This window comes from Pseudanabaena minima str. Chao 2107 (genome assembly GCF_051131155.1).
GTDB lineage: Bacteria > Cyanobacteriota > Cyanobacteriia > Pseudanabaenales > Pseudanabaenaceae > Pseudanabaena > Pseudanabaena minima.
The window spans coordinates 5,205,343-5,320,685 of sequence record NZ_CP159508.1; the positions used below are offsets into that span (position 1 = coordinate 5,205,343).

General features: G+C 41.9%; 111 protein-coding genes, 1 tRNA gene and 2 pseudogenes (2 of these 114 only partly in view). 63 read left to right on the forward strand and 51 right to left on the reverse strand.

Annotation, left to right across the window (positions count from 1 at the left end; all coding sequences use genetic code 11):
* Positions 1–484 carry the 5' portion of a tRNA (guanosine(37)-N1)-methyltransferase TrmD gene (gene trmD, locus ABM313_RS23390; protein WP_434685535.1) on the reverse strand. 185 nt of this gene lie to the left of the window's left edge, so the window shows 484 of its 669 coding nt (coding positions 1–484); its start codon is at positions 482–484; its stop codon lies off the left edge, out of view.
* Positions 485–747: 263 nt separating this feature from the next.
* Between trmD and ABM313_RS23395 the strand changes: the two genes are divergently transcribed.
* A complete protein-coding gene (locus ABM313_RS23395) occupies positions 748–2,001 on the forward strand; it encodes a molybdopterin molybdotransferase MoeA (RefSeq protein WP_434685536.1) in 1,254 nt (417 codons plus the stop codon).
* Positions 2,002–2,228: 227 nt separating this feature from the next.
* The gene (locus ABM313_RS23400; protein ID WP_434685537.1) at positions 2,229–3,503 is read left to right on the forward strand and encodes an RNA polymerase sigma factor SigF; all 1,275 of its coding nucleotides are present in this window, start codon (positions 2,229–2,231) and stop codon (positions 3,501–3,503) included.
* Between the two features lie 71 nt (positions 3,504–3,574).
* Here the strand turns inward: ABM313_RS23400 and atpC are convergent, their stop codons facing one another.
* Positions 3,575–3,979: an ATP synthase F1 subunit epsilon gene (gene atpC, locus ABM313_RS23405; protein WP_434685538.1), complete on the reverse strand. Its 405-nt coding sequence runs from the start codon at positions 3,977–3,979 to the stop codon at positions 3,575–3,577.
* A 188-nt stretch (positions 3,980–4,167) separates the two neighbouring features.
* Positions 4,168–5,601 (reverse strand): F0F1 ATP synthase subunit beta, encoded by a 1,434-nt coding sequence (atpD, locus tag ABM313_RS23410; protein ID WP_434685539.1) that lies wholly within the window; start codon positions 5,599–5,601, stop codon positions 4,168–4,170.
* A 219-nt stretch (positions 5,602–5,820) separates the two neighbouring features.
* On the opposite strand from atpD, the gene ABM313_RS23415 reads away from it, so the two are divergent.
* Both ABM313_RS23415 and ABM313_RS23420 read left to right on the forward strand, forming a co-directional pair.
* Positions 5,821–6,354: a dihydrofolate reductase family protein gene (locus tag ABM313_RS23415; protein WP_434685540.1), complete on the forward strand. Its 534-nt coding sequence runs from the start codon at positions 5,821–5,823 to the stop codon at positions 6,352–6,354.
* Between the two features lie 103 nt (positions 6,355–6,457).
* On the forward strand, positions 6,458–7,237 hold the full coding sequence (locus tag ABM313_RS23420) for a 3'-5' exonuclease (protein ID WP_434685541.1): 780 nt from the start codon (positions 6,458–6,460) through the stop codon (positions 7,235–7,237).
* 224 nt (positions 7,238–7,461) lie between these two features.
* Here ABM313_RS23420 and ABM313_RS23425 read toward each other — a convergent pair whose 3' ends face one another.
* Positions 7,462–8,172, reverse strand: coding sequence for a glutathione binding-like protein (locus ABM313_RS23425; protein ID WP_434685542.1), 711 nt, complete (start codon positions 8,170–8,172; stop codon positions 7,462–7,464).
* Positions 8,173–8,420: 248 nt separating this feature from the next.
* Positions 8,421–8,648 (reverse strand): hypothetical protein, encoded by a 228-nt coding sequence (locus ABM313_RS23430; RefSeq protein WP_434685543.1) that lies wholly within the window; start codon positions 8,646–8,648, stop codon positions 8,421–8,423.
* Between the two features lie 106 nt (positions 8,649–8,754).
* On the opposite strand from ABM313_RS23430, the gene ABM313_RS23435 reads away from it, so the two are divergent.
* Positions 8,755–9,156, forward strand: coding sequence for an aminotransferase class I/II-fold pyridoxal phosphate-dependent enzyme (locus ABM313_RS23435; RefSeq protein ID WP_434685544.1), 402 nt, complete (start codon positions 8,755–8,757; stop codon positions 9,154–9,156).
* Between the two features lie 190 nt (positions 9,157–9,346).
* Here ABM313_RS23435 and ABM313_RS23440 read toward each other — a convergent pair whose 3' ends face one another.
* Positions 9,347–10,360: a bifunctional riboflavin kinase/FAD synthetase gene (locus tag ABM313_RS23440; protein ID WP_434685545.1), complete on the reverse strand. Its 1,014-nt coding sequence runs from the start codon at positions 10,358–10,360 to the stop codon at positions 9,347–9,349.
* A 162-nt stretch (positions 10,361–10,522) separates the two neighbouring features.
* On the opposite strand from ABM313_RS23440, the gene pyk reads away from it, so the two are divergent.
* The 4 genes from pyk to ABM313_RS23460 all read left to right on the forward strand — a co-directional run bounded on the left by pyk (position 10,523) and on the right by ABM313_RS23460 (position 14,726).
* Positions 10,523–12,295, forward strand: a complete 1,773-nt coding sequence (gene pyk, locus ABM313_RS23445; RefSeq protein ID WP_434685546.1) for a pyruvate kinase — start codon at positions 10,523–10,525, stop codon at positions 12,293–12,295.
* Between the two features lie 50 nt (positions 12,296–12,345).
* The gene (locus ABM313_RS23450; RefSeq protein WP_434688583.1) at positions 12,346–13,500 is read left to right on the forward strand and encodes an iron-containing alcohol dehydrogenase; all 1,155 of its coding nucleotides are present in this window, start codon (positions 12,346–12,348) and stop codon (positions 13,498–13,500) included.
* Between the two features lie 111 nt (positions 13,501–13,611).
* Entirely contained in the window at positions 13,612–14,082 is a 471-nt protein-coding gene (locus ABM313_RS23455; RefSeq protein ID WP_434685547.1) for a low molecular weight protein-tyrosine-phosphatase, read from the forward strand.
* A 53-nt stretch (positions 14,083–14,135) separates the two neighbouring features.
* Entirely contained in the window at positions 14,136–14,726 is a 591-nt protein-coding gene (locus ABM313_RS23460; RefSeq protein WP_434685548.1) for a Uma2 family endonuclease, read from the forward strand.
* Between the two features lie 26 nt (positions 14,727–14,752).
* On the opposite strand, the gene ABM313_RS23465 is transcribed toward ABM313_RS23460, so the two are convergent.
* Both ABM313_RS23465 and rpmB read right to left on the reverse strand, forming a co-directional pair.
* Positions 14,753–15,634 carry a prephenate/arogenate dehydrogenase gene (locus ABM313_RS23465; RefSeq protein ID WP_434685549.1) on the reverse strand — a complete coding sequence of 294 codons (882 nt, stop codon included), beginning with the start codon at positions 15,632–15,634 and terminating at the stop codon, positions 14,753–14,755.
* Between the two features lie 49 nt (positions 15,635–15,683).
* Positions 15,684–15,920: a 50S ribosomal protein L28 gene (gene rpmB, locus ABM313_RS23470; RefSeq protein WP_094535250.1), complete on the reverse strand. Its 237-nt coding sequence runs from the start codon at positions 15,918–15,920 to the stop codon at positions 15,684–15,686.
* Between the two features lie 255 nt (positions 15,921–16,175).
* On the opposite strand from rpmB, the gene ABM313_RS23475 reads away from it, so the two are divergent.
* The 7 genes from ABM313_RS23475 (at position 16,176) to ABM313_RS23505 (ending at position 19,932) form a co-directional block, all read left to right on the forward strand.
* Positions 16,176–16,547, forward strand: coding sequence for a cupin domain-containing protein (locus ABM313_RS23475; RefSeq protein WP_434685551.1), 372 nt, complete (start codon positions 16,176–16,178; stop codon positions 16,545–16,547).
* 93 nt (positions 16,548–16,640) lie between these two features.
* Positions 16,641–17,027, forward strand: a complete 387-nt coding sequence (locus ABM313_RS23480) for a hypothetical protein (protein WP_434685552.1) — start codon at positions 16,641–16,643, stop codon at positions 17,025–17,027.
* 65 nt (positions 17,028–17,092) lie between these two features.
* Positions 17,093–17,509, forward strand: coding sequence for a XisH family protein (locus tag ABM313_RS23485; protein ID WP_190579723.1), 417 nt, complete (start codon positions 17,093–17,095; stop codon positions 17,507–17,509).
* On the forward strand, positions 17,497–17,832 hold the full coding sequence (locus ABM313_RS23490; protein ID WP_190579725.1) for a XisI protein: 336 nt from the start codon (positions 17,497–17,499) through the stop codon (positions 17,830–17,832). Before ABM313_RS23485 ends, ABM313_RS23490 begins: the two co-directional genes overlap by 13 nt.
* A gap of 136 nt (positions 17,833–17,968) precedes the next feature.
* On the forward strand, positions 17,969–18,787 hold the full coding sequence (gene dapB, locus ABM313_RS23495; protein ID WP_434685553.1) for a 4-hydroxy-tetrahydrodipicolinate reductase: 819 nt from the start codon (positions 17,969–17,971) through the stop codon (positions 18,785–18,787).
* A 72-nt stretch (positions 18,788–18,859) separates the two neighbouring features.
* Positions 18,860–19,360 carry a helix-turn-helix domain-containing protein gene (locus tag ABM313_RS23500; protein ID WP_434683803.1) on the forward strand — a complete coding sequence of 167 codons (501 nt, stop codon included), beginning with the start codon at positions 18,860–18,862 and terminating at the stop codon, positions 19,358–19,360.
* 2 nt (positions 19,361–19,362) lie between these two features.
* Positions 19,363–19,932: an IS630 family transposase gene (locus ABM313_RS23505; RefSeq protein WP_434683804.1), complete on the forward strand. Its 570-nt coding sequence runs from the start codon at positions 19,363–19,365 to the stop codon at positions 19,930–19,932.
* A 176-nt stretch (positions 19,933–20,108) separates the two neighbouring features.
* Here the strand turns inward: ABM313_RS23505 and ABM313_RS23510 are convergent.
* Positions 20,109–20,181 (reverse strand) — tRNA-Glu (locus ABM313_RS23510).
* A 199-nt stretch (positions 20,182–20,380) separates the two neighbouring features.
* Positions 20,381–20,809, reverse strand: coding sequence for an NUDIX domain-containing protein (locus ABM313_RS23515; protein ID WP_434685554.1), 429 nt, complete (start codon positions 20,807–20,809; stop codon positions 20,381–20,383).
* Positions 20,810–21,019: 210 nt separating this feature from the next.
* On the opposite strand from ABM313_RS23515, the gene ABM313_RS23520 reads away from it, so the two are divergent.
* Together ABM313_RS23520 and ABM313_RS23525 are read left to right on the forward strand one after the other, a co-directional pair.
* Positions 21,020–21,862: a response regulator transcription factor gene (locus tag ABM313_RS23520; protein WP_094535294.1), complete on the forward strand. Its 843-nt coding sequence runs from the start codon at positions 21,020–21,022 to the stop codon at positions 21,860–21,862.
* A 15-nt stretch (positions 21,863–21,877) separates the two neighbouring features.
* A complete protein-coding gene (locus tag ABM313_RS23525; RefSeq protein ID WP_434685555.1) occupies positions 21,878–22,144 on the forward strand; it encodes a hypothetical protein in 267 nt (88 codons plus the stop codon).
* Positions 22,145–22,402: 258 nt separating this feature from the next.
* On the opposite strand, the gene ABM313_RS23530 is transcribed toward ABM313_RS23525, so the two are convergent.
* The 6 genes from ABM313_RS23530 to ABM313_RS23555 all read right to left on the reverse strand — a co-directional run bounded on the left by ABM313_RS23530 (position 22,403) and on the right by ABM313_RS23555 (position 30,589).
* Positions 22,403–26,875 carry a CHAT domain-containing protein gene (locus ABM313_RS23530; RefSeq protein WP_434685556.1) on the reverse strand — a complete coding sequence of 1,491 codons (4,473 nt, stop codon included), beginning with the start codon at positions 26,873–26,875 and terminating at the stop codon, positions 22,403–22,405.
* A gap of 30 nt (positions 26,876–26,905) precedes the next feature.
* Positions 26,906–27,529, reverse strand: coding sequence for a type I restriction endonuclease (locus ABM313_RS23535; RefSeq protein WP_434685557.1), 624 nt, complete (start codon positions 27,527–27,529; stop codon positions 26,906–26,908).
* 12 nt (positions 27,530–27,541) lie between these two features.
* On the reverse strand, positions 27,542–27,877 hold the full coding sequence (locus ABM313_RS23540; protein WP_434685558.1) for a XisI protein: 336 nt from the start codon (positions 27,875–27,877) through the stop codon (positions 27,542–27,544).
* Complete coding sequence (locus ABM313_RS23545; protein WP_190351826.1) at positions 27,865–28,281, reverse strand: element excision factor XisH family protein; 417 nt, start codon at positions 28,279–28,281, stop codon at positions 27,865–27,867. The genes ABM313_RS23540 and ABM313_RS23545 overlap by 13 nt, the downstream gene beginning before the upstream one ends.
* Positions 28,282–28,287: 6 nt before the next feature.
* Entirely contained in the window at positions 28,288–30,189 is a 1,902-nt protein-coding gene (locus tag ABM313_RS23550) for an AAA-like domain-containing protein (RefSeq protein ID WP_434685559.1), read from the reverse strand.
* Between the two features lie 100 nt (positions 30,190–30,289).
* Positions 30,290–30,589 carry an HU family DNA-binding protein gene (locus ABM313_RS23555; protein WP_009629166.1) on the reverse strand — a complete coding sequence of 100 codons (300 nt, stop codon included), beginning with the start codon at positions 30,587–30,589 and terminating at the stop codon, positions 30,290–30,292.
* Positions 30,590–31,266: 677 nt separating this feature from the next.
* Here ABM313_RS23555 and ABM313_RS23560 point away from each other — a divergent pair.
* The 5 genes from ABM313_RS23560 to ABM313_RS23580 all read left to right on the forward strand — a co-directional run bounded on the left by ABM313_RS23560 (position 31,267) and on the right by ABM313_RS23580 (position 38,233).
* Positions 31,267–32,334 carry a DMT family transporter gene (locus ABM313_RS23560; RefSeq protein ID WP_434685560.1) on the forward strand — a complete coding sequence of 356 codons (1,068 nt, stop codon included), beginning with the start codon at positions 31,267–31,269 and terminating at the stop codon, positions 32,332–32,334.
* An 852-nt stretch (positions 32,335–33,186) separates the two neighbouring features.
* Entirely contained in the window at positions 33,187–33,996 is an 810-nt protein-coding gene (locus tag ABM313_RS23565; protein WP_434685561.1) for a GGDEF domain-containing protein, read from the forward strand.
* 30 nt (positions 33,997–34,026) lie between these two features.
* Positions 34,027–35,103 carry a glycosyl transferase gene (locus tag ABM313_RS23570; protein WP_434685562.1) on the forward strand — a complete coding sequence of 359 codons (1,077 nt, stop codon included), beginning with the start codon at positions 34,027–34,029 and terminating at the stop codon, positions 35,101–35,103.
* Positions 35,104–35,634: 531 nt separating this feature from the next.
* The gene (locus ABM313_RS23575; RefSeq protein ID WP_434685563.1) at positions 35,635–36,513 is read left to right on the forward strand and encodes a pentapeptide repeat-containing protein; all 879 of its coding nucleotides are present in this window, start codon (positions 35,635–35,637) and stop codon (positions 36,511–36,513) included.
* Positions 36,514–37,408: 895 nt separating this feature from the next.
* On the forward strand, positions 37,409–38,233 hold the full coding sequence (locus ABM313_RS23580) for a septal ring lytic transglycosylase RlpA family protein (RefSeq protein ID WP_434685564.1): 825 nt from the start codon (positions 37,409–37,411) through the stop codon (positions 38,231–38,233).
* A gap of 99 nt (positions 38,234–38,332) precedes the next feature.
* Here ABM313_RS23580 and ABM313_RS23585 read toward each other — a convergent pair whose 3' ends face one another.
* Positions 38,333–39,223, reverse strand: coding sequence for a vWA domain-containing protein (locus ABM313_RS23585; protein ID WP_434685566.1), 891 nt, complete (start codon positions 39,221–39,223; stop codon positions 38,333–38,335).
* 428 nt (positions 39,224–39,651) lie between these two features.
* Between ABM313_RS23585 and ABM313_RS23590 the strand changes: the two genes are divergently transcribed.
* From ABM313_RS23590 to ABM313_RS23605, 4 genes are all read left to right on the forward strand, one after another.
* Positions 39,652–41,139: an adenylate/guanylate cyclase domain-containing protein gene (locus ABM313_RS23590; protein ID WP_434685567.1), complete on the forward strand. Its 1,488-nt coding sequence runs from the start codon at positions 39,652–39,654 to the stop codon at positions 41,137–41,139.
* A gap of 195 nt (positions 41,140–41,334) precedes the next feature.
* The gene (locus ABM313_RS23595; protein ID WP_434685568.1) at positions 41,335–41,718 is read left to right on the forward strand and encodes a response regulator transcription factor; all 384 of its coding nucleotides are present in this window, start codon (positions 41,335–41,337) and stop codon (positions 41,716–41,718) included.
* Positions 41,719–42,993, forward strand: coding sequence for a vWA domain-containing protein (locus ABM313_RS23600; protein WP_434685569.1), 1,275 nt, complete (start codon positions 41,719–41,721; stop codon positions 42,991–42,993).
* Between the two features lie 83 nt (positions 42,994–43,076).
* Entirely contained in the window at positions 43,077–43,892 is an 816-nt protein-coding gene (locus tag ABM313_RS23605) for an FHA domain-containing protein (RefSeq protein WP_434685570.1), read from the forward strand.
* Between the two features lie 149 nt (positions 43,893–44,041).
* On the opposite strand, the gene ABM313_RS23610 is transcribed toward ABM313_RS23605, so the two are convergent.
* Positions 44,042–45,346, reverse strand: coding sequence for an after-VIT domain-containing protein (locus tag ABM313_RS23610; protein ID WP_434685571.1), 1,305 nt, complete (start codon positions 45,344–45,346; stop codon positions 44,042–44,044).
* Between the two features lie 411 nt (positions 45,347–45,757).
* Entirely contained in the window at positions 45,758–46,372 is a 615-nt protein-coding gene (locus tag ABM313_RS23615) for a DedA family protein (protein WP_434685572.1), read from the reverse strand.
* Positions 46,373–46,810: 438 nt separating this feature from the next.
* On the opposite strand from ABM313_RS23615, the gene ABM313_RS23620 reads away from it, so the two are divergent.
* From ABM313_RS23620 to ABM313_RS23680, 13 genes and pseudogenes are all read left to right on the forward strand, one after another.
* Positions 46,811–47,335 (forward strand): hypothetical protein, encoded by a 525-nt coding sequence (locus ABM313_RS23620; RefSeq protein WP_434685574.1) that lies wholly within the window; start codon positions 46,811–46,813, stop codon positions 47,333–47,335.
* Between the two features lie 98 nt (positions 47,336–47,433).
* Positions 47,434–49,338 (forward strand): aminopeptidase P family N-terminal domain-containing protein, encoded by a 1,905-nt coding sequence (locus tag ABM313_RS23625; RefSeq protein WP_434685575.1) that lies wholly within the window; start codon positions 47,434–47,436, stop codon positions 49,336–49,338.
* A 104-nt stretch (positions 49,339–49,442) separates the two neighbouring features.
* On the forward strand, positions 49,443–50,789 hold the full coding sequence (locus ABM313_RS23630; RefSeq protein ID WP_434685576.1) for an ATP-binding protein: 1,347 nt from the start codon (positions 49,443–49,445) through the stop codon (positions 50,787–50,789).
* A gap of 5 nt (positions 50,790–50,794) precedes the next feature.
* Positions 50,795–52,495 carry a tetratricopeptide repeat protein gene (locus tag ABM313_RS23635; RefSeq protein ID WP_434685577.1) on the forward strand — a complete coding sequence of 567 codons (1,701 nt, stop codon included), beginning with the start codon at positions 50,795–50,797 and terminating at the stop codon, positions 52,493–52,495.
* Positions 52,496–52,562: 67 nt separating this feature from the next.
* The gene (locus tag ABM313_RS23640; RefSeq protein WP_434685578.1) at positions 52,563–52,823 is read left to right on the forward strand and encodes a hypothetical protein; all 261 of its coding nucleotides are present in this window, start codon (positions 52,563–52,565) and stop codon (positions 52,821–52,823) included.
* Complete coding sequence (locus tag ABM313_RS23645; protein WP_434685579.1) at positions 52,810–53,220, forward strand: type II toxin-antitoxin system VapC family toxin; 411 nt, start codon at positions 52,810–52,812, stop codon at positions 53,218–53,220. Before ABM313_RS23640 ends, ABM313_RS23645 begins: the two co-directional genes overlap by 14 nt.
* Positions 53,221–53,266: 46 nt before the next feature.
* Positions 53,267–53,518, forward strand: coding sequence for a hypothetical protein (locus tag ABM313_RS23650; protein WP_434685580.1), 252 nt, complete (start codon positions 53,267–53,269; stop codon positions 53,516–53,518).
* Complete coding sequence (locus ABM313_RS23655) at positions 53,502–53,867, forward strand: type II toxin-antitoxin system PemK/MazF family toxin (RefSeq protein WP_434685581.1); 366 nt, start codon at positions 53,502–53,504, stop codon at positions 53,865–53,867. The genes ABM313_RS23650 and ABM313_RS23655 overlap by 17 nt, the downstream gene beginning before the upstream one ends.
* 7 nt (positions 53,868–53,874) lie before the next feature.
* Positions 53,875–53,940, forward strand: a pseudogene (locus tag ABM313_RS23660) (TPR end-of-group domain-containing protein); the annotation flags it as partial.
* Between the two features lie 37 nt (positions 53,941–53,977).
* Positions 53,978–54,214: a hypothetical protein gene (locus ABM313_RS23665; protein ID WP_434685582.1), complete on the forward strand. Its 237-nt coding sequence runs from the start codon at positions 53,978–53,980 to the stop codon at positions 54,212–54,214.
* Entirely contained in the window at positions 54,211–54,615 is a 405-nt protein-coding gene (locus ABM313_RS23670) for a putative toxin-antitoxin system toxin component, PIN family (protein WP_434685583.1), read from the forward strand. Before ABM313_RS23665 ends, ABM313_RS23670 begins: the two co-directional genes overlap by 4 nt.
* Before the next feature lie 21 nt (positions 54,616–54,636).
* Positions 54,637–54,705: a TPR end-of-group domain-containing protein gene (locus ABM313_RS23675; protein WP_434688585.1), complete on the forward strand. Its 69-nt coding sequence runs from the start codon at positions 54,637–54,639 to the stop codon at positions 54,703–54,705.
* Positions 54,706–54,837: 132 nt separating this feature from the next.
* A complete protein-coding gene (locus ABM313_RS23680) occupies positions 54,838–55,455 on the forward strand; it encodes a transposase (RefSeq protein ID WP_434688586.1) in 618 nt (205 codons plus the stop codon).
* A gap of 49 nt (positions 55,456–55,504) precedes the next feature.
* Here ABM313_RS23680 and ABM313_RS23685 read toward each other — a convergent pair whose 3' ends face one another.
* The 5 genes from ABM313_RS23685 to ABM313_RS23705 all read right to left on the reverse strand — a co-directional run bounded on the left by ABM313_RS23685 (position 55,505) and on the right by ABM313_RS23705 (position 62,255).
* Positions 55,505–56,209, reverse strand: coding sequence for a GDSL-type esterase/lipase family protein (locus ABM313_RS23685; RefSeq protein ID WP_434685584.1), 705 nt, complete (start codon positions 56,207–56,209; stop codon positions 55,505–55,507).
* Positions 56,210–56,633: 424 nt separating this feature from the next.
* The gene (locus tag ABM313_RS23690; protein WP_434685585.1) at positions 56,634–58,040 is read right to left on the reverse strand and encodes a tetratricopeptide repeat protein; all 1,407 of its coding nucleotides are present in this window, start codon (positions 58,038–58,040) and stop codon (positions 56,634–56,636) included.
* 35 nt (positions 58,041–58,075) lie between these two features.
* The gene (locus tag ABM313_RS23695) at positions 58,076–59,524 is read right to left on the reverse strand and encodes a protein kinase domain-containing protein (protein WP_434685586.1); all 1,449 of its coding nucleotides are present in this window, start codon (positions 59,522–59,524) and stop codon (positions 58,076–58,078) included.
* Positions 59,525–60,051: 527 nt separating this feature from the next.
* Complete coding sequence (locus ABM313_RS23700) at positions 60,052–61,563, reverse strand: ATP-binding protein (RefSeq protein ID WP_434685587.1); 1,512 nt, start codon at positions 61,561–61,563, stop codon at positions 60,052–60,054.
* 71 nt (positions 61,564–61,634) lie between these two features.
* Complete coding sequence (locus tag ABM313_RS23705) at positions 61,635–62,255, reverse strand: hypothetical protein (protein WP_434685588.1); 621 nt, start codon at positions 62,253–62,255, stop codon at positions 61,635–61,637.
* A 130-nt stretch (positions 62,256–62,385) separates the two neighbouring features.
* Between ABM313_RS23705 and ABM313_RS23710 the strand changes: the two genes are divergently transcribed.
* Entirely contained in the window at positions 62,386–63,357 is a 972-nt protein-coding gene (locus tag ABM313_RS23710) for a histone deacetylase family protein (RefSeq protein ID WP_434685589.1), read from the forward strand.
* Between the two features lie 181 nt (positions 63,358–63,538).
* Here the strand turns inward: ABM313_RS23710 and rpsR are convergent, their stop codons facing one another.
* Complete coding sequence (gene rpsR, locus ABM313_RS23715; protein ID WP_055074037.1) at positions 63,539–63,760, reverse strand: 30S ribosomal protein S18; 222 nt, start codon at positions 63,758–63,760, stop codon at positions 63,539–63,541.
* Between the two features lie 44 nt (positions 63,761–63,804).
* Positions 63,805–63,999 (reverse strand): 50S ribosomal protein L33, encoded by a 195-nt coding sequence (gene rpmG / locus ABM313_RS23720; RefSeq protein WP_009629301.1) that lies wholly within the window; start codon positions 63,997–63,999, stop codon positions 63,805–63,807.
* 449 nt (positions 64,000–64,448) lie between these two features.
* On the opposite strand from rpmG, the gene ABM313_RS23725 reads away from it, so the two are divergent.
* Positions 64,449–65,486: a Rieske 2Fe-2S domain-containing protein gene (locus ABM313_RS23725; protein WP_434685591.1), complete on the forward strand. Its 1,038-nt coding sequence runs from the start codon at positions 64,449–64,451 to the stop codon at positions 65,484–65,486.
* A gap of 87 nt (positions 65,487–65,573) precedes the next feature.
* On the opposite strand, the gene ABM313_RS23730 is transcribed toward ABM313_RS23725, so the two are convergent.
* The 10 genes from ABM313_RS23730 to nblS all read right to left on the reverse strand — a co-directional run bounded on the left by ABM313_RS23730 (position 65,574) and on the right by nblS (position 73,233).
* Positions 65,574–66,608 carry a DUF3326 domain-containing protein gene (locus tag ABM313_RS23730; RefSeq protein ID WP_434685593.1) on the reverse strand — a complete coding sequence of 345 codons (1,035 nt, stop codon included), beginning with the start codon at positions 66,606–66,608 and terminating at the stop codon, positions 65,574–65,576.
* Positions 66,609–66,613: 5 nt separating this feature from the next.
* A complete protein-coding gene (locus ABM313_RS23735; protein ID WP_434685594.1) occupies positions 66,614–66,868 on the reverse strand; it encodes a Txe/YoeB family addiction module toxin in 255 nt (84 codons plus the stop codon).
* Positions 66,865–67,116: a type II toxin-antitoxin system Phd/YefM family antitoxin gene (locus ABM313_RS23740; protein ID WP_142603209.1), complete on the reverse strand. Its 252-nt coding sequence runs from the start codon at positions 67,114–67,116 to the stop codon at positions 66,865–66,867. Before ABM313_RS23740 ends, ABM313_RS23735 begins: the two co-directional genes overlap by 4 nt.
* 43 nt (positions 67,117–67,159) lie before the next feature.
* Positions 67,160–67,924, reverse strand: coding sequence for an ABC transporter ATP-binding protein (locus tag ABM313_RS23745; protein WP_323262239.1), 765 nt, complete (start codon positions 67,922–67,924; stop codon positions 67,160–67,162).
* 72 nt (positions 67,925–67,996) lie between these two features.
* A complete protein-coding gene (locus ABM313_RS23750; RefSeq protein ID WP_190577984.1) occupies positions 67,997–68,257 on the reverse strand; it encodes a Txe/YoeB family addiction module toxin in 261 nt (86 codons plus the stop codon).
* Positions 68,254–68,508: a type II toxin-antitoxin system Phd/YefM family antitoxin gene (locus ABM313_RS23755; RefSeq protein ID WP_190577983.1), complete on the reverse strand. Its 255-nt coding sequence runs from the start codon at positions 68,506–68,508 to the stop codon at positions 68,254–68,256. Before ABM313_RS23755 ends, ABM313_RS23750 begins: the two co-directional genes overlap by 4 nt.
* A gap of 79 nt (positions 68,509–68,587) precedes the next feature.
* Positions 68,588–70,048, reverse strand: coding sequence for a type I restriction endonuclease (locus ABM313_RS23760; protein WP_323262241.1), 1,461 nt, complete (start codon positions 70,046–70,048; stop codon positions 68,588–68,590).
* Positions 70,049–70,200: 152 nt separating this feature from the next.
* The gene (locus ABM313_RS23765; RefSeq protein ID WP_434685595.1) at positions 70,201–70,455 is read right to left on the reverse strand and encodes a hypothetical protein; all 255 of its coding nucleotides are present in this window, start codon (positions 70,453–70,455) and stop codon (positions 70,201–70,203) included.
* Between the two features lie 143 nt (positions 70,456–70,598).
* A complete protein-coding gene (locus ABM313_RS23770) occupies positions 70,599–71,219 on the reverse strand; it encodes a Uma2 family endonuclease (RefSeq protein ID WP_434685596.1) in 621 nt (206 codons plus the stop codon).
* A gap of 37 nt (positions 71,220–71,256) precedes the next feature.
* Complete coding sequence (gene nblS, locus ABM313_RS23775) at positions 71,257–73,233, reverse strand: two-component system sensor histidine kinase NblS (RefSeq protein WP_434685597.1); 1,977 nt, start codon at positions 73,231–73,233, stop codon at positions 71,257–71,259.
* 70 nt (positions 73,234–73,303) lie between these two features.
* On the opposite strand from nblS, the gene ABM313_RS23780 reads away from it, so the two are divergent.
* Together ABM313_RS23780 and radC are read left to right on the forward strand one after the other, a co-directional pair.
* On the forward strand, positions 73,304–74,938 hold the full coding sequence (locus ABM313_RS23780) for a hypothetical protein (protein WP_434685598.1): 1,635 nt from the start codon (positions 73,304–73,306) through the stop codon (positions 74,936–74,938).
* A 427-nt stretch (positions 74,939–75,365) separates the two neighbouring features.
* The gene (gene radC, locus ABM313_RS23785) at positions 75,366–76,100 is read left to right on the forward strand and encodes a RadC family protein (RefSeq protein ID WP_434685599.1); all 735 of its coding nucleotides are present in this window, start codon (positions 75,366–75,368) and stop codon (positions 76,098–76,100) included.
* Positions 76,101–76,288: 188 nt separating this feature from the next.
* Here radC and ABM313_RS23790 read toward each other — a convergent pair whose 3' ends face one another.
* The 4 genes from ABM313_RS23790 to ABM313_RS23805 all read right to left on the reverse strand — a co-directional run bounded on the left by ABM313_RS23790 (position 76,289) and on the right by ABM313_RS23805 (position 81,578).
* Positions 76,289–76,750, reverse strand: coding sequence for a Spy/CpxP family protein refolding chaperone (locus ABM313_RS23790; protein ID WP_434685600.1), 462 nt, complete (start codon positions 76,748–76,750; stop codon positions 76,289–76,291).
* Positions 76,751–76,868: 118 nt separating this feature from the next.
* On the reverse strand, positions 76,869–77,297 hold the full coding sequence (locus tag ABM313_RS23795) for a DUF2203 domain-containing protein (protein ID WP_434685601.1): 429 nt from the start codon (positions 77,295–77,297) through the stop codon (positions 76,869–76,871).
* A gap of 344 nt (positions 77,298–77,641) precedes the next feature.
* A complete protein-coding gene (locus tag ABM313_RS23800) occupies positions 77,642–79,291 on the reverse strand; it encodes a protein kinase domain-containing protein (protein ID WP_434685602.1) in 1,650 nt (549 codons plus the stop codon).
* Positions 79,292–79,340: 49 nt separating this feature from the next.
* Entirely contained in the window at positions 79,341–81,578 is a 2,238-nt protein-coding gene (locus ABM313_RS23805; protein WP_434685603.1) for a GAF domain-containing protein, read from the reverse strand.
* A 349-nt stretch (positions 81,579–81,927) separates the two neighbouring features.
* Here ABM313_RS23805 and ABM313_RS23810 point away from each other — a divergent pair, with 349 nt between their 5' ends.
* Together ABM313_RS23810 and ABM313_RS23815 are read left to right on the forward strand one after the other, a co-directional pair.
* Positions 81,928–82,569, forward strand: a complete 642-nt coding sequence (locus ABM313_RS23810; RefSeq protein ID WP_434685604.1) for a hypothetical protein — start codon at positions 81,928–81,930, stop codon at positions 82,567–82,569.
* A gap of 83 nt (positions 82,570–82,652) precedes the next feature.
* On the forward strand, positions 82,653–83,231 hold the full coding sequence (locus ABM313_RS23815) for a Uma2 family endonuclease (protein ID WP_434685605.1): 579 nt from the start codon (positions 82,653–82,655) through the stop codon (positions 83,229–83,231).
* A gap of 27 nt (positions 83,232–83,258) precedes the next feature.
* Here ABM313_RS23815 and ABM313_RS23820 read toward each other — a convergent pair whose 3' ends face one another.
* From ABM313_RS23820 to ABM313_RS23850, 7 genes are all read right to left on the reverse strand, one after another.
* Positions 83,259–84,446 (reverse strand): LptF/LptG family permease, encoded by a 1,188-nt coding sequence (locus ABM313_RS23820; protein ID WP_190578797.1) that lies wholly within the window; start codon positions 84,444–84,446, stop codon positions 83,259–83,261.
* Positions 84,447–84,548: 102 nt separating this feature from the next.
* Positions 84,549–85,277, reverse strand: a complete 729-nt coding sequence (lptB, locus tag ABM313_RS23825) for an LPS export ABC transporter ATP-binding protein (protein ID WP_434685606.1) — start codon at positions 85,275–85,277, stop codon at positions 84,549–84,551.
* A gap of 93 nt (positions 85,278–85,370) precedes the next feature.
* Positions 85,371–85,982 (reverse strand): LptA/OstA family protein, encoded by a 612-nt coding sequence (locus ABM313_RS23830; RefSeq protein ID WP_434685607.1) that lies wholly within the window; start codon positions 85,980–85,982, stop codon positions 85,371–85,373.
* Positions 85,979–87,556 (reverse strand): bifunctional pantoate--beta-alanine ligase/(d)CMP kinase, encoded by a 1,578-nt coding sequence (locus ABM313_RS23835; protein WP_434685608.1) that lies wholly within the window; start codon positions 87,554–87,556, stop codon positions 85,979–85,981. Before ABM313_RS23835 ends, ABM313_RS23830 begins: the two co-directional genes overlap by 4 nt.
* A gap of 405 nt (positions 87,557–87,961) precedes the next feature.
* The gene (locus ABM313_RS23840) at positions 87,962–89,074 is read right to left on the reverse strand and encodes a septal ring lytic transglycosylase RlpA family protein (RefSeq protein ID WP_434685609.1); all 1,113 of its coding nucleotides are present in this window, start codon (positions 89,072–89,074) and stop codon (positions 87,962–87,964) included.
* Positions 89,075–89,849: 775 nt separating this feature from the next.
* Positions 89,850–90,671 (reverse strand): ATP-dependent sacrificial sulfur transferase LarE, encoded by an 822-nt coding sequence (gene larE / locus ABM313_RS23845; protein WP_434685610.1) that lies wholly within the window; start codon positions 90,669–90,671, stop codon positions 89,850–89,852.
* 134 nt (positions 90,672–90,805) lie between these two features.
* Positions 90,806–93,520 (reverse strand): valine--tRNA ligase, encoded by a 2,715-nt coding sequence (locus ABM313_RS23850; RefSeq protein ID WP_434685611.1) that lies wholly within the window; start codon positions 93,518–93,520, stop codon positions 90,806–90,808.
* A gap of 491 nt (positions 93,521–94,011) precedes the next feature.
* On the opposite strand from ABM313_RS23850, the gene ABM313_RS23855 reads away from it, so the two are divergent.
* Positions 94,012–94,464, forward strand: coding sequence for a DUF29 domain-containing protein (locus ABM313_RS23855; RefSeq protein ID WP_434685612.1), 453 nt, complete (start codon positions 94,012–94,014; stop codon positions 94,462–94,464).
* A 210-nt stretch (positions 94,465–94,674) separates the two neighbouring features.
* The gene (locus ABM313_RS23860) at positions 94,675–95,232 is read left to right on the forward strand and encodes a pentapeptide repeat-containing protein (RefSeq protein WP_434685613.1); all 558 of its coding nucleotides are present in this window, start codon (positions 94,675–94,677) and stop codon (positions 95,230–95,232) included.
* A gap of 34 nt (positions 95,233–95,266) precedes the next feature.
* Here ABM313_RS23860 and ABM313_RS23865 read toward each other — a convergent pair whose 3' ends face one another.
* Positions 95,267–95,836, reverse strand: a complete 570-nt coding sequence (locus tag ABM313_RS23865) for a hypothetical protein (RefSeq protein ID WP_434685614.1) — start codon at positions 95,834–95,836, stop codon at positions 95,267–95,269.
* A 139-nt stretch (positions 95,837–95,975) separates the two neighbouring features.
* Here ABM313_RS23865 and ABM313_RS23870 point away from each other — a divergent pair, with 139 nt between their 5' ends.
* From ABM313_RS23870 to ABM313_RS23895, 6 genes are all read left to right on the forward strand, one after another.
* The gene (locus ABM313_RS23870) at positions 95,976–96,215 is read left to right on the forward strand and encodes an antitoxin (RefSeq protein WP_434685615.1); all 240 of its coding nucleotides are present in this window, start codon (positions 95,976–95,978) and stop codon (positions 96,213–96,215) included.
* Between the two features lie 2 nt (positions 96,216–96,217).
* A complete protein-coding gene (locus ABM313_RS23875) occupies positions 96,218–96,622 on the forward strand; it encodes a type II toxin-antitoxin system VapC family toxin (RefSeq protein WP_434685616.1) in 405 nt (134 codons plus the stop codon).
* Between the two features lie 66 nt (positions 96,623–96,688).
* The gene (locus ABM313_RS23880) at positions 96,689–96,937 is read left to right on the forward strand and encodes a hypothetical protein (protein ID WP_434685617.1); all 249 of its coding nucleotides are present in this window, start codon (positions 96,689–96,691) and stop codon (positions 96,935–96,937) included.
* Positions 96,938–97,741: 804 nt separating this feature from the next.
* Entirely contained in the window at positions 97,742–98,188 is a 447-nt protein-coding gene (locus ABM313_RS23885) for a hypothetical protein (protein WP_434685618.1), read from the forward strand.
* 28 nt (positions 98,189–98,216) lie between these two features.
* Complete coding sequence (locus ABM313_RS23890) at positions 98,217–98,741, forward strand: hypothetical protein (protein WP_434685619.1); 525 nt, start codon at positions 98,217–98,219, stop codon at positions 98,739–98,741.
* A 91-nt stretch (positions 98,742–98,832) separates the two neighbouring features.
* Complete coding sequence (locus tag ABM313_RS23895; protein ID WP_434685620.1) at positions 98,833–99,966, forward strand: cob(I)yrinic acid a,c-diamide adenosyltransferase; 1,134 nt, start codon at positions 98,833–98,835, stop codon at positions 99,964–99,966.
* A gap of 44 nt (positions 99,967–100,010) precedes the next feature.
* Here ABM313_RS23895 and ABM313_RS23900 read toward each other — a convergent pair whose 3' ends face one another.
* Complete coding sequence (locus ABM313_RS23900) at positions 100,011–102,215, reverse strand: GumC family protein (protein WP_434685621.1); 2,205 nt, start codon at positions 102,213–102,215, stop codon at positions 100,011–100,013.
* Between the two features lie 301 nt (positions 102,216–102,516).
* On the opposite strand from ABM313_RS23900, the gene ABM313_RS23905 reads away from it, so the two are divergent.
* The 5 genes from ABM313_RS23905 (at position 102,517) to ABM313_RS23925 (ending at position 107,110) form a co-directional block, all read left to right on the forward strand.
* Positions 102,517–103,077, forward strand: coding sequence for a cofactor assembly of complex C subunit B (locus ABM313_RS23905; protein WP_434685622.1), 561 nt, complete (start codon positions 102,517–102,519; stop codon positions 103,075–103,077).
* A 123-nt stretch (positions 103,078–103,200) separates the two neighbouring features.
* Complete coding sequence (gene lysA, locus ABM313_RS23910) at positions 103,201–104,640, forward strand: diaminopimelate decarboxylase (RefSeq protein WP_434685623.1); 1,440 nt, start codon at positions 103,201–103,203, stop codon at positions 104,638–104,640.
* Between the two features lie 291 nt (positions 104,641–104,931).
* Positions 104,932–105,819 carry a diadenylate cyclase CdaA gene (cdaA, locus tag ABM313_RS23915; RefSeq protein WP_434685624.1) on the forward strand — a complete coding sequence of 296 codons (888 nt, stop codon included), beginning with the start codon at positions 104,932–104,934 and terminating at the stop codon, positions 105,817–105,819.
* The gene (gene uppS, locus ABM313_RS23920; protein ID WP_434685625.1) at positions 105,816–106,559 is read left to right on the forward strand and encodes a polyprenyl diphosphate synthase; all 744 of its coding nucleotides are present in this window, start codon (positions 105,816–105,818) and stop codon (positions 106,557–106,559) included. The genes cdaA and uppS overlap by 4 nt, the downstream gene beginning before the upstream one ends.
* 71 nt (positions 106,560–106,630) lie before the next feature.
* On the forward strand, positions 106,631–107,110 hold the full coding sequence (locus tag ABM313_RS23925; protein WP_434685626.1) for a DUF29 domain-containing protein: 480 nt from the start codon (positions 106,631–106,633) through the stop codon (positions 107,108–107,110).
* 98 nt (positions 107,111–107,208) lie between these two features.
* Here ABM313_RS23925 and ABM313_RS23930 read toward each other — a convergent pair whose 3' ends face one another.
* Entirely contained in the window at positions 107,209–108,930 is a 1,722-nt protein-coding gene (locus ABM313_RS23930) for a diflavin flavoprotein (RefSeq protein WP_434688588.1), read from the reverse strand.
* 291 nt (positions 108,931–109,221) lie between these two features.
* Between ABM313_RS23930 and ABM313_RS23935 the strand changes: the two genes are divergently transcribed.
* Positions 109,222–109,716, forward strand: coding sequence for a phosphoribosyltransferase (locus ABM313_RS23935; protein ID WP_434685627.1), 495 nt, complete (start codon positions 109,222–109,224; stop codon positions 109,714–109,716).
* Positions 109,717–109,834: 118 nt separating this feature from the next.
* Entirely contained in the window at positions 109,835–110,410 is a 576-nt protein-coding gene (locus ABM313_RS23940) for a TMEM175 family protein (RefSeq protein ID WP_434685628.1), read from the forward strand.
* A gap of 1 nt (position 110,411) precedes the next feature.
* Here ABM313_RS23940 and polA read toward each other — a convergent pair whose 3' ends face one another.
* On the reverse strand, positions 110,412–113,270 hold the full coding sequence (gene polA / locus ABM313_RS23945; protein ID WP_434685629.1) for a DNA polymerase I: 2,859 nt from the start codon (positions 113,268–113,270) through the stop codon (positions 110,412–110,414).
* 164 nt (positions 113,271–113,434) lie between these two features.
* Here polA and ABM313_RS23950 point away from each other — a divergent pair.
* Positions 113,435–114,564, forward strand: a pseudogene (locus ABM313_RS23950) (IS630 family transposase); the annotation flags it as partial.
* A 338-nt stretch (positions 114,565–114,902) separates the two neighbouring features.
* A protein-coding gene (locus ABM313_RS23955) for a fatty acid desaturase family protein (RefSeq protein WP_434685630.1) crosses the window boundary here: on the forward strand, positions 114,903–115,343 show its beginning. It continues 678 nt past the right edge of the window; only the first 441 of its 1,119 coding nucleotides appear in the window; the start codon lies at positions 114,903–114,905; the stop codon falls past the right edge of the window.

Below are 115,343 nucleotides of genomic sequence, written 5' to 3' on the forward strand. Positions count from 1 at the left end.
CTTCTTTCCCGACTGTCCCTGGACGCAACCGCACGACTCCATTAATTAATGCTAGTGCAGGAATCTCGCCACAGGTCAATACAAAATCTCCAAGGGAAACTTCGCGAGTTACGAGATGTTCACATACGCGCTCATCGACACCTTCATAACTTCCACAAATGAGAACTAGCTGGTCGTAATTAGCGAGTTCTTTAAACATCTCCTGCTTCATCGGTTCCCCCTGCGGAGTCATGTAAATGATTTCACGCTTAGGCAAAATTGGGAGTGATTCCACTGCCGCAAAAATGGGATCGGGCTTCATCAACATGCCCACGCCACCACCATAGGGTTCATCATCGACACGATGATGCTTATCAGTTGTGAAATCTCTAGGATTGGTGAGATGTACTTCCGCAATTTGATTCGCGATCGCCTTACCGAGCAAACTTGTCTGCAATGGCGAAGTGAAAAATTCAGGAAAGAGAGTAACAATATCTATACGCATAAATAAATTCTATATGCAGAGGGCAGCGCGTAGTGCTGCCATCGCCTTTATAGCTGTCGCTAGTCTTGCAACCCAAGAAGCGAGTGGCGGCACTTAGCGCCGCCACTCACTTCTTGGGGTTTGATTTGTGATCTATAAAATACCAATTACCGAAAGTGTCGTCACACTTTTGATAAGTCTTTTAGCAGTTGTAACCCAATTCCAGTAAAGGTTTTGAAAGCCAAAAATGGCTACGCCATTTTTGGCTTTGGTATAATTTAGCCATGCTGTCTGTCGCTGAAACCGAAAAAATAATTTTAGATTTAGTCCAACCTTTCGATCCTGAAGTCGATAGTGAAATTTTGCCGTTGTCGCAGGCGATCGATCGAATTCTTGCCGAAGACATTCACAGCACCATGGATTTTCCGCATTGGGACAACTCAGCTATGGATGGTTATGCATTGCGTTATGCAGACTTAGCAGATTTGCCTGAACTAAAACTCGCGATCACTTCTGATGAAATTCCCGCAGGGACAGCGATCGCTAAATCCTTAAGACAAGGTGAATGTATCCGCATATTTACGGGCGGGATGTTGCCCATTGGTGCAGATACGGTGATTATGCAGGAAGACACTGAACGCACTGATAATTTTTTGCAGCTTAAGGTCAAACCGTGCCAAGGCGAATATGTCCGCCGCAAGGGTGAATTTATTCAGGCTGGCAAAACTTTAGTCAAAGCAGGAACAAGACTAGGCGCAACAGAAATTGGCGCTTTAGCGTCCGCAAGATGCCAAACGGTCAAAGTTTACCGTCAACCGAAAATAGCAATAATTTCCACAGGCAACGAGCTGCTTAGCCTTAAAAGTTCTCAGCCGCTTCAGTTAGGACAGATAATTGATTCTAATCTCTATGCATTATCAGCATTAACTCATCAAGCAGGGGCGATCGCCATAAATTTTGAGGCTGTGCGAGATGATCCCTCTGAACTGCAAAAGGTCATTCAACAAGCGATCGCCTCAGCCGATATCGTTATCTCTACAGGTGGCGTTTCTGTAGGTGATTACGATTATGTTGATCAAATTCTAGAAAAAATGGGAGCTGATATTCATGTGCGCTCAGTGGCGATTAAACCGGGCAAACCTCTTACCGTCGCATCCATCTCTCCATCTCTTAATGTGAATAGAAGTGAGGGTAAAGTTCTCTATTTCGGAGTTCCCGGAAATCCTATGTCAGCAATGACGAGCTTTTGGCGATTTATTCGTGGTGCGATCGCTAAATTAAATGGAAGTAATCAAACTTACTGGTATCCACAATTTATCAAAGCTATCACAATGGAGGATTTACACTCACAAGGGAGGCGCGAAACCTATTTATGGGGAAATCTAACCTACCAAAAAGGAAAACCTATTTTTCAACCTGTGCAGAATTATAGTTCGGGAAATTTAATCAGTGCGATCGGCTCAAATGCCCTAGCGGTAATGCATATAAACCAAACCTATGTACCAGTGGGAGATGAAGCGGTCATTATGCTAGTCTAATCATAAATTTCTATCGTGGCACTAAATCATTGTTAACGGTATAATCTATTGACTATGAATAAAATGAAAGTTCTGTAATTGGCTTAGACGATGAAAGAATTTTACACAGACATAGATCCTATGATTCTCATCCAGTTTTAGTTAAGCCTTGAAAGGCTATGGGCAGCCTTAAGACAGCGTAACTAAAATCTATGTGCCATTGACAGCTATTGGTATCAAGCACATGTATGCAAAGTTCTCCTCTAATGTATTGGGCATATTTTCTGGCTGCTGGCATCATTGAGGATGTTCGTCTTATGCCATTGGATGAAAATAATTTAACTAATGAAAACGTAGCCACACTTTTAAGAGGGTATAGAGTTTCTCCCTCTGCTCCTTTGCAGCAGCAGCTGATTGAAATTCACATGGGATTAATTCGTGAAACGATCGCGGCTTTACCTATCTCATTAATTAACCAAAGAAATATTGGCGACCGTCGATCTAGCAATCGACCAAACATAACCGAGCGTCGAGTCTCAAATCTTCGGGTTGGGGAACGTAGATCAAGCGATCGCGAATTACTCGAAGTTGGTAAACAAGGATTAAAAAAAGCCCTACTCCAATTTAATCCTGAGACAAGTCCCAATTTTTCTGAATTTGCGCGATCTCATATTCACCAGCACCTAGAGAATTTTTTGCAAAGACAATATCTTGATAATCGTAATGAACCTCACGAAGCTGAAGAATCTGATCCGCAAACTACGATTACCCGCAAACAAGAAACTCTCGAAATTTTGCAAGCCTATCGTGCTAATCCCACCATCAAGCTACGTAATAAACTCGTAAATCTAAATATCGGCTTAGTGCGCCGTGAAGCCTATCACTGGAAAAATCAATGCCAAGAAAGTTTTGAAGACCTCATGCAAGTCGGCTCAATTGGTTTAATTAATGCGATCGAGAGATTTGATGTGAGCAAAGGTAATGCTTTTAGCTCCTTTGCCGTGCCGTATATCAAGGGTGAAATCCAGCACTATTTACGCGACAAAAGCCCAACGGTAAGAATGCCTCGCGCTTGGCTTACCACCTATAACCAAGGTTGTAAGATCATTCGTAATAGGCGGACTGAAACGGGGCGAGAACCCTCCAGTCAAGAGGTCGCAAATGAGCTAGGTATTACTGTTAGTGAATGGTATGACATTAAGCTTGCCTGTCAAAACCGATCGCCGATTAGTCTAGATACACCCATTGATCAAAGCGAAGATAACGCGACCTCGATCGGCGATCTGGTTACCGATCAGAAATACCAAAGTTTTCAGCTTGCCCAAGAAGACAATATTCGACTTCAGCAAGCTCTTGACCTCCTAGAAGATCGCACCCGTGAAGTGGTCGAGTTTGTATTTTTAAAGGAATTTACGCATCGTGAAGTAGCTGAAACGCTAGGTATCAGTGCTGTTACTGTTTCACGACAACTCAAAAAAGGCTTAATTGCCCTCAAAAAGATTTTGGCTACACCCATCGAATAATCAAAAAAGCGATCACCATAGGCGATCGCTTTTTTGATTCGATAAAGATTTTCGGTTGACGAAAATTTTGACTAGATAGGAGTAGTTGCTTGCAATCTAGCGCGAGCCATCCGCAAATTTTGCTCAGCTTGAATCTTGCCTTGCTTATCTTCAGCCTTAAGCCCAGCCAAAGCTTGCTCTGCATCTTCAAGTTTTTTGCGTGCTTCTTCGGCATTGATTGTGCTGCCTAATTCGCCGCTACGTACCAAGACGGTTACTTCGTTTTCTTCGACTTCAGCAAAACCACCTGTAAGAGCGATCGCCGCCCAAGCTTTATCCTTGCGAAAACGTAGCACGCCTGTTTCGAGAGCCGAAATTAGAGGGGCGTGATCGGTCAAAATACCCAATTGCCCTGTGGAACTAGGTAAAATCACTTCCTCTGCGACAGTATCCAGAATTGTTGTATCTGGGGAAATTACTTTTACAGTTAGGGTCATTTTTTAAAATATTAATTTGGTAATGGGGGATTGGTAATTGGTAATAGGGGATTGGCAATTGGTAATGGGGATTGGTGGTTACAAAATTATTAACTAGTCAATCTTTAGTTAACTTAATCAAAAAATTAATTTCCGATCACCAATCACCAATCACCGATTCCCAATTACCAATCACCAAATCACCTAAATTAATTACCAGCCTTGAGCTTTTCAGCCTTAGCGATCGCTTCTTCGATGTTACCAACGAGGTAGAAAGCTTGCTCAGGCAGATCATCGAGTTCACCCTTAAGGATGCGATCGAAACCATTGATGCTTTCTTCGAGGGTGACATACTTACCAGGAGATCCAGTAAATACTTCAGCAACGAAGAAGGGCTGAGACAAGAAGCGCTCAATCTTACGGGCGCGGGCTACAGCCAATTTGTCATCTTCAGAGAGTTCATCTAGACCCAAGATGGCGATGATATCTTGCAGTTCTTTGTAGCGCTGAAGAATTGCTTGTACGCCACGAGCTACACGGTAGTGTTCATCACTGACCACGCCTGGTTGCAGCATAGTCGAAGAAGAATCGAGGGGGTCAACCGCAGGATAAATACCCTTAGAAGCCAACCCACGAGACAACACGGTGGTTGCGTCTAAGTGAGCAAAGGTGGTTGCAGGTGCGGGGTCAGTCAAGTCGTCCGCAGGTACATATACCGCTTGTACTGAGGTGATTGAACCTTCAGTGGTGGAGGTGATACGCTCTTGCAAAGCACCCATATCGGTGGCGAGAGTTGGTTGATAACCTACAGCCGATGGCATCCGACCAAGTAGCGCCGATACTTCGGAACCAGCTTGAGTAAAGCGGAAAATATTGTCGATGAACAACAATACGTCTTGCTTGGACACATCACGGAAGTATTCCGCCATCGTCAAAGCAGTTAAGCCTACACGCATACGTGCTCCGGGTGGCTCGTTCATTTGACCATAAACGAGAGCGAGGTACTGAAGTACGCCCGATTCTTTCATTTCGTTGTAGAGGTCATTACCTTCGCGGGTACGTTCGCCTACACCACCAAACACCGACACACCAGAGTGCTTTTTCGCGATGTTGTTAATTAATTCTTGGATTAATACTGTTTTGCCTACACCAGCGCCACCAAATAGACCAATTTTGCCACCACGACGGTAGGGTGCAAGCAGGTCAATTACCTTAATACCTGTTTCAAAGGTGCTAGGTTTGGTTTCGAGAGAGGTAAATTCAGGGGATGGACGGTGAATTGGGAATTTTTCTTCGGTGGTAACAGGTCCTAGTTCATCAATAGGTTCACCTAATACGTTGAAGATACGACCAAGGGTGTTTGGACCAACAGGAACACTAATCGGTGCGCCTGTATCGGTTACATCCATACCTCTAACGATGCCGTCAGTGGTACTCATTGCAACTGCACGAACTTGGTTATCGCCTAGTAATTGTTGGACTTCGCAGGTGACATTAATGTCTTGTCCTGCGGAGTTTTTGCCAGTTACGACAACGGCGTTATAAATTTCGGGGATTTTGCCACTGGGGAATTCGGCATCGACCACAGGACCGATGATCTTGGTGATGCGCCCGACTGATACTTTCTCTGCGGTTGTTACCATGCTTGCTGTTTACTCCAGCCTCTTAACTCAGATTCTAAAAAATTTGCAATGAAATGACGTGCAAGAAGATATATGCAAGAAAATGCAACATATCAATAGGATCAAACTCTAAGAGTTTAACTTTTTTGCACTCACATATAAAGCTAACCGCTTCTCAAAATATCATTTAATGGGGATCGAAAGATCGCTGGTTTACCGAAAACGACTAGATTTTCTGCTATGGGGCAATTGATTTTGTATATTGCAACTAGTTTGGATGGCTATGTTGCGCGTAGTTCTGGAGCGGTGGACTGGCTGTTTACAGATCAGGATTATGGATATGAGGATTTTTATGAGACCTGCGATCGCCTGATCATGGGACGCAACACCTATGAGCAGATCCAATCTTGGGGTGACTATCCCTATCCTGAGAAGCAAGGTTTTGTATTTTCACGTACTGTTCAGCAAGGTCAGAATGAAAATGTGACTTTTGTTGCTGGCGATCTAACTAACTTTGTGAGAAAGCTGAAATCTCAAGATGGTAAACACATTTGGCTAGTTGGTGGTGCAGCGATCGCCAAAACCTGTTTAGAAAGTAATCTTGTTGATAAATTTATTTTGTCGATCCATCCCATAATTTTAGGCGAAGGCATTTCTTTGTTTATCCCACCTCTACCTACCTTAAATTTAAAGTTGGAAAACGCTCAAACCTTTGATACAGGGTTAGTGCAGCTTACTTACCAAGCTTTACATAGCTGTAGTCACTTGCATTAAGCGAGTGGCGGCGCTTCGCGCCGCCACTCGTCTTCTGGTTTTATGTCCTAGGCTAACGATAGTTTTAGGACTGACGTATTAGCCATTTAACTAATTAGAATCAATGAAAATTAATGCCAATCTTTCTACAGAATTGCTCACCTACTATCGCCAGATTAGTACAGAGGTGTTTACAGTAGTTGACTTAGAAACAACAGGCGGAAAAGGTGATCGCGATCGCATTATTGAAATTTCGGTGCTTCAAGCCACGCTCAAAGATGGAATTCAACAAATACTTACTGACCTAATTAATCCTCAAATCCCCATACCTGAACAAATTGTCCGATTTACAGGTATCTCACAGGACATGGTTACTGATGTTGATACCAGTGACCAGATTTTGCCAAAATATTTACCCATGCTGCAAACGGGGATTTTGACTGCACATAATATTGGGTTTGACTACTCTTTCCTCAAGGCTGAATATCAAAGACTTGGTATTGAATTTATTGCTCCTAAGCAACTTTGTACGGTCAAGCTATCAAGGTTGTTACTGCCACACTTACCATCGCGATCGCTGCCTAAGTTGGTCAAACACTACAACTTTGATGTCGGTAAGTCCCATCGAGCCGAATCCGATGCGATCGCCTGTTGGTTACTTTTAGAGAAGCTACTTAACCAACTACTCAGTGCCAAGGATGAGGAAATATTGAATCTATTTGGTCAGCAATGGCTCTCTGGAGAAGACATTGCCATAATTTTACAACTTCCTCTTAACCAAGTTGAAGGGTTTTTGACAGACTCCACAATCAAATCAAGGTTCTCAAATCGTAGACAAATCAATCTTTACCAACGTAGAGAAGTTGAAGAACTGGCTAAGACAATCCCTCCATTATCTACTTAGTAACTGATGTTACGTGGAAGGGTTTCCTGTAATAGTGGAAGATTGGGGCTTGCCCTGTGGCATAGCCCCCTACAAAAAATTTAAATTATTCAGGTAGGGGCAATCCCCCCGTGGTTGCCCTGCTGTGCCAGTAGTACGGAATTCCTGTCTGAGTTCCACGTAACATCAGTTAGTAACTAGATTTTAGAACTATAGATATGATGGAAAGTACGAAGTGCCACCCATCATATCCCAGATTTTAAATTTGCTGCGGTTTGACCGAAGAGAATTTTCTTACTTTCTTCTGTAATTGTTGGTTGACCAGCAAAGGGTTTTGCCTGCTCATAGGCACGAATCACGGCAGGACGCTCACGGATTCTTTCTAGCCATGCTTGCAGATTGGGAAAGTCTTCGATGTTTTGCTGTTGATGCTTGTATAGAAGTACCCAAGGATAGCAAGCCATATCGGCGATCGAGTACTCTCCAGCAATATATTTTCTCCCTTCTAGTTGATGATCTAGAACTCCATAAAGACGATTAGTCTCTTTGACATAGCGATCGATCGCATAGGCAATCTTTTCAGGTGCATATTGAGAGAAGTGATGATTTTGTCCCGCCATTGGACCTAAGCCACTCATTTGCCAGAATAACCATTCCATAACAACTGTGCGATCGCGTAAATTCGTTGGTAAAAACTTACTTGTTTTCTCAGCGAGATATTGCAAAATTGCTCCAGACTCAAATACAGATATGGCTGACCCAGCATCTACATCTAATGGATGGCGATCGATAATTGCAGGCATTCGATTGTTGGGCGCAATCTTGAGAAAGTCTGACTGAAACTGCTCACCGACGCGAATATCTATGGGATGAATTTCATACTCCATTTCTGCTTCTTCTAAAAAGATCGTAATCTTATGTCCATTGGGTGTCGGCCAGTAGTAGAGTTCAATCATAGATTTGGGGGCTTCGCTTGGTTAGTATCGCTATAGCCATTTCAGTTAAGACATAAAGCCCAAAAGGGAATTGCGGCACTCCGCGCCGCAATTCCCTTTTGGGCTTTGGGTTTGTCCTAACATAAATTGGCTAATGTTATTAAGATATCTTGCCTTTCATTGTAGCGTAATCGCTAAAACGTCCCCATTGTAGAAGTTTCTAGTTTGCAACAGAAAAAGGCGGCGCGAAGCGCCGCCTTTTTCTGTTGTTAGAAATAATAGTGACTTTCAATCCAGCTCATAACTTCTTCTTCTGAGCCTAAGTGAGCAGAATGACCAGTCTTAGGATCGTAAACACACCAGTAGGAATTTCCACGGCGATCTATTTTCTGCCAAACTTTAATTTCTTCATTGTGATCAAAAGTTGCTTGGACTAGATTGTGGAATGTTTTACTAATAACATCCAAGAAGTTAGGGGAAATAAAAGAGACTCGCATAATTTCGCCTGCAAGTAATTGCGAATATTTGATACTTACTATTTGTATCTGTTAATACAAACTTTAAGAAGGTACAAATTTATCTGTTTTAGCTAGTTTGGTAGAAATGAAACTTCTGCATGATTTGCATGTTTCTACAGTGACTCAAGCGATCACCAGTGAGTATATTGCCTCTGGACATTATCGCCGCCATCTCAATCATCTACGTTCCATCAATCATCAAAGGCATGATTTGATGCTGCAATCAATGGAGCAATATTTCCCCAGTTCGATCCGATGGACAGTTCCCAATGGAGGACTGTTTATCTGGGTGCAGCTACCAAACCATACACCGATGCAATCTGTTGGTCAGCAAGCAGCCGCACAAAAAATTTTAATCGGACGTGGTAAGCTCTTTTTCCCTGACGGGCAAGGCTATCCTGCCTTTCGACTCAACTTCTCACAGTCCTTAGAAAATATTGAACGTGGTGTTGCGATATTAGGAGATATTCTCAAACAAAACCTCTAGAGGGTTTGATACCAAACCACAAAATGGCTACGTCATTTTGTGGTTTTATAGCAATGTAAGAGATAGCTCGGACAAAAATCAAAACCCAAAAGAAGAGTGGCGGCGCTTCGCGCCGCCACTCTTCTTTTGGGTTTGTGTCCTAAGCAAAACTTACATTGCTATAAACCCTTTACTGGGTTTGGTTTTTAATTCACGAAAGTGTAGCCACACTTTCGTGAATTGGTATGACTAGTTTCTGTTGGGCTAGTACAAGATAGTTGTGTGCAGTCTGGCAATCAGTCTGAATTTGAGCTTTGAGGGCATCAAGGGAATCAAATTTCTTTTCAGGTCGAATAAATTTGATCAGGTTTACACTGAGATGCTGATCATAAAGATCGCCTTGCCAATTAAATAAATGCACTTCAACCGATCGCCGATCGCCATCTACAGTTGGTCGCAATCCGATGTTCATCACTCCTAATATTGGTGATTGTGTGTTTGCATCAGGATGATTGAGCGTTGCTTGGACTGCGTATACCCCATCACGCGGCAAACACTTTTGTGTTGGCAGTTCTAAGTTTGCCGTAGGGAATCCGATCGTCCTTCCTAATTGCTTGCCTTGTACGACTCTGCCAACAAGGTTATAAGGACGACCAAGCAGTGAATTCGCTAAATCAATTTCGCCTTGGGCTAAGGCTGTGCGAATGTTCGAGCTACTGATTCGCACGGGAGGCTGATCTGTATCGCCAAAACTCATCGTTTGTTCTGGAATAACCGTAAGGCGATCGCCCCAAATATTTTGGAGATCGGTGACATCACCTTGGCGCTTACTCCCAAAGTGAAAATCAAAGCCGACACTGATTAACTCGACTTGGAGGGAGTCAATTAAAATTTGCTGGATAAATTCGGCGGCGGTTAGTTTGGCAAGATCAGCATTGAAAGGCAGCAAAACTAACTGCTCAACACCAAGGGATTTGAACAAGGCTACTTTTTCATCAAAAGGTGCAAGTAGCGATCGCTGTTTTTGACTAAAAAATTCTTGGGGATGTGGCGAAAAAGAAACGACGGTACTAGTTAAATTCGGGTAGCGATCGCGCAAAGATGTCGGCAAAATAGGCGCAATCACATGCCGATGTCCCACATGTACGCCATCAAAGTTACCGAGGGCGATCGCAGTGGGACGAGAAATTTGGGTTGGGTCAAAAATTACTCTCACGCTTAACATTTTGACATAATAGAAACCAAAAAATAGGAGACGTGCTTAGCACGTCTCCTATTTTTTGGTAATGGGTACAGTTATTTCACTCATGTCCCAGAGAGTGACACAACCATGCAGAATTGTCATGAGATTCTGGTATGTTTGAGGTTCGCCGTTAGCTGACAATCCATGACCGTTAGAGAAACTTTTCGTCGCACAAAAATTGTTGCTACTATTGGACCCGCGACCAGTAGCCCCGATATGATTCGCCAGCTTATTGAAGCAGGCGCAAGTACTTTTCGCCTCAACTTTTCCCACGGGACTCATGCTGACCACCATCGCAGCATCTGTAATATTCGCCAAGTGTCCAGTGAACTCAATCAACCTGTGGGTATTTTACAAGACTTGCAAGGTCCTAAAATTCGCCTTGGGGTATTTAAAGAAGGTCCAATTACCTTAAATAAAGGTGATAAGTTCACGCTTACTAGCCGCCAAGTTGACGGCAACTCGGAAATTAGTTGCATTACCTATGACACCCTTGCGGAAGAAGTGCCAATCGGCGCAGTAATCATGCTAGATGACGGCAAAGTGGAAATGGTCGTCGAAGCTGTGAATGTGGAATTAGGTGATCTTTATTGCCGCGTGGTCATTGGTGGCACGCTTTCTAATAATAAAGGGGTAAATTTTCCCAACGTTCACTTATCTGTCAGTGCGATGACCGATAAAGATCGCGAAGATTTACGTTTTGGTTTGGCTGAAGGTGTGGATTGGGTCGCACTCAGCTTTGTCTGTACTCCTGAAGATGTACTGGAAGTTAAAGACCTAATTGCTGCTTCAGGTCGTAAAGCTAGCGTTGTTGCCAAAATCGAGAAGCATGAAGCGATCGCAAATATGGAAGCGATTCTCTCGGTTTGCGATGGCGTAATGGTAGCGCGTGGTGATTTGGGCGTAGAAATTCCTGCGGAAGATGTACCGATCGCCCAAAAACAATTAATTAAAACCGCCAATCGCCTTGGTATTCCCGTAATTACGGCAACGCAAATGCTCGATAGCATGGTCAGTAATCCGCGTGCAACCCGTGCGGAAATTTCTGACGTAGCCAACGCAATCATCGATGGCACGGATGCGGTGATGCTCTCTAACGAAACTGCGGTGGGTAAATATCCGATCTTGGCTGTGGAAACGATGGCAAGAATCACGGTTCGCATCGAAAGAGAACAGGATCTAAAAATGCAGCCCCTTGAAAGCATGGGACGCGCTGTGCCTAATGCTATCAGCCAAGCTGTAGGTAGAATTGCGATTCAACTAAATGCGGCGGCGATCGTTACCCTCACCAAAACAGGATCGACAGCCCGCAATGTCAGTAAATTCCGTCCTCCGATTCCGATTTTGGCAGTTACGCCCAATGTCCAAGTAGCAAGACGCTTACAAATGGTCTGGGGTGTACAGCCGATGGTCTTAATCTCCTTGCCATCAGCCAGACAAAACTTTGAAGCGGCTCTTAATCTTGCCCAAGAGATGAAATTGCTCTCTGCTGGCGACTTAGTGGTTATGTCCGCAGGTACTCTGCAAGATGTAGCAGGTTCTACCGATTTGATCAAAGTCGAATTTGTGTCGTCAGTAGTTGGTAAAGGTTTAAGCATTGGCTCTGGCATAGTTCACGGTCGGGCTAGAGTTGCATTCCATCATCTGGATGTGCGTGACTTTAATGAAGGCGAAATCCTTGTGATTGATCGCACCGATGCTGACTATATCGAAGTAATTCGCAAAGCCTCGGCAGTAATTACTGAAGAATCAAGCCTTGACTCCCATGCCGTGGTGATCGGTCGCAGATTGGGTGTACCAGTTTTGATTGGAGTCCCAAATGCTACAGGCTTCATTCGTGACGGTGAACCGCTTAGCGTTAACTTTAGTAAAGGCATGATCTACTCTGGCTCGCGATCGGACGATCTAGCGTTTTAGCTATATTAAAGTTGATGCAAAGCATCAACTTTAATGTTTTTGAGTTAGTCATGGAAAATTTTGCTTTTTACAATCCAGTCAAGATTTTATTTGGCAGAGGTCAAATTGCGAATATTGGTGCAGAAATCCCCTCTGATGCAAAAATCCTCATCACCTATGGTGGTGGTAGCATCAAAAGCAATGGAGTTTATGAGCAGGTAAAAGCAGCCCTAGCAGATCGTAACTTTCTGGAATTTGGTGGGATTGAGCCTAATCCACATCTAGAAACCCTGCTCAAAGCGGTGGAATTGATTCGTACCGAAGGGATTGATTTCTTACTGGCTGTAGGCGGCGGCTCCGTCGTGGATGGTACAAAGTTTATTGCAGCAGCAGTTCCCTTTGAAGGCGATCCTTGGGATATTTGTGCCAAACAAGCACCCATCAAAGCAGCAATTCCCTTTGGGGCTGTGCTGACCTTGCCTGCCACAGGTTCTGAGATGAATACTGCTTCTGTTGTAACTAAGTGGGAAACTCAAGAGAAACTCTTCTTTGCTAGCCCATTGGTATTCCCAAAATTCTCAGTGCTAGATCCTGAAACGACTTACTCTTTGCCTATTCGTCAGGTCAGTAATGGAATTGTTGATGCCTATGTTCATGTAATGGAACAGTATTTGACATATCCTGCCAATGCACCATTACAGGATCGAATGGCGGAGTCTATCCTCAAAACCTTGATTGAAGAAGGTCCCAAGGTCTTGGCGGATCTCCATAATTACGAAGCACGAGCAAATGTGATGTGGTGTGCGACGATGGCGCTAAATGGACTGATCGGTGTGGGTGTGCCTCAAGACTGGGCAACACATATGATCGGACATGAGCTAACAGCTCTACATGGCATCGATCATGCTCAGACCTTGGCGATTGTGCTGCCGAATATGCTGACAATTAGACGCGATCGCAAGCGGCAAAAGCTCTTGCAATATGCCGATCGCGTTTGGGGTCTGGTCGATGGTAAAGAAGATTTACGTATTGATCAGGCGATCTCCAAAACTCGCGAATTTTTTGAATCTGTCGGTGTTCCTACCCATCTCTCAGACTATGGTGTAGGACTAGATGTGATTCCCAAAATCATTGATCGCTTTGAGAAACGTGGTTTTGTCGCCTTGGGCGAAAATCAAGATGTCACGCCTAAAGTTGTCGAGAAAATTTTAGTGCTTTGTGCTTAACTTCTTTCTATAAAGGTGTTGCTTTGCAGCATCTTTAGAAATCTGAAATGCATTTATGTGTGGGGCGGCTTTGCTGCCCCACACATAAATGCAGAGTTATGGAATATAAATATGACTAAAAAACTTCTATTTGTTTGTCTCGGAAATATTTGCCGATCGCCTGCGGCGGAAAATATTATGAATCATCTGATTGAGCAGGAAGGACTAAGCGATCGCTTCATCTGTGATTCGGCAGGAACAGGGGGGTGGCATGTGGGCGCACCACCTGATCGCCGTATGCGTGCCGCAGCCAAAGAACGTGGTTTAAACTTTGTTGGTTCAGCTAGGCAGTTTGAGGCGATTGATCTACGCGAATTTGATTTGATTCTAGCGATGGATAAAGACAACTATCGCAATATTCTCGCACTCGATCCGCAGCGAAAATTTACTGATAAAGTAAAAATGATGTGCGACTACTGTGAAACTCACACGGATAAAGAAGTTCCCGATCCTTACTATGGCGGTGCAGATGGATTTAATTATGTGATCGATCTCTTATTTGATGCCTGTGGTGGTCTACTTAAATCTTTAAAAAGTCATTAAGCTCTTGCAATGCTCTACTAACCCAAAATCAACAATGAAAAGGAGCAAAATATATGCCTACTTCAGTTACAGAGGCAGCAAGCACATCAAACAAAAAAGTTTGGACAGATGCGGCTTTTATGTCTCTTCCAGATGATGCATGTCATTATGAAATTGTGGACGGAGAGCTAGTTGTAATGGGTAATTCAGGAGCATTGCATGGATATATTTCCATTGTCTTGAGTTCGGCTTTGTTTGCGGTTGTCTCCTCTCAAAAGCTAGGAGTACTATTTGATTCGAGTACTGCTTTTAAAATGAAAAATGGCAATAAACGCTCTCCCGATATTTCTTTCTTTGCCAAAGAGCGCTTGCAAGGAATTTCAGAACTTCCTACTAGCTTTTTAGAAGGTGCACCAGATTTGGCGATCGAAATCCTATCCCCTGGTAATACGGTGGAAGAAATTAACACCAAAATCTTAGAATATTTTGAGAATGGAACTCGGTTAGTTTGGGTTGTCAATCCGATCCAACATTACGCTCTAGTCTACCGTTCCGCCCAAGAACCCGATCGCCTTCTGAAAAGAGTCGATTTTCTAGATGGTGAGGATGTTATTAATGGGTTTACTTTTCCTGTGGCGGATCTATTTCAAAGCTTGTCCTTTTAGCGAAAATCCTACAACAATAGATATATTCAGTCTATATAAAATGGGCGATCGCGTTGAGTGTTTGCCAAAAAAGCTTCTAGTTCTTCCCATTGTTTGTTCTCAATTAAACCAATCACTGCTTGCAAAGATTGCTGATAGGTATGGAGCGATCGCAACACTGCTGATTGATTGTATTCTGCCATTAGTCGCCCTAGTTCAGGATTGCCGCCACCAACGCGACTAGTATCACGAAATCCAGAACTTGCTAGGTTTTGCGCTAATTTTAAAACGCGATCATCGCCTTCTTGCTGACAGGATGCAATTAAACTTGCGCTAATCATTACAGGTGCATGGCTAATCATTGCCACAGCGCGATCATGTTCTTCAGGACTACATTCATGGATATTCATGCCTACTGCTTGCCAGAGCGATCGCACTTTTGCCACTGCTTCTTGATCATTGCTAGGCGTAACCACACAGGGACGATTTTGAAATAGATTACGTTCGGCGGCTGAGATACCTTGAAAGGCAGTGCCAGCCATCGGATGACTACCGACAAATTGCTGTCCAAATTGCTGACAGATTTTTGATGCAGGTTCAACGATCGCCGCTTTGACCGAGCCAACATCTGTAAAGATCACATTAGCGGGCAACTTTGGGGCAATTAATGCAATTGTGGACAGGATCGAGGCGATCGGTGTGCAGATGACGACGATATCTGTTTGAGCAAGAATGCGATCAGGAATATTTTCAATATCAATATCAGCAATATTTACGGCAGCGATCGCTTTTGCTTGTTTGCAGGTTTCAGGGTTGCGGCTAAGACCCCATACATAATTTTGAGCTTGGTTATGATCTTGTGTTGAGGCGAGCAGATCTAAACCTAGCGAACCACCGATTAGTCCTAATCCAACGATACCAATGTTCATAAAATATATTTAGGGTAGCAAGTGCTTCGCACTTGCTACCCTATTTGAGTTAGAACTTGCGGAGGTCAATACCTGCTTCCTTAGCAAATGCTGATAATCCTTTCTTTTGCAAAGTCTTAATGGCTTTGGTGGAAATTTGTAATTTTACAAAACGCTTTCCTTCTTCCCACCAAATTCTTTTGTCTTGTAAGTTTACGTGTTGTAAGTGCTTATGACGCTTGTGTGAGAAAGAAATCGATACGGCATTATTGGCTTTTTTGCCTGTTAGTTGGCATACGCGACTCATAGTACTAGTCTCCTATTTTTTCAGTCCAGCTAACCATAGTACAACCTCAAAGCGTCCTTCGGCAATTAAGAAAAATATTTTTCAGTGTTCAAAGCCCAAAAGGTAGACAGGGCAGAGCGCTACATTCCTTTTGGGCTTTTACCTATAACTCAGATTTTGTCAGGTATTTGGTTAGACAAACTTCTAAGATATTGAGTAAGACAATCTAAAGTGGCGAAGTCGGTAAATTACAGCCATGCTTAGGGTGTAGCAAAAATGAGTAATAGCAGAATTTTTAATAGTGCTAAGTTCTTTCTAGCAACAGACGGAGAGCCTATTCGCTCAGTCGTTACTGAATCACCAGATACCGTTGTCGTAGCTTGGTATATTAAGCCAAATCAGGAAATTGCGCCCCATATTCATCCTCACGGGCAAGACACTTGGACTATTTTGCAAGGTAAAGGCAAATATTATTTAGATCAACAAGGTACAACCAAAGCGATCGCCGCAGGAGATATTGTTATCGCACCGACTGGTTGTGTTCATGGCGTATTTAACGATGGCGATGAGCCACTAGTTTTTATTTCAACCGTTTCACCAGCTACCGCAGGATATCAACCTGTATTTATCGGGGCATCGGTTTCCTAAAAATCAAAGAGGCAGATTTGCTTGCGAAGCAAGCAAATCTGTCTCTTTGGTTTTTATTGTAATTTTAGGGGTATAAAAATAATGAAACGGTTAATGAAATATTTTCAAGAGATCAAACTTAATAAATTGATTTTATGGTGCTATTTAATTTGGTATTTAGTTGTCATCATTTTTTATTTTGACCCTACACTTAAAATATGGAGCAATGCCATAGGAATCAGTGTAGTAATTGGCACTGCACTAGTGTTAAGCGTTTCTGCTAGCGATAGCAAAGTGGATTATTGGCAAACATTTCGATTGTATTTAATGCCATTCTGTGTGTCTAGCTTTTCATCATTGATTAAAGATCAAGGATTTATTGTAATTATTTTCCCTAAGCCACAGGAAACAATATTAGCGATCTTAAGCTGCGGTATTTTCTTGTCGATTATTGGAGTGATTAAATTCGCACATAGAGCGATTAGCCCAAAAAACAGCTAACTTGTAAGCTAAGCTCGTAAATGTAATACAACACTTGCGATACTTCCCAGCTTCTTGAGGTAAAAATGCCTGCAAAAGATATGTTTCATGACAGCGCTAAAGCAGCTTTGCTCAAGGATGGTTGGACAATTACCCATGATCCACTAAGTTTACGCATGGGGAAAAAGGATTTTTTCGTGGATTTAGGCGCTGAGAAACTTTTGGCAGCGGAAAAGGATAATCAGAAAATTGCAGTAGAGATCAAAAGCTTTGTTAGCCAATCTGAAATCCGAGATTTAGAAAATGCTTTAGGTCAGTATGTTTTGTACCACAACATTCTTAGCGTGCTTGAACCCGATCGCATTTTATATTTAGCTGTACGTGAGTCAGTTTTTGTTGATTTGTTTGAGGAGACGATTGGTAAGCTTTTGTTAGATAGACAAGTTCTGAAATTGTTAACGTTTGATCCAGAAATGGAGGTATTAAAACGATGGATAAATTAGCAAGTTATCGACAAATTATCCGTACTGTCTTACTACCCTACACACAAATTACCTATGCCAATGTACCTGTAAGAAACATTGCAGTTTTTGATGATGAGCATGGACAATACCTGATCATGTCTGATGGCTGGGATGGCGTAAGACATTTACATGGTTGCTTAATTCATATTGAAATTATTGGTAATCGTCTTTGGGTACAGCGTGATGGCACTGAGGACGGTATAACTGACGAACTAGTTGCCGCAGGCATACCCAAGCAAGATATCGTATTAGGCTTCCAAGAGCCAGCAGTACGCAAATATACGGGCTATGGTGTGGCTTAGGCAAAAGAAGTAAATAGTGAAGTATAGAGTTGTTTCCCTGCCTTCGGCGGGGAAACAACTCTATACTTCGCCTGCTTGAAAAGCGCTATATTTAGCCAAAGTAGACCTGCAAAATAATCCCGCAAAAATATACTTTATGACCAATGCACAAATCCCTGTTGTTGTCTCTGGGGCGACAGGCAAAATGGGGCGCGAAATTATCAAAGCGATCGCCCAAGCGCCAGATATGTATCTTGTAGGTGCGATCGGTCGCAAACACATCGGCGAAGATATCGGTGAAGTGGTTGGTATTGGTGAATTAGAGATACCTGTGACTGATAATCTCGAAGTCGTGCTTGCCCAAGCCTCTCAAGAGTCGCAATTACCAGTAATGGTTGATGTCACGCATCCCAGCATTATTTATGACAATATTCGCTCAGCGATCGCCTATGGTGTGCGTCCTGTAGTCGGCACAACGGGCTTAAGCGAACAACAAATTGCCGATCTCGCCATTTTCGCGGACAAGGCAAGTACAGGCTGTATCATTGCCCCAAACTTTTCTGTCGGGGTGATTTTGATGCAACAGGCGGCGATTGCTGCTGCTAAATATTTCCAGCATGTGGAAATTATCGAACTGCACCACAATCAAAAAGCCGATGCGCCTAGTGGCACTGCAATTAAAACCGCCCAAATGCTCTCAGAACTGGGGCAATCCTTCAATCCTGCCCTTGTCGATGAAAAAGAACATCTCACAGGTGCAAGGGGCGCGACTTACGGCGAGAACATTCGCATTCATAGTGTTCGTGTACCAGGGCTAGTGGCGCGTCAAGAAGTGATTTTTGGAGCGATGGGTGAAACTCTCAAAATTGAGCATAATGCTAGCGATCGCACCTGTTACATGGCAGGTGTGTTGCTTTGTGTCCGCAAAGTCCTTGCGCTCAAGTCCCTTATTTACGGGTTAGAAAAATTACTATAGCTATAGTCATACCAAAACACAAAGAAGAGGCAACAGATGATATAAGAGAAAAAGGAGAAAGAGGATAACAAAATGGCAGGGGTATATAGATTAGAAATAAGTGAAAGCGAAGAAGAGCTAAAAGAGATGCTAGGGCGGCAGAAAACAGGCTCAGATAAAGAACGAGTGCAAGTATTGTACTTACTGAAAAGCAAGCAAGCTGGCACAGTGCAAGCCGCCGCTCAACTAATCGGGAGAAACCGTAGCACAGTGCAAGAGTGGATCAGAGGATATCGAGAGGGAGGAATAGCAGGAATACTAAGCCATAAACCAAGAGTAGGCAGAATACCCAAAATCCCAGATTGGGCGCAAAAAGCACTGGACAAACAACTGCAACAGGAAAAAGGATTTAATAGCTACGGAGAGATACGACAATGGCTACAGGAAAAACTAGGAATCGAAAGTACCTATAAAAATGTGCATGACTTGGTGCATTACCGAATGAAGGCAAAACCAAAGGTAGCCCGTCCCTATAGCGCCAGTCAAAACCAAGGGCAACGCGAGGAATATAAAAAAAACTCTCGGATAACCTAGCCATGGTGGCATGGTATGCCGTGACCGTGTTGGGATTAACGGGAAAAGTCCGATTCTTTTGTCAAGACGAAACAAGGATTGGTTTGAAAACCATCAGTGGTCGTAAAATAACGGCTCGTGGGGTCAAACCCAAGGCAAAAGTCCAGTGGCAGTTTCAGGCTACATGGTTATACGGCATCGTCGAACCTGCGACGGGAGAAAGCTTTTTCTATGAATTTAGTCATCTCAACACTGACTGTTTTCAAATATTTCTAGACCTTGTATCAGAGAAATTTGCAGACAGCATAATTATCTTGCAAGTTGATCAGGCTGGTTGTCATCGGGCTAAGCGTTTACGATTACCTCACAATATCATTTTGATATTTCAGCCTGCTCATTCTCCAGAATTAAACCCAATTGAGCGGGTTTGGCTACATTTGAAGCAAGGGTTGAGATTTTCTTTACCCAAAAATATGGATGAGTTGCGGCTTTTGGTCAAGAATCGTCTCTCCGAAATGACTAAATCTGTAATTGCTTCTCTTGTCGGTAGAGATTCCATACTGGATGCTCTATCTGTTGCCTCTCTTTTGTGATTTGGTATCACCTGTATCTGGACAAATCAAAAACCAAATAGTGTGAGGCGGCGCGAAGCGCCGCCTCACACTATTTGGTCAAGCATGGCGACAGCTATATAAAGTTCCACTACGTCTCGAGCAATTGAACAATAAAAAAGCACTTGCATTGCAAGTGCTTTTTTATTGTTCAAGAATACCCCCAGGGGAATTCGAATCCCCGTCGCATCCGTGAAAGGGATGTGTCCTAGGCCTCTAGACGATGGGGGCGTGTTCTTGACCTTTATTAAGATACATACATGACTGAATCTTTGTCAACACTTAAAGCAAACTTTTTTGTATATAGCTGTCGCCAAGTGTATGAGAACATAAAAACCAAGAAGAGAATAGCGGCGCTTAGCGCCGCCATTCTCTTCTTGGGTATCGACGGTAGCCATATAACAAAAATCCACAAAGTGCTGGATTTTTGCTATATTTTGGGGCGAATACCATAGTTGCGATAGCGCCAATAATCTTGCAGGATTTGAGCATGGTCGAAACATAACTGGCTAGGTATTTCCCAAGCTGTAAAGCAACCAACAGACTTAGCATCATCATCAGCCTTTGGTTCACCCACTGCTTCAGCCATGTACACAGCGCTAATCGTATGTAGACGCTCATCTCGACTAGGATCTGAATAAAGCCCTAGCAAGTCGATTAACTCCACCTGTAGCCCTGTTTCTTCTTGAGCCTCTCGCCTCGCGGCATCTTCGAGACGTTCGCCATAATCGACAAATCCACCCACGATCGCCCAGCCGTGAGGTGGATTTAGCCGCTCAATCAGGACAATTGGTTGGTGGGGGCGATCGCGCAGGGCAATGATGATATCAACCGTGGGAACAGGATTTCGATAGGTCACAGGATTAGTAATGTTGTTGTAAGTAATGAAAATCCCGATTATTGATGATGTAGCTTAGCCGCACCATCAATAATCAGTTCCCTATTTTACGGCGAAGCCTTAATGAATCAGCAAGCTCAACATTATTGTGAACTATAAGGTTTCTGACAGCGCTTTTCGCCATCTAGAGGGTAATTACAGCTACAAAAAACAGCTTGACACTGAGTTATGATGCAATTTCATAATCCGAGAGCTATAGGCATTACTCGGCAGGAGAGTATTTCTTTGATCCCAATCAGCATAGAAATTGTAGAAGGTAATCCGAATCTTGCCTCTCTCTTGGGCTGGCATTTGCAGCAGATTGGCTATTCGGTATTTCAGGCGGTCAGTTGTCAGCAAGCAAAGCTGGTATTTCAAAAACAGCAGCCGAGCTTGGTTATCTTAAGTACCGATCTGCCTGATGGGGATGGTATTGAGTTATGTCGTTGGCTCCATAAGCAAAGAAGTTCATTAATATTTGTGATTTCATCGCGCACCAATGAATCTGACATTGTGGAAGGTTTAAAGGCGGGTGCGGATGACTATTTGACTAAGCCTTTTGGGATGCAAGAATTTTTGGCAAGGGTGGAGGCTTTGACCCGCAGATTACGCACATCTGCGCCCCCTGCTTGTTTGGACTATGGTGTTCTGAAGATCGATCTAGTGCAACGCCAAGTGCGTTTAAAGGGAAATGCGATCGATTTAACGCCTCAAGAATTTAGTTTGCTATACGTTCTCGCGCAATCTGAGGGCTTAGCTCTCAGTCGTGCGGAGCTTTTGCAGCGTGCTTGGCCAGATGAGATTAATAATCCGCGTACTGTGGACACTCATGTTTTATCGTTACGCAAAAAACTTGAGGTTGATCCACAGCAGCCCAATTTAATCCAAACAGTACGCAATATTGGCTATCGCTTTAATCCTGAAGCGTTAATGCGATCGCCTTTACGCCCTAATTCTCAAAATTTAAATAACTCAAATAGCGATCGCCCTCCACAGTTTACGGCTCCACCCAGTCGTTCATTTGCTAAATATTAGGGTTATAAAGATTCGTTGGCGATCGCTAAAACTATCTTTGTTCAGCATAGTCGAGGCGTTGCTGGATGCAGTTATCAATTTCTTGTTTGTGATCCCAGTAGTAAGCGATCGCAATCATTCCATTTGATTACGTTAGTTTATCTAGTCTGTGAATCCAACTTATCTAGTAGTTTTAAACCTTTTTCTGGGTTCCCTTTAGCTGCTAACAGCTTAAATCTGGTATGGGTATCAAAGGCGGCGATGTCGATTTTGTTGCGAAGTTCTTCGACCCAGCGATCATAAGCGATCATAATGGTTAAGTTTCGCCAGAAGTTTGCAAGGTTTCGGCAATTACTTCAGTAGCATTTGTATAGAGTCCTGTGGCAAGTTGGGTTTAATGAATTGATCTTGTTCGGGTTGGAGGGTGATAGGCATAGGTTTAGTTGGTGTGATGGTTGTATCAATTATATCTGACGAAAAAAACGACGAATATTGTCTTTGTTTTACCTTTTTACTTTTTCCTTGGAGGGATACCACACATTTATCTGGTGCTATCAATCGTTATAACCCGTTACCAATAATTACAAAGGAAGACCAGTAGTTAGGATGACTAAATTCTTTACTGTTAATCATACTTAGCTGAGCTTTTCTAAGAGCCAATGATATGCTCACATTTCCCTTCTGTAAATTATCATAAAACAGTTGCATTAATAATTGTGTACCATCATCTGATACGCTCCAAAGAGCTGAGATAGAAGCTTTTGCGCCCTCTCGCAGGACTTGATAGCCAAAGCCTAGAATCTCTGTGCCATTTCCTATAATTGCTCCAGATCCAGTTTTATCAGCACTTAAAACGACCAGATCGACATCTTTAAAATTTAGGCGACGGAGATCGGATAGCAATAATTTGTCTCCATTACCAAACAAGATAAAAGAATTAGAAGGGTTGCCGCTATTAAATTCGGCATGAGTAGCCAGATGGAGAATATTGTACTTCGATAACTTTGTCTCGAATGCGCTGAGGCTAAAGTTGTTTTCGGCTAGGATGGTAGAATTTGGAAACAGTTTTGAGATTTGAGATACTTCGATAAGAGTAGAAGGCAAAGAAAGAAAGCCAAAGCGTTTTTCACCTTTGTTTCCACCAAAAGCCCCTGCCAGAATACGAATTGTTTTTTGTAGGATTTTATTTGAATCAAAGAGATTATACGCAATTAGATTGTTGACACTATACTTCTCAACTAGCCATTGTTTATCATCATAAAGAGCAGCAAGAGGAACATAGCGCAAGATGCCATCGGGTGCGTAGAGAATTGTAGTGGCTTGGGCTTGGGTGAGTTCGGCTTCGATGGGTTTAATTAGCAATTTGTATAGTTGTGCAGCAGGTTCTTTGACATCTTCAGAGGCTGAATCAAGGAGTCCATATCTGAAATCAATCACTAGAGTGTCTAGTTCTTTTTTCGAGATTTTGACGGTGCGGCTGATGGGGATGGTGTTGGGTGTAAAGAGAATGATTTCAAGGCGATCACCAAACACCAAAGGATAAACTAAAGCTGTTCCTTGAGGAATTTGTTGGAGATAATCTGGAACTTTGTTGATTTCTGATTTGGAAATTAACTGGATCTGACTAGCAAGTTGAAGATCTAGTTCTGCACTCTTTTCTAAATTGGTGATAGCTAGCATCTGATTGCTAATAGCTTTCTCTGGCTCTAAAATACTTGCTCCCTGAACACTCCTATTAAAGCCTTTCGTATCTTTAATATAATCTTCGAGTTCTTGGACTTTCAGGAGATCAATGAGTTGTAGCGATTCTATTATTCTGCCTTGTTGTAGTAAGAGATCGGCTAGGCGACGATAATCAGCAGATATAGTGTTTAAGTACGACTGTCGATCTTCCTTGCTGAGTTTAAGTATGTCTTTACGAATACCTTCGAGGGTGTTGATAGATTGTTTATAATAAACAATGGCAAGGTTAGATTGGTTTTGTGTTGCTAGCATATTGCCAATATTTTTAAGAGTGTTTCCCTCACCCGCTCTGTCTCTAATTTCCCTTGCAATGGCTAGATGTTGTTGTAGAAACTCAATAGCTTTGTCATAGTTGCCTAGAGCAATGTAAGCAGCACCCAAATTTCCCAATGCCCTTCCTTCACCCTGTCTGTCTCTAATTTCCCTTGCTATTGTTAAGCGTTGTAACTGAAACTCAATAGCTTTATCATATTTGCCTAGAGCATTGTAAGCAAGACCTAAATTCCCCAGTGCTGCTCCTTCACCCTGTCTGTCTCTAATTTCTCTTGCAATTACTAATTGTTGTAGTTGAAACTCAATGGCTTTGTCATAGTTGCTTAGAGCGATGAAAGTAGTACCCAAATTTCCCAATGCTCTTCCTTCACCCTGTCTGTCTCTAATTTCTCTTGCAATTACTAATTGTTGTAGTTGAAACTCCCTAGCTTTGTCATAGTTGCCTAGAGCATTGTAAACAAGACCTAAATTCCCCAGTGCTGCTCCTTCACCCTGCCTGTCTCCAATTTGCTTTGCGATCGCTAATTGTTGCTGTAGGTAATCAATGGATTTGGCATACTGAGAAAGGTTACCGTAAGCAACGCCTAGATTACCCAATATATAAAATTCTCCCTGTCTATCTTTGATTTCTCGTGAAACTATTAACGCATCTAGATAAAACTCTACAGCCTTATCATATTGCCCTAAACTGGAGGAGACTAATCCTAGGTTATTAAGGCTTTGAAATTCTACTTTACGATCTCTATTCTGACGACTTATAACTAGCAATTTTTGAAAAGCCTCTTTAGCTTGAGGTAATTTACCTTGTTGGTAGAAAGCAATTGCATCTCGAGAAAGAGTATTGTTACTTGATAGATCTTGAGAAATGCCGAAGGGTTGAGAAGAAACTACAATTTCAGCATTGCTTTTACCTATTGTTACTATAGACTCAACCTTTCTAAAGATTTCTCCTATCTTCGGATTCTTATCATCATTGACTATTGCTGCTAACTCGCTTAATAATGGTCTCAACTTACTTTCAACTTGTTCTAGTTCCTTTCTAGCATTGCTTTGATCTAGATTTGCTTTTATAGCTTCATTTCGCGCAGATTCTGCTATTTTAATTGCCTCTTCAGCTTGTCTAACTGATTTGTCTAAGTTATCTTTAGTTACTATTAAATCTAGATTTGCCTCTTGAAACTTTTGTTCCGACGATTCTCTTGCAGACTCTGCTAGCTGCTGCGCCTTTTTGGCTTCATCCGCTTGTTGTTCTGCTTGTTGTTTATTTTGATTTGCTTTTTTAGAACTCTTATCTGCCTCCGTAATTTGCTGAGTCAAAAAGTTTTTTTCTGATTGCAATCGACTCTTTTGCTGTTCTAGATCGTTTTTCCCCTCCTTAATCTTATCTATTTGTGTTTTAGCGCTCACTAAATCTTGGTTTGCCTGACCAGCCAAAATTGCAGCAATAGAAGATCCCAGTATTGACAGACTGAGTATAATTGCCCCGAAAAGAATTCTCTTGTTAGCTCTTTTTTGAGCTTGAGATAAAATTTCATTCGCCTCATTTAACTTCTTATTTGTCTCCTCAGCCGCCTCTCGTGTCAGCCTTTCCGACTCCAAAGACAACGCGATCGCCTGTTTCTCCACCTCACGACTATCGCGCAAAAACTGATCATCCTCATCACTCAACCGTTTCCCCTTAGCCCAAGCCTCCGCATCCTCCAAAGCCTGCCCCCGCAACAAAAAAGACTCCTTCTGCTCATCACTCTCCTGCCATGCCTGAAAAGCCGAACCATAAAAACTTGGACGCAGATCCCCCAACGCTCGACTTACCCAAGCCTGATTAAACACCGCCCCATAAATCTGATTGTAAACAATCAACCGCCCCTCTCTCTTCACCACCAACCCCGTTAACCGCAACTGCATCTGGTCATAACTCTCATCGGCGACGATTCCCGAAGAGATCCCCCCTACCCCCCTTGCAAAGGGGGGCTTTTCTGATTCTCCCCCTTCTAAAGGAATCTCTAACAGGATTTCTTCTCCCCCCTTTCCCAAGGGGGGCTGGGGGGGATCTCCATCCAAAACCTGCTGATACAAACCCAAAAGCCGCCCCCTTCCCCTCTCATCACTCTGCAAAATCCTATCTCTAATTGTCTTCAAATGTGCAGGAATATCCTGTGCTTCCCAATTCTCAATTACCTTCTCATGCGCGATCGCACTAACAAACTCATCAGGCGAAATCTGCCCTGCATCAGACTCAGCCGCGATTAAAGTCAAAAGCTTTTGGGTCAAAAAAGGCTGTCCACCCGTCCAACTTAAGATCGCCGCTAACACTGCTTGTGGATCGCTGACGCGATCGCCTAAACCTCGCGCCAAAGGTTCCGCCTCTTGCAGTGTAAACCCATTCATCTCCACCGCATGACCAATATTAAACGCCGAACTTCCCTTACCACGAATCAAATCCGCAGGTGTGGCTACTCCCAAAAAAGCAAAGGTCAATCGCTGATATTCAGGCTTCTCGGCGCGACGTTCATACAAGGAGCGAATCAGAATAAAGAAGCCATCAGTATCAAATTTGAGGCTGAGCAGATTATCAACTTCTTCAATGAAAATTGCAATTTTGTTGGGGATATTGGGCAATAGAACCTGCTCAATGAAATAGTCAAAACGTTCCACTACCGAAATTGATTGAGCATCCAGTTCCTTCCACCATTTCGGAAAGTCGATCGCTTGTTCTAAATGCAAATCGCCAATCAAGCGCTTAATCGTCCCCGCATACCATTGATCCTCGCGCAAAGTCGTCCCCCTTGTCTGGGGATCGATCACTGCACAGACAAAGCTTTCCTGTTGCAACCTTTGCATTGTCCGCACCCGCAAACTCGACTTGCCCATCTGTCGCGAGTTGAACACAAAGCAATATTCGCTATTTTTGAGGCGTTCTAATAATTCGTGATCGCATTGCCGCTCCACATAGGCAGTATTCTCAAGCGCTAAACTACCGCCAACTTGATATTGAAAATTGCTAGATGTTGTAGACATAGAGCCAGAGAATAAAGAAAGTTAATATTGCTATGGTTTCGCTAGTTGAGAGAGATGTTGCAAAATACTGACAACTGTATACAAATCATTACCTCTCTTAATCGAAAATAAATCTGACTCCGCATATTTCAAATTATCCTGTTGCTGAAGTTTGAGAAAAATAAATTCGCTACCATTAGTCACTAATCCAAAGACAGGACGTTCTGGATGGGGATTGGCAATCATGTAAGTCAGTGCTTGCGGAATGCCCACTTCTACGGAATAAGCAGCCCGCTTTGCTTCGATCACCACTACCCAAAATGGTGGTTTAAATACCAAAACATCAATGCGACCTTGAATTACGATCGCCTCTTCCTGTGAAAGAATCGATATCGATTGTTCCGCTTTTAGGTAAAAAGGAGAACGATAGAAGCCAGCTAACTTTAGAATTGGCGATAGTATCACCATTTTAACGATTGGTTCTAAGAGAGAGTGCTTAGACAAATGTAAATAATCTGTCTTGACATCATCTAAAATTAGCTGCTCACTTTCCTTGATATGGGGTAAATTATCGCGCCATTCCCAAAAAAAATCGTTATCAAAACTTTTCTCTAGCCGAAACAACTCCTCTAGTTTGGCTAAATCAATTTCCATTTCTTGCAATGTCTTAGACATATCATTAACCTCCTAGGCAGTGGCATAGCCAGTATAAGGACGCACATCCACAGGATGAAAAGCTAAAACAATATCATGGCGAGGGATTCCTGCGGTGACAAGTTCAGAGGTAACACCATCTTCTGTTTCATCTCGTTGTACCCACACTTTACCGTTAATAATATCAACATGAATAAGCGCACCATGTACGCGGGTTTTGCGATCCCAGCCAAGGGTTATTAACAAGTAGCTATCATGGATCTCATCAAAAATTGGTTTACAAATTAATTCTCCGTGGGAATAGGGAATTTCTGTATATGTTAGTAAAACCGATTGAATAATTGAGCGATATTTAGTTAGTTTTTCCATAATGAAATTACCTCTTGTTCAGCATCGAATACGATCAGTTTCAGATTTTCATCTTCAATTAAAATTTGCCCGATTGGTTCTTCAAAAAATGAAGTATAAACCACATCGCGAATGGCTAAATAGAGAAGATAATCGGGATAAGTACGGCGCAAAACCGAACGATAGATGGCAAACTGTCCAATCGCATCGCGGAAAGCTTGCATTTCTGATTCACCAGTAAAACTTTTGACCTCTACAGCGATTTTCTGCTCTGATCGCTCTGCAATAATTAGCTTTTTTGCTCCTAAATCAACATACATATCCTTACGCCCCCATCGCAAGTGCAAAGGATCGTGGGTAATCGTCCAACCATCTTTGATTAAGGCTTGTTTAGCGGCGTTGTGAAATAGGTCAAGTGCTGGCATTTGTTTTTAATTACCTCCTAAGCGATCGCGAAAATATAGCTTATATAGCAAACAGCGCGGCACAACACTATTATCGATCCTTGAAACTAAACCCTGACTGTCTAGCTTAAAGCTAATCTCCGATCGCAACCGTACAGGTGTATCGGCAACTACGACCTTTTGCATGGCCTCCCCAAGTTCAGGATAGTCCTCAAGGGTTTTGAGATGTCCCATCAAGTAACTGCTGTAAATTCCTGCTTCCGTTGGTGCAGTTCGCAAAAAGTCCTCTAGGGTAATGTCTCGCGAAGCAATCCGATAGAGCGCCGATCTCACTAGATAGGGATGACCACCGATCAAATCCATAAATTGCGAAAGTTCAGCATCAGTCCAAACCAATCGATGTCGCGTCAGTAGTTCCCGCACTTGCTCCGTCGTAAATTCGCGTAGTTCCACAGGAAAGCCCACATTAAAGGGTGATTGATTAATATCTTTTTGGGCGTAGGGTTCTTGGGAATGGACAATGATCAAGCGCAACTTGCCCCACATTGGATGACTGCGCGATCGCTCGTACCAGCCACGCAACAAACCGCAAAAATCCGTCTCGATTTCGGGATAGTTAAACACACGATCAAAATTATCAATGGCGATCGCCAGTGGCTTCTCGTTACCTTCTAATAAATATTTCTCGAAATAGTCCGTACAGTTATCATTTGCGCCAAAAATATCATCCCAATATTCCTCAGTCTTGACCCGCACGCCCAAGCCCCTACCAACAGAAGCACAAAACCATTGCATGAATTTTTCTGGATCGGCAAAGATTTTTTGATTGGTTTGTTCTAGATTTAAGACCACTGTGCGATAGCCTAAACTCTCAGCATGATTAACAACCCTTGCCATCAGTGAAGACTTGCCCATGCGATGTGGTGATTTAATCCTTAATAACGATCCCGCTTTTTTGATTTCTTCATAACAGCGTGACTCATAGCCCGATGCAATATAAAAGTGTGAATTAATCGCAACCTGACCTTCCGTAGATTCCAAGGTGATCGCTGCATTTTGGGGATCTGGTGAATTTTGCTTGATGGTGATAATTGTGGTGGAGTCATCGAGAATGTCGTGCAAGGCTACTAGCATCTCGTTCGCACTGGCATAGCGATCGCGAAAGTTTAGCCTTATCGCCTTATCTAAAAACGCCACAAAAGACGGACTAAAATTGCCTGCATAGCGCTGCCATGATAGTTCACCAGTTTGAGGATCGGTATCGAGTTCTGAACTAATTTTCCCTGTTAACAAAAAAATTGCTGTTAAGCCCAAACTATATAGATCACTAGCAAAACCAACTCGCCCGATCGCCTGTTCCGATGGCATAAAGGTGGGCGTACCAATCACCACGGAGCAAGTGACATCGCCTTGAGCAGTCATCGCCGTTGCCAATGTTGCTTTAACTGCCCCAAAATCAATGAGTACAGGCTGGCGATCGCTAGATCTTAAAATAATATTTTCAGGCTTAATATCCCGATGAATAATGCCGCGATCGTGAATATTTTCTAGGGTCGGCAATAGATCGAGTAGAAGTTTTTTGACTTGAGATTCCGCCAAACATCCTTCATTACGAACCAGATCGTTTAGATCTTTGCCATCAATCCATTCCTGAACTAGGTAGAATTCGTCATTTTCACAAAACGAAGCGTAAAGCTCTGGCACAAGGCAATTATCTTTGCCTAAAGCTTCTAATGTTGCGGCTTCTCGCTGAAAGCGATCGCGCACAATTTGATAAATATCAGGATTATCAGCGATCGCCTTGAGTTGCTTGATCACACAAATCCGTTGCGATGGCATCTGTGTATCTTCCGCCAAAAAAGTTTGACCAAATCCACCTGAGCCAAGCACTCGGAGAACTTTATACCGATTGGACAGGATGGTAGTCATTTTTTAGAAAACTCTAAACTTTCATCTAGTTTTAAGTCTATTTGAGTACTTGTCAACAAAAAAGAGGAAGCGCTCAGCGCTTCCTCTTTTGAGATCAGAATTAGTCAGAAGGAGGGCTGACTTGTTCTTTGAAGGACTTACCAGCAGAGAAGGCTGGAACCTTAGTGGCAGGTATTTCCATCTTTTCGCCAGTTTTAGGGTTACGACCTTCACGGGCTTTGCGATCGCGAGCTTCAAAGGAGCCAAATCCAACCAAAGTTACTTTGTCTCCGCCAGCTACAGTATCGATGATTACTTCAAGCGTTGCAGAAAGAACTTCGTCAGCAGTTTTTTTGTTGACTGATAAGCCCTTTTCGGCAGCTTTTTTAGCAATAGCATCAACTAGTTCACCTTTGTTCATAGGTTTCCCCTTAATATATAGATGATTTGTGAGTATGAGTTTAATGTCAAAGAAATATTTGTGCGATCGCTTTTTGTGAAAGCCGCACTGACTATGACTTCTGTTTGATCATTCTAATAGCAACTTGCCACTTGTGTATATACACAACGGTTAATTTATAGGGATTTGAGCAGTTTTTTTTAAATACTTATTGCCACAATTCTTTATTAAATTGCTGAAATGCTTACTCCGTAGTGGTTTCAGGTTTTTGTTTTCAGCTCAAATGATTGTAACGCATACAGGGCAAGCACTTCACAAAAGTTCAAGTTTTTCCAATAAATCACTGTTTTTTAGCGACATGCCCCACTAACCTCCCAATAGATGAAGGTGGCACTTTGCGCCGCCTTCATCTATTGGGGAGCTATATTTACTTAAATCAAAATCCCAGAAGTGGGTGGCGGCGCTTTGCGCCGCCACCCACTTCTGGTTATACATTCCTTTGGATGGATTCTTATGCGCTTTGTTGGCAATGATTCAAAATTCTGGTTTTTGATCGAGATAATATTGTTAATACTTCTTAATCCAAACCCAAAAAGCGTGAGGTGGCGCTTCGCACTGCCTCACGCTTTTTAAGACTGGCAACAGCTATGAGCCTGTTCACAATCAAACTTCGCAATTCCTAATTCAACTCCGAAAATATGCAGTCATCAACACCAGTCAATATCTCTGGGCTAACTCGTCAGTCACCTCTAATAATTGCGCCATTTTTTCTGTGGGGTACAGCAATGGTCGTGATGAAAGCATTGCTGCCCCAGACCAGCCCTATGTTTATGGCAGCAGTGCGCTTGATTCCCGCAGGTTTATTGTTAATTGTCGGTGCTGCTTATTTTGGGAGACAGCAGCCTAAGGGTTGGCAGGCTTGGTTGTGGATTAGTTTGTTTGCGTTGGTTGATGGCACGATGTTTCAAGGCTTTTTGGCACAAGGTTTAGTGCGGACTAATGCGGGGCTAGGATCGTTACTAATTGATTCTCAACCTCTTGCAGTGGCGGTGATGGCTGCGGTTTTATACAAAGAGAGAATTGGTCTGGGAGCAACGCTTGGGCTATTTGTCGGCATCCTCGGAATTGGACTAATTGGGTTGCCATCGGAATTGATGACAGCTTTGCTCGCAGGGGACTTTACAACGGTTTTAGAAGCGGGAGTATTTACTCTGGGTGAATGGTTTATGTTGGGTGCATCGTTGTCAATGGCGATCGGTACGATTTTGATTCGTCCTGTGGTGCGTCATGCTGATCCCGTGATGGCGACGGGGTGGCACATGATTATTGGTGGGTTGCCTTTATTACTGATTTCCAATCAGTTCGAGCAGAATCAATGGCAAGACTTAAGCGCTTGGGGTTGGCTGGGGATGGCATATATGGCGATTATGGGCAGTGCGATCGCCTATGGATTATTTTTCTTTTTTGCTTCTTCAGGTAGTTTGACTACTTTGAGTGCTTTGACCTTTTCGACTCCAGTATTTGCGCTCATGTTTAGTAGTCTCTTTTTAGGTGAAAATCTAACCTTCGCGCAATGGATAGGTGTAATTTTGACGCTGAGCAGCATTTATCTTGTTAGTATGCGTGGCTCTGGACAAGATATGGGAGATGAAAATCAGTTCGTTGAAGAAATTTCTGAAACTAAAATTTTGCCAGAATCCGATCAAGTTCTTGTTAGCTCGTCTTTGCCAGTATTGAAGAGTCCTAGCAAAGATTCTTTAATGTAGCAATATAAGTTTTACCTAGGAAGGAAGGCAATAATAAATGAAGGCGGCGCTTTGTGCTGCCTTCATTTATTATTGCTATAGCAATCCTAAATGGTTTGTGGAAGGACACCCCTTCGGGGTGTCCTTCCACAAACAAAAAAAATCCACAAATGATGTAGGACTGCTATATAAGCGACTAAATTATAACTTTTAGTTTTTGAACTATAGTTGTCGCCAGTCTTGTTAGGACACAAATCCAGAAGGCGAGTTGCGGCGCGAAGCGCCGCAACTCGCCTTCTGGGTTTTGATTAGTCCTAGTACAAATGACGACAGCTATAGCTATCCCAATTCACGAAAGTGTAGCAACACTTTTGTCAATTAAAAATAAAAACTATTAAGGGATTTCAAAACACAAAATAGCATAGCCATTTTGTGTTTTGAAATCACCATGTTTTTGTTAAAAGTTTAAAAGTAAAATGTTTTTAATAAGGATTATTTTTAGAACTAATTTCAAGCCAAATATTTTGATATATCCGAGAATTTTAAACAGTTGCTAAGACTGATGTTTTTTATTTTGCTATGAATCAAATTAACTTAAAATCTCTGCAATCTTTTTATGATCTAAAGTCACGTTTACTAAAGGTGTTTTTAACCTTTGCGGTTTTAGTGATCATAGGAATTTGGAGTCTAGAAGGGGCAAAGTCCCATATAAACCCCATAGACACAATAGCTTATCCACTTATGATCTCTATTTTTAGTATTAGTACAATTGTATTGTACTTGTACTCGAAAAGCCTAAAATATATTGAAAATATTACCTTTTATACTTTTGCTATTTATTGCTTTGCTAATTTCCAAGCAATGATTTTGGGAATGCCTTCTTTTATCATTGATCTTTATAGCGTTAGTACCTTCGTACAATGGCTGCCGATGATATATGTATCTGCATTTATTATGCTAGAAACTCGTAATGCAATCATTGCTTCAGTATTGTTTTATTTGTCTTTGGTATGCTCAACTATTTTGTATGAGATGTTGCAATATGTCCCTGATTCTGTATTAAACAAGCTATATCCAGCTATAAAGAATGTATGTTTTACTCAACCGATTTATATTTTAATGGTTTCAGGAATTGCGGCTCTAAAAGAGCAGATTATTGAAGTAAATACTGAAGCTAAAGATATGACTATTGCTGCAACTACTGACTATCTCACGGGTATTAGTAACCGACGCTTTGCTTCTCAATCTCTTGATAACTTTCTAAATTTAGCCAAAATAGATAATTCACATCTAACGATATTTGTTGTAGATATTGATTATTTTAAGAAAATCAATGATTCCTATGGACATGATATTGGCGATCGCGTACTGGTGAATATCGCCAATTTTTTGCGTCATAATCTTCGTGATTCTGACTTATTAGGAAGGTGGGGCGGTGAAGAATTTATCGTGATTTTACAGAAAACTGATTTGCAGACAGCTTGTAATCTAGCTGAGCGTTTATACAAGCAAAATTCTCAATTGATCCATGAACAAGTAGGACAAGTGACGTTTAGTATTGGTATTGCTACTTCAAAAGCCGATGATACGACTGATTCTTTATTTAAACGTGCGGATGCAGCGCTTTATAAAGCCAAACAAACTGGTCGCAATCACTTCGAGGTTGACGAGCAATTGGAATAGCAAAAATAATAAATAACCTTTAGTAAACCCATGCCCACTTTATATACTGCAATTACCAATCACGGTTTCGGTCATGCGACGCGCACAGCAGCAGTTCTTGCGGAACTGCAACAGCGATCTCCTGATATCAAGCTAATTATTGCGACTACGGCTCCGCGTTGGTTATTGGAGGAATATATCGAAGGCGATTTTATTTATCATCCGCGTGTGTTTGATGTAGGTGTAATCCAGATCGATAGCTTGCAGGTTGATCGTGAGGCTACATTGAATGTGTGGCAGCAGATTTACAACAAGCAAGCAGATTTAATTGAAGCTGAAGTCAAGTTTTTACAAGAAAATCAAGTTGATTTGATCTTGGGTGACATTCCGCCGATGGTGGCGGAGATTGCGAAAGCGGCGAAAATTCCTTGCTGGATGGCTGGAAATTTTGGTTGGGATTTTATTTATCGCGATTGGGGTGGCAAATTTATCGAACTTGCCGATCGCTTATCAGAAACCTATAGCCATTGCGATCGCCTATTTCGGCTACCTTTTGCAGAATCGATGGGAGGCTTTTCTAACATAGAAGATGTGGGACTAACTGGCGCGAAACCTAGGCATTCGGCGGAATATTTACGGGAAAAGTTCAATTTAGATAGCGATCGCCCCACAGCATTACTTACTTTTGGTGGACTTAACTTACAGTCTATTCCCTACCAAAATCTGGAAAAATTTCCTGATTGGCAATTTGTTACCTTTGATCGCGATGCTCCAGATTTACCAAATCTGACTAAAGCTAATGGCGATCGCCTCCGACCTGTGGATCTGATGGTGGTATGCGATCGCATCGTCACCAAACCAGGTTATGGCACATTAGCCGAAGCTCTGCGAGTTGGCATTCCTGTTATTTGTCTGACTCGTGAAGGCTTTTTAGAAGCGGAAACCCTTATCGCTGGGGTGAAAAACTATGCCAAACACTTAATTATTTCACCCCAAGAGTTTTATGAAAGTGATTGGTCATTTCTAAACATTGAATTTCAAGCTCCAGACTTAGCCAATCAGTTAGATATGCATGGTGAAGCAACGATTAATCAAGCAATTTGCGATTACTTAGGAGTACTCCAATAGTTGTTGAGGGTCAGCTAAGCTGACCCTCAACAGCTTGAATTCAAAGCTCAACTAAGGGGGGGTTATAGCTATTGTCAAGTGTAAAACCCAAGAATTGAGTGGCGCGGAGCGCCTTCACTCAATTCTTGGGTTTTAATTTGTCCTAAGACAACGTGAGTTCGATATATCCATTTGCGGCGGGCTTCGCCCGCCGCAAATGGATATATCGAACTCACGTTAAATGAATCTTAAAAAATTAATTAAATTTACGTGGTGGGTTTTGACTTGGTTGTTTTGATACACTGGGGATCGATTGGCAGCATAAACTAAGGCAACTAATACAAAAGCTAAAAATGACAATGCCATTTTTAGCTTTTAATATCCTTAATGAGTTTGGTTTTTAATTCACGAAAGTGTTGACACCTTTTCGTGAATTGGTCTAAGAATTTCTCTGGCTGTAGCATCGACAAATGTCAACAGCCTATCCTAATTCTATTGGTATTAAGATTTGAGAGTAGCTAATCAGTATAGTGATAGTAACCTTGCGGAGGCATGATGGAAATCTACCAATGCTACAAACTTCTCGGCTTGACATCTAATGCGACTTTAGATGATGTCAATAAAGCTTATAAAGCTCTAGCTTTGCAATGGCATCCCGATCGCATTCCTAGAGAGAATGTACAACAACAGCTACATGCCCAAGAAAAACTGAAAGAGATTAACCACGCAAGGGATAGCTTACGCAAAGCGGTTGAGCAGAAAGCCACCACCTCACAAGCTAAATATTCTCAAAAGACTTCCTATCAAGCTTCAAGCCAAACGCGGCAATATTACCAACATCAAACCAGATATCAAAGTAAGTACCAAAGCACACATCAAAGCACATCTCAAGCTCAACAACAAACATCAGAACGCTCTTCAGAACGTTATTCTTCTTATCAATCTCAGGCTTATCAATCCTATCAATCTACCCAAACACATCAGCAGTCCAATAAACAAAACCATCATCCCTCCGAGCCATACGGTTCATCGCAACAATCTACTCAATCATCGTCAAAGCAGCAAAAGCCAGATCTAACTGGCGCGGATCTTAGAGGTGCAAATCTTCGTGAGAAGTATCTTGAGGGGCGAAATCTTAGCTATGCCAATTTGAGTAATGCAGACTTGAGCGACGCTTTCTTGCATCGTGTTAATTTTCAAGGAGCTAACCTACAGGGAGCGAATTTATTTCGAGCCAATCTATTTCAAGCCAATTTACAAAACGCAGATTTACGCGGGGCTAATTTAATTGGTGCAGATTTAAGTGGCTCAGACTTGCGCGGGGCAGATTTAAGCGGTGCAAAAGTTGGCTTTGGAGAAAAGCTAATGGTCAAACTCACAAATGTCAATTTTACAGGCGCAACCATGCCCAACGGCTCTGTATATTCTTAATCTGTAAAACAAAGCAAATTTTGTGGCACAGCAAAGCTGTGCCACAAAATTTGCTTTGTTAGTTCGATAAGTGCTTATGCAAAATAAATTACCAAAACCTGTGAAGTTGCGCCCCGAAGGGGCGCAACTTCACAGGTTTTAGTTTGTAATTAATTATGCCTAGCTACTTATAGCCATTTGCGGCATGCAAAGCACGCCGCAAATGGCTATATCGAACTCACGTTGTTTTATGGCGTAAAAAATAAAAATAGCGGGCATTGCCAAGTTTTAGTTAGCAATCCACGCTATAGAGGAATTATCCGAGACATTTCAATACACTAGCGATAAAAAAATCAGCAAACATCAGCAAAATTGCTTGACTTGAGATTTATAGCCTAGAAGGCTTTATCACAAATTCAATGAAGTAATTATTATGTTGTCAAACTTCACCGAATTAAATACAAACATTGCCAAGGAATACGCAATCAAATAAGAACCCAATTTTTTGGATCACGGCGCAACGCTTAAAAAAAATTGATAAATTGATGAACTCTAGATTTCTCAGAATTTTAGAGTTCTCGTAAGTCGCGATCACAGATCTTAACAATAATGGGGTAGATATCGCATAGAGAGCGATAGACAGCAAAGTTTTAACTGAATTTTTCTGTCAAATTGGAGCCTAATGATTTTATCTCTTTCGTAAGGATGATTTATGATCCCTGCTAATATCGTAGTTTAAAAAACGGCTGATATCTTTAATTAATTTCAAATCTTATATATTTAAATCTCTTAAATTTTAACTTTATTTATTTTAATGATTAACTTATTGTTTTATCCCTGCTAACCAAACACATTTTACAACCCTTATTTTTAACCACTTCCTAAAAACATCTTTGTTGCTTAACCCTTAAAACATATGTCAATATCATCTGCTCTTTGGGCGATTCCCTTGGTTTCGCTTATTTCTGGTGCGTCTTCGCCAACAATTGTAAATGAAAACTATAACCAATCAACTAGTTCCAACTATCTGATAAATTTTCAAGACAAGCCTTTTGTTAGCAATAATTTATTAGTAGCTATTCAACCAAAATATGTGATCGAATTTCGGTCAAAGCCTGCCAATGAATGGATGATCACGGTAAATAATCAGCCAGTATTTTGGGTCAAAGATTTACCTAATGCTGTGATAGCGGCGGCTCAACTTGCGATTACGATGAATGCACCAGACTTTGATCCCCATCATTTAGAGCCACTGGTCACAAATGATGAATATATTGGTAAATACAAAAATGCAATCTTATTTAAAATCCCCAAATCAGAGGTTGTTAACCCTTCGCTACAATTGACTCAATGGATTAATAACTTACGGGTTAGTGCAGGTGCAGAACCGTTAACTTTAGTAGAAGCCCAGAAGCAAATGTATCAGCTAGCTACTACTGGTGAGCAAATTAATGGCATTGCGTCTTGGTATGGACCTTACTTTCAAGGTCGGCAGACCGCTTCTGGTGAACAGTTTGAGCAGCAAGATTTTACAGCCGCGCACCCTAGTTTGCCCTTTGACACATATCTCAAAGTTACTAATCAGCAAAATGGTAAGTCCGTAGTGGTAAGAATCAATGATCGTGGTCCCTACGTAGGCGATCGCAATCTTGATTTGTCCCATGCCGCCGCGATCGCCCTTAATAGCGATGAAGTTGGTATTGTCCCAATCACTGCCACCATACTAGTAGCCAACAATTAATCAAACTACAGAGCTTTGCGCTAAATTAAAACCCAAAAGGATTTTTGAAAGCGGCGCTTCGCGCCGCTTTCAAAAATCCTTTTGGGTTTGGTTTTTAATTCAGCGTAGGTTTTCGGTACGTGTACCAATATCCAGAAACTGAATTAGCTTTACTGGATCGGCATTAAACATAAAAGCTCTAGCGTCAGGTGCAACTTTGTAGCCTTCCTTTTCCGCAGCTTTTTGAGCTGCGTAGGGCAGGGGGCTAGATAGCTCAAACATTAAGCGAGCATAAGGATCACTTAATACTTCGGCTGTATTGGGGAAAGACACAGGCTGCGTATATTCTGCGGAAAGATGAATGTTATAAAGCAGAACTGAACCGTCAGAAGTACTCAGTTTTTTGAGATTAAGCGCTTCTTCTGTAGGATCGCCATCGGTGGACTCTCCATCGGTAATATTAATAATCGTGGGTGGATAGCTATTGGGATGTTTTTCAATCCATTCCTCTAACAAAATTCGCGCCAGTGCAAACACGCTACACATGGCTGTCCCACCACTAGCAATCGGCTTAAACCAAATGGGAAAGTCATTGTAAACTTCAACTAACCCACCCATACCATCAGGTAGTTTTTGGGCGCGTTTTTCCAATTCAGTGGGATTTTCATAAATCTTGCCGATTGGCGCGATCACTTTCTCACCAGCAAGCCCATTTAATGCTGATGCCACTTCGCTGTTATAACCAATCACACCAACGTCAAAATAATCATAAATCTCGTTGCCCTTGACGCATCGTTGTCCGAGCGAATCCAGCAAACGATTTACTGCATCCGCCACAGCTTGGGCTTTCTGGATTGATTCATTAGTTTTGTGTAAACTTTCATTGGCTCCTTTAGCCGTCCCTCTACTAGCACTATCGTTAGAAAATGCATCCGCCATCGATCCAGATTGATCGATGAGGAAAAGAAAACAACTAGGTTGACGACGACTTATTTCTGCTGAGTAAGGCATATTAAACTTACCCGATTCCTTATTTAGTTATGTCTCAAGAATTACAGCAATTAGCTCTCAGATGAACCATAAGAAATTTTTTGAAAGTGTTGCTTCGCAACACTTTCAAAAAATTTCTTGGTTTGGGTTTGAACGATATGTGCTGTGAGTTCAGTCTAGCAAAGGTAAGCTCAATAAAAAACTTCCCGATAGAAATTCAGCTATTTAACTTAATCGATCGGGCTAACTGCGGCGCTGGAAACGCCAAAACTCGTTATTTTGTAAGTGAGCCTATGGTAGATTTCAAAATAACAAGTTTGATAATGAGAATTGCTGTTACTCAGCATTATGGCGTTTGATTCTACTCTATTAGTCGTTATGATATTTAGAATGGGCGGTGCATTGCACCGCCCATTCTAAATATCACTATCTATGTAGCCCTTAAATCTATGCAATCTATTAGTCTCAAAAAGATATTGCTCAAGAGAGAAATATTATCCTTGCTGAAAGGATTAGTTACGAAACTAACAGATCCTATTGTAATTCAAGATCAAGGTGGTCAAGTCTTGGTTGCAGATTTAGGCGTGGATATGGATAAGGCAGATATTATTAGTACAAGTAGTTCAGACAGCATTAAAGATCCACTTGTAAATGCAGACTTACAAAAGATCCCTGTAGTACTCAGTAATGAAATATTAGGATGGGTAGTAGGGAAGGAACAAGTTGAGCAAGTTGCTAATTTTTTGAATTATTTAGCTAAGCGTGAATTTGAACAGAAAATGCTGGCGGCTGATGCTTTGGATAAATACCGAGAGATTAACCTTCTCTATACGATCGCTAGCAAAATGTCGAACTGTTTAGATGTGAAGGAGATTGGCACGCTTGTAATCGAAGAAGCTAGTCGGTTAATCACATGTACTAGCGCATCAGTAATGCTCCATAATCATCAAACTAATTCCCTAGAAGTTGTATCGGCTAAAGGTACAGCCGAACATATTAGTAGTTTAAATGTTCCTGCTAATGTGGGAATTGCAGGTTATGTATTCACGACAGGGAAATCTGAGCTAGTTAATGATGCGATGCGAGATCCACGATATATTGTCAATGAGAATGAATGCTATGCGATTATTTGTGCGCCGATTCTTACTAAAGATAGAACGATAGGTGTAGTTAATATTAGTAACTCTGAACCTATAAGCTATACATCTCAAGACCTTAAGCTATTTACAGCAATTGTCACCCAAGCTTCTGGAGCTATTGAAAATGCAATTCTCCATGAGAGTAAATTGCGAGAACAGAGAATCAAAAGTAATTTAGAGAGATATCTATCACCTCAAGTAGCTGAGGCGGTTATCAATGAGAAAGAGGAGGTGTCATTAACTACGAGTAAACGTAAAATAGCTATGTTATTTTCCGACATTCGCAATTTTACGACTAAGTGTGAAGAACTAGAACCTGAGCAACTTGTGTCTTATCTAAATGAATATTTTACACAGATGGTCGATGTGGTTTTTAATCATCAGGGAACTGTCAATAAGTTTGTGGGTGATATGATTGTGGCGATGTTTGGCGCACCTTCATCGATCGCCGATCGCGAATATTGGGCGATCGCTGCCGCCATCAACATGCAAAAGCGCATCAAAAACTTGCCGATTGATTGGATTCGTAAGAACTTTATTACAGGGATTGGGATTAGTTCTGGAGAAGTGATCGTGGGAAATATTGGTTCGCCACAGCATATGGACTACACAGCGATCGGTGATGAGATGAATATTGCTTCGCGGTTACAGGGGCTGGCAAAGGGGGGACAGATTTTGGTGACGCGCAGTGTCTATGAAGCAACCCAAGCAAATTTTGAGTTTAGAGAGTTTGGAACTTTGCCTGTAAAGGGAAAAAAGAATCTTGTGGAAATTTTCGAGGTGATTTACGAAGACTAAAAAAAGCCGAATATAAACCCAAAAGAGAATGGCGGCGCGAAGCGCCGCCATTCTCTTTTGGGTTTATATTACTGTAAAAGTAAAGTACTAAAATATTGAAAAAGTGGCGCAATGCGTCGCTTTCCTAGATTATTTTTGAACTCAAAGCGCTGTAAGTGATACATTAGTCATGAGATACATCGTAAAGGCTTAAAGATGAGCAAAAAGCTATTAATTGTTGACGATGAGCCGCATATCCGTTTGCTTTTAGAGCAGACCTTAGAAGAGCTAGAAGATCAGGGCGTAGAACTATTAATTGCAACTAATGGTTTAGAAGCACTGGAGACGATTCAGAGGGAAAAGCCAAACTTAGTATTCTTAGACGTAATGATGCCAAAAATGAATGGCTACGATGTCTGTCAAAAGGTCAAGGGCGAACTAGGACTAAGTGATGTCTATATCATCATGCTGACCGCTAAGGGGCAAGAATTTGACCGCAGTCGAGGCAAAGATGTTGGGGCAGATATTTATATGACGAAGCCCTTTGACCCTGATGAAATCTTAGAAAAATCTTGTGAAATTCTAGGAATAGAAACTTAAATGAGCGTAAATTTGACCTGTAAGTTAAGTGATCGCGTTCTTGATAGTAGTCAAGGTAGTAGTCAACGTCAGTTAGCGATCGCAGTTTCTGCTGGCGCTGCTGTCGATGGCAATAATGCACCGCTTAACTTGTGCCTTGTCTTAGATCACAGTGGCTCAATGGGAGGACAACCCCTTGACACGGTCAAACGTGCTGCTCGCGATCTCGTAGATCGCATGTATCCGCAAGATCGGATTAGTGTAATTGGTTTTGATCACAAAGCTCATGTGGTAGTCGAAAATCAACCCGTTGATCGTATTGAATCCATCAAAGCCAAGATTCAATCACTCAAAGCATCAGGTGGCACTTGTATCGACGATGGTATCAAGCTGGGCTTGCAGGAAACGAGTAAGGGCAAAGATGGCACTGTTAGCCAAATCTTTGTGCTGACAGATGGTGAAAATGAGCATGGTGATAATGAGCGTTGTTTCCAATTTTCGCGCTTAGCTACGGAATACAACATGACCTTGCATAGCCTCGGTTTTGGTGATAGCTGGAATCAGGATGTACTGGAACGGATTGCCGATGCTGGTGGTGGTGCGATGGCATATATCCCATCGCCTGCTGCGGCTGGGGAAGAGTTTCAGAAATTATTAAAACGTGTTCAAGCAATCGGGCTAACTAATGCTCATTTGATTTTGCAGCTTTCGCCTCATGCCAGACTGGCGGAATTAAAGCCGATCGCTCAAGTTGCCCCTGACACAATCGAATTAGCCTATCAAACCGAGGGAGATGCGATTATTGTCAGACTTGGTGATCTGATGACAGATGTGGAACGAGTAGTGCTATTTAATCTCTATATCAGTCCAACTAGTTATACTGCCGAATACCCCGATCGCTCAGAAATTCCCATTTTGACAGCTCAAGTCCGTTACGACATTCCCTCGCAAGCACAAATTAATGCGCTGTCATCACCTGTAGCGATCGCCGCAACTTTAGTCCAAGACTATACGCCACAGGTCGATCCGCAGGTACAAAACCATCTGTTAGCTTTAGCAAAATATCGTCAAACTCAACTTGCCGAACAAAAATTGCAACAGGGCGATCGCGCAGGGGCGGCGACAATGTTACAATCTGCTGCTAAAACCGCTTTGCAAATGGGCGATCACAATGCTTCGACAATCTTGCAAAACAACGCAACTCGTTTGCAAACAGGCACGGCTCTGAGCGAATCTGACCGCAAAAAAACACGTATCGCTTCCAAAACTGTACTGCAACCGCCTCCCAATTCTTAAACTTCAGATAGGTAAGTGTCACCCAACACTGTTGATCGCGAAGTTCATCGTGAATATATAAACCGTCCATCTAAGTTGCCCTTATGATTATTTGTCCTAGTTGCGCTCATGCCAACCCTGACGGAGCTGTAAACTGCGAAGCCTGTTTTACACCGTTACCGATTGTCAAAAATATTCAATGCCCTAGTTGCGGAGCATCTGTGTTGTCAGATGCTAAATTTTGTGGACATTGTGGGTTTAATCTAAGTGGGGCAACTGCTGTTAATGCGCTCCCAGATATTCATACTGAAAATGCGATCGCACCACCCGTCCCATCGACTGAAGTTTTCCCTGTAATACCTATTTCTAGCGCCATGTCAAATTCTTTACCTGATGCGACGACCGAAGGTGATTCTGCCACAAACTCTTTCGGTGAGGTTCCAACTCTTCCCAAATTTACTGATATCGAAAATTTGCTTGCAGCAGAGGAGCAGAATCTACCAGTTACGGCTCCTGTGAATGAACCGATTAGTGCTTCTGCAAGTGCGCCCATAAGTTCACCCATAAGTGTCAAGACCCAATTACAGCAATTTGCTGCATCTTTGCTGCATGTGCAAACTAATCTCACTATTGAAATTCCTGCCCATTTACCAGTTGTACATATTGGCAAGCCTAATACGGTAATTCCTCCTGATATTGATGTCTCAGGTTTCCCAGATTCAGATATTGTTTCGCGCATCCATGCGGATATTCGGGCTGAGGGCGGTTCTTTCTATTTTGAGGATACGGGTAGCTCTAACGGCACTTATATCAATAATTTGCCTTTACCTGCGGGCAATCGTCATAAGCTGAGGGCTGGCGATCGCATTTCTCTAGGTAAAGGGGATAAAGTTAGCTTTGTATTTCAACTTAACCCGTAATACCAATTCACGAAAGTGTTGCCACACTTTCGTGAATTGAAAACTAAACCCAGCAAGGGTTTTAAAAACACAAAATGGTGTAGCCATTTTGTGTTTTGGTGTAACTTAATTGTTAACTCCATAAAAAAGGGACGTAAAGCGTCCCTTTTTTATGGAGTTAACTGCAATACCATCCGCATCTTGCCTTTGATCGGATTAGGCGATCGCCATTCTAAAATGAGCTTTTCTAACTCAGCGATCGCTTTGGGAGCTTTTAAGGCTGAATCTTTGTTATCGGTTGCTATGTTAATAACGCGATCATTAACAATCTCTAGATCAAAGACAATCGTTCCCATCACGGATATGTTAATTTGCTGAGCTTGGATGTAACGGACTAAAGATGCAGTTAAATCACTGGGTAATTCTGATTGAATCTGCAAAACTTTGATACTACTTGTTGCGCTATTGTTGTTATTAATTACATTGGAATTTTCTAAGGGAATAGACAACTTGGTAGATGGCTCTGAAGGAGATGGAGCTGGAACTGCTTCTCCTGTCACCGTAGTGGTGGTGGATAAATTATCTTTTGGCTCTAAACGTCTTGGTTGAGTTGCTGGTATGGCTGGCTTTGCAGTAGTAACAGCAGGAAGGTTACCCATCGCACTCTGGCGATTATTACTCGAATTGTCAATACTAGACTCAGGGATGATCGCAACTTTTTCAGGCTTTTCGAGATTGTTGTAATTGCGATCAATATTGGGTGGGGATGAAGAAGGGCTAGCAGAATCCGCATTATTAGGTCTTGCTGCTGAAACAGATAGATTCGGTTTGGAATTGATGGGGGTTACTGATTTTGGTGCAGAATCAACCTTTGCACGACTTGTCTCTTGATCTTTAGAAACAGCGGCAGGAGGTGCGTATGGAATTGTAGATGCTTTCTCAGGATCAGAAGCAGCAGGAGTAGAGGCAATTTGATAGCTGGGTTGTTCGCCAAAGGGTGATGAAATGAGACGGATTGTGCCAATACTAACCCCAACGATCGCGATCGCCCCAGCAACAATTTTGAGCCAGTTAGGATGGAGACGACGAACTTCTAGTACTAAGTTGGGCAAAATCACAAACTCATTGCTGCACTGCTCTAGACTTTCGTACAGATCAAATAGTTGTAAGGTCGATAGTTGTAACTTTGGCAGTTTGGGAACAGCAATCGCATGATCGAGAGTTTCAAAATCATCTTGAGCTAACCAGTGATCGCAATAAGCGGTCACAACTTCGATCAAATTGGTGATTTGCTGCTGGTTGCCTTTAATAACTTTTTTGCTATGTGCTAATTGCAGACGAAAATGCAAATTTTGGGCAACGATTTGAGATTGCCAATCTGATAGAGGCGATCGCTCTGTCCATACCTCCAGTAAACAGGTGGGCAATTCGTAGCGGCGGCTCAGAGTATTTGATTCCGAATGGGAGTAACTCATGGGGCTTGTAGCGGTTAGTTTGGCTCTTGCCTTGACTTTAGGAAATGCGCTCAGGTTTAGAGCATTTCCTAAAACCTGCTATAGCTACTTTGATTATATAGGCGATCGCAGTTGCTTGACAGTACTTTGCGCTCACAAAAACCGAAAGAGTAATGGCGGCGCGAAGCGCCGCCATTACTCTTTCGGTTTTTGCATTGCTGACTGATGTTACGTGGATGGAATTCCTACAATCATCTAAATCTAGGGCTGGCACGGAGGCACAGCCCCTACAAAATCTAAATAATTAGGGTAGGGGCAATCCCCCTGTGGTTGCCCTATCAGGCTAGCAGCAAGAGATTCATCATCTGATTTCCACGTAACATCAGTTACTAAAACTGCGATAAACTGACGGGACGAGCTTTGCGCGTGTTTTTATTTGCGCGATCGCTGCCAGAGACGATAGCCAATAAAGGAGGCGATCGCCAACAAAACACCAAAAACTACGACTTTGGTAATGACATCAATGTAATCTTCGACTAACTTGTAATTTTTACCTAGGAAATAACCTGCATAGGTTAGCAAAGTCACCCAGCCAATTGTCCCGATTGTGGAATAGAGGAAAAAAGGAACCACAGGCATTTTGCTAATACCTGCGGGGATAGAAATCAATGTGCGAATACCAGGAACTAGACGACCGAATAAAACTGCCTTTGTCCCATGCTTTTGAAACCAATTCGCTGATTTTTCAATATCTTCTCCAGAAATACCGATCCATTTACCATATCGACCTGCCAACAATTGCAAGCGCTGTTGCCCTAATATTAGCCCCGCATAGTACCAAGGGATCGCTCCCAAAATTGTCCCAATGACTCCTGCGGCGATCGCAGGAATGACCTGAATTTGGGTATTGGGAAAAGTTGCGGTATAGCCTGCTAAGGGCATAATCAACTCTGAAGGAATCGGGGGAAACAGATTTTCTAAAAACATTAGTAAGCCAATCCCCAGATAGCCTAGGGAATTCATCGTATTAGTAATCCATTCCTGCATTGTATTTGCCAATTTTAAAGTTGCTTATGGTTCTACGATTTAATCATGAACCCATTTTTTTTGGTGCAGTTTTGCCAAGCCGCAAAAAATGGGGCTATATTTTACTGCGCGTTTTTTATTTCCCAATTAGACTTTTAAAGCTATCCCAAGCTCAAAAAACAAGAGAAAGTTGCGCCGAAACTCGCTCTTGGTTTTTACCCAATAGTTATGAGGCAGCGCTTCGTACTATTGGGGTTGTAAAGAATGGCGATTGCTACATGTACTGACTTGACTAGCTCCAGCATTTAAAATCGTAGCGAAAATAGCGATCAAGATCATCAATAAACGTTATGTTAGTAACATATGTCGCTAATTGTATTTGTAAGCGTATCTGTTAGACATACATGATTACGATGCAATTACGTGAAATTTATTTAAGGTAATTGTGGCTAGTAGTCCATGAAAAAGTCTGTTGTTTATCGCACTTTGCAAGTCGCTTCGGCAGCCGCAGTCTTATCGATGCTCTCAATATGGTCATCGACAAAACATGTGGATGTTGTTTCTAACCTTCTAGCGGAGATGGGTTCTTTGCTGGTGATTCTGGCGATCGCTGTGGCTCTCCCCTACTTTTGTTTCAAAGTTTTGGGTAAGCTCTATACCCCACCAAAATCCCGAACCACTGATCAATCTTCGGCATCTGCTACTTCACCACTCAATCAAGATGAATTTAATGAAATTATTGAAGAAGCTGAAGTCATGCAGTATCGAGGAAATCGCTATAAACCAGAAGAATTACAGAGCAACAGTGACCAAACAAATATTAGTCAATCTCAGCCTGTCATCAAATATCGAGGCGTAAGTATTGGGAATAGTGCCGATAGTTCTTCCCAAGATTTACCAGATTCCTTCCCAGCATCTAGAGACTCCCAAAAGTCAGCCAAGCCTAAGGAGAGAATCAAATATCGTGGTTCGTATGTGGATTAGTAATAAAGGCGGCGCTAAGCGCCGCCTTTACTTTTTGGCTATAGGTTAAAATTTTTACAGACCAAATTTTTCTTCATAACAGCAACAAACATAATTTCATGGTTTTATTGCAGACTTTGCCCACAGAATCATCTAATCCATCCCTTGACTTAAACGGAACTGCTCAGAAATTCGCAGCACTGCGATCGCAACTTGCTAAACATAAACTAGATGCTTATTTTGTCCCTTCTGCCGATGAGCATCTTAATGAGTACTTGCCTGAAGCCAAGCAACGCCGTCAATGGATTAGTGGATTTACTGGCTCCGCAGGTGATTTTTTAATTAGCACTGACAAAGCATGGGTATTTGTGGATTCGCGCTATTACGAGCAAGCGGATATGCAAGTGGATGCAAATCTGCAAAAAGTCTGCAAAGTTGGATTAGAAGATCATCAAACTGTGGAAGAAGTTCTCGAAGAACTTGGGCAAAAAGCCTCAGCACAGCTACAAACCTTACGATTAGGTATCGATCCCTTCACGATCACTGTCGCTCAATATCGGCGCTTTTATGCACAATTAAGCGCTAGTGGCGTAGAGATTATCCCTGTACTTGAGAACCTCGTCGATGCCGTGCGATCGCAAAGTCCTTGGTCTGAGATCGAACCTACACCACCCTTTGGCGATCAACCTGTAATTTCTCTCCCTGAATCGATTACTGGTGAGAGTGTAGCCAAGAAATTAGAGCGTGTTCGTGAAGCGATGGGCAAAAAGAAAGCTGCGATTTTGCCTGTGACTAAGCTTGATCAGATTGCATGGCTCTATAATTTGCGCGGTCGGGATGTGGAGTGCAATCCCGTCTTCATCAGCTATGCGATCGTCACGAAAACTGAGGCATATCTCTTCACCAATACATCACGCATTGATGAAGCTGTGCGCCAAGCTCTGGCTGGACAAGTACAAATACTTGAGTATGAGCAGTATATTCCCACCTTGCGATCGCTAGTGATTGAGCATAAAAATGTGCTAGTGGCGATCGCTCAAATTACCTATGGGACTTATCTACAACTCAAGGATGCCAAAGCGAAAACCATTGATGCCGAACATCCCGTCGAGACTTTCAAGGCGCACAAAAATGCTGTAGAGATCGCCCAAATGCAGCAAGCCAATCTCAAAGCTAGCCTAGCCAAGACGCTCACTCTCAAATGGATAGAAGAGCAGATTGATGCTGGCAATAGCATCAGTGAACGCGATGTTGCCAATAAAATCGAAGGTTTATATAAGCAACAAGAGGGCTTCTACGATCTCAGTTTCCCGACGATCGCAGGTGCTGGCGCGAATGGCTCAATTGTCCATTACAGCAATCCTAATCCTGCTTGCAAGTTGCTCAATGGCGAATTACTACTGTTAGATTCTGGTTCGCAGTTTTATGGTGGTACTACCGATGATACGCGATCAATTAGCATTGGTACGCCGACAGAAGAACAACGCGATCGCTATACTGAGGTTCTCAAATCCCATATCAATTGTGCGATGCAGAAATTCCCTAAAGGCACAACTGGCAGCCAAATTGATGGGATTGCGCGGTCTTCAATGTGGCAAAGTGGGCTAGATTTTGGGCATGGCACTGGGCATGGTGTGGGCGTATTTCTCAATGTCCATGAAGGACCCAATGGCATCAGCAAGCGTGTCAATCAATCTCTCGATCTTGGCACGATCAACAGCATCGAACCAGGGTATTACAAACCAAAATGGGGTGGTATTCGCTTGGAGAATCTCTATTTTGTGAAAGAAGTTAAAAAACAGGAGTCAGAGAGTTCTCAAGAGGCAGATCCCAATGCAATACCTTGGTACGAGTTTGAATCTTTGACCTATATTCCCTTTGACAAGAAGTTAATCGATCGCCACAAGCTCAATCCTCAACAAGTCGCATGGCTGGAAAGTTACTATGCTGCTGTGGTAGAGAAGTTATCACCGATGCTTTCTGATGCAGAAACAGTATGGCTAAAGCAAGCTTGTAGCTTTTGATAAACAGCAAAAAGAGCGCAAAGCGCTCTTTTTGCTGTTATGGATTGTGTTTGTGAGTCGTTTATAATGCGATCAATACCTAAATTTATCTAGCAATCTAACCTATGTCTGAAGATCTGCTTACCGAAATTAGCAATGCTTTTGAACCCTTTGATCCACCGCCGCAGGGTGCTTATGTCGATTGTGGGACTGTGCGAGGTGATTGGAGTATCTTGACCGAATTAGGCAGAAAGATTGTTCGCAGTAAAACTACAACCTGTCAGCTTTATACTGGACATACTGGAGCGGGAAAATCTACAGAGCTTTTGCGGCTTGAGAAACATCTAACCGAACAGAAATATTTTGTGGTCAATTTTGGGGCTGATGACGAAGATATTGATATTGCAGATACAGAATATGCCGACATTTTGATGGCTTGCACGAAGCATCTGGTTAAGAAGGTTAAGTTTGAAGATCCGAATCCGTTAAAGGGTATTTCAAATTGGTTAAAGGCAAGAGCAGAAAGTTTATCAGATCTGCTATTAACTGAATTGAGCTTTGATGGATTGACTTTAGAGCAACAGGTTTCGCAAATCACTAAAATTACGGCGACGATTAAGGCTCAACCTGATAACCGTAAAAAAATTCGAGATAAAATCAACGCTAATGCTCCATCGTTATTGCAAGTCTTGAATGATTTTATTGATGCTGGCAAAAAATCTTTAGTCAAACAGGGTTATAAAGATTTGGTGTTGATCGTGGATAACCTCGATCGCATTATCGAGAGCCAAAAATCAGCAAATGAACTGAGCAATTACGATGAGATTTTTATTAAGCGTCACGATCAGATGCGGGGTTTACATTGCCATGTGATATACACTGTCCCGATCTCAATGGTTTATTCAGAACGCTGCACACAGTTACAAAACAATTTCAATGAGACTGATGTGTTGCCAATGATTATGCTTCAGAATGAAAAGGGTGAGAAAAGTGAAGAAGGGCTTAATAAGTTTCGGGAAATCATTGCTAAACGGATTGCGCCCATTACAATTAATGGTCAGGATATCGGCTTAAATTTGTCAAAGGCAGTGGAAACACAAGTTTTTGAATCGCAGGAAGTGCTTGAACGTTTGTGTTTGATGAGTGGTGGACATATTCGGCTATTTATCAAGATGATTCAAAAAGCTTTGGATCATACTGATGATCTACCAATTTCTAGAAAAGCGGTAAACCGAGCGATCGAGGATGCGAAGGAAGATTATCTCTATGCGATTTTCGATCATCAATGGAAGCTTTTAAGTGAGGTTAATGCAACTAATCAGATTCCTAATGCTGAAAATGACAAGGAATATCCGCGTTTGTTAGAAAACCGTTGTGTGTTGGAATATCGATATCGCGATCAAGATGACAAGCTCAAGCGTTGGTATGCTGTGCATCCACTGGTTAAGGAACTTGATAAATTTAGGGGCTAAAGTTTATGTCAGGTGTAGTCCAACGAGTTGATGAAAGTGTTGAAAATACTCCTGAAGATGAGTACAAATCACTGTTGCGCTCTTTGCATCGTCGTAAGGGTTTTGGGTTAGTCTTTGTGCGATGTTCTCCTGTAGGTGGTTTGGAACTGATCCAGAAAGTACAGGATGATTTGCCTCAAAAACAAGTTGGAGTTTTAGCACTAGATCAGCCAATTGATAATTTAATTGATCGAGTAAAGGATTTTCCAAATCAAGCACAACTAAATATTTTATTTATCGTTGGATTAGAAAAGTCTCTCGTTGATTACATTAAAACTGGCTATGGTGGAGAGGGAGATTATTACAATCTCGATACGATTCCGCCAATTCTCAGCCATCTCAACTGGCAACGCGAAAACTTTAGAGATCGTTTCCGTCATCTCTGTTTTATCTTCCTATTACCCAAATTTGCAGTCAAATACATCATCCGCCGCGCCCCAGATTTCTATGATTGGGCATCTGGCAAGATTGATTTTCCCTCAAGTCAAGAGTCAGTTAAACAAGAATTACAGCGCATTCTTTTAGACGGAGATTATCAAAAATATTTAGAATGGACACCACAGCAACGCAAAGAACGCATTCTTGAAATTAACGAATTACTTTTAGAGCCAAATCAAGGTCAAAATCAACAAGTGTTGCTCCTAAATGAACAAGGCAATATTTTTGTCTCAAACAACCAATATGAAGAAGCGATCTCCTGCTATAACAAAGTTTTAGAAATTAAACCTGAACAACATACTGTATGGTTTATTAAAGGTGTTTTGCTAAAAATGTTAGGGAGAAATGAAGAATCAATCACATCCTATGACAAAGCCCTGAAAATTAAACCCGACTTCCCCGAAGCATGGAATAATCGGGGTGTCGCACTATTTGATTTGGGTAGATATGAAGAAGCAATTATCTCCTATGAAAAGGCTCTACAATTTAATCCTGAAGACGAAATTACATGGAACAATCGAGGTGCTGTGCTATTTGATTTAGGTAGGTACGAAGAAGCGATTACCTCTCTTGATAAGTCTCTGACTATAAATCCTGATGACCAAATTATATGGAATAAACGAGGTGTTGCTTTATCTAATTTAAGCAGAAACGAAGAAGCAATCTATTCTTTTGATAAAGCTATTTCCATAAATCCTGACTTCGATATGGCATGGCACAATCGAGGTATCACCTTGGGTAATTTAGGAAGAGATGAGGATTCTATCGTCTCCTATGATAAAACTCTCCTCCTCAATTCTGATTTACATACAGCATGGTTAAATAGAGGCAATGCTTTATACAGATTGGGAAGAAACGAAGAAGCTATCTTTTCATATAACAAGGCTTTGCAAATTGTCAAATTACAGAAAGATAAGATTGAAGAGATTGTAATTCTTAACAATATATCTAACATCTATTTTAAAACAGGACGTATTAAAGAGATGTTTTCAACAGGACAAAGAATGATAGAAGTCATGCAAAGTATGAACTTCTCATCAATCCTAGAAATCTCTATATATCCAAAATGGATGAAAAAACTAGTCAAATTCGGGAAAAGTGGCAGATTCCAAGCGATATCTGTACTTATTATGGCGATTATCTTCACGCCTATATGGTTGTTCCTGTACATCATATCTTTTTTCATATTTAGATTCCTCAAGCAAATTTTTCCGAGAAGAATAACTTAATAGAGATTTTGAAAACATCAGCCACGATCCACGCTTTCAAGCCTTGATACAATAGGAGAAAACCACCATGACTACCCTACTCGAACAAGCCTTTACCGCCGCTACTCAACTTCCCCAAGAGAGACAAGATGAACTAGCGCAACTAATCCTGCAAGAAATTTACCGACCACAGCATCAACAAGTCAATAAAGCACCCACACAAAAAAGTCCCCTCCAAATATTTACAGAACTCGGCTTAGTTGGATGTTTTGAAGGAGAACCCGATCTCTCAGCTAACTACAAATCCGTAGTCAAATCTTACATTCTTAAAAAACATGATCATAGTTGATACAGGAGCCTTTGTTGCGCTTTTCAATCGCCGCGATTCTGCCCATTTAGCAGCTCAAAGAGCCTTTGAAACAATCCAAGAACCAATGATTACGACATTTCCTGTCATTACCGAAACTTGTTACTTCCTAGCGGCAACAGTCAGCCACACCGCCCAATCCAACTTCCTTAAAAGCTTTGTCTTAGGAGCCTTTCAAATATTCGACCTCGAACCAACACACATTGATCGCATGATCGTTCTCATGGAAAAATACGCAGATCTCCCAATGGATATGGCAGATGCCTCCTTAGTCGTTTTAGCAGAGCAGTTAAACAGTGGACGCATATTGACCATTGATCGCCGCGATTTCAATGTCTATCGCTGGAATAATAAACCATTTGAGAACCTTTTGATTTAGCAATTCTTTCCACTTTTAAGCCTTGATACAATAAGAGAAAAACACCATGACTACTCTACTCGAACAAGCCTTTACCGCCGCTTCAGCACTACCACAGACAGAACAAGAAGAAATCGCCCATGATATTTTCCGAAGACTGGAAGCCAGAAAAACTTCCCGCCGATCCTTACTAAAAATGCCTTTAGAACAACGCCGCCAAATCCTCGCTCAGCAAGCTGATCAAATGGTAGAGCATTATCAACAAAATCCAGAGTGGAAAGAAATAGGAGTAGGAGATATCCTTGAGTACCACAATTAAACCAAATAGAGGTGAAATCTGGCTGGTCAACCTTGAACCAACCGTCGGTGCAGAAATTCGCAAAACCAGACCAGTAGTTGTGATTAGCTCAGATGCGATTGGTAAATTACCAATAAAACTGATTGCTCCCATTACTGACTGGAAACCATATTTCGAGGAAAATATCTGGCATATCAAGATTGAGCCAGATAGCATTAATGGATTAAGTAAGGTCTCAGCAATTGATACACTTCAACTAAGAGGTCTAGATACTACAAGGTTTGTACGACAGCTAGGGAGGATCTCTGAGGAGATAATGATGGAAATTACGATCGCGATCGCCCTAGTAATCGAATACACGCCAGAGTAACAAGCAAGCAAAGACCGACTCAGATTTTGACAACATCCGTCACGATTCACGCTTTCAAGCCTTGATACAATAAGATCAGCAAACGCATTCATTTAACTCAGTCAGAAACAATGGAAACCTACAAGACCTATATCACCATAGAAAATCCAGATCGAGTTGTCCTCTCAAACTTACCATTTCAAGTAGGACAGCGCGTAGAAATTATCGTCTTACCCGAATATGACCGAGTTGCAATTAGCCAAAAGCTCAAAGCTTTATTTAAAAAGACTCAAGCCCTACCCGAAATCAGCACAATTACAGACGCAGATATCGAATCAGAAATTAATGCATATAGAAATGGACAATGAAAGTAGTTATTGACACGAATATCTTAGTATCTGCGGCAATTCGTGATGGCATACCTGAGATAGTCATTCAATTTATAGTCGATCGCCCTGAATTTGAATGGATCGTATCTCAAGAAATCATGACTGAATACATAGAAGTTTTACAACGGCGAAAACTTAAGTTAATCGAAGAAGTTCAGCAAGAATGGATTGATTTACTCCAAACCGTTACAAGGCTAATTGAAGTCAATATCGAAGTTGACTTTTCTAGAGATCGCAAAGATGCCAAATTTCTCGCTTGTGCGATCGCTGCCAATGTAGATTTTTTGATAACAGGCGATCAGGACTTCGAGGATGTTCAAATGTTAGAAAATACAACCATTTTATCTGTCAGAGATTTCAAAAAATTATTTTGTGATTAACAATCAAGCGATCGACATGGCATAGCAAAGACCGATTCAGATTTTGACAACATCCGCCACGATCCACGCTTTCAAGCCTTGATACAATAGCGGGTGTTATAGGTTATGTAGGGGTGGGTTTAGGTGACAATTCTGTTCTATCAGCAAAATCTATCTACAAAACCCGCCCCTACGCAATCTCAATTTCTACAAAAACTGCCCCTACACAATCTCAATAATGCCATGAAATACGATCGCGAAAAACACCATCGTCGCTCTATTCGGCTCAAAGGATACGACTACAAATCTGTAGGCAGTTATTTCATCACCATTTGCACCTTCCAACGAGAATGCCTATTTGGAACAATTAGCGATGGAGAAATGCAGCTAAATCAATATGGAAAAATCGTGCATTCTCATTGGCAAAACCTACCTAAATACCATCCCAGATTAGAGTTAGATGAATTTGTCATAATGCCCAACCACATCCACGGCATTCTATCTTTGATAGATAACAATGATATTTCTCGCGATCACAGCAATTCTGTAGGGGCGGGTTTAGCAGATAATCTTGTCCTTGAGAACCAGAATTCATTTCCAAAACCCGCCCCTACAAAGAATTTTCCAACAGAGAAGAGCAATCAGGGACTCTCAGAAATTATTCGAGGATTTAAAACATTCTCTGCTCGTCGCGTTAACCAAATCCGTCATACATTAGGAATTCCCGTATGGCAGCGCAATTATTACGACCATATCATTCGTGATGAAACATCATTACAAAAGATTCGCCAGTATATCCAGACGAACCCAAATTTATGGCAAGTTGACCAACTACATCCCAATAATCCCTCTAAGTGGTAACTATTGGCAATACAAAGAAAACGACTTGTTAAGCAGCCTTATTATAGACTCATAATATGGATACAAGTTGTTCCAATTGAATTTGTGATTGCCAGTGAAGAATATCTTGAAAGAGCGCACTATAACCATCAGTATTTGGATGCAAACCATCCTCGCATAAACGCTCATTAACCCAATCTTGTCCACGCTCTTGCCAAAGATCGAATACATCTAAATAGGGAATATCTCGCACTTGACAAGCTGATTTTGTGACTTCTTTGTAGCGAAACTGATCCTCATGATTGAAATGCATACAGCCTAAAAAAGGCATTTTCGACTCATCGACAGGAACCATCCCCACAAACATCACTGGGCAGAGGCTCTGGGCTTTGTCTAGTAAATTGGCAATCTCTAAGGTAAAGCGATCGCTATCCGTCATATTTCTGCCCAAGCGCTTGCCTACTCGTGGAGAATCATTTACCCCTACAGATAGAATCATCAAATCAGGGTATTTATTCCGAAGTTCTCCCCGCAGTAAAAATTCTTGCTCTAAGCGCTGATTGACCTGTGCTGTCGTATCGCCCCTTACTCCTAGGTTATAGAGAACATGACTAGATTCTGTAGCCATCCATTGCCGCCGTAGTTGCTCGACCCAACCGCCATTAACAGGATCACCGTAACCATAGATCAAACTATCCCCAAATGCTGTGACCTTTAAGGGTTGATGGTAATGAGAAAAGAGGTTAGGTGTTCTCAGAAGGTTTAAGGTTGTCATTAGGCAATGGGTTTTGGCTTAATGTTGGATTAGTGTCTTTACAAATCTACATCTAGATTAGCGTAACTAAGTACTTTTACTTAATAATTCTTAGGACTTATTGAGTAAACCAAGAACTCAAGTGTAGGCTGCTGCATAAGTCCTATCAATGTAAGTTTTGCTTAAACAAATAAATAAAGGAGGTGCTTTGCGCCTCCTTTATTTACTGATGTTACGTGCAAGGAATTCCTGTTATAGCAAAGGTCTAGGGCTGGCACGGGGGGCACAATCCCTACAGTAACCTCTAAATTTTCAGGTAGGGGCAATGCCCCCGTGCTTGCCCTGCTTCGCTAGCAGCAAGAGGTCTACCATCTAAGTTCCACGTAACATCAGTTATTTACTATGAATTGTGGCGATCACTTTACCTCAACTCAACAAATGCAGCCTAATTGCGTTTTACATTACATTGCGATCGTGTTTCAGGGCGATCGCAAACGATGATTTTTTTAATTAACTTACGTAGTTCCAACGCTTCTTGATATTCAGGTTGTTCTTGTAGTACTTTCTCAACGGCAGAGAGAGATTCACTATAACGCTTAGCACGGTATAGGGTTGCGGCTAAAGCATATTGAGTATCAATTTTGGCAATGCCACCCCATAATATATTGGCTTTTAGAGAACGGGAATAGGCACTAATAGCTTCCGCATCTTTATTTTGATTGTAGAAAATCACGCCGCGATTGTGCCAGACTTCTGAGAATCCCCCCGACAAATCGATCGCCTTCTGATACGCTTGTAGAGCTTCTTCACTACGGTTTACTTTCTTCAGCACATTACCTTTTTTATACCAAGAGGTATAGTCATCAGGTTCAATGGCAATTACCTGATCATAGGCTAATATTGCCTCTGGATAACGCCCCAAAGCTGTGAGTGCATCGGCTTTTCCATACCAAGCGTTAGTATATTTTGGGTTCTGAGCGATCAAGTTCTCAAAAGCGATTAACGCTTTTTGGTTTTCACTTCGCTCAAGCAGTCTAATGCCGTCAATGAAAGCCTCATATAAATTTTCACTGTCATTGTCGTCAAAGAACCTGATCTGAGGATTTTCTCGGCGAATTTTTTGACCACGTTCAAAAGATTGAATCGTATCTTTATAACTACCTAGTCTTGACTTGGCATCAGCTTCACCATAGTAAATTACATAATCTTGAAGACTAATTAGGTCTTTCGATGTGATGTAAGGAGTATTAGGCGAGAGTAAAATAGCGCGACGGTAGGCAGCGCGTGCTTCCTCATAGCGTTCTAATCGGAACAATGCTAGTCCTTTAAAAAACCAGACAAAGCTAAAGCTAGGTTTGATTTTTATGGATTGATCCAAAGAAGCGAGAGCCTCTTCATAGCGCTTGAGATCAACTAATGCTGTACCGCGATTAAACCACCATAGATAGTAGTCTTCTGCTTGTACTCGTGGCTCGACGCGATCAACAAAAACTGCTCCTGGACTAATTTGTAATGCTCTGTCGTAGGAAGCGATCGCTTGATCGTATTTTTTGAGTCCAGCCAATGCCAACCCATTATTGTTCCATAGTTCTGGATCTTTGAGTCCGCGTTCATCTTGTAATGCAATTTCAAAACAATTGAGAGCTTCTTGAAAGCGGTTTTGCTTCAGAAAAATATTGCCAAGTAGTTTGTAATTGCCAGGATGATTTGGTGTTGAGCCAATATCACAAGCTGGCTTTTGACTTTGACTATAAGCAGATTGATTGGTGAATACCCAGAAAAAATCTATTGTAAAACCTGATAAAATCAAACAATAAGTGAATAAACGAAGCAATAAAGAATGAGAAGTCATAATTTTCGATAGGAAGGCTGAGTGTCGTAGAGATTTTATCTAGCAACGCGCGGTGCTGGTGGTAATGGTGAAGCTGCGCTTTCTGTAGGAGGGGTATTTGTTTCTGGGGGAAGGCTATATGTTTCTGAGGCAGAGGGATATGTTTCTGTAGGAGGATTATTATATGTTTCTGGTGTTGGACTACGTGGAGGATCTACATTGGGTGGAGGCACTGTAACAGTCTGAGGTGATGGTGCAACAGGATTGGCTAGCTTTTGCTTCGCTTCTTCCATGATTCCCTTGCCCCGTGACTGCCAATAGGGACTCAGGGAAATTCCTTTGACAGTATCGATCACGGTTTTCCATTTTATATCTTTCGTTGATTTATTTCCCTTTAGGTTTAGGTCGTTATTTTTCTTAAGATCTTGCTCCCATTGAGCTAAGAGTTGATCAGCCTTCGCTCTCATCCGACTATCTGGTGGTATGGACTGTAAAATTATCTTTGATTCGATCAAATCACCTCTAGTTTCATATTTGTTTTTGGCTAACGTGATTAATTTATTTATGTCCTCATCAGACTTTCTCTCTTCATCAACACGGGCGATCGCTTGATCCATTGATTGATTTACAGAACTGGTAAATTCTATATTTCTACTGCCATTATTCGCGGCTCTGGACTGCATATAAAAATAGGCTCCGACTGCACCACTAACCGTAACTCCCCCGCCTAAAAGCATAGTAAGTAAGACTCTGGTTATGTCTTTGATATTTGATTTAGTTTGATTTTTATTAGTAACCTTTGCTTTTCTGTAAATTTGAGAATTTGGGAAATTTATCTTAATTTTTTTGGTTTTATGGCTGTTTTTTATTCCTGAGTTTGATGATTCTAGAGAATTTGATTCTGTAGCTAAAGGAGTTTGTATTGAGGAAGAGTTTGATGACAAATTCGTAGGGAGAGGAGATGGTAATAAGAGAGTTCCACGATGATCAGCCAGAGAGGTAATTGTAGATTCAGAAGGGTTAATAATTGGTTGTAGAGATTGCAGCATTTGTCCTGCGTTATTGTAACGAAAGGCAGGTTCAGCCGAGAGAGCCGTCTTGAGAATTTGCATAAACTGTTCGCTGACCGAGCAAAGTTCTTGCCAATTCCATGTATTGCTTGATGTTCTTAGTGCTTCAGGAGGAAAGCCTGTGAGCAACACGATAATTACTACCCCGATCGCATAAATATCGGCTGTGGGGGTTGCTTGTTGCGTTTGCAAAACTTCTGGTGCTAGATAAGCTTGAGAATTTGTCCCTTTGGCATCTAGCAAAATAATCTGCATACGGTCGTAATCGTAGGCAATCGTGTCTAGAGAGATTGATCCATGTGCTTGCTTGCGATCGTGCAATGTGATGAGGTGAGGAAGTATTTGCCGCAAGATATCTTGTGCTTCCGCTTCAGAAAGTCCATGCCCAGATACAGGGGCAAGTAATGTGCGATAAGTTGAATATTGCGTTTGCATAACTTCATCAACTCCAATATTTAGACCTGTTGGGATATAAGCTCAAAAAGTCTTGAAATCTTCTTGCTATACATGTTTCAGAAGTTTTGTGTCAAAAAAACATTAAAATGTAGTCTAGGCAAGCTTTTTAGCAATTTCGCCCATTATATCGCAACGAGTCTAGTAATCATGTATAGCTGTCGTCAAATGTCAGCCTAACAGTGATTGGTTGGCGTTGCAAAGCATAGCTAATCAATCATTTTTGGGATTGCAAAAAATTGGTAACCTAAAATATGGATGGTTGTAATTTTGAGATTTACAACGCTTTGCGTTCAACACCAAACCAAAAAAGCTTTTGAAAGTTGCAAAGCAGCGCTTTCAAAGACTTCCTTGTGATTTGTTTAGCCGAAAATTGCTGTGATTTAGAGCTATTTGCGATCGCCTTGTAGCAATGTGAGATTTAATTACTGATTAATTTCTAAATAAGACCAAAATAAAAATTGCGACTCCATCTTAACAAAAGAAAACAAACAATGACATTAGCAGAATCACTGAGAAAGTTTAACCTTAATCACAAAATAGAAAGTTGCACCTTGAGTAACTAGCTCGGACTGCCATTTTGATGGCGGCTTACCACCAACTTTTCCAAAACTTTCAACCCAGATTGTTCCTCCCATTAGCTCAGCTAACCGCTTACTAATCGCTAACCCCAGACCAGTACCGCCATATTTACGACTAATCGAATTATCGGCCTGCATAAAAGCTTGAAATAAATTGGTAATGCGATCGCCTGTAATGCCAATTCCTGTATCCGTCACTGCAACTTGAAGCTCATATTGATCTTTTTGATCTTCTGCAAATAAGTGATGACCACTAACTACAACTGACACAGTACCTTGGGGGGTAAATTTAATCGCATTCCCAATAATATTGATAAGAATCTGACGGAGACGAGTGATATCACCAATAACATTTGAAGGGACATCGGGATGAATCTTATATTGCAAACTAATCCCCTTATCTCTAGCCTGACCATTTAATAAATGACAAGCTGATTGAAATACATCTGCTAAGGCGTATTCTCTCTGCTCTATTTTCAACATGCCCGACTCAATTTTAGAGAAATCAAGAATATCGTTGATAATCGTTAAAAGAACATCACCACTTTCTATAATCGTCTGCACAAAGTCCTGTTGGTCTTCTGTGAGTTCAGTCGTTGAGAGTAACTGCGCCATCACCAACACTCCATTCATCGGTGTGCGGATTTCATGACTCATATTGGCAAGAAAATCACTCTTAGCCTTAGTGGCGGCTTCGGCGGCTTCCTTTGCCTGTGCTAGGGCAATTTCTGAGAGTTTACGCTCCGTGATATTCCGTGATATTTGAATAACCGTATCTTCAGATAAAGGAGAAATATTGGAAGCAAACCATACCTCTTTACCATCAATCTCTAGCTTGTAATCACAACCAATAACTTGTTTAGTGAGTAATGCCTTTTGAATAGTTTGTAAAATAATATTTGCGGCTTCTTCTGGTAGTTCCTCATGGATCGGCTTGCTGAGAACTTCTTCACGAGTCCCTTTTAAGTTCACATTTTGGGTTTTCGCTATTTTGAGACAACGTCCTTCGCGATTGCGAACTAGCACCACATCAGTCATCGCGCCAAGGAGGATACTCTGCTCGATATATGCAGCTTTGAGTTGAGCTTGACTATCTCTCAAGTCAAGTTCAACTTGTTGATGTTTGCTAGTCTCTTTATTACTAGGAGTATTTTGTAAAGAATCTTTATTAGTTCCAGATAAACCTAAATGCGATTGGTTAATCCATCGCAGCATCAAGGCTCCTAGCGCTATTGCTCCAATTAGGGGTAACCCAAACAGCAGAGTTATTGAATTAGGCGTAAATAGAATCTCTGGTATTGCTTCACTGAAATGATAAGTTAAGTAATTAATAGCTGTCCATGTGACGAAAAGCTGCAATACACAAGGTATTAGCAACAGCCAATAGATGGATATGTTGCGTTTTGGGAAAGAAGATTTACGAAAGCCGTGAGAAGACATTTAGATTTGTGCTAGGGGTTTCCCTTGCCTTTTATTATGGCAGGGCATTGCATTTTTATCAAAACAGGGGATTAGGCTGGACGTACAAACCATAAACTGCGTTTGCCGTCATGGGAAATACAATCTAGGATTAAGTCTTTGACCCTAATCGGTAAGCGTCCACTCCTACGAGATCGCCTTAAACTACTGGGAGAACATTCCAAAATCTTGGCAATCTCTGTAGTTGTCCAGAGTCTAGTAAACAAGTCATCGGGAAAAGCAGACATACTTTCTGCTAGTTCTTTCCAAGCCTGAACATAAATTTCTGTTGCATCAGTATGCTGGATTATGGTTTCGTTGTCATTGCTATTGTCTATCTCTACTAGAGCTGGCGGTCTTGGATCTAATTCGCCAAAAATGTCAGTGTCAATATAAACTTGAACATTAAAGATGTCATCCCAACTTTTGAGAAAATCTTCCTCATTTTCTACTGCTAAATCATTTTCAGTACTTGCTAGAGAATGCTCTTTTAAAAATGGTTGTTCACTACCTCTTTTGACTGTAGCGATCAAATTTTCTAGGGAAGCGATTATATGCTTTTGGTTATGGTTTTTATAGAGATTGATTATCTCTTGGATCGACAGGGCAAGCTCTTTTGGTACGGCTAGCATCTCTACGTCTGGTTGCTGTGTTGGCTGTAAGGGATCGACCACAGGAAAGACCCAACTAAAATTGTTGTGGAACTATAAAAGATTTCAAACAAATCCACGATTTTAAAAGTATAACGCTAGTCTCTATGGAGACAACAACTATTCACTGATTTGTCGATCAGCAAAAGCACGTATGTTTGCAAATCCCCCTCTAATTTCACAAAAAAATACTAATAAATTCCCGATAATTTATTCTGAGAGTTTTCTAAATCATGACACTGGTATTTATCATCCTGAAAAAGCGGGTAGGCTTACAGCCATAGTTGAGGCTCTTAAAAATTCAGCGATCGCCTCGCAATTGGTTTGGCGAGAACCGACTTCGATTAACTCACGATATAAGTCAGGAATGGACATCCTCCAAGAAGTTAGTCGCTTTCATACATCAGAATATATCAATGCTTTGCAGCAACTTACCGATCACGGTGGCGGCTATATCGATGGGGACACGATCGCCTCACCCCAGACCTATGAAGTAGCGCTATTAGCGGTTAGTGCATGGCTAGATGGTGTTGATCTAGTCCTTGAGTCTGGTCGTCCCGCCTTTGTCCTAGCCCGTCCCCCCGGACATCACGCCCGCGCTCAGTCAGGAATGGGTTTTTGCATTTTTGGTAATGCGGCGATCGCAGCGATGTCAGCTTGCGATCGCTTAAATCTAGATCGCGTCGCCATCCTCGATTGGGATGTACATCATGGCAATGGCACACAGGAAGCAGTCTGGGATCGTCCTGATATTGCCTATGTGTCCACCCATCAAGCGCCGTTTTATCCAATGACAGGTCGCAAGGATGAGACAGGCGCTCACGGCAATATTTTGAATATTCCCATGCGATCTGGTTCGGCAATGCCTGAATATTTACCTGTGTTCGAGCATCAGATTATGCCATTCCTACGCAACTTTAACCCTGATCTACTAATTATCAGTGCAGGTTTTGATGCTAATGCTGATGATCCTTTGGCAAGTATTTTGCTCAAGCCAGAGGATTTTGGAGTTTTTACTAAGCTCTGTTTAGAGATTACTCCCAAAATTTTATTTGGTTTAGAAGGTGGCTATGACTTTAATAGCCTATCGCGATCGGTTATTAGTGTCATCGAGCAGTGTCTCTAGCAAGTGGTGGTGCTTCGCGCCGCCACTTGTTCCTTGGGAATAGCGTTGCGGCGCTTCGCGCCGCAACGCTAATTTTTGGGTTGGACGGGAGTAGCTACAAAAAAGGTAGTGGCAATTCATGAATTGCCACTACCTTTTTTTGTAGACGTAAATATAGAAGACGCTTTGTGTCTTGAAATTTTTAGCCTTCTTTGTTGATGAAGGGCAACAAAGCAACTACACGAGCTTGCTTAATCGCGGTGGTCAATGCACGTTGCTGCTTTGCAGTTAAACCTGTAATACGACGAGGCAAAATCTTGCCGCGTTCGGTGATGTACTTACGCAGTAATTCGACATCTTTATAGTCGATTTTGGCAGCAGGCGCGATCGGAGAGAGGCGCTTACGATAAAAAGAGGAGTTCATTGCCATGATTGGGATTACGCGGTTTTGGTGATTAGATTAATGGACTATTTGATTTCTTTGTGAACGGTATGAGAGTTGCAATGAGGGCAGAACTTTTTGAGTTCTAATCTTGCAGTGGTATTACGACGATTTTTCATAGTCGTATAACGAGAGACACCAGGCGATCGCTTATTGGCATTGGTGCGACATTCGGTGCACTCTAGCGTAATAACGAGACGGACACCTTTGTTTTTAGCCATTTTTTTAGTTGTGAGATTACTTAAAAGTGCGATCTACAAGTATTACACAGAATCACCCCACTTCTACGCCCACTAGAAAATTATTATCAAAAACTTGGGCGATCGCAATAACTAATACCAAATCACAAAATGGCTACGCCATTTTGTGATTTTAAAACCCTTACTGGATTTAGTTTTTAATTCCCAAAAGTGTAGCCACACTTTTGGGAATTGGTATAACGTCAGTTTGGCTTAAGCTGGCAAATTTTAAAAACCAAAAGTAAAAGGCTTGCTAAGCAAGCCTTTTACTTTTGGTTTTTGAGAGAGGCTTTGCGTAGCAAAGCCTCTCTCAAAAACTGTTTTAAATTATCCCGAACTCGCGTTAACTAGATTCGTGCAAAGTTATACAGAATAAAACTTTGGTGCGTTGTAACGTCAATTTTATAGAATTAGACACAAGAGTGATATTTATGGTAGCAACCAAAGAAGTATCTTTGCCACGCAATTGTACGTTCAGCCCAACTGATTGGCAAGCGCTTGCGCCCTTCTGGTATCCTGTTGCATTCTCCCATGAAATCACAGCCGAAAAGCCCTATGGCACGCATCTCTTAGATGAGAGATTGGTGATTTACCGAGTTTCCGATGGTTCGATTATCGTTGCTAAAGATCTATGCTTGCATCGTGGTGCGCCGTTAAGTTTGGGTTGGATTGAAAACGATCGCCTCGTTTGCCCTTACCACGGAGTGCAATACGACTGCGATGCTAAATGTGTCTTTATTCCTGCTCAGCCCGATGCCACAATTCCATTAAGACTTAGGCTCAAGACTTATCCAGTGATGGAACGCTATGGGTTAGTTTGGACAAGATTGATTGACAATGGTGAAGTGCCATTTCCTGAATTAGCTGAATGGGAAGATCCAGATTACATTCAGGTATTGCCCAATTCTGTGGATTTGGATGCAGCCGCAGGGAGACAGGTGGAAGGATTCTTAGATGTCAGTCACTTTGCTTTTATCCATGCTAAGTCTTTTGGAGAAAAGGATAATCCTGAAGTACCAGACTATACCATCGAGCAAACAGACTCTGGATTCAAAGCCGACTATATCAGTACTGTTAGCAACTATGCTCATGGCATGAAGCATTTAGCTCCACCTGATTTTTTGTGGCGCAGACTATTTGAGTTGTTTGTTCCATTTACCGCCAAGTTAACCGTTTTCTTTCCCCATGGCAAACTGCACGTTCTCAATGCAGCCTCGCCAATTTCAGCACGGAAAACGCGATTGTTCGTACCAATTTGTCGCAACTTTGATAAAGATGCACCTCTACAGGACACGCTTGATTTTAATGATCAGGTGTTCTATGAGGACAAAGCGATCGTTGAGGAGCAATGGCCAGAGGATTTGCCTATTTGCCTTGCTGATGAGGTACATATTGCAGGCGATAAAAGCTCGATCACTTTCCGTAAAAAGCTAGCCGCGATCGGCTTAGGTAAATCTTTCACTTCGTAGTTAAAGAAATAGCGGTGCTTTGCGCCACTATTTCTTTAATTGAAACCCATAAGGTTGCGCCCCTTCGGAGCGCAACCTTATGGGTTTCTAATTCCGTAAGCTGCGAGGATTAATTCCTGCTTTCATTGCGGTTAAAACCCCGATCGCTTCCCAATAATTTTCAACTACAACACCTTTTAATCCCAACATCTCAGGAGTAACATTTAGTCCTGTTTGATTTTCCTTCACAAAAATAGTTTGCACATGGGGTAATGGATTTAGTGCTAGTAATCCTGCACCACCGCAAGCACTGTAGGGAGTAACGATCGCATCAATCCGATCAGCCGTAATATCATCAGCATTAAATAAATTAGGCGATGTCATAATCCTTGGCGCACGACTTAGCCCGACTAGCACACAGGGTAAAAAGGTATAGCCCAACTCCTCGGCGGCAGCGCGAGGCGACACACTTGGATCGAGGGGCAAAGGTTGTAAAGCTGGTGCATGGGCGCAGGGTATGGCAAACTCCCTCACGATCGCATGGCTAATTACGGCTTCGGCTCCTGCGAGAGCATCAACACCTTTACCTTGGCGATAGTTTTGTAAGGCTTCGCTATCAGGATCGTCGGGAAATCTAGCGACAACGGCGATCGCTTCTACTTGAGAAACTTTAATTAACTTCTCGGCGGCTCTCAGTAAACTATCGAGATTGGCGATCGTTCCCCATGTCGCACCCGAATCTCCTGATCGCAGTTCCACACCCAGATCGTGATCGGTAACTAGTACATCAGTAATATTTAAACCTAATGTTGCCTGTGCTGCTGATATTGCTTGACGATGACGCAATTCTAAATCTGATTCCATACCGCGATCGAGGATTACGCCAATACGATTAGCTCTTACAGGACGTAATCCCCAGTCTCCCTTTGCCATGCGATCAATCGCATAGCCTTCGGTGTATAAAACATTGGGCATCGACCAATATAAACTCGCGCCGTTTAAGACATTGGGATGCGTAATTAAGTTGTCAGCAACTGATGCGATCGCTCTCGCCACTGGCAAGGCATCCCCCGCATAACCGCCAATAGAGGCATTAATGCCAGTAGGTACTAGTAGTAAGACATTAAAAGATTGTAGCTGCATGAAATTCAGTAATGATAACGAAGTTGAGCAACTAGCAAAGAATCAGTTTCTGCTTTGTAAATAATGCGATGCTCGTCAGTAATACGTCTTGACCAATATCCCGAAAAGCCATGTTTTAAGGCTTCAGGCTTGCCAATGCCTTCGTAGGGAGTTCGTTGAATTTCTTTGATTAACGTATTAATGCGTTTGAGGATTTTGGGATCGGTACGTTGCCAGTAAAGATAGTCTTCCCATGCATCGTCAGAAAAAATTATCGTCATTCGACAAGTTCTCTCTGCTTGCCCTTGCCAGATTCTAGATCGGCGATCGCCCTAATTAACCTCTGAGCATTCTTTGGGCTACGCAACAAATAGGCTGTTTCTGCAAGAGCTTCGTAGTCCTCAAGTGACATAATCACTACTGAATTTTGATTTTGACGGGTCACAATTACAGGATCGTGATCATCACAAACCTTCTCTAAGGTTTTCGCAAGATTATTGCGGACATAGGTATAAGTAACTGCATTCATAACTAGTCACCTAGTGATTATATGTACAGTACATTGTACATATCTATGAGCCTAAATATGCCTCTAAGACTTTAGGATCGCTTTGAATTTCTGCGGGTGAGCCATCAGCGAGGTTGTGACCTTCGGCTAAAACCCAGACGCGATCGCATAGGGACATAATCACATCCATATTGTGTTCGATAATCAAAAAGCTCAAGCCTTCTTGATTTAACTTGTGGATCAGGCTACAAATTTCTTCAATCAAAGCAGGATTTACTCCCGCCGCAGGTTCATCAAGCAGAATCAATTTAGGATCGGTCATTAAGGCGCGGGCAATTTCTAATAATTTGCGCTGACCACCTGACAGGCAACCTGCATAATCATCCGCCATCCTGATTAAGCCGACTGATTCAAGAATATGTCTCGCTTTCTCGCGATTTTCCCGTTCTTGCACTGCAATTTTTTGACCCTGAAACCAAGTATTCCAAAACTTTTCGCCCACTTGATTCTGTGCGGCTAGCAACATATTTTCTAGCACTGATAATCGCGACAGGACTCGAGGCACTTGAAAGGTGCGAATCATGCCGAGTTTGGAGATCGCATGGGGTGGTTTGCCTTGAATTGGCATTCCGTCAAATTGCACTGTGCCGCGATCGGGCTTCAGAAAGTTTGATAGCAATCCAAAAAATGTGGTTTTTCCTGCCCCATTGGGACCAATTAATCCTGTGATGCTTCCTGCTGGTACTTCAATGCGGGCATTGCTTACGGCATGAATACCGCCAAAGGATTTTGAGATGTTTTCAGCTTTAAGTATTGGGGCGATCGACATAGATTTCGATAGTTAGCAGTTGACAATAATCTGATGAGTTGAGTCGTTAATAAACGATACCCCCGAAAAGGTCTAGTCTTTGTAATGAAATCGACAACCCACAATAACTATACTGTCCTCTGATACTTCATAAACCAGTCGATGTTCGGTGTTAATACGTCTCGACCAATAGCCTGAGAGGTTAGCTTTTAATGGTTCTGGCTTACCAATCCCTTCAAGGGGAGTCCGCAAAATTTCTTTAATTAGAGTGTTGATTCTTTTTAAGAGTTTTTTATCAGTTTCCTGAAACCATAAATAATCGTCCCAAGCTTCTTCTGTAAATGTGAGCTTCATTCTTCAATTAACTCTCTCTCAGTGACTTTTCCTGCTTTTGCTGATTGAATTGAGCCGAGAAGACGTTTTGCATTAACAGGATTTGATAATAAATACAATGTTTCTTGCCATGATGAAAATTCGTCTAGCGAAATTAAAATAGCTTTGTTGCCTTTGTCATTACAAATAATTGTTGGTTGCACATTATCAATCACGCGATCGATCAAGCCATCTAAATCATGGCTTGCTTGCTGAGTAGTCATTGCGTCCATTTTTCCCTCCTATATATACTTGCTGATTAGTTAGACAATAGCGAGTAAATTTTGCGATCTTAGGTTCAAAATATAATTTTTACTTAGGTAATAGACCAAAAGCTTCTTTGATATTTTTAGAATATTTAAAAATATCGTCAATACTTGAAATTTCCTTTCTAGAAGCTTGATGAGGATAAAAGCTAATATACTTTTTCTGATTATTCAACCACAGTCTACATATACATTTTGTCGTTTTCTTATCAAAAAGTATATTGAAATAATTAACTGTGTCTGTATAACTAATCTTGCTAAGATCAGCAACTTCACTCAAAATCGACTTAACAATATAAAATGCTTCAAGTTCTTCTTGAGTGGTTTCGATTTCGCTACTTTTGGACTCAACAGGATCAGATTCAAAGTTACTATTTTCAGGAGGATTAACAAAATTAGAGGGATTGCTATCCTCAATTACTGATTGAAACTTATCCTTGACCCATTCATTCAAAAACTGATTGAGGGAACGTTTTACAATATCAGAAAACTTGTTTACTACAGCCTGAGTCTTAACTCCATCATACAAAGGTTCTGGGGTTCCATAGCCTAGAAAGAATTTTATAAATTCTGGCGAAGGCTCAGCAAACTGTTCTGCGATGATCTTTTTAATCTCATTAGTGTATTTTAAATCACTAGCATTATCTTTCAAGTCATTAGGTTGAAAAATAGACTTAGAAAACTTTCGTAGTTCGGCAATATCCCCTTCCTGATGCTCTAACATATTGAACTCAAAAAACGGCTTTGAGTCCATAATGTTGACTTTTTCGATATCAGTGAAGAATTTATAAATAACTCCGTTAGTTAGTAATCCAAATCTGGCATGAGTTGCATTGAAATATAAAAACAACTGAGCAATATTGTGAGGTTTGTTTAGATTTTCCCCAATAGATTTACATTCGATAAGTATTATTGGCTTTTCATCACGCAAAATTGCGTAGTCAACTTTTTGCCCCTTAACATCAGGAGCATCTGCTCCAAATTCAGGATAAACTTCCATCGGATCAGAAGTGTCATACCCAAGTGTTTGTATTAAAGGGACGATCAAAGCGCTTTTAGTTGCTTGTTCATTATTTTTAAGCATCTCCGAATCTTTGAGCCTTATAACTTTCTCGCTCACAGTTCTAATTTGCTCAAAAAACTCTAAAGGCACTTTACCCGAATAAGAACTTGCAGGAGCAGGAGGTTTAGATTCAGGTTCTTGTTTAGGATTATCTATTTGTAAAGACATATTCCATGCCGCAGCTTGAGTATTTAACTTTCTGCCATAGATAGCAAATTTATTGAGCAGACTCAGATTTAATTTACTGATCTCCTGTTGCACAATAGGGAAAAAAGCTTTTTGTTCTGGAGCTTCTGCTGCTTCCAGAAGAATAGGATAAACGTCTCCCTTGGGATTCATTAATTTTATAGTTACGCCTTTAGGTTGTAACACGCGATTCAGATTGCTATATACCAGCTTTAATTCATTTTGGATAGCGCTATCTGGCGGAGTTGCTTGAGACATGACAATTTAGCTAGAAATTTTAACTTATAGACAATTCTAGCGCTTAATATCACACTATATAATCCCAAAAAATCCCATTTTTTCTCGTTAGTTTGGTTAATGTGTCTTTTAGCGAGTATTTATTGACATGGGATAATCCCCTACTCAACTTTTTACTGTGGCTTCTTTGTCCGAGGTTTCTTTGTAGAGATTTTTTGTAATTTTTGGATTTGTTTTAGGGTTAGCCCAGTTAACTGAGCCACTAAATCTGGAGACATATTAGAACGCAACATATTGAGCGCAATTTGGTTAGTCGCTTCAACCTTGCCCTTAGCTAACCCCTCAGCTTTGCCTTTAGCTAAACCTTGAGCTTCTCCTTTAGCTAAACCTTCGCGCAAAATTTCTTGATAAACTACTGACTCTTCCATGATCTCACTCCTGAGTAACCTTTGAATTACTTCATGATCTAATGCTAACCCAGAGATAATTGCTGTGGCAGCAGCGACATTACAAGACCGTCATCGCCAGAACAGGAGCATCGCAATTTTTATAAACGAACAATATGTCTACCCTACAATTGAGAGCTATCAAGAAAATCAACATTTTCGTAGAGGGCAGATAAGGGGAATTGGAGATCGATGCTAGTTATCTGAATAAGAGGATCATCTTTCTCAAAAGTTGTCTGCTCGATCGCTATAGACTGATATTCCCAAGCACGATCACTATGTCTTTGATAAACTTCGATACTAGGACGCTCTGAGTCGATCAGGATATAGGCTTGTAGCGTATCGATCGTCATATAACTTTGCTGCTTAATACCGCGATCGCGTGCTTCGGTGGTAGGAGACAAAACTTCCGCAATCAGCACAGGATATTGCAAAAAATCACGGGAGAAGCGATCTCGATCGTCACAGGAAACGACCACATCAGGATAATAATATTTCCGAGATCTAACAAGAACTTTAGCATCGCTGATCGAGATCTTGCATCCTTTTCCACGCAAATGAGCAAGCAGCAATGCTCCTAAATTAAGAGGAATTTGGCTATGAGGGATTGTGCCGCCTGTCATCGCAATGATTTTCCCGTTTTCATATTCATATTTTTCTTCTTGCTGACTTTCCCAAGCAAGATACTCGTCGGCAGACATGATGATTTGATGATCTTCTTGAATTAACTGTGGTTGAGCAATCATCAACTTAATCTCCTAAAACAACATTTAGTCACTATTCCTAAACCGTCATCGCCTGAACAGGAGCAGTGATCGCGCCAGCTACTGGTAACTCACAACGATCTTGATACACGCTTAAGTCAAACCAGAAAGTCGTACCCACACCAACCTCACTCTTGATATGAATCGTACTGTGATGTTTTTCGATAATGTTGCGGACAATCGATAAACCTAAGCCAGTACCTTCGAGAGTATGTACCTTATCCTCGACGCGATAAAAACGATCAAACACGCGATCGCAATCTTCTGCAGGAATACCATGTCCTGTATCCTCCACCTCGACACGTATGTAATTAACGGTGCGATGGGGCTGAGTTGTGGTTTGATCTTGCCAAGGATAAATCCGAATCGTGACTTTGCCGCCCATATCCGTAAATTTCAGAGCATTGCCAACTAAGTTAGATAACACTTGCAAAATCAAATCATAATTGCCCCAGATTCTCTCCAAATCTGGTGCAATTTCATGAATTAGCTCAATCCCTTTAGATGAAGCATTGAGTTTATACGTTCTTACTGTTTGCTCAACAGTCTCTGATAGATCGATCGCCGAGAAATGATATTGACGACCTGACTCTAATCGAGATAGATCCAGCACATCATTAACTAGACGGGTAAGGCGATCGGTTTCGTTATTTGCTGTACCGAGAAATTCTTTTTTCTGATCTTCGCTCAGTTCATCACCATACTCGTGCAAAGTCTCGATAAAGGACTTGATATTAAATAAAGGCGTGCGTAACTCATGGCTAACATTGCTGATAAAGCGACTTTGCGCCGCATTTAGTTCCACCTCACGGGTGATGTCCTGAATCGTGATCGCAATCCCCTTAATGGCATTACTAGAACTTAAGACACTGGTAATCCAAATCCGAAAGGCATGGGCTAGCACGGAATCCCCCTTATCGCCCGATGCCATAATCCGAAATTCGCCCCCCTCACGATCGCCTGTGGCAATCTGCATCAGCGATCGCCCTAATTCGTCACTAAGACGCTCAGGCAGAATATTCAAAATGCTTTTGCACTTCCAGTCACCCTTGATCGGCTCTTGATCCCAACCCATAATCTTGATTGCCGCAGGATTGGCAAGCACAATCCGCATATCTGAGTCGAGTAATAAAGCCCCATCGGCGATCGTCGATACTAGAGTTTCGAGCTTTGCCTTTTCGGCGGTCAATTCCTCAATATTCTGCTCTTCATACTTTTTGAGTCGTTGCGCCATGTCATTAAAGCTGCGAATTAATTCCCCCAATTCACCACCAAAGGGCAAGTCGATACGTTGTTTAAAGTTGCCACTAGCAATATTTTGTACCCCAGCCACCAATTCCCGCAACGGTCGTGTAATCGTTACCGAATTTGATGCTGCCCCCAAAATTACCATCGCCCAAATTGATACAAACACGGCTGTAGTCACATCTAGCGTTAAGCTCGATGAAGCAACCGCTGTGGGATTAGGGTTAATCCCGATCGCAATGATCCCTAACGATTTGCCTTCATGCTGCAAATTTACAAATATGTCCGTAACTTCACCCTGTGGCGTAATATGCTGCCTGACCAAAGGGCGATCGGGACGTGTCATTGGATCTTCAGGTAGCTGAATACGTCGCCTGATGCTTAAAGAATTTTTGACTTCATTAGAGTTAAACGGAATCCCGTAAAAAATCTCGCCATCGGGATCGGCATAGAGAATGTAGCGAATGCTAGAGCTACTATCATAAAATTCTTTAGATAGGCGAGTTACTTCCTGAAGATCGTTTTTGGCTACTAAGGGGGCTACATTAGCGGCAAGCAGTAACCCCAAATCTTTGCCAAAGCGCGTATCATTGAGGCGAGCATCGGTCTGAATATCGTTAACTGCCCAAAAAGTGACAGCACTCATCAGCAAAGAAACTAATAGTGTTATCAAAGCCATTAGCTTGGTTTGCAATGAAAATTCTGTCCACCAACGTTTGGGGGTATTGTAAATTTGAAGCAAAAAGTTCATCTTTTTGTAGTCATTTGGTTGGATATTGTTGGATATTTGTTGGATATTTGTGTGGCTTTTCGTTTAATATGTGCGATCGAAACGCAAGGATGAGGATCTCAAGATGGATGAGGCTAGCATTGTCAATGCGATAGAGGCAGACCTTCAAAACTATAAGGTAAAAACCCAAATCCGCCGCAAAGAATCTCAATTACATGTTCTGATCACCAGAGCAGATGGTGATGATGTTGACTATGCCTCTCTCTATGATATTGTGAAACGCCGTATTGATAAGCTACCTATCGAGGGGGCAGATAGCTTAGTTGTATATGGCAGGTTGTCTGGGGCTAAGCATCCAGAGTGGCACAAAACAGCAGATATTAAGCCACCTTTACCATTAATTGAACTTGATCTTGAAGAACTAGAAGAATTCGGCGATATTGGCGCAGTTGAAAACTTGTCATTTGAAAGTGATGAGACAGAGATTCAAAACGCAAATCTTGAATCGGAGATTCCTGATGACTTAAAAAGTTTTAAGAGTAGTATCGAAAATGATCTAAAAACAGCCGCTAATAAAGCAGTGCTTGATCAGGATGTACAGAATCAATCTGCTCATGCTCCTGACGAAATTAACGATAGCAAGAATGCGGATTTTGATTTAGGCAATCTCGACTTGCAATCACTTAATTTAGATAGCCTCCCGCAAAATGCTTTTGAGCTAGTAGCTTTTGATAAAGATCCTTTTGAAGTAAATGGTCAAGAGTCAAAACCGCGATCGCCCGTAGAACAGAAGCAAGCTTGGACAGATAAGGATGAAGACTTTAACTTTGATTCTCCAACTGTGGCAGCGGTACCAATGCCATTACCTCCACCGCCGCCCACAGTCAGACGCACTCCTAAAAAGTCTGACCCTCCTGTCGAAATGGAAGAACAGGAGCCGATCAAAACTGCTTACCCTAGAGATAAGTCATTAATGTTCTCTGTGGCTTTTGGTGCTGTAGCGATCGTCATTGTCGGCATTTGTGGCTGGCTAATATGGGAGCGTTCTACCCAGCAACAATATCTAGCCAACGCAAGAAATTTTAGCAACCAAGATATTAATCCCAAGAAAATTACGAAGTTAGAAGCTCTGACTGGTACACGTAATCGTTTACAAACGATCATTTCGCAGTTAGAAGAAATTTCTGATCGACCTGCTTCGCTATATGCTGATGCTCAGGCTGAGCTAGCAACCCTGCGTCCAAAATTAGCCGAATTTGATCGCAAAATCAATGTCGAACAGGCGGCTAATAAAAATCTAGAATCCTCGAAAAATACAACGATTGAGGCGGCGAAGTTAACCCAAAATCCACCTCATAAGTCAACTGTTTGGAAATCTGCTCAAGAGAAACGGCAACAAGCTTTAAAACAGCTAGAAGAGATTCCCACTGACTCAGTGTTATACGGTGATGCTCAACAACGCATCAAGGCTTACCGTGCGGAATTAGTCCAAATTAGCAAATGGGTAGAAATCCAACAAAGGGCTGAGTCAGCAGCTAGTACGGTCAGTCCTGCTACGGTAAATCAGCTTAAACAGTTGAAGTCTAAAGCTCCAGAGAAGCAAAAGTTTTTACCTCAATGCCAAACTATTTTGCAACCCCAAGTTTCTAATGCTGAATCGCAGAGAACAGGATTTCCAATCCCTGCTTTGACTAGCTATCTATGTGCCTATTTCTGGGATTCATAGTATAGCTATCGCCATGCTTGTTAGGACATAAAAAACAAATAGTGTGAGGCAGCACTTCGCGCTGCCTCACACTATTTGTTTTTTGTTTTGTTCTGATACAGGTGACTATAGCTATAAGTTGTGAAGTTTTGGGCAAAGCATTCCCAAATTAACGTTAGTTCGACGAAGGCAGAAAATGGGAAGAATCGCTTAGCGATTCTTCCCATTTTCTGCCATTTGCGTCTTGCGAAGCACTCTGCAAATGGCTAAGTAGCTAGGCATAATTAATTACAAAGCAAAACCCGTAAAGTTGCGCCCCGCAGGGGCGCAACTTTACGGGTTTTGGTAATTTATTTTGCACATGTACTTATATCGAACTCACGTTATTTTTACTAACAATCGCGATAAAATACAGCAAATATTCTTTCAATAGTCGGTGCGACTTTAGATGACTTATTCTCTGCGAATTGTGGATATGGCTGAAAGCGATCGCCCCCGTGAAAGGTTACTCAGTCAAGGAGTTCGCAGTTTATCCAATGCAGAATTAATCGCAATTTTGTTAGGGACAGGGCAGGGCGCAGGTAAACTCTCAGCCGTGGGCTTAGGACAGCTAATTTTGCAAACCATTGGCAAAGATCGTACCAGCGATCCTGTAGCAGCTTTACAAACCGTCTCACCGCAAGAACTCATGCAAATAGAAGGAGTTGGTCCTGCCAAAGCAACCGCCATCTTAGCGGCGATCGAGCTAGGCAAGAGAGCACTCTATGCCAAGCCTCCCGATTTAACTGAAGTCACCGACCCATCGGTAGCCGCCGCCGCCCTCAGCCAAGACCTAATGTGGCAACCGCAAGAACGTCTCGCCGTAGTGATGCTCGATAATAAAAATCGGATTATTGCCCAGCGTATTATTACCATTGGTACAGCCACGGAAACCCTTGCCCATCCCCGTGATATTTTCCGTGAAGTTCTCAAAAGTGGTGCAGTGCGTTTGATCGTGGCGCATAATCATCCTTCTGGAAATACCAGCCCCAGTCCAGAGGATATTACGCTTACTCGTCAGTTGCTTGAAGCGGCAAGAATGCTCAGTATTCCACTCTTAGATCACTTGATTTTAGGAAATGGAACTTTTTCAAGTATTCGTGAAGTTTCGACATTATGGAAAGAAGTTCCCCAAGCAGAATAAAAAAGGAGCGCTTTGCGCTCCTTTTTTATTCTTTTGTAAATGAGTCTGCACTCATTTATAGCTATAGCCACCTGCATCAGGACAAATCAAAACCCAAATAATTTGAGGCGGCGCTTCGCGCCGCCTCAAATTATTTGGGTTTTATGTCCTAACAAGAATGGCGACAGATATACAAAACGCGATCATGATTAGCGAGGAGTACCTTGACGCATTGTGTCACGACGGGCTTGGCGTTGCTGTTTCATTTGCTCAAGTTGTTGTTGCTGAGCAGGAGTCAAGACGTTCTTCATTTGGGTCTTAGTATCTTCAGCGATCGCCTTCATCTGTTGCTTTTGAGCGTCGGTCAAATTGAGAGACTTCCGTACCCCCTTGCGATCGCCAGATTGACGAGCTTGTTCCATAATTGCGCGTTGTTCAGCAGTCAAAACAGCTTGGCTACGAGCTTTGGCACTTTCGCGAATAGACTTCATTTGTGCCTTTTGGGCTTCAGTCAAGTTCAACTGTTTCCAGCCTTCGCCTTGACGGGGCTTGCGTTTTTCAGTGATATTTTGAGTAGTATTTTGTGCAGCAACGAGATTTGGAACTGCTACGGCTCCTACGGCTACGGTTACACAAGCGATCGCCAACAAGCTTTTGATATTACGAAACATTTGATTTTCCCCTTTGTGAGAAGGCTTAATTATCTGTACGAGGGTTTTGACAAGCACCACGATCAAAAGGTTCAAAATTAAAAAAATAGATTTTCGGGCGCAGCCCAAATCTATTTTTTTAACTGGCACAACTTCTCAAAATTACGCCAATAATTATGCCTATCCCGACAAAACGAACAATCTGCCAAAATGGTTCACGAAAGCTACTCCAAGAGAGCAGACGACTTTCGAGATTGGCTTCGATTTGTTCAAGTTGCTCGCCTACTTCTTGTAATTGTTTGAGTAGCTCTTCTTTGTGAGGGCTAGGGGGTGCTTGCTTATTGCGAGAATTAGGTTTGCGGCGAATTTTTGAGTTGCTATGATGCTCTGGGCGATCGCCTGAAGTATCTTGAATTTGCGATCTGATTTCTTCTTGTTGTACTAGCAATTCCTGCTGTCTAACTGAGTCACGATGAACCTGTAGAAAACGCTGTTCGATTTCTTCTAATAATTCTTTAGTTTCTTTGAGTTGAGCTTCTACATCGCTCCAATCAGAAATTTCTGTCACAGCATCAATCTAATAAGTGGAATTTTATAAGTAGCTGATCATAATTAAGAAACTGTTTAAGAATTACTTTCTACGGTCAAAGATTCTAGGAGATCCCCCTCAATCCCCCTTATAAAGGGGGAAGAACTTAATTCTCCCCCCTTTATAAGGGGGGCTGGGGGGGGATCTAGACAGTTTTTAAAACCCAAAACTAGATTTTTCCCACCCACTGCACAGGCAGGGCGGGATTTTCAAGTTTAAGGTTACTTATGCTTAGCGATTTAGCAGAGCGTTGCACTACCATAAGTGAATTTTACAGTGATTGTTGCGATCTATAAAAAATGAGATGCGCCGCATCTCATTTTTTACAAACATATGGGTTTGGTGCGGTTAGCGGCAATCCAACCAGCGATCGGGGCAGAAATTTGGAGCCAGCCTTGCTTTTCGCTCTGCACAGTAATTTGTGTACCATTGTCCAGCTTGCCCACGATCGCAAAATCTACTCCTGCACCCTGACGCACATTGATCGGTGGCTGAGGATCGGAAACTAAACGTTTAGTGTAGTCACATTGGGGATTTTGCAAATTGTTGACAGTATTTTGAGAAGAGCTATATTGAGGATTTGTGCGACTTTGGAACTCTCGGATATAGGTAACATTTTGCATTTCTATGGGTGTTAGTAGCTCTTCAGGAAACTGATCAGGTGCATATAGTGGTTTGTACCAAGGTTGGCTGCTGAAATATGACTGCAATTCAGGATCTTGAAAGCGGCGACCATAACGGGCAAATACTTCATTTCGCATGATATCTAGCTCAAGAGCGCTCTTATTTGCCAAATCTTGCTCATTGATTACCCGTTCTGACAGAAATAAATATTTGGCACTAGGTGAGCTAGAGGTAATCTTCACATCGTTTTTGATCGTGGGTGATGGACGGAGAAACATGGTCGCACCCATAACAGCGATCGCCGATACGATTCCCACGGCAATGAGTACTAAGCGATTTTTATAGACAGATTGCAGATGATCTTGGGGCGCAGCTATTGGTGAAAATTTTGTTGCGACATCATCATTGGGGCTAAAAGTCGATGTTAATTCTGGAAAATTAGTCTGCACAGTCGTAGATAAGACTGTAGGGGCGATTGGTACTTTTAGCTTGTGTAAATCGATCAATACAGCTTCGGCAGACTGATAGCGATCGCGAAAGTCATATTTGACTAATTTATCGATGATTCCTGCAAATTCATCACTGACATGGGCGCGATATTTTAAAGCTGCATGGTCAGGAGATTGTCGCCAAGCTAATTCGCCCGTTTCTAGATTTTCAGATAATAAGTTTGGGGCAACTCCCGTCAGTCCTTGGATAGCGATCGCCCCAACTGCATAAAGGTCACTACAGGGTCTAGGCTTGCCGATCGCCTGCTCATTGGGCATATAACCATCTGTGCCGATGGCAACTGTAGAGCCAATAGTTGAGGCAGCGATCGCCGTTCCCACTTGCTTAACCGCACCAAAATCGATCAAGACTAACCTGCCATCAGTGCGCCGCCGCATGAGGTTAGCGGGTTTAATATCGCGATGGATTGCTCCCTGCTGATGGACAAACGTGAGAATCTCTAGCACATCGATCAAAAATGCGATCGCCTGTGCTTCATTCATCCGTCCCACTGAATAGCCATCAGATGATCGTTCAATCGAAGTGATTTCATTGGTGAGGTCATAGCCATCGACCAACTCTTGCACCAAATAAAACTCATGGGCCTCTGTAAAATGTGCTAGCAAACGTGGAATGCGATCGTGATTACCCAGTTTATGTAAAACCCTTGCCTCAGTCTCAAATAAACGGCTAGCAATCTCCCATATAAAATTCTCGTTAGAGGTCGGTTGTAGTCGCTTGACTACACATTTATGATGGTCGGGCAACTGCAAATCTTCAGCTAAAAAGGTCTGCCCAAATCCTCCACATCCAAGGCTTTGGATGATTTGATATCTGCCACTAATCACTTTGCCAATCATGTGCAGGTAAACCAATTAAAGTAGAAGGGGCGTGACATGCTCCTCTACTTTATAACTTATAGTGCGATCGCGCTATGCGTAAAGCATCAGTTGCTCTTTGAGCCTCGATTGCTACCCGTGATAAGCAAGCATAAATCAACACGACATAATTTGCCCTTACTGCTGATTCGAGTTGACGACATTGATGTGAAAGCGTCAATGCACCGATGTAGTCACTACTTGAGCGCAAGGCATTTAAAGATTGTAATAGGCGGGGCTGATCATTCACGGCAAGAGCCTTGTCGATCGCTTGGATGAGTCGAGGTGTATCTTCTAAATACGAATCAATCACATTCAATAAAAAATCTGTCGCTTTGAGATCATTACCTGCGATCTCTAAAATCGTTTCCATAAACTGTGGCTCGATTGCAGGCTCATCATCATCATGATCCCTATCGAATCCTAAAGTTACATCTACATCAATCTGTTGAGTTTCTTGTTGCGCTTCTGTTTGAGTAGGTTGGGATGTGATTGTTTCTGGTTTTAGTTCAATTGATTGAGATGATGGCGACGTGATGGACTCCATATCTTCGATTGTATCTAATTCGTCTGTTTCTGTTGCGATCACTTCTGGTTCTGAATGTTCTGTTGCGATCGCTTCTGGCTCAGTCTTTTCTGATTCGAGATTTTCTGGCTGAGAGGGTTGTGAATCTGTAATTTCAGTTTCAGCATCTTCTAGAGTGCTTGGTTCAGGTGCTGTGACTTCTATCTCATTCACTGCTAACTGACTTGCTTCTAATTCGTTGATCTTATCTGTCTCTGGACTAGAGTCTGGACTGGGATTCTCTGTCAGGACACTATCTGTCGCAACAGAAGTTTCATCTAATTCAGTTTCTGTAGGTTCAATTTCTTCGGACTCTGACTCGTTGACTGAAATCACTTTGAGATTATCAGGCATAATTACATAGGAGATATCAGCTTTCTCAAACTTGATTGCTGGTTCAACTGGTGTAATATTTTCAGGTATAACAACCTTCTCAAAATCAATCAGTGGTTCAAATGGGGTAATGTCATCATCTTTCTCGAACTCAATCAACGGTTCCAATGGCGTAATATCAACAGAGATATCATCTTGATTAGAAGCGATCGTTTGTAGAACTGTCTCATTATCCTCATCTTCAACCTCAGATAGATCGGCATTAGATTCTGGAACTAAAAAGAGTGGCGGTAAACCGTTTTGAGAAATTGGTTTGTATTCAAAATCTGCAATCTCTTCTGGATTATTATCTATTTCTTCTGATTCACTTTCTTCTGGAGCATTCTCTTGATCATCTAAATTCTGATCGGCTTGACTGACATTTAACTCTAAATCATTAGGTTCTAAATTGTTATCTATAGAATGATCATTCTGTGCATTTCTAGAAGCCTCTTGAGCAACTTCTTGAGCAGCTTCTTGAGTAGTTGGCTCCGTTAGTTCTGAATTACTTGGTGCGCTTTCTGACGTAATATCTGGCGTAATAGTGGCATGAGTTTTACTCTCTGCTATTGCTGCAACTGTTTGCTGTAAATTGTCTAATTCAACCTGTAAAGCTTGCAAATCATCGGTTAGCTCTTGAGACTGTTGACGCAAATTAGTTAAGGCGATAGCAATTCCTATTTGAGAAGCAATTAATGATAGAGAAGTGCGATCGCTATCTGACCAACTGTGATAAGCACTACCATGAAAAGCCACCAGAGTTCCCCAAACTTCTTGACCTGCATAGATCTTATTTGCAGCATAGAATGAAATCCCGATCTGTTCTAGCAGCGTCACGATATGAGACGACAGGCTAGAACTACGAATGCTATCAATGGTCTGAGCAGAATGCTCTGTATGGGTAGACTCGATCATGTGACGAGCCAGTGAAAGCTGTCTTTCGGGCATATCAGCCAAAGATGTTAGCCCTGAGGCGATCGCATCAGTCACAAACTCACCTCGTCCATCAGGGTGACAGCGAAAAATTGCGACCCGATCCACCTGCAATAGTTTTTGAGCGACTTGGACGGCAATTTGTAAAACTAGTTCTAAGGATGGCGATCGCTGAATGGCATCGGCAAGCTGGGCAAGCGCTTTTTCCCTAGCAATGATATTGCTAAAAATATCTGAGTTTGGAGCCTCGGTGGACTGTGCTGATATTAGCTTTTCATACCGCTCTTCCCAGCTAAGTTTATGGACGCGCTCCTGCTGCACCAAGATGGCTTTTAGGTGTTCATAGGCGGCGCGATCGCGGCAAAGGTGGCGGATTTGATCTAAGAGGGTAGAATCCATGAGTACGAACGGCTATCCCCGAATATGTTCTAGCGTTGCTCAGATAGAAAATAAAAATTAAACCCTGTAAGGGTTTTAAAACACAAAACAGCGTAGCCGTTTTGTGTTTTGGCGTAACTCTATCTAGACCATGGATCTTAGCGGACTTGATTTGGCGATCGCATGAGACACAAAGCGTAACTTTGAGCATAACTTTTGTTTTTGCTGTCAAGGCTTGCTATACAAACCATTACAGCAAAACAAGTTAAAATCGTAGTTCAACAATAAAAAACAATAAATAATTTGGAAAAGCCTTGATTTGCCTTGGTTTACCGCTTATTTATTTACAAACTAATGTAAGTTAAAAAATATGGCACGCTATACCCTTGCCCAGAGTCCCGAAGTTGTCTTGACCGTTGCAGGCAAAGATTCGCCAAAAGCGCGTGAAAAGGCGATGGCAGAGCTAATGGAACTGATGGATTCAGGCAAACTTGATACTGATCTTGCCGATGGCTTTAGTCCCGACCAATTTATCGAAGTGAGAGAACTTTCCATGTCTGAAGATCGTGAAGATCCTATTACTCAAGCGGTGCAAGTTTTAAACAATCTTGCAACACTCAAAATCAAAGTGCAAGAACTGCGTTCTGATGCGATGCAGGTGCGATCGCAAATCGATATTTTATTTAGTGATGAGATTGTCACTGAGGAGCAAATCAATAGTCTTAAGGAAGGTTTTAAAACCCTCAAAAGCTTTGCTCAGCTTAATATGAAATTTTTGGATGCGCGATCGCAAGCTGAAAATGCACGTCAAGTCCTTGATGAAGCTCTTAAGTCCCCTAATGCAGAAGTTAAAGCTCCTGTCGAAAGTGTAACTGTAGAAACTTCTGGGGAGATTACTGCTGATCCCGAACCTGTTGCCGTTGGAGCGAATGCTGATGAAGAAGAAACTGTAACGGAAATTGAGGATGCGATCGTTGAAGTCCCTGTGAGCAAATCTACCAAAAAGAAATAACACAAAAAGGCAACGCTTCGCGTTGCCTTTTTGTGTTTTTGGTGAAGTTAAAATTAAATCTATAATCACTAAGTCTAGAAATTATGGTTGCTTTACCTGATCGCTTGTTGATGACCTACGAAGAATATATCGCTTGGGAATCAACCCAAGAAATGCGCCATGAGTTTTGTGATGGTGAAGTAATCGCCATGGCTGGCGGCACTCGTGACCATAATCGTGCTTCAGGCAATTTCTTTAAACTATTAGATAATGCTCTCGCTGATCGACCCTGTGAAGTCTATATCGCTGATGTCAAAGTACAGGTAAAACCTAAACGCAAATATTTTTATCCAGACGTAGTGGTTACCTGCGATGAACGCGATCGCAATGATGCTCTAGTAGTTGCTTTTCCTTGTTTGATTATCGAAGTTCTCTCACCCTCAACAGAAGGCTTTGACCGTGGATTCAAGTTTTCGCAATACCGCCAGTTTGAGACTTTGCAAGAATATGTATTAGTTCAAGTCGAGCAGCCAGTTGTAGAAGTATTTCAGCGAAATGGGCAGGGACAATGGGTATTTTTTGAATATGGTTTAAGCGATCGCCTATTTCTCAAATCCGTAAACGTTGAAATAGCCGTTAGTGATTTATATCAACAAATTCAATTTGAGCAAAAAATAGAATAAAGGTGGCGCAAAGCGATGCCTTCATTCTTATGTAACACGAGCGAGAATAATCAAGCCAGCCGTGATCCCAATTAAATTAGGCATCCATGCAGCAGCGATCGGTGAGAGAAATTCTACTTGACCGAGAGCCCCGCAGATAAATAGCAAGAGATAATAGCCAAAAATAATTAACACACTCAAGCCAAATCCGATCGCTGCCCCAGTGCGCTGAGGACGCATTCCTAGCGATGCACCAACGATCGCAAAGACCACACAGATAAACGGCAGAGCATACTTCTGCTCAAGTCTGACTTCTAGCTTACGGATTTCTTTGGTATTGCCAGATTGTTTGAGCAAATCAATATTACGGCGAATATCAGCAATATTCATTTCTTCAGCACTACGCTGCTCTTGGGCTACGTCAAGGGGGGCGCGAGGTAATTGCAGATTTTGATCATCAAAGCGGAGGATACTGCGGTAATTGCCATCTGGTCCTACCAGATAGGTTGTACCTTTGCTAAATCTCCAAACATTTTGCTCAGGTATCCAAACAGCTGATTCAGCAGCTAAAATTTGCTGAAGTTGTCCTTGCGAAAAATCTAAAACTGTTAAGCCCCGCATCTCTTTGCCATCAAAGCTGCGTGCATAAAAACTTCGTACTAAGCCCTGCTTTGTTGTGCCATCTTCCTGTGGCACTTCTCCATATTGCTGATAAAAAATATCTTGGCTTTTAAACTGCACATTCTCTTGATTTAGAGCCGCTCGTAATGTACTGCGTGATTGCCAGTTTGCCGCAGGAACGATCGCCTCATTAAATACATAGGTCATGCCTGTGACAAATAGGCTTAACACCAACGCAGGCGCAACTAAACGGTAAGCACTTACTCCACAACTGCGTAAAGCCGTTGTCTCCCCATCACCTGACATGCGGCTATAGGAAAGCAATGTTGCTAACAACATCGACATCGGGAATGAGTACACCATGAAGCCTGGGATTTGGTAACCAAAAATCTGAAACGCTGTCAAAACGCTTAATCCCGCATCAGTAATCAGGCGAATCAGTTCAAATAGAGAGCCAATCGCTAAAATCACAGAGGAAAATGCGCCAACCCCAAACAAAAATGGGGTCAACATTTGCGTGAATAAATAGCGATCCATGATCGACAATCTCGGTAGCCATCCTAGCGACACGTTTGTAACTTTTTTCCTTGGTTGAGTCGTTTGTAAGGTTGCCATTTCCTTTATCGAGATTACAGGTTTTTGGAGTATTCATCAAAACCAATTTTGTAGGATTTGTTTTGACATGGGTAGGACGAATCTTTATAAATGGTCGATGGGTCAAAAATGAAACTTTTCACCGAGATAATATTTGCGAACATCAGGATCGTCCGCTAATTCTCGACTAGAACCGTCGGCAAAAACTTCGCCTTCACGCATGATATATGCGCGATCGGTAATTGTTAAAGTCTCGCGGACATTATGATCAGTAATTAACACTCCCATATTGCGATCGCGTAGGTTGCTGATGATGGTTTGAATTTCACTAACAGCGATGGGATCGATACCCGCAAAAGGTTCATCTAGCAAGATAAACTTGGGTCCTTCTTGCCCAACCGCCAACGCTCTCGCGATTTCAGTACGCCGACGTTCGCCCCCCGACACTTGAATTCCCATCGTATCAGCAATTTTGGTCAGACGAAACTCTTCTAACAATGTACGCAGTCGATGAATCTGTAATTGCTTTGGTACGTTGGTTTGCTGCATCACCAGTAGTAGATTATCACGCACCGATAATTGCCTAAAGATGGTAGCTTCTTGGGCTAGGTACGCCATGCCCATGCGTGCCCTTTTATGAATTGGTAAACGGGTAATATCTTGTTGATCGAGCCAGACACTGCCACTATCGGGCTGAATTAATCCTGTTGCCATATAAAACGATGTAGTTTTGCCAGCACCATTTGGTCCTAGCAGTCCAACAATTTCCCCCTGCTTAACGGTGAGGCTCACTTGCTGAACAACCTGCCTGCCACTGTAGCTTTTACTAACGTTATCAAGGGAGATTTGCATTACTCAATTTGTTTGGGAAATTTGAAAATTTAACACTGAACTTACTTATGGCAAAGCAGTTTTTATAGCTTTAGACATCAATAAACATCAACATTACTTACCATCAGGAATAATTTCCTGTGGTTTTGGTTGTAACGTTTCAGGAGGAATTATTGAGGTGGGGGGACTGACCTGCTGTTTTTTAAAGGCAGGTTTGATCTGGGTGACAGGTGTTGCTGAAGTTGCAGGCGTACTAGCAACATCACGATCAGGTACTACATAAATGGTTTCAACCTGCTGGTTATCGGGGGGAGCCGCAACAAATTTACCTTCACTGACGAGATAGGTGATAGTTTGGGCTTTGATGCTATTGACACCCTCTTGGGTAACAATCACATTACCTGTTAAAACTACACGCTGCTCTTTAGAAAAATACTGTGCTTGCTCTGCGACCGCATCAATCTGTCGGGCGGGATAAGTCATTTTGACGTTGCCAGTTGCGGTAACTACACCTGTGATCGAGTTAGCCTCTTGGACATCAGCACGGATTGTCAGAGCTGTGTTAGTTTGGGCTTGAGTTGATGACAGTGAGCTAGAGGCGATCGCCAAAACTGGAATTGCTATTAAAAATAGTTTGGTGATTGGTGATTGGTAATGATTTTTTCTTTTTGCCTTGTTGCCTTTTCCTTGTAACAGCGATTGGTAAATCATGCTTAATGGCTTCATAGGTTTTGTACCTTTTGTTCATACAAATTTACAATGGCTGCGACCACTTCTTCTATAGTTAGACCATCTGTATTGACTAAAGTTGCATCTTCAGCCTGAGTTAGAGGTGAATGGTCGCGGGTGGAGTCTTTGCGATCGCGTTCTTGGATTTCATGCTCAAGGGTAGCGAGGTCAGGGGCGACTTGACCTTGAGCAATCAGATCAGCTTGACGACGCTTGGCGCGCTCTTCTGCCGAAGCAGTCAAAAAAACTTTAACTTCTGCATCAGGAAATACATGGGTTCCAATGTCTCGCCCTTCCATCACTACACCACCTGTCTGCCCGATCAGTTGCTGCTGCTTTACCAAAATTTCACGCACGGCGGCTTGGGCGGCGATTGCTGATACGTTTGCAGTGACTTCAGGGGTGCGAATCTCCGTGGTGATATCTTCGCCATTGAGCAAAACCTGCATCGGCTTACCTGCAATCGGATTAGCAAATAGTTGAATTTTTGAGTTGGCGGCGATCTCTTGCACTTTGTCTTGCTCTCGTAAATCAATACCTTCGCGCAACACAGCAAGGGTAACACTACGATACATAGCGCCCGTATCTAAAAATAATAAACCTAATTTATTTGCTACTTGTTTGGTAACTGTAGATTTGCCCGCACCTGCGGGACCATCGATCGCAATGATCGGTTTTCTAGGGGTGATAGTATGACTCAGCAAAATATTATCGATCAAGCGTGTGTTTCCAATTCGAGCCGCGATCGCGAGCATTAACTCTGCTTCAGAAGTAATTTGAGTACATGGTTGCAAGGTCTTGGCATCGACTAATTCAATATACTCTAGATTAATTTCAGGGAGCTTCGCCAAATAATTTTGTGCTGCCTCAATAATTTGGGCTGGATCACAAAGTTCATAACAAAGAAAAAATTGCTGTTGAGCCTGCCGTAGACTTTGATAAATATGAGCTGCTAAAACGCGATCTTTGATGGATAGGTATTGATTGCGGGAACTGTAGGCTAAGCCGCTTGGTTCTCGTACTGTCGGACAGCCAATAATCTCCACAGGCAAGTTTAAATCAACCACCAATTTACGAATAATCGCTAGTTGCTGACCATCTTTACAGCCAAAATAAGCTCGATCAGGTTGTACTGTATTCAAGAGCTTGGTCACGATTGTGGCTACACCTTGAAAATGTCCAACCCGCGATCGCCCACACAGAATATTAGTCATTGCTGGTGGCGGTATTACTTGGGTGACTTTGCTAATGTCATTTATGCCCATCTCTTGAGGATCTGGTGCAAAAATTGCATCAACTCCTGCATTTTCACAAAGTTGGCGATCATGATCTAAAGTGCGCGGATATTTATCAAAATCTTCACCTGCCCCGAATTGCAAAGGATTGACAAAAATGCTGACAACTAGGCAAGCATTTTCAGTTCTAGCCCGATCAATTAGGCTCAAATGCCCAATGTGCAAAGCCCCCATTGTTGGTACAAGTCCAATAGATACTTGTCCTAAGGACTGTTGTGATTTTTGTGCCTTTAAGTAATTACGCAAAGAAGCGATTGTAGTAAGTAGCTGTGTCAAGCAATCAACCTCAACGAAATCACCATAAAAAGCATAGCTGTCTCAGGTAGGAGATGACTATGCTTTTTATAATCGATCATACAAAAAGAGAGTGCTTTGCACTCTCTTTTTATTATTTAGCAGCAATTCTCATTATCAAAATATGTTTTTTGAAAGATTGCCGTAGGCAATCTTTCAAAAAACATATTTTAGTGTTTCCATTGACTTCGGCGATGGAAACACTAAAATCGCTTTCATAATGGGAATTCTGGTTATAGCAATGTAAGTTTTGCTTAGGACATAAAACCAAAAAGATGAGTGGCGGCGCGAAGCGCCGCCACTCATCTTTTTGGTTTTGATTTGTCTAGCTATTTAGTGAGTTCGATATAGCCATTTGCGGCGTGTTTAGCACGCCGCAAATGACGTTTATTTAGACAATACTTCGAGTCTGACGGGAGCAACTCCAGAAGAAATTAGACCAATGACATTAGCGGCTGCTGTAGAAATATCAATCACTCGACCATGGGCATAGGGACCACGATCATTAATCCGTACTACTACAGATTGGTTATTATCCATGTTCACAACCCTAACCAAAGTACCAAAGGGCAAACTGGGATGAGCCGCAGTCAAATCATTAGCATTAAAGATTTCGCCACTGGCACTGTAGTTTCCATCAAAACCAGGTCCGTACCAAGAAGCCATGCCAGACATAACACCCACAATACGACTGTTTAATGCTGGGGTTGAGGATGATCTAGCAGCAAGATTTTTCTTTGGCGCATTGACCACCTCTAAGACAGGATTCGCGCCACCGAGCAGTCGGCGGAGCAGATTTGCTGACTCTAAAACATCCTGCGTTTGATTTTGTAAGGATTCCGGGAAAACTGCTTGCTGATCAAATTTCAACATGCCGCGATCGCCTAATTTGATCACATAGTTGCCATTTTTCCAAGCTGGGATGATTTTACTTGCGTCGATACCATCACGATTAAGTTGATTAATCAGGGCAGCGGCGGCGGTAGCTCTTTCGACAGGGTTTGCTGAAGTTAGCAGGTTTTCAGAGCTATCATCGGCGGATTTAGCCGGACTATCTGAGTTACTAGGGGCTAAATTAGTAGTACTGGTTGTTAGCTTTAGGGATTCAGAGTTCTTTTTGGTTTCGCCCTTAATTTCGCTTTTAGTTTTTGATGTGTCGGAGGAGTTATTTTCTGAAACTGATTTTGCAGATTCTTCAGATTCAATATAAGTAACTACAGGAATACCACGGACGTATACTGTGGCAGCATTTTTGCCATTTAATTTGTGAGTATGGATGCGAGCGATCGAATCATCTTTAGTTCTAGTTAATGCTTGCGATCGCGTTTCACCCACCTTTAAAGAATTAGAAGGGTTAGATAGAGAAGTAGATACACTAGTAGCTTTGACTTCTGTTTGAGATCCTGTTTGAGCCTGTGCGCTATGGCTAGCAAGACTTGAGACGATAGCAAGAGCTACTACTGAGGTAGAGAGAGTGTAGCTCCAGTTCCAATTAAGCATAGGTAAAGCAGAAAAGAAGATAAACGACTAAGTTATTGATGGAAGCTTGACTGTTAAGGGTTTACAAACAAAATTATTGATAAGTAGTTTCGCTAATTTAGAGACAAAACATTAATAACTTTGCTTATGTTGTTCAGATTAACATGGTTATTCAAAATGACAATAATTTACCAGTCAAATCCTTTCTGCAAAAGGCTTGTAGGCTTTCTTTCTTGCTAAAAATTGAAATTTTGCTTCTTTCTCATTAGAATTCTTTATAAAAATGGAACTTTGTGACAATAGTCACAAAAAAATATCCATAAAAGTATGTCTTTAGATGTAGGTATTTTTGCTGTCAAACAAGTTTTATATGCATAACGCCTCAATATACAAGAAAATTTCAGTTTGGTTGACAATTCCCCTTGAGTTTTGTTCGTATGTAAACCTTATGAAGACGTGATCTCAGAAATAAAGTGTCAGAAATAGTAATAAATCAACCTAAAGATAGATACTAAAACCCAACTTATAGAAACTATTTAGAATTATTCTGATAAATATGTTCGATTTAAACTAAATTTAGATTTTTGCGTTAAAAAAATCGTAACTGGCTCAGAATAACTAAGAAGTTAAGCAAAACCTTTCAAGATAAAGTATAAGAATTTTTAATCAATCGACAGAAACTTTTTCAAAAATCTTCAAAAAATCAGGATGTTTTACCCAAAAAGAGTCTGCACTTTGTGCAGACTCTTTTTGGGATTTATACCAATTCGCAAAAGTGTCGTCACACTTTTGCGAATTAAAAAGCGATCGCATCATTCAGTTTGCCACTGCGAAAACCTTCTAAATCCAAGGTGATCGAACTAAATCCATATTCACGAAAGGTTTTAGTCAGATCAGCGATCGCCATAAAGTTCATAAATTCGAGCAGGCGATCTCTTGAAACTTCGATTTTTGCCGTATCACCCATGGATCGCACACGAATATCGCCTTTCCAGCCATGATCGCGTAGATACTGTTCTGCATTGCCTACACGACGTAATTTCTCGATTGTAATCTCTTCGCCATAGGGAAATCGCGAACTGAGGCATGGTTGCGAAGGCTTATCCCACCAAGGCATTCCTAAATATTGCGATAACATACGGACTTCGATTTTGCTAATTCCCACTTCAGCAAGAGGCGATCGCACGCCGCGTTCTTTTGCTGCTTGAATTCCTGGTCGATAATCTTGCAAATCATCAGCATTTAAGCCATCGACAACATAGCTATAGCCCATGCTTTTCGCCAATGGCTTGAGCGTGTCGTGTAGTTCACTTTTGCAGAAATAGCAACGATTAATTGGGTTAGAGGTGTAGTTTGGGTTATTCATCTCATCGGTTTGGACGATTTGATGTTTGATGCCTATAAATTCCGCTTGTACTTGAGCCGCAGCAAGATCGGCGGGTAGTAATGATGGGGAATTTGCCGTAATTGCTAAAGCGCGATCGCCTAAAACATCAAAGGCAACCTTGGCAACAAGAGTACTATCAATACCGCCTGAATAAGCTACCAGTACTCGCGATGACTCATTAAATATTTGACGTAAGCGATCGAGCTTGTCGGATAGGGTAGCGTTTAACATCTCAATAAATTAATTATTACTTGCAGTTGCTGAGAGATTGAGATCTCCGACTTTTTCTTTGCAGCCAAAGATTACTTATGTTAGTCAAAGAAAAAGTCGGAGATCTGGGCAGGCAGATCTAGGCAATTACTAATTTATTTTTGTAACTGAGCTAGACGTGCTTTGAGAATCTCTTGTTGTTTCAAAGATTCCTCCAGTTCTGCACGGGCAGTTGCCACCACTTCAGGTGGGGCTTTTTTGACATAGCCTTCATTGTTTAAACGACCTTGAGTCGAAGCGATCGCTCCTTCCAACTTCTTGAGACTGCGTTCTAGCTTGGCAACCAATTGGGCAATATCGACAACACCGACTAGTGACACGATCGCCTGTACCGTCCCAACAACACCTGCGATCGCCTCTTCGGTTACTGATTCATCGACGGTTGCCACAACTGCCAAATCTTCGACCCTTGCCAAGTCAAGAATATAGCTTTGTCCTGCTTCTAGTAATGTTCTTTCGCGATCGCTGTCGGATTGTAAAATCACCTTCACCTTCAGGCTAGGCTTAATTTCAGCTTCAGCACGAAGATTGCGAATGGTGCGGATTGTGCCAATGATTAACTTGAATTGTTCTTCTAATTCTTCATTAATGTGGGTGGTGTCAACTGCGGGATAGGGTTGAATCGCTAGCACTGGGCGATCGCTGGATGGCTCACTTGTACCGTAGGTAAGTAGTTGCCAGATTTCCTCAGTGACGTGGGGCATAAATGGATGCAGTAAGCGCAAAATCCCATCGAGGACAAAGGCAAGGGTTTGCTGAACGGTGGCGCGAGAAGTAGGGTCGGCAGTTTCCTGTAAACGTGACTTAACTAGCTCAATATACCAATCGCAGAAATCACCCCAGAAGAACTCATAGAGGCTCTTGGTTGCTTCGCCCATGCTATAGGCATCAAGCTGTTCACGCACTTGCAAAACTGTCTGGTAGTAACGCGACAAAATCCAGCGATCGGCAAGTTCTAAATTCTCAACTTGGAGCGTAGCGGAGTCACGCTCCAAGTTGAGATTCATCATTACAAATCGCGAAGCATTCCAGAGCTTATTGGCAAAGTTTCGGGCTGTCTCTACGGTTGTTGATTCATCAGTTTTGCGATTGTAATCAAGGCGAATATCTTGCCCTGCGCCTGTTACCTCCTTAACGAGCGAATAGCGCAACGCATCAGTTCCATATTTATTAATGAGAACTAATGGATCGATGCCATTATTTTTGGATTTAGACATCTTCTGATTGTTTTCATCGCGCACCAGTCCATGAATATAGACCGTATGAAAAGGCATCTTGCCTGTGAAATAGCCCGCCATCATCGTCATCCGTGCGACCCAGAAGAAAATAATGTCAAACCCAGTAACTAGAACACTTGTGGGATAAAAAGTCGCCAAGTCCTGTGTCTGCTCTGGCCAGCCCAAAGTCGAGAATGGCCATAAACCTGATGAGAACCATGTATCGAGTACATCTGGATCGCGTTCTAAAGTTATATCTTCACCAAATTTCGCCTTAGCTTGTGTATATGCCTCAGCCTCAGTCCGTGCTACAAAAATTGTGCCGTCGGGTGCATACCAAGCAGGAATTTGATGTCCCCACCATAGTTGACGGGAAATACACCAATCTTTGAGGCGAATTAGCCAATCACGGTAAACTTTCCCCCAGCGATCGGGTACGAAGGTGGGAGAGTTTTGCTTATCAAACTGTTCTAGCGCAAAGTCTGATAGGGGCTTAATATTCACAAACCACTGAATTGAGAGCAATGGTTCGACAGGTACTTTGCCGCGCTCCGAATAGGGAACAGTATGGGTATAGTCTTCAATTTTTTCTAATAATCCCAATTGTTCGAGCTTTGCCACGACGTTTTTACGCGCTACAAAGCGATCTTGTCCTTGGAACTCGCCGCCATTCTCATTGATCGAGCCATCTTTATTGAGAATATTGATCAAGGGAAGCTGATGCCGTTTACCCATCTCAAAGTCATTAGGGTCATGGGCAGGTGTAATCTTAACGCAACCACTACCAAAGGCTTTATCGACATATTGATCTCCAATGATCGGAATCTCGCGATTCATGATTGGTAACATGATCGTCTTGCCAATTAGATGCTTGTAGCGATCGTCTTCAGGATTGACAGCCACAGCTGTATCACCCAACATTGTCTCTGGTCGGGTAGTCGCTACCACTAGATGTCCAGAGCGATCGGCTAAAGGATAGCGAAAATGCCAGAGATGACCATTTACTTCTTTGCTATCAACTTCTAGATCAGATACGGCGGATTGCGATTCGGGACACCAGTTAACTAGATATTCACCCCGATAAATTAAGCCAGCCTCATAGAGTTTGACAAAGGCTTCGGTGACAGAATTTGATAAGCCTTCATCCATTGTGAAGCGTTCACGAGTCCAGTCGGCGGATACACCTAAGCGCCTCAACTGCGAAACAATCGTACCGCCCGATTCCGCTTTCCACTTCCATGCTCTCTCTAAAAACTGCTCGCGTCCAATCTCTTGATTGGTTTTGCCTTCAGCTTTGATCTGTTTATCGAGAATTGTCTGCACAGCAATGCTGGCATGATCTGTACCTGGTAACCACAGGGCATTAAACCCACGCATCCGATGATAGCGAATCAGGATATCGATTAATACTTCTTGAAAAGCATGACCCATGTGCAAACTACCCGTGACATTGGGTGGTGGAATCATGATGCAGTAAGGTTCTTTTTCGCTTTCGCTGGCAGCTACAAATACGCCACTTTCCTCCCAATATTTTTGCCATTTGGCTTCAGATTCGAGAGGATTGTATTGTTTGGGAAGTTCGGTCGTACTCATAGCAGGTTACTGAAAATTTAGACAAAAGTAATGGGCAACTTAACAATGCTTTGCGTTCAGACTCGAACCAAGAGATTTTTAGAAAGTGTTGCAAAGCAACACTTTCTAAAAATCTCTTGGTTCGTTTGCTCGAAAATCGCTGTAATTAAAGTTTATATTTAGCTTATATCTTATAGTGTTTTCCAGACCATAGGAAAGCCCCTGATGGTATTGCTTACAACTAGACCTTAGTGATGCGGCGCTTCGCGCCGCATCACTAAGGTCTAGTTGTAGACTGGGAAGGCAGGGCTTCCGCATAAAAAACAGAAGGCTTACCCAGTAACGATTTTGGTTCTAAGTATTTTTACTTACTCGCTTTTGGGCTGCTTGACATCCAAGGGTTCCAGATTTTTTATGCGGTTGCCCTGACTGGGAAGGGAGTAGCTCAATCTGTCCTAATGCTATTTATGTAGAATATGTAGAATTTATAACCAAAAATCCAATGAGGCAATATGACTCAAGCAATTGCACCATCATTATCTTTGTACGATCGCGATCTTGATCTATGGCTAGAGACTGCGATCGCCCAATTGAAGGCGGGTGACTTTCAAAATCTTGATGTCGAAAATTTAATAGAGGAGTTAGAGGGTTTGTCAGGTAGTAATAAGCGCGAGGTAGAAACTAGGCTCAAAAGGTTGCTCGAACATATTCTGAAACGATGCTATGTTGATATGCCTGACTGTTATCGAGGCTGGTTGTTAACAATATTCGAGCAACGCGATGAACTAAAAACGCTGCTAAGGCAGTCACCTAGCCTCAAGCGTCACTTCTTGAAAATGTTTGATGATTGCTTTGAAACTTCCTTAAAGCGGATCAAGATTGAATATCCTGACTACCAATTTCCAGATACATGGCAATTTGGTCGCGATATCGACACAATGCTCAATGTTGATTTTTGGGAATAGCGATCGCATTGAGTAGACACTGGTTGTTATCACGTTGTGATATGTAGCTTTTATGATTTTGGCTTGAGATGAAAGCTTAAAGTGAGCTAAAATTTTAGCTCAGAACGAAATTTTCAAATCAATTTACTAGTTGCTGGCGATCACTATATTTTTATTGGCAGTAATTCAAGATAATTAACTAAGCAATACCATTTTGTTAGGAGTACCACTTTGGAAGTCGCGCAACTGTTGGAACTATATAGACAGGGACAACGTAACTTTTCTAACATAGATCTCAGTAACGCTCAACTACGCAGTGTTGTCTTAATTGGTATTGATTTGCGTGGCTCGACCTTAAATAAGGCTGATCTGAGTAGTGCTAATTTAATTGAGGCAAATTTGACAGGGGCTAACTTGATTGAAACCAATCTCAGGGGAGCTTTACTCAGAGGAGCCAATTTTTCGGATGCAGATCTAAGTTGGGCAAATTTAACTTGGTCAAACTCTTCTAATAGTAAATTTATTCGAGCTAATTTGAGTGTTACTAATTTTAGTGGTGCAAATCTGATAGAGGCTGATTTTACAGGCTCAATTATGAAGGGTTCTAATCTGCGGGGCACAAATTTGCGGGGTGCAATTTTCAAGAATTTACGAACTTGTGCGGATACGGAGTTTACGGGGGTTCGGAATTTGGACGAGCGCACTCGCCTATATCTTTGTACGATCGCGAGTGGTACGCACCCATTCACCAAAAATGACAGCCGTCAAACTTTAGGTTGTCCAATTTAATTACGGGAGACGCTTCGTGCCGCCCGTAATTGTTTTATGGTTGCTCTGTAAGTTGGAGTAAATAAGGAAAAGAGGTGTTTTCTTCGTAAGAGCCAACCCACACTTCATAGGTTCCTTCTAGCCAGTCGCCGCCAATTTCTGGGTTGCGATCGCTTACATCGTCACTACACCAACTGCCCCCAGGTCCGCGCACTAGTAGAATTGTATCGCCTGAGCTTTTGACTTGCATTTTTAGAGAACGAAATGGTTTTGTCAGGGTGATCCTGTGATCAGGCTCTGCATCAACAAACCCAATGCAGTCGCCTGTCTCGGTTACTTTACGTCCTGATTTTTTTTGAGTTTCAACTCCACCGCCACTAATCCCCCGCAGTTCGATCTCTTTCGGCGTAAATCTTGGTGCGATCGCAATGTCTTCAAACATTTTTACGAAACTAGCTTTTTTGCTTGAGGGAATTACTGGTTTCTCTGGTCGCGAGATCTCGATTGACGTTGTTGTGTTTGGTGTTGCGGGCTTGGGCTGCGATCGCACTGCTGTAGCCACAGCTAACATTGTGGTGGTCATAGCTGCAAGGGTAATTAGCGATCGCGCTGCAAATTTTCTCATGACACAAATATATTGGCTCTAAGAGGTGGATTTTAGCATTAGCCACAACGGAAAACCAGATTCTTTTATAATCGAGCCAGAGGTGGTATTGCGATCTCCGAGCTAAACTAAAAACGAATTTTTACAGTGAGGCAAAATTATGGTTACTCAATATCAAGTTCGGTTGTTTCATAATGGACGCAATCAAACTTTGAATATTCCTCATGCGTTGGAGATGCCTAGTAATGATGTGGTTATTCGTAGAGATGGTGAAAGGCTAATTATTGAGCCATTTAAGAAAAAATCTTTATTGGAGTTATTGGCAACATTGGAAGATATTGATGAAGATTTTCCCAACGTTGATGAGGGTCTAATTCCACTTGATAACATTCAGTTTTAGCTATGACTTATCGCTATTTGCTAGATACAAATATTGTCTCGGATTTGGTCAAACATCCTACGGGAAAGGTTGCTCAACGTATTGATGAAGTTGGGGAATTGAGTATCTGTACCAGTATTATTGTTGCTTCTGAGCTACGGTTTGGCGTAGAAAAAAGTAGTTCATCTCGATTAAAACAACAAGTAGATCAAATCCTTGAATTAATGGTGGTGTTACCCCTTGAGTCTCCTGTTGAGTTTTATTATGCTGAGATTCGGGCATATTTAGAGCGAGAGGGAATACCGATTGGAGCTAATGATTTGCTGATTGCGGCGCATGGTTTAGCGCTCAATCTAACGGTAGTGACAGCAAATATACGTGAATTTTCCCGTGTGCCAAATTTGGCGGTTGAGAATTGGTTGATTTAAAAATCCTGATTTTTTAATTTATAATCGAGCGAGAAGTTGTGATGAGAATTTGCAAGATGTTTAGCAATGACAGTAATCACTAAGGAGTACCTTAAGCAGGAGTTAGACCAGTTTAATGATCAACAACTAAAACAAGTTGCAGATTTTATTGCTTTTATCAAGTTTCAAACGAGATTTAGTCAAGAGACAGTCAATATTAGTCAGTTTGCTAATCTCTATCAAGAGTTCGCTCAGGAAGATCGAGAACTAGCTGAAGCAGGGATTTCTGACTATGCTGAACTCTTGAGCAGTGAAGACAAGGTATCTAAAAATTAGGACAGTTAGAATCAGAAGTGATCTCTAATTCAGAAAATATCGTTTTGTTTACGCTTGGGTATAAAGTTTGAATCTAGGCAGATTGTAGATCGCCTTCGTGTTATATCGCTGTAGTCATAGCTGTAAAGGTAACCAGCGATCGCGTTGCAACTCTCCTTATGACACAAATATATTGGCTCTAAGAGGTGACTTTTAGCATTCTGTATTAAAGTCAGGCATAAACAAAGTATAAAAAGCCGAAATTTATCACCGTTAAAGTTTTGGAATGAGAAGAAATCGTGGTGGTTTTATGTGCTTTTTGCCTGCTTTGAGAATATAAAACTATGTTAACTACGGGAGCGCTTTCGGGGAATCGGGCATTTTTTTTTCAAAGTGTGGTAGTATTAGGGAGTGCTAATAACCTGTGTGCTAGCACTAGATCGACAAAAAAGCAAGCGGATGTTATTTACACCCACTTGCCTTGCTGTAGTTACACTGCAAATGTACCTACTACCAAAAGAACCAAAATAAACGCATCATTTGCATTCATTTTCCCACGCAGAACTGCCAAGATAATGGCAAGTACTGTAGTTTCACAAAGAATTTTCATAAATTCTTCCTCTAACTACTTGATTTACTAGCCCAAATTAAATTTTAAGGCTAGCTATCCACAACAAATCAACGACCAGCATAGTGATTCCTTGCCAGAGTAGTCACTATGCTTAATCTGTTTGGACTCAAAAACTTTAGCACGCATACACAGATAAACGCAAATATGGTTAGTGTATTAAGCCGTAATGTAATGCTACCTATCAATATTTGACAATGGCTAAACTCTACTATCGCGGCATGGCAGAGCAGAACGGTAAACCGAAAATAGGTCGAAGTGCTAGATTACTTGGAGTTAGACCTAGAATTGATATAAATATTGAGCAAATGCCCATAGGCTATCTCGACAAGCAAGGGTATTTATTGGCAGATTCAGAACGCGAAATTCGAGGGGAGTTTGTCACCGTCGCGATTAGAGATCATAAAGGAATGTCCGTTTCCCTATCCATTGATGGCTTACCAGATTTTCGGAAACCTGCCAAATTTGGCGGAATAGGAAAAGATCCACTTTGGCAAATTGATGATAGCTACATCATTGGAGATTTAGAAGCGATTCAAGATAGTGCTACACACGTTAGTATTTTGCCAAGAACCACAATGTCTCTAGCAAAGTACGAAGCCGCCTTAGCCAATACTCAAAACTATTGGGAAAGGGTTGATTAGCAATATATGCAAATAGGAGTCTTTAAAGATGGCATGGATATTTAGTTTGTCAGCAGAATGTGGTTCTGAAGAGCATAATGCAAACGAATTTGCTCAATATTTTGACGGGCTAGTATTGACATTTGCCAATCATCAACAATGTAAATGCCGTGCCGAAACCTTTCAAGATATGGAAGAAAACTGGTGGTGTCGAGTTTTGCCGAGCAATATTAGTGAAATTGGCATCGATAGCCCCGAAAGCGCATATTCCATGACAGAGCTAGGGATTTTACTGTATCAATCTCTAAAATTTGCTCCGACCTTTCGCTATGCCCTAGTTGGCGTTGAAGTCGATGAATTCCGAACCTACAGCGAACTCATAGAAGACTTGCCTAACTTATGTTTTGCTGGATTAGTCTTAGCAAAATCCATCCCACAAGAATTGGGAATATTGTCATCTTTTCGATCATTTAGTCCTCATTATGTCTGGCAACCCTATGCAGGCGAGATCTACAATCCATTAAAAACATCCCCAGATCTAAAAAATAAGCTCAATGAACTTTTGGCTGCTTAAAAACATAAAAGCAGCGCTTCGCGCCGCCTTTATGTTTTGGGTTTTCGATATAATCACAGTGAATGAGAAATGAAAGAGCTTAGATAAAAACATGGCAGCGATAGGCATCATGACCGCACAGGTGCGTCCCGAGCGTGAGATCGGACAAATCCATGTTTATGACGGAACAGGCAAAGGCAAATCACAGGCAGCTTTGGGCGTAGTTTTGCGATCGCTAGGACTAGGCATGTCCGATACATCACCCTTTGGCACAAGAATTTTATTATTGCGATTTCTCAAGGGGGCTGAACGTGAATATTCTGAGGATGCGGCGATTTCCGCATTACAGCAAGGATTTCCGCACTTGATCGACCATGTGCGAACTGGTCGCGCCGAATTTTTTGATGCTGAGCATGTCACACCTTTTGATCGCCAAGAAGCAGAACGAGGTTGGGCGATCGCCAAAGGTGCGATGGCTTCAGGACTATATTCTGTAGTTGTCCTCGATGAAATTAATCCCGTTCTTGATTTAGGGTTGATCCCCGTCGATCGTGTCGTTAAAGACTTAAAACATAAACCACCCCATCTCGAAGTAATCTGCACAGGACGCGGCGCACCTCAAGCCTTAATTGATATTGCCGATCTACACTCGGAAATGCGATCGCATGATGATGCCCATGCCGAAAAATATGATGTGACAGGGATCGAGATTTATACAGGTGCAGGTAAGGGCAAAAGCACCTCGGCTTTGGGGCGATCGCTCAAGGCGATCGGTACAGGCATTAGCCGCGATCTCTCCCATCGTGTGTTAATCATGCAATGGCTCAAGGGGGGAGCTGGCTATACCGAAGACGCGGCGATCGCTGCCCTCAAACGTGGCTATCCCCATGTGATCGATCATCAGCGCTGTGGACGTGATGCGATCGTCTGGCGTGGTCAACAACAGGAAATGGACTGCATCGAAGCGCAACGGGGTTGGGAAATCGCTCAGGCAGCGATCGCTTCAGGACTTTACAAAACGATCATCCTTGACGAATTAAATCCCACTGTTGATCTAGATTTATTACCCGTCGAGCCAATCTGCCAAGCCTTACTCAAAAAATCCCGCGATACTGAAGTGATCATTACAGGGCGTTGCCTCAATCAGCCTGCTTATTTTGACCTTGCATCCGTTCACTCAGAAATGGTCTGCCACAAGCACTATGCCGAAAAAGGCGTAGATCTCAAACGTGGTGTAGATTTTTAAGAGAATGTCTGCGGCGCAAAGCGCCGCAGACATTCTCTTTAGGTTTAATTTTCAATAACTTCTACTTCCGTATCAGATTCCTCTTCTTCGGTTTCTGAGGCATTCAGGTAGTAGTGATTGTAGTAACTATAATGATACTCACTATCAGAGGAACCAATCATATTAATCAACAAACCAGAAACATTTGCTCTTGCTGTCGATAAAATCTCTAATGCACGGGAAATTCCACTTCTAGTTGAACGATTAATTGCCGCTACTAAAATAAATGTATCAACCTTTGAGGTCAAACATTGAGCATCAGTTATGCCAATTACAGGTGGAGTGTCAACCAATACATAGTCATACTCTTGTCTCCATTCTTGTAATAGTGCTGCCATCTTACTGGACTCTAGCAATAACATCGGATTTGGAGGAATAGAACCTGATGTCAAAATATGCAAATTACCAAGATCATCTCCTGCCTGAATCAGATCTTGCCATAAGCTAGGTGTAGCTAAAGCCGTAGACAATCCAACTTTATTGCTTAGTCTCGCTAACTTATGAATGGTTGGCTTTCGCATATCGGCATCAACTAAGAGAACTCTATATCCCAGAGTCGATAGAACATTGGCAAGATTATAAGTCAAAGTACTCTTACCTTCAGAAGGTACAGACGAAGTAAAAGCGATTACTTTCATCATGTCATCAGTACCTAAGTAGCGCAAATTTAAAGCCAGCGAACCCAGCGCCTCTTTAAAAGCGTAATAACTACTAGATGGCAATATCCCTTGACTACTTGCTGGCATCAATGAGGATATTTCTGTCATCGGAATTGAAGCAAGTAAAGGAATATCAATCATTTCCCTTACTTCTTCCACTTCACGAATGCGCTGATCTAAGCGATTGAGTAACAGAGCAAATAAGATTCCTAGTGTTATTCCAGAAATTGCTCCAGTAATTAAACTCCTCTCGATATCTGGAGAAGATGGCTTAATCGGAATAAGAGGTGGTTCTAAAACTTTCCATGATGAAATTTCTTGAGCCTCAGAAATTCTTAATTCTTCTAGCTTTTCACTCAGCTTATTGTAGGTTGATGTATCAAGGGCAAGTTGTCTTTGAATTTCTACATACCTTTGCTGAATCTGGGGGATCTTAGAAAAGGCGGTAGCAACCTCAGACTGGGCATTGCGAATGCTCTCTAGTTGAGCTTGGCTTACGGCAAGGGTAGTTTGAGTATCAAATAACTGAGAAGCTAGGTTTTGCTGAATTGCACTATTAGGCTCATTAGTAATATTTGTCGTATTGCCTCTAACGCCTACTATTGACTGAGCGCGAGTCTCCAGCAATCGATAGAGTTCATCACGACGATCTTTGAGGGCTATAACAGTAGGATGATCTTCACGAAATCGAGTTCGCTCTAAAAAGTAGTTAGTTTCAACTTCTTGGAATTGTTTAACTAGTGACTGGTAAGGAGTATCTTGCTGCAAAATCGCACTACCGATCGCTGCTTCTGGTGATTTACCAACTTGACGGCTAAGTGCTTCATACTGTTGTTGGACTTGAGCGATTTTAATTTGTAAATCTTGAGCTTGAGTTTCTAAAGCCTCACGCATTTTGTAAACGGAGGCGGCATAGGTATCAGGATCGACAATATTGTAGGTTTTACGGAATTGTGTAACCGCTAGAGCCGACTTATCAAGTTGTTGCTTAACCTGTGGAAGTTTGTCTTGAATAAATTTAATCGCAGTACTGGATTTAGTACGGCGATCTTTTAAACTGTATTCAACATAAGTTTGGGTTAATGCAGTTAAAACTTCTCGCGCTCGCTTAGGATCGCTATCTGTATAGGTAAGACGCAAAACCATCGTATCTTTTTCGGGACGGATATCTAATCCGTTCATGATCGTCAACGGGTCAAGGTCTTTGAAGGAGAGCGCTGATGGGGATTGCTGCATTTTAGAAACAGCAATTTCAATGAGAGGTCGGCTCTTCAGGATGGCGACTTCTGTACCAAGATTAACCAGAGAGCTAGTGGATAAACCTGGGAGTTGAATATCTGATACAGCGATCGTTGTATTGACTAGAAGAGAAGCACTTGAGCGATATTGTGGAGTTCTGGTAAATGTATAGTAAGTGTTTCCAGCGAATACGGTGACCGATACAGCGACGATGACGATCCAACGCTTGCGGAGTACTCTGAAAAATTTGGCAAGTTTAAACGAATCATCGACATACTTGCCTACATAGGTAGCTTTAGGATATTCAGTCATCGTTGTTTTTACCTAAGTAGCTTTAATCGTTGAACCCTTGATCGTTAATCTTTATATCAAAATCAGGATGATATATCAAATTTTAAATTTGAGTATCAGCAATTATCTTTTAGAACAACCTATTGCGTCCGCTACGATCGCATCATAGGTTTTTGGGCTTTAGATTTACAGCAATTACCAATCAAACGAGCCTCAAGGTATTTTTTAAAAGTGTTGCTTCGCAACACTTTTAAAAAATACCTTGGTTTGGGTTTGAGCGCAAAGCACTTTAAGCATGTTTACTTACTTATAATATAAGTGATTGATTCAGACTGTAACCAAAACCCATCACATCTCAGCCCGAATGCCTGCAACTATTCCGACAATATACTCTACCCTGTTCTTAACAATTCTGTTGTTTATTGGGTTAATTTCTTTTTTGCGTGGTTCAATCCGCGATCGCACAACTGATGCACTATTCACTTTAGAAGAAGTTACGGACGATCACCTATTGAAGCAAGTGCGCGATCATTTTCAGCAAAGAGCTTACAAAGTAATTGAGATTGATCCAGCACGAGATGTTGCAACCCTCTCAGGTCAAGTAAAGCCAAGTCTTTTTTTAGCAATATTTCTGACAATACTCGCAGCAGTTGGCTTAATTTGTCTGGGTATAGTGTTGGGTATTTTAATCCCTGATTTGGAGAATCTTTGGTTATGGCTAATGATCTTTTCGCCGATCGCGGGTGTGTTTTACTGGCGTGGCACTCCTCGTGAACGTCAAGTTAGTTTGCAACTTTTACCTGAGACAAGACTTAAAGTACGCGCCCATAAAGATGAGATCGAAGAGTTACAGCGATCGCTCAACCTAGAAAAAATAGATTAAAGAGTATTAGGGTGGGTATTTTCCACCCTAATACTCTTTATTGCCGCTTTCCAAATAAAATTGCCGCTATTTTTTATAATAGATTAGGAAAACTTTGCTCAAATTTATTGTTATTGGTATTTCATGACTACCGTTTTACCCAGTCTCAGACAAGAGACCATTTCCCCAATTCAGTCTAATTCATTGCAAAATACGACTTCAAGCTTAGATAGTTTGTCTCCTAATCAACAGCTTCTGCCCTTAACTGCCATAGTTAATTCTAACGATCATCTGGAAATAGGTGGTTGTGATGTAGTGGACTTAGTGAGCCAATATGGTTCACCACTTTATATTTTGGATGAAGTTAGTCTTAGAACAGCCTGCCAGCAATATCGAGATGCTTTTGCAAAGCATTATCAAGGACAGGCTCAGGTTTTATATGCTTCTAAGGCATGGAGCTGCCTAGCGGTTTGTGCGATCGTTAGTTCTGAAGGGCTAGGCATTGATGTAGTTTCCGCAGGTGAAATCTTGACCGCCTTGCGGGCTGGAGTTTCGCCGAGTTTGATTTATTTTCATGGTAATAATAAATCTGCTGATGAACTTAGCTATGCCCTAGAGTCAGGCTGCACCATTGTCGTAGATAACTGGCATGAGCTAAAAACTTTGGCTAATCTTGCTAAAGAGCAATCCCTTGAGGTAAGTTTTAACGCGCCAAGGATCATGTTGCGTTTGACTCCTGGGATTGAATGCCACACCCATGAATATATTCAAACAGGACATATAGACAGTAAATTTGGCTTTGATCCCAATGAAATAGAAGCGGTATTTGCTTTTGTTGCTCAGTCTAACCTCAACTGCATTGGTATCCATGCTCATATTGGTTCACAAATTTTTGAGTTGCAGCCACATCAAGATATTGGTGGCGTGATGGTGCAGTGGTTTAAACTCGCTGGAGACAAGTATGGCTTGAAATTTTCTGAGCTAAATATTGGTGGTGGTCTAGGGATTCGCTATGTAGAGTCTGATGATCCTCCTAGCATCGAAGAATGGATCAAAACTGTCAGTGCTGGTGTAACCGATGCTTTTGTTACCGCAGGATTAGCGCTACCTAAACTACTCTGTGAACCAGGGCGATCGCTAGTTGGCGCGACCTGTGTAACTGCCTATACGATTGGGGGAAGCAAAACGGTTCCTGATATTCGTACCTACATCACTGTTGATGGTGGCATGTCGGATAACCCTCGTCCGATTACCTATCAGTCAAAATATCGTGCTGTGGTAGCCAATCACATGAGTGCATCCTTGTCGCAAACTGTAACGATCGCAGGTAAGCATTGTGAATCAGGTGATATTTTAATTAAAGATATTCAATTGCCTGAGACTCATGCTGGAGATATTCTCGTGGTATTTGGTACAGGCGCATACAATTACAGCATGGCATCGAATTACAATCGATTGCCTAAGCCTGCGGCGGTAGTTGTGGGGAGTGGTGAATCTAGTTTGATCATCAAACGAGAAACCCGTGAGGATCTATTGCGTCAAGATTGTCTACCAGAGAGATTATGCCAATCCACAAAAGTATGACGACACTTTTAATTCATAAAAGTCAAACCCAGTAATGTTTTTCAAGTTAAGAAATGGCGTAGCCATTTCTTAACTTGGTATTAAGAACAAACCTAATAGGAGTTTTAAAAACATAAACCAGCCTAGCCGTTTTATGTTCTGGTAATGTAGCAATTCACAAAAGTGTCGTCACACTTTTGTGAATTAAAAACAAAATCAAGTTAGGGTTTTAAAAACATAAAACGCACATCCATTTTATGTTTTGTTATTACGGAAGTAGTTGGAGTTGAGTTGTGAATGAGAGGTCGATGAATGCAGTGGTTTAATATCAACTCAATTGCATTCATTATGAGGGCGATCGATATCCTTGCGGTATTGGGATTGATCTACTTCATGCTGTCCCTCAGCAATGATCGCCGCACCCTATTGATGGTGAGGGGGATCATCTTTTTACTTATCGCGAGTGTGTTGAGCGATCGCCTTGGTATGCGATTGCTCAACTTTGTTCTCGATAAGTTATTAATTGGAGCAGCCGTGGCGATGGCGGTAATTTTGCAGCCAGAGCTACGCCGATTTTTAGAACGTCTAGGACGTGGCGATTTACTCTCGTTGATTCAACCGACAACGAATCGGCGATCGCCTGTGGAGACTGACTCAGTAATTGAAGAAATTAATGACGCTGTGATTGAGCTATCGCAAAACCGTACAGGTGCATTGATGATTATTGAGACAGGTGAACCAATTGATGATCGTGATTTTTCAGTACCAGGGGTGAAACTTAACGCTTTGTTATCAAAAGAGCTATTGCATACAATTTTCCAAACTTCAACGCTTTTGCATGATGGAGCCATTTTGATTCGAGAAGATCGCATTCTGGCGGCTGGTGTAATTTTGCCAATTTCTGAACGAGCTGCCTCAAGAGAAATTGGCACAAGACACCGTGCTGCTATGGGCATTACTGATCGCGTTAGAAATTGTTTTTGTATTGTTGTTTCAGAAGAAACAGGATCGATTGCGATCGCGGAAAATGGCATATTAGATCGTCCAATCTCCAGTAGCCGTCTACGAGAAATATTAGAAACTAAACTAGGTAATTATCGTCCAACGACCTTAGGAAGAACAGTGCCACGCTTTAATTGGCTCTGGTCAAACTCAATTCTCAAAAATATGGTAAGCCGAAAATCGTCAGAAAAGAAATGACAGCTAAGCTATTGCAAACTTTGCCACCAGACCTTGATCATCAACGCTTGCCCAAACACGTAGCCGTAATTATGGACGGTAACGGACGTTGGGCAAAGCAAAAAGGAATGCCCAGAATTGCTGGTCATCGTCAGGGTGTGGATGCCTTGAAGGATTTATTACGATGCTGCAAAGATTGGGGAATTGCAGCCCTGACGGTCTATGCCTTTTCTACGGAAAATTGGAGCCGACCTGCTCAAGAAGTTGACTTCTTGATGGTTTTATTTGAGCGGATGTTGCGTCGTGAATTGGAGGAAATGTGCCGTGAAGGAGTACGCATTTCGTTTGTGGGTGATCTTGATTCTTTGTCTAAGTCTTTGCGATCGGAAATAGAGCGATCGCAAACGGCTACAGCCAATAATCAGGCTATTCATTTTACTGTGGCGATCAACTATGGCAGTCGTCGCGAAATCGTCAAGGTCTGTCGCCAAATTGCTGAGGCAACTTTAGCTGGAGAAATTCAGCCTGAGAATATTGATGAAAATGTGTTTGAGCAACATCTATACACAGCAGGAAACCATAATCCTGATCTGTTAATTCGGACTAGTGGTGAAATGCGCTTGAGTAATTTTTTGCTTTGGCAAATGGCTTATACGGAAATGTATTTTACGAATACACTTTGGCCAGATTTCGATCGCAATGAGTTTCATCGAGCGCTAATTGATTATCAAGAACGCGATCGGCGCTTTGGTAAAGTGTAGGAAATCAAAAACGCTATAGTGTAAGCATAGATAGCCCGTCGCGCTACATATCCTGTCATGGGAGAATAAAAATGCTGAATACAAGCAAGTTAAATGATGTCTATCCGTTAACTAGAAAAGCTAAAGATCAATACGAGCAAGATTTCTACGCATGGACACAGGAACAAGCTCAATTACTTAGACTCGGCAAGCTAGAAGGGCTAGATCTCGAAAATCTCGCGGAGGAAATAGAGTCTTTGGGTAAACAGCAAAAGCAGGAATTGCGAAATCGGTTTGGAGTTTTAATTGGGCATTTGCTCAAGTGGGAATATCAGCCATCTCTGCGGGGTAAAAGTTGGAGAATTACTATTGATTTGCAACGGGAGGAAATACTCGAACTGGTTAGTGAAAATTCTAGTCTCAAGCCATATCTAGAAGAAGCGATCGCTAAATCCTATAAACAAGCGATCGCACTAGTCGTTAAAGAGACACCATTGGATAAAAATGATTTACCGTCAGAATGTCCTTATACTTTCGTTCAAGTTTTTAATCAAGATTTTTACCCCAACTAAACACTAAAGGCGCAAAGCGCCTTTAGTGCCTATTGAAACAAGGGCGCTTTGCGCCCTTGTTTCCTATTGAAAAAAGAGGGCGCTTTGCGCCCTCTTTTTTAGTAATGATTCCCAACTTTGCGGTGGTGAGCGGCGGTGAGAGACTCAGGTTTTGAAACTCGACCTTCTTCAGCGATCGCATAGATAATCCAGTGATCGCTACATTCCATCCGACTCATGACTTCACACTCGATAAAGGCAAGAGCATCAGTGAGAATTGGTGCACCAAAGCTTGATAACTGGGTTTTGACACCTTCAAAGCGATCGGCTCCAGGAGCAAATCTCTTGAGGAAATGTTGCATCAATTTAGAATAATTGCCATCTTCAAGTATGTTCAAGACAAAGCGATCGCCTACTTGCATAAACGACTCGATCGCCCGATCCTTTGCCACTGCGACCGTAAAGCCTAATGGTTTAAAACTAGCTTGGGCAACCCAAGAAGCTAACATGGCGCTACGTGCGCCGCCTTTGGCAGCCGAGATAATATACAAACCACCTGCTAAACGTCCCAAAGCTTTATCAAGATCTGCGTCGATCGCCTTGAGTTGCTTGATATTTTGCTTACGAGTTAGCAATTGTCCCAAGTCAGTACCTGCTTCATCACAGGTTTGATAAGTAGCTTCGTTGGGATTTTCCCGTACCTTAATGGCTGGGAAAGCGGTGACTACACCCAAATCTTTAAACCGATTATTCAGCAGATCAATGGATGAATCTTGATCTCCATGCGGTTCGTATAGCCCAATTACTTGCTTTTCGCTGGCTGCCGCAAGAATTGCACCGATCGCCGTTTCCACATGGGTATTCGATGCTGGCGGTGTGCAGACGACTAAACCTGATGCATGGGCAACAAGTTCACGTAATTCCTGTAAATCGATCGCTTTAAGATCTGCCATTTCTACAGCCACACCAGTTTTTGCGATTCCGCGAGCGATTGCTTGAGAGAGGCGATCGCAATAGCCATAGTCGGACACATAGCAAACCAAAACGTTAGTTTCGCCTTTAGTTTGCGCTTGGCTCCATTGGCGGTAGTTTTCCGTTAGTTCTTTGACGTTATAGCGCAGTAATGGTCCATGTCCATTTGCCACGATTTCCGCCTGTGGCAATTCATCCATCCGCTTCATTGCCGAAATTACCGATCGCGCATTAGGAGCCATCAAGCATTCGTAATAAAAGCGATAGTCTGGTGTAATTCTTTTTAAATTTTCATCGTAAATTGCATCACTGCAATAGTGCATTCCAAAAATATCGCAAGTATACAAAATCGATGTGGCATGGTCAAAGGTCATCATTGTGTCTGGCCAGTGCAAATTAGGCGCATTCACAAACTGCAAAACATGTCCATTACCTAAATCAACTTGATCGCCATTTTTAACTACTTGCTGCTTAAAAGGCTGATTGATTAGTTCGCCGAGAAATTGTAACGCTACCTTTGTCGCTACCACCGTGACATTGGGGGCTAACTCTAATACTTCTTTGACCAAGCCGCTATGGTCTGGCTCCGTATGACTAATCACTAAATAATCAATCTGAGCAGGATCGATTTGCTCTTTTAGCGTATTGAGATATAGCTCACGAAATTTAGCATGGGAGGTGTCAACTAGAGCTAGTTTTTCGCCACGAATGATATAGGAGTTATAGGTCGTACCATTTTGCAAACCAAACTCGATATCAAAGCGATCGCGATCCCAATCAAGCGATCGAATCGTGGTCGTGTCCGCCGCGATTTCGGCAACTTGGATAGTGAGTCGGCGTTCAATCGGCTTCTCAGCAACATTTGCAATAGAAGGAATCTCAATAGCAGCTACCACGATCTTGTCTCCCTATCTGATTTTCAACTATCTCCAGTTTAAGGCTTACTTTTCGACAAGTCCAATTGAATGTACTAATTGATACTATAAGTACCTAAGGGACGCGCAGTAAAATAAAGAAACGATTTTTTGTGGCGCGGCTGCGCTGAATCATAAAAAATCTGATTTTTTATTAAATTGAAGAACCCTAACCAAAAACCAAAAATTAGATGCTGTTGTAAACACCGCTACCTAATTTCTGGGTTATAAACTAAATCCGCAACTATGTCAGACCTTTACGTTTCATGGGAAGAATATCACGCCAGTATCGAGAAATTGGCAGTCCAAATCTATCAATCTCAATGGGAATTTGATCAAATTCTCTGTCTCGCTAGGGGGGGGTTACGCATTGGTGATATGCTTTCGCGGATTTATAACAAGCCTCTGGCGATTCTCTCGACTTCTTCCTATGGCGGCAAAGACTTTCAGGAAAGGGGGAAATTGACGATCGCTAATAATATCACTATGACTACTAATACCCTTGGTAAAAGGATCTTGTTAGTAGATGATTTGGTTGATTCGGGTGTAACCATGATGCGGATTCTCGAATGGCTTCAGCAGCATGAAGAGTTTGCAATTACGGAAGTGCGATCGGCAGTTTTATGGTTTAAGGCTTGCTCTTTAGCAAAGCCAGATTATTATGTGGACTTTTTAGATGGCAATCCTTGGATTCACCAACCCTTTGAAAAATACGAAAAACTAAATCCTAGCGACCTATAGCTATAAGAAAATTACACATCATCAAAACTGGCTAAGGAAATCTATAATTATCCGTAAAGTTGCGAGCTTGCGGGGTGCGACTTTAGCGGTTTTTATTACTAGAGGAGCCATGTAATCAATGACTAAAGGCAGATTAGAGGCATTTAGTGATGGTGTGCTTGCCATTATTATCACGATCATGGTACTGGAACTAAAAGTACCCCATGAAGCAGACTTAGCCGCACTACGTCCATTAATTCCTATATTTCTGAGCTATGTCCTCAGTTTTATTTATATAGGAATCTATTGGAACAATCATCACCATATGCTACAGGCTGTCAGACAGGTCAATGGTGCGGTTTTGTGGGCTAATATGCATTTACTATTTTGGCTATCTCTAATTCCCTTTGTCACAGCATGGTCAGGCGAGAATTTCTTTGCAGCAATGCCAGTTGCACTCTATGGAGTAGTGCTATTAATGTCAGCGATCGCCTATTACATTCTTAGTCGCGTGTTGGTTTGGCATCATGGTAAGGACTCTACTTTGGCGATCGCTCTCGGTAGAGATTTTAAAGGTAAGATATCCGTCGTGATTTATTCAGTAGCAGTTCTACTTTCTTTTGTGAACTCATGGCTAGCTTTAATGTTGTATGTTGCTGTGGCGATCATGTGGCTGATTCCCGATCGCCGCATTGAGAAGACTTTGAGTTCCTAAATTATTTGGCTTCCATCCAGTTTTTACCAGTATGCACATCCACTTCCAACTTAACCGAAAGTTCGACTGCTGACTCCATCGCCGCCTTGATTTTTGGTTGTAATTCGGCAACTTCATCGGGTGGTACTTCAAACACAAGTTCATCATGGACTTGTAGGAGCAATCTTGCTTGATAGTCTTGCAAGAGTTCATCTACTCGCAACATCGCAATTTTGATAATATCGGCACTAGTTCCCTGAATTGGCGCATTGACCGCAGATCGCAACAGCGCCGCCTTTTGATAGCCACCAACCTGACTCAGTCCACGGAAATAGCGCCGCCTTCCTAAAACTGTTTTCACATAGCCGTCCCGTTCCGCTTCAAGTTCTAGATCCTGCATATAAGTAAAAATGCGTTCATAGCGCTGGTTAAACTTCTCGATAAATTGCTTGGCGACCTTGACTGGCACACCGATATCACGGCTAAATTTCTGCGCTCCCATTCCATAAATTACGCCATAATTAATGATTTTCGCTAAGCGCCGCTCATCACTAGTTACTTCTTCTTTCTCTAAGAGCAGTTGTGCCGTGACAGTATGTACATCTTCTCCAGCATTAAAAGCTCTCATTAATTCAGGCTCTTGACTCAAGTGGGCAAGAATCCGCAGTTCAATTTGCGAATAATCCGCCGACATTAATATCCAACCCTCTTCAGGCAAAAATCCTGCTCTAATCCGCTTACTAAAAGCTGTGCGAATGGGAATATTCTGCAAGTTTGGATTAGAACTGCTCAAGCGTCCTGTTGAGGCAACAGTTTGATTAAAATCGGTATGTACGCGCCCAGTCTTTGGCTGAATCAACGATGGCAAAGCATCGACATAGGTGGACTTTAGTTTAGCAAGGGTGCGATTTTCGAGAATCGTGTCAATTAGAGGATCTTCACCTTCCAACTTGTTCAGAACAGTAACATCAGTGGAATAGCCTGTCTTACTTTTGCGTGATTTCTTTGTGAATTTTTCGCCAAGCTTTTCTTCTAAAATTTCACTCAACTGCTTAGGTGAATTAAGATTAAATTCTTTACCAGCTTGTTGATGGGCTGCGATCGCTAAAGCATCTAAATCTTTCTCTAATTCCAAGGAAAAAGTACTCAAAAAATCTCTGTCGATCGTAATCCCACGCCATTCCATCTCGGCAAGGATTGGCTCTAATGTCATCTCGACATTTTGAAATAAATCCCAGAGTTCAGGAACATCCTTTAATTCCTTCTCTAAAATTGGTCTAATGTGATAGGTGATGTATGTATCCATGCCGCAATATTGGGCAACAGAGGGGATATCTACTTCGGCGATCGATTTGCGCTTACCAACTAGAGTTTTGTAGCTGACAGTGCGAATCTGGAGTAAGTCCATCGCCATATCATCGAGCTTATGACTAGCTTCAGGATCGATCACATAACTAGCGATCATCGTATCGAATACTACCCCTGCTAGTTCAATTCCTGCTGCCTTAAACATCAAGCGATCAAACTTAGCATTCTGTAAGTATTTTGGATAACTAGCATCTTCGAGAATGGGTTTAAGAATTTCTCTCACCTCTTCCCATTTCAGATTTTCCCCTTCACTGTGGCTCAATGGAATATAAGCAACTTCACTAATCGAGTCTCCCCAGCAACAACCAATTCCTACTAATTCCGCCTCAAAGGGATTTAGCGCCGAAGTTTCCGTATCCCATGCTACAGGATGCTTCGTACTGCGGAAAGTTGCTGCTAACTGCTCTAATTTGGGAATTGTGTCAATAATCTGCACATCTAACTTAAGCGAAGCAGTCGCTGCGATCGCCTGATCGGTTTCCTGCTTGGCAAAGTCAAACCACAACTCCTCATCCTCTCCATTACCTTGATTTTGAGAGGGCTTGCCCCCATCTCCCTCTGGGAGAGGGGCTGGGGGTGAGGGCTTCTTATCATAATTCCCCGACAACTTTGCCTGAATCTGATCAACGCGATTCACAAAGGCTTTCAGTTCAAGCTCTTCTAATAAAGGAATTAACTCGGCAGTATCAAACCCTGTTAATTGGCAGTCGGCGATCGCGATCGGAAGTGGGACATCAGTTTTGATTGTCGCCATAAACTGCGAATGCTTAGCTGCCTCAAGTCCTTGTTCCAGCTTGGTTTTAATGGCTCCCTTCATTTTCGGTACGGCTGCCAAAACGTTCTCTAAGCTGCCATATTCCTCAATTAATTTAATCGCCGTTTTCTCACCAATTCCGCGCACCCCAGGAATATTATCCGAAGCATCACCACATAGAGCTTTATAGTCTACAACCTGCGTAGGTAATACCCCCAATCTCTCCTTTACCTGCTCAGCATGATACTCCACAATCTTATCTTTCTGCCCAATATTCAGTACCGAAATCCGTTTGTCCGCATCAATCAACTGAAATAAATCGCGATCGCCACTTAAAATCTTAACAGTGTAACCCTCAGCACTCGCTGCCTGCGAGAGCGTTCCCAACACATCATCCGCCTCAAACCCTGCCTGAGTAATTGCTGGCAGATTCATCGCTGCTAAAACTTTCTGTAAGTTCTGTATATCTGGAATAAAACTTTCAGGTGTTTCCGCCCGATTTGCCTTATAAGTATCGTCAATCTCATGGCGAAATGTGGGTGTAGCAAGATCAAAGGCGATCGCTACGGCTGTGGGTTTTTCGCGATCGAGCATCTCAATTAATGCTTTCAAGAAGCCAAAACAAATACTAGTGGGGATTCCTGTCGAGGTTCGCAAACCACCTTCGGGATGTTTGCCAAAGGCGTAAAAGGATCGAAACGCGAGGGAATGTCCGTCAACGAGTAAAAATGTGGGGTGGTTTTGTGCGCTTGAAGTCATGATGCTTGTTTTAAAGTTTTGGCGATCGCTAGTCTTAGGTTAACCGATTGCTGATTATAGTCCTCACATGATGCTCGTTTTAAAGTTTTGGCGATCGCTAGTAGACGGTCAAAGATAAATTGACGGGTAAGATAAAGGCATAGGAAAAGAGTAAGGAAAAATCTATGCCAGCAAAACGATACAAAGTGAAGTTAAGCGAAGAAGAAAGACAAAAGCTAGAACAAATCACCAAAAATGGCAAATCAGCAGCAGCCAAAATTAATCATGCTCATATTTTGCTAAAAGTCGATGAGAATCAAGAGGAAGGAGGATGGAAAGAGCAATCGATTAGTGACATTTTTAACATCAGCATCAGAACAATTGAACGAGTGAGGCAAAGATTTGTCGAAGAGGGATTATACAATGCACTCGTACCCCGTCCACGGCATACATTGAAACTGAAAAAACTAGACGGAGAAACAGAAGCACATTTGATAGCTATAGCTTGCAGTAGTCCACCAGAAGGTCGTAGTCGTTGGACATTAAGATTATTAGCTGACCAAATTGTCACTAAGGGATATGTCGAGAGTATTTCCCATGAAAGTGTGAGACAGGTGCTAAAAAAAACGAACTTAAGCCTTGGTTAAATGCATCATGGGTGATACCTCCTGAAGCTAATGCCGAGTTTGTTTGCCAGATGGAAGAGATTCTCGAATTGTACACTCGTCCTTATGCCCCTGATTATCCCTTAGTTTGCCTTGATGAAAGCTCTAAGCAATTAATTTCTGAAGTCAGACCACCTATACCCGCATCAACAGGACAAGTCGAACGCTATGACTATGAATATCAACGCGAAGGCGTTTGTAATTTGTTTATGATGTTTGAGCCTTTAGTTGGATGTCGGCATGTGGTCGTGACTGACCATCGTACCCAAATTGATTATGCTCACCAAATCAAATATTTGGTTGACCAACGTTATCCCCATGCCATCAAGATTCGGCTGGCTCAAGACAATCTAAATACTCACGTTAAAGCATCTCTTTACAAGGCTTTTTTGCCTTCTGAAGCCAGAAGAATTCTGGACAAAATCGAATTTCACTACACGCCTAAACATGGTAGTTGGCTAAACATGGCTGAAATTGAGTTGAGTGTTTTAAATCGGCAATGTCTCGACCGTCGTATTCCTGATAAACAGCTTTTGATTCAGGAAATCTCAGCTTGGCAAAATTGCAGAAATTCTCTCTCTTGTAAAGTTAACTGGCAATTTACTACTGCTGATGCTCGAATTAAATTGCATCGCCTCTATCCGTCAATAATTACTTCACTGTCTACTAGGGCTAGCAATAAAAATGCACCAATGTTAATGCAAAATCTTAAAAAAGTGTGTCTACGCATCTTGGATAATAAAAGTCTGCAAATTTAGTTCGCACATCTTTTTGCAAATCGTTGAGGGAATATTCAAGTGAATCATGTAACATCAGAAAGATAGTGCGATCGCTTACCAAAAGCTTTTTTACTGTAGAAAAAACAATTTTTTGCCGAATAAAACCCAGATTTGAGTTTTAATTTTGATTTTCTAAAGTTTCATAACGCTTCAGGAAATTAGTATAAGTGAAAAATTATAAATACGATATTGATTAGAAACGTTAAAAGATGCAAGAGCGAAACGGATCTCAACAGTTTGTGATTAGCCCAGAGCAAGAACCAGCTAAGAAACTAAAATTTGCCAAGAATAGTGGATTTCAGACTGAACTGAGAAGGCGGGTTGACAAACTTTTTCAAAGTAGTGATCTTAGAGAACGTGATTGTTCACAGATGTACATGAAGACTGCGATTTTGCTGTTTAGCTTAATCGGGTTGTATACTGCCTTAGTTTTCTTTGCCCAGACATGGTGGCAAGTAGTCCCCCTCTGTATAGCCCTTGGGGTCATCACCGCAGGAATTGGTTTTAGTATTCAGCACGATGGCGCACACCATGCTTATTCAAATATTGCGTGGGTAAATAAGCTCATGTCAATGAGTTTAGATTTAATTGGTGGAAGTTCCTATATTTGGCATTGGAAACATGATGTCCTGCATCATACCTACACTAAT

Bases quoted from the DNA above. Each gene is read 5' to 3' on its own strand.
- ABM313_RS23395 (WP_434685536.1), top strand. From the start codon at position 748: ATGCTGTCTGTCGCTGAAACCGAAAAAATAATTTTAGATTTAGTCCAA.
- ABM313_RS23400 (WP_434685537.1), top strand. From the start codon at position 2,229: ATGCAAAGTTCTCCTCTAATGTATTGGGCATATTTTCTGGCTGCTGGC.
- atpC (WP_434685538.1), bottom strand. From the start codon at position 3,979: ATGACCCTAACTGTAAAAGTAATTTCCCCAGATACAACAATTCTGGAT.
- atpD (WP_434685539.1), bottom strand. From the start codon at position 5,601: ATGGTAACAACCGCAGAGAAAGTATCAGTCGGGCGCATCACCAAGATC.
- ABM313_RS23415 (WP_434685540.1), top strand. From the start codon at position 5,821: ATGGGGCAATTGATTTTGTATATTGCAACTAGTTTGGATGGCTATGTT.
- ABM313_RS23420 (WP_434685541.1), top strand. From the start codon at position 6,458: ATGAAAATTAATGCCAATCTTTCTACAGAATTGCTCACCTACTATCGC.
- ABM313_RS23425 (WP_434685542.1), bottom strand. From the start codon at position 8,172: ATGATTGAACTCTACTACTGGCCGACACCCAATGGACATAAGATTACG.
- ABM313_RS23430 (WP_434685543.1), bottom strand. From the start codon at position 8,648: ATGCGAGTCTCTTTTATTTCCCCTAACTTCTTGGATGTTATTAGTAAA.
- ABM313_RS23435 (WP_434685544.1), top strand. From the start codon at position 8,755: ATGAAACTTCTGCATGATTTGCATGTTTCTACAGTGACTCAAGCGATC.
- ABM313_RS23440 (WP_434685545.1), bottom strand. From the start codon at position 10,360: ATGTTAAGCGTGAGAGTAATTTTTGACCCAACCCAAATTTCTCGTCCC.
- pyk (WP_434685546.1), top strand. From the start codon at position 10,523: ATGACCGTTAGAGAAACTTTTCGTCGCACAAAAATTGTTGCTACTATT.
- ABM313_RS23450 (WP_434688583.1), top strand. From the start codon at position 12,346: ATGGAAAATTTTGCTTTTTACAATCCAGTCAAGATTTTATTTGGCAGA.
- ABM313_RS23455 (WP_434685547.1), top strand. From the start codon at position 13,612: ATGACTAAAAAACTTCTATTTGTTTGTCTCGGAAATATTTGCCGATCG.
- ABM313_RS23460 (WP_434685548.1), top strand. From the start codon at position 14,136: ATGCCTACTTCAGTTACAGAGGCAGCAAGCACATCAAACAAAAAAGTT.
- ABM313_RS23465 (WP_434685549.1), bottom strand. From the start codon at position 15,634: ATGAACATTGGTATCGTTGGATTAGGACTAATCGGTGGTTCGCTAGGT.
- rpmB (WP_094535250.1), bottom strand. From the start codon at position 15,920: ATGAGTCGCGTATGCCAACTAACAGGCAAAAAAGCCAATAATGCCGTA.
- ABM313_RS23475 (WP_434685551.1), top strand. From the start codon at position 16,176: ATGAGTAATAGCAGAATTTTTAATAGTGCTAAGTTCTTTCTAGCAACA.
- ABM313_RS23480 (WP_434685552.1), top strand. From the start codon at position 16,641: ATGAAATATTTTCAAGAGATCAAACTTAATAAATTGATTTTATGGTGC.
- ABM313_RS23485 (WP_190579723.1), top strand. From the start codon at position 17,093: ATGCCTGCAAAAGATATGTTTCATGACAGCGCTAAAGCAGCTTTGCTC.
- ABM313_RS23490 (WP_190579725.1), top strand. From the start codon at position 17,497: ATGGATAAATTAGCAAGTTATCGACAAATTATCCGTACTGTCTTACTA.
- dapB (WP_434685553.1), top strand. From the start codon at position 17,969: ATGACCAATGCACAAATCCCTGTTGTTGTCTCTGGGGCGACAGGCAAA.
- ABM313_RS23500 (WP_434683803.1), top strand. From the start codon at position 18,860: ATGGCAGGGGTATATAGATTAGAAATAAGTGAAAGCGAAGAAGAGCTA.
- ABM313_RS23505 (WP_434683804.1), top strand. From the start codon at position 19,363: ATGGTGGCATGGTATGCCGTGACCGTGTTGGGATTAACGGGAAAAGTC.
- ABM313_RS23520 (WP_094535294.1), top strand. From the start codon at position 21,020: ATGCAATTTCATAATCCGAGAGCTATAGGCATTACTCGGCAGGAGAGT.
- ABM313_RS23530 (WP_434685556.1), bottom strand. From the start codon at position 26,875: ATGTCTACAACATCTAGCAATTTTCAATATCAAGTTGGCGGTAGTTTA.
- ABM313_RS23535 (WP_434685557.1), bottom strand. From the start codon at position 27,529: ATGTCTAAGACATTGCAAGAAATGGAAATTGATTTAGCCAAACTAGAG.
- ABM313_RS23540 (WP_434685558.1), bottom strand. From the start codon at position 27,877: ATGGAAAAACTAACTAAATATCGCTCAATTATTCAATCGGTTTTACTA.
- ABM313_RS23545 (WP_190351826.1), bottom strand. From the start codon at position 28,281: ATGCCAGCACTTGACCTATTTCACAACGCCGCTAAACAAGCCTTAATC.
- ABM313_RS23550 (WP_434685559.1), bottom strand. From the start codon at position 30,189: ATGACTACCATCCTGTCCAATCGGTATAAAGTTCTCCGAGTGCTTGGC.
- ABM313_RS23555 (WP_009629166.1), bottom strand. From the start codon at position 30,589: ATGAACAAAGGTGAACTAGTTGATGCTATTGCTAAAAAAGCTGCCGAA.
- ABM313_RS23560 (WP_434685560.1), top strand. From the start codon at position 31,267: ATGCAGTCATCAACACCAGTCAATATCTCTGGGCTAACTCGTCAGTCA.
- ABM313_RS23565 (WP_434685561.1), top strand. From the start codon at position 33,187: ATGCCTTCTTTTATCATTGATCTTTATAGCGTTAGTACCTTCGTACAA.
- ABM313_RS23570 (WP_434685562.1), top strand. From the start codon at position 34,027: ATGCCCACTTTATATACTGCAATTACCAATCACGGTTTCGGTCATGCG.
- ABM313_RS23575 (WP_434685563.1), top strand. From the start codon at position 35,635: ATGATGGAAATCTACCAATGCTACAAACTTCTCGGCTTGACATCTAAT.
- ABM313_RS23580 (WP_434685564.1), top strand. From the start codon at position 37,409: ATGTCAATATCATCTGCTCTTTGGGCGATTCCCTTGGTTTCGCTTATT.
- ABM313_RS23585 (WP_434685566.1), bottom strand. From the start codon at position 39,223: ATGCCTTACTCAGCAGAAATAAGTCGTCGTCAACCTAGTTGTTTTCTT.
- ABM313_RS23590 (WP_434685567.1), top strand. From the start codon at position 39,652: ATGCAATCTATTAGTCTCAAAAAGATATTGCTCAAGAGAGAAATATTA.
- ABM313_RS23595 (WP_434685568.1), top strand. From the start codon at position 41,335: ATGAGCAAAAAGCTATTAATTGTTGACGATGAGCCGCATATCCGTTTG.
- ABM313_RS23600 (WP_434685569.1), top strand. From the start codon at position 41,719: ATGAGCGTAAATTTGACCTGTAAGTTAAGTGATCGCGTTCTTGATAGT.
- ABM313_RS23605 (WP_434685570.1), top strand. From the start codon at position 43,077: ATGATTATTTGTCCTAGTTGCGCTCATGCCAACCCTGACGGAGCTGTA.
- ABM313_RS23610 (WP_434685571.1), bottom strand. From the start codon at position 45,346: ATGAGTTACTCCCATTCGGAATCAAATACTCTGAGCCGCCGCTACGAA.
- ABM313_RS23615 (WP_434685572.1), bottom strand. From the start codon at position 46,372: ATGCAGGAATGGATTACTAATACGATGAATTCCCTAGGCTATCTGGGG.
- ABM313_RS23620 (WP_434685574.1), top strand. From the start codon at position 46,811: ATGAAAAAGTCTGTTGTTTATCGCACTTTGCAAGTCGCTTCGGCAGCC.
- ABM313_RS23625 (WP_434685575.1), top strand. From the start codon at position 47,434: ATGGTTTTATTGCAGACTTTGCCCACAGAATCATCTAATCCATCCCTT.
- ABM313_RS23630 (WP_434685576.1), top strand. From the start codon at position 49,443: ATGTCTGAAGATCTGCTTACCGAAATTAGCAATGCTTTTGAACCCTTT.
- ABM313_RS23635 (WP_434685577.1), top strand. From the start codon at position 50,795: ATGTCAGGTGTAGTCCAACGAGTTGATGAAAGTGTTGAAAATACTCCT.
- ABM313_RS23640 (WP_434685578.1), top strand. From the start codon at position 52,563: ATGACTACCCTACTCGAACAAGCCTTTACCGCCGCTACTCAACTTCCC.
- ABM313_RS23645 (WP_434685579.1), top strand. From the start codon at position 52,810: ATGATCATAGTTGATACAGGAGCCTTTGTTGCGCTTTTCAATCGCCGC.
- ABM313_RS23650 (WP_434685580.1), top strand. From the start codon at position 53,267: ATGACTACTCTACTCGAACAAGCCTTTACCGCCGCTTCAGCACTACCA.
- ABM313_RS23665 (WP_434685582.1), top strand. From the start codon at position 53,978: ATGGAAACCTACAAGACCTATATCACCATAGAAAATCCAGATCGAGTT.
- ABM313_RS23670 (WP_434685583.1), top strand. From the start codon at position 54,211: ATGAAAGTAGTTATTGACACGAATATCTTAGTATCTGCGGCAATTCGT.
- ABM313_RS23680 (WP_434688586.1), top strand. From the start codon at position 54,838: ATGAAATACGATCGCGAAAAACACCATCGTCGCTCTATTCGGCTCAAA.
- ABM313_RS23685 (WP_434685584.1), bottom strand. From the start codon at position 56,209: ATGACAACCTTAAACCTTCTGAGAACACCTAACCTCTTTTCTCATTAC.
- ABM313_RS23690 (WP_434685585.1), bottom strand. From the start codon at position 58,040: ATGACTTCTCATTCTTTATTGCTTCGTTTATTCACTTATTGTTTGATT.
- ABM313_RS23695 (WP_434685586.1), bottom strand. From the start codon at position 59,524: ATGCAAACGCAATATTCAACTTATCGCACATTACTTGCCCCTGTATCT.
- ABM313_RS23700 (WP_434685587.1), bottom strand. From the start codon at position 61,563: ATGTCTTCTCACGGCTTTCGTAAATCTTCTTTCCCAAAACGCAACATA.
- ABM313_RS23710 (WP_434685589.1), top strand. From the start codon at position 62,386: ATGTTTGCAAATCCCCCTCTAATTTCACAAAAAAATACTAATAAATTC.
- rpsR (WP_055074037.1), bottom strand. From the start codon at position 63,760: ATGAACTCCTCTTTTTATCGTAAGCGCCTCTCTCCGATCGCGCCTGCT.
- rpmG (WP_009629301.1), bottom strand. From the start codon at position 63,999: ATGGCTAAAAACAAAGGTGTCCGTCTCGTTATTACGCTAGAGTGCACC.
- ABM313_RS23725 (WP_434685591.1), top strand. From the start codon at position 64,449: ATGGTAGCAACCAAAGAAGTATCTTTGCCACGCAATTGTACGTTCAGC.
- ABM313_RS23730 (WP_434685593.1), bottom strand. From the start codon at position 66,608: ATGCAGCTACAATCTTTTAATGTCTTACTACTAGTACCTACTGGCATT.
- ABM313_RS23735 (WP_434685594.1), bottom strand. From the start codon at position 66,868: ATGACGATAATTTTTTCTGACGATGCATGGGAAGACTATCTTTACTGG.
- ABM313_RS23740 (WP_142603209.1), bottom strand. From the start codon at position 67,116: ATGAATGCAGTTACTTATACCTATGTCCGCAATAATCTTGCGAAAACC.
- ABM313_RS23745 (WP_323262239.1), bottom strand. From the start codon at position 67,924: ATGTCGATCGCCCCAATACTTAAAGCTGAAAACATCTCAAAATCCTTT.
- ABM313_RS23750 (WP_190577984.1), bottom strand. From the start codon at position 68,257: ATGAAGCTCACATTTACAGAAGAAGCTTGGGACGATTATTTATGGTTT.
- ABM313_RS23755 (WP_190577983.1), bottom strand. From the start codon at position 68,508: ATGGACGCAATGACTACTCAGCAAGCAAGCCATGATTTAGATGGCTTG.
- ABM313_RS23760 (WP_323262241.1), bottom strand. From the start codon at position 70,048: ATGTCTCAAGCAACTCCGCCAGATAGCGCTATCCAAAATGAATTAAAG.
- ABM313_RS23765 (WP_434685595.1), bottom strand. From the start codon at position 70,455: ATGGAAGAGTCAGTAGTTTATCAAGAAATTTTGCGCGAAGGTTTAGCT.
- ABM313_RS23770 (WP_434685596.1), bottom strand. From the start codon at position 71,219: ATGATTGCTCAACCACAGTTAATTCAAGAAGATCATCAAATCATCATG.
- nblS (WP_434685597.1), bottom strand. From the start codon at position 73,233: ATGAACTTTTTGCTTCAAATTTACAATACCCCCAAACGTTGGTGGACA.
- radC (WP_434685599.1), top strand. From the start codon at position 75,366: ATGACTTATTCTCTGCGAATTGTGGATATGGCTGAAAGCGATCGCCCC.
- ABM313_RS23790 (WP_434685600.1), bottom strand. From the start codon at position 76,750: ATGTTTCGTAATATCAAAAGCTTGTTGGCGATCGCTTGTGTAACCGTA.
- ABM313_RS23800 (WP_434685602.1), bottom strand. From the start codon at position 79,291: ATGATTGGCAAAGTGATTAGTGGCAGATATCAAATCATCCAAAGCCTT.
- ABM313_RS23805 (WP_434685603.1), bottom strand. From the start codon at position 81,578: ATGGATTCTACCCTCTTAGATCAAATCCGCCACCTTTGCCGCGATCGC.
- ABM313_RS23810 (WP_434685604.1), top strand. From the start codon at position 81,928: ATGGCACGCTATACCCTTGCCCAGAGTCCCGAAGTTGTCTTGACCGTT.
- ABM313_RS23815 (WP_434685605.1), top strand. From the start codon at position 82,653: ATGGTTGCTTTACCTGATCGCTTGTTGATGACCTACGAAGAATATATC.
- ABM313_RS23820 (WP_190578797.1), bottom strand. From the start codon at position 84,446: ATGGCAACCTTACAAACGACTCAACCAAGGAAAAAAGTTACAAACGTG.
- lptB (WP_434685606.1), bottom strand. From the start codon at position 85,277: ATGCAAATCTCCCTTGATAACGTTAGTAAAAGCTACAGTGGCAGGCAG.
- ABM313_RS23830 (WP_434685607.1), bottom strand. From the start codon at position 85,982: ATGAAGCCATTAAGCATGATTTACCAATCGCTGTTACAAGGAAAAGGC.
- ABM313_RS23840 (WP_434685609.1), bottom strand. From the start codon at position 89,074: ATGCTTAATTGGAACTGGAGCTACACTCTCTCTACCTCAGTAGTAGCT.
- larE (WP_434685610.1), bottom strand. From the start codon at position 90,671: ATGTTAAACGCTACCCTATCCGACAAGCTCGATCGCTTACGTCAAATA.
- ABM313_RS23850 (WP_434685611.1), bottom strand. From the start codon at position 93,520: ATGAGTACGACCGAACTTCCCAAACAATACAATCCTCTCGAATCTGAA.
- ABM313_RS23855 (WP_434685612.1), top strand. From the start codon at position 94,012: ATGACTCAAGCAATTGCACCATCATTATCTTTGTACGATCGCGATCTT.
- ABM313_RS23865 (WP_434685614.1), bottom strand. From the start codon at position 95,836: ATGAGAAAATTTGCAGCGCGATCGCTAATTACCCTTGCAGCTATGACC.
- ABM313_RS23870 (WP_434685615.1), top strand. From the start codon at position 95,976: ATGGTTACTCAATATCAAGTTCGGTTGTTTCATAATGGACGCAATCAA.
- ABM313_RS23875 (WP_434685616.1), top strand. From the start codon at position 96,218: ATGACTTATCGCTATTTGCTAGATACAAATATTGTCTCGGATTTGGTC.
- ABM313_RS23880 (WP_434685617.1), top strand. From the start codon at position 96,689: ATGACAGTAATCACTAAGGAGTACCTTAAGCAGGAGTTAGACCAGTTT.
- ABM313_RS23885 (WP_434685618.1), top strand. From the start codon at position 97,742: ATGGCTAAACTCTACTATCGCGGCATGGCAGAGCAGAACGGTAAACCG.
- ABM313_RS23890 (WP_434685619.1), top strand. From the start codon at position 98,217: ATGGCATGGATATTTAGTTTGTCAGCAGAATGTGGTTCTGAAGAGCAT.
- ABM313_RS23895 (WP_434685620.1), top strand. From the start codon at position 98,833: ATGGCAGCGATAGGCATCATGACCGCACAGGTGCGTCCCGAGCGTGAG.
- ABM313_RS23900 (WP_434685621.1), bottom strand. From the start codon at position 102,215: ATGACTGAATATCCTAAAGCTACCTATGTAGGCAAGTATGTCGATGAT.
- lysA (WP_434685623.1), top strand. From the start codon at position 103,201: ATGACTACCGTTTTACCCAGTCTCAGACAAGAGACCATTTCCCCAATT.
- cdaA (WP_434685624.1), top strand. From the start codon at position 104,932: ATGCAGTGGTTTAATATCAACTCAATTGCATTCATTATGAGGGCGATC.
- uppS (WP_434685625.1), top strand. From the start codon at position 105,816: ATGACAGCTAAGCTATTGCAAACTTTGCCACCAGACCTTGATCATCAA.
- ABM313_RS23925 (WP_434685626.1), top strand. From the start codon at position 106,631: ATGCTGAATACAAGCAAGTTAAATGATGTCTATCCGTTAACTAGAAAA.
- ABM313_RS23935 (WP_434685627.1), top strand. From the start codon at position 109,222: ATGTCAGACCTTTACGTTTCATGGGAAGAATATCACGCCAGTATCGAG.
- ABM313_RS23940 (WP_434685628.1), top strand. From the start codon at position 109,835: ATGACTAAAGGCAGATTAGAGGCATTTAGTGATGGTGTGCTTGCCATT.
- polA (WP_434685629.1), bottom strand. From the start codon at position 113,270: ATGACTTCAAGCGCACAAAACCACCCCACATTTTTACTCGTTGACGGA.